The sequence below is a fragment of the Limnothrix sp. FACHB-406 genome, from assembly GCF_014698235.1.
In the GTDB taxonomy this organism is placed as follows: Bacteria; Cyanobacteriota; Cyanobacteriia; order CACIAM-69d; family CACIAM-69d; genus CACIAM-69d.
The window spans coordinates 1-114,981 of sequence record NZ_JACJSP010000005.1 but is presented as its reverse complement, the minus strand read 5'-3'; the positions used below and the strand labels follow the sequence as shown (position 1 = coordinate 114,981).

Below are 114,981 nucleotides of genomic sequence, written 5' to 3'. Positions count from 1 at the left end.
CGGGCCTCCCCTTCTTCCAGGTGTTCGGCTTTGATTTTGCCGCCCAAGCCGGGGATCAGCTTCACCATGCCCGCGAGCGATCCCATGCTCTTCATTAAGCGGGTTTGCTTCAGGAAATCGTCAAAGTCGAATTGGGCCGTGAGGATTTTTTCCTGCATCTTGACCGCATCGGACAAGTCCACAGCTTCCTGGGCTTTTTCCACCAGGGTCAGCACGTCGCCCATGCCCAAAATGCGGGAGGCCATCCGATCGGGATAGAACGGTTGCAGGGCTTCGACCTTCTCGCCGGTTCCGATGAATTTGATCGGCTGGCCAGAAATTTGCCGAATCGAAAGGGCTGCCCCACCCCGCGCGTCGCCGTCCATTTTGGTCAGGATCGCACCTGTGATCCCCACCGCATCATTAAAGGCTTTGGTCAGGTTGGCGGCTTCCTGACCGATCATGGCATCCACCACCAACAGGATTTCGTGGGGTTGCACGGTGTCTTTGATTTGCACCAGCTCGCCCATCATTGCCTCGTCAATTTGCAGGCGACCAGCGGTGTCAATCAACACGGTGTCAAAGCCTTCGGCCTTGGCTTTTTCGACCCCTTGGCGGGCAATTTCCACGGGGCTGATGTCGGCTCCCAAGTCAAACACGGGGATGTCGATCTGTTTGCCGAGGGTTTTGAGCTGGTCGATCGCGGCGGGCCGGTACACGTCGGCGGCCACCATCAGGGTCGATCGCTTTTCCTTGCGCAGGTGCAGGGCCAGCTTGGCGGTGGCGGTGGTTTTCCCAGCCCCTTGCAAGCCGGCCATCAGCACGATCGTGGGGGCCGTTTCCGCTTGGGTGAGGGGTTCGTTGCTTTCACCCATCAAGGCGGCTAGTTCGTCGTAAACCACCTTGATGAACTGCTGGCCGGGGTTCACGCCGGAGACCACTTCGGCCCCTTGGGCCCGGGTTTCCACATCGGCAATGAACTGCTTGACCACTTGCAAGTTCACGTCGGCTTCTAGCAGTGCCCGCCGCACGTCCTTGAGCGCGTCTTGGATGTTGGCACTGGAAATTTTGTCCTGGCCACGAAGTTTTTTCCAGGCGGATTCAAAGCGTTCGGCAAGAGCGTCAAACATGGGCAGGGCGCGTTCGGGTGAGTCGGGTCGATCGCGCCGGGTCGGGAGATGGGCAAGACCTGCCCCGATCGGCGCGGAGTTTTTCAGCGAGGGATTTAATGCGTATTGATGATAGCGCGGTGGGCGATCGCTCGCGGCCGGCACGACCGATCGAACGCCTCCTTAGACCTGAGGCGGCGGCGGACTGGAGGGGTCTGCGGGGCGATCGGGCCGTGCGTCGGGGCCCAAGTCGGGAGTCACCGGATCCGCAACCATCTGATCTACCACCATGGCGGCCGGCGCGGGGCGATTTGTGATGGGTAGGCGATCCGTTTCGTGATCTGAGGATTCGTCAGGATCGTGATCGCTGGAATGATAGGGATTAATGGATGGCGGTTGCTGGTTGGCCTGTCGAATGAGCCAATAGCTGGCGGAAAGGGCCACGATGGCCAACCCCAGCCCAATTAGCTCTAGACCGTCAATTTTGGATAGATCCAGAATGATGATTTTTCGGGCGACGGCGGTGAGAGAAGTCGCCACCACCAACTCCACTTGCACCACATGTTTGCGCAAATAGGCGGTGATGTTTTCTAGAATTTCTAGGGCAATGAGGATACTGAGCAGTGAGCCAAAGATCTCTTGCAGAGATGAGTTGAAAAAGCCTAGGGGCGATCGGAATAATTGCCCAGAAAGCAACAGAATTAAATCCACGGTTGCCACGATGATCACCATGATCGTGGCTAGGGACAGGGCCCGAGAGATGATCCCTTCAATGCCATCGGCCAGTTTCAAAAATTCCCGATCGTGATAGCTGGCCCGAATCATCCAACGTACCAATCGATTGAGAGAAAAAGATTTAGCAGAACGGCGCATGGGAAATCTCAAAAAGTCAGGTTGAAAGTTAAGTTGAGCTTCAGGCTCAGTAATCGTCTGGCAATGGCTCAGAAGTTGAGTTAAATGTCAGGCTCAGTCATGACCTGGCAATCACCCAAAAATAGATTTGCAAACTGTTTGATCAACCGTTTGCAGTAGAATGCCAAGCGCGATCGCGCTGCGGAGTTGAACCATTGGGCTGCCCATCAGAATCATCATCCCCCGTTCCGAGTCCGGTGAGTGAACCTTGGACGGACGAAACGGACGAAAAGGATCATTCCCTGGATTTATCGCGAAATCCAGCGCGAGACCCATCGCTCGATCCGTTGCTCGATCCGTCGGCAGACCCTGGAATGGATCTCACGGAGCTGGAAGCGGCGGACGAAAGCAACTTGGCGACCTATGCTTGCACAGCCGATCGCTCGGAGCGGCTCGATCGCTTCCTGGCGGCTCAGTGGCCCAATTTGTCTCGATCGCGCTTTCAAAAGCTGATTGAAGCGGGCCAAGTGCAGGTGAATGATGCGCCCTGCACCAACAAGCATGGGGAGGTGAAATCGGGCGATCGTATTGTGGTGACCATTCCGCCCGATCGACCCCTGAGCTTGGAACCCCAGGCGATCCCGCTGGATATTTTGTATGAAGACTCGCAGGTGATTGTGATTAACAAACCAGCGGGCATGGTGGTGCATCCGGCTCCGGGGCATCCGGACGGCACGATGGTGAATGCGCTCTTGGCCCACTGCAAAACCCTGCCGGGGATGGAAATGCCGTCGATTAATGGCGTGCAGCGGCCGGGGGTGGTGCATCGGCTCGATCGGGACACCACGGGCGCAATTATGTTTGCCAAAACCGACTTGGCGAACCAACATCTACAAGCCCAGTTGCGCTACAAGGTGGCCCAACGCACCTATTTGGGGATTGTCTATGGTGCGCCTCGGGATGATCGGGGGGTGGTGGATCTGCCGATCGGGCGGCATCCGGTCGATCGCAAAAAACAGGCGATCGTCCCCGTTGAAAAAGGCGGTCGCAAGGCGATTACCCATTGGTTCATCGAAGAACGCTTGGGCAACTACACCCTAATTCGCTTTGAGCTGCAAACGGGTCGCACCCACCAAATCCGTGTCCACAGTGCCGAACTGGGCCACCCGATCGTCGGGGATCCGGTCTATGGCTCGGGCCGCAGCATTGGGGTGAATTTACCGGGGCAGGCGCTCCATGCTTGGAAACTCCGGTTTCAGCATCCCTTGAACTACGAATGGATTGATACGGAAGCGCCCTTACCGGAACATTTCCAAACGCTGCTGGAGGTGCTGCGTCGTCGATCGGGGCCGGTGTTTTAGAGTTCTGCTGAGGTCATGCTCCATACAACAACAGGGACACGACTCGATCGCGCCCCTGCTGCTTTGCGAATTTGCCAGTATTGGCAAGCCCTTGAAATACTTGAAAATACTTGCAAATACTGACCAATCGTGATCAATCCAACTGGATTTACCACTTCAAAAGGTTGAATTGCTCCATGTCGATCGTGTCGCGGTTGCGGTAAATCGACAGGACGATCGCCAAACCCACAGCCGCTTCGGCCGCCGCGATCGTAATCACAAACACCGCGAACACCTGACCCTTGATCCCTTGGGGATCGAGATAGTTAGAAAAGGCCATCAGGTTCAAATTCACAGCGTTGAGCATCAGCTCGATCGACATCAACACCCGAATTGCATTTCGGCTGGTGACCAGGCCAAAAATTCCGGTGCAAAATAGCGCCGCCGCTAATAGCAAAAAATATTCCAGTTGCATTGCTCGCTCCTGCTGAAAACTGCCTTGAAGTGCTGGGGCAAGGGGCTTAAGCCCCTTGTCTAGTTTGAGTGGGCAACTAGCGATCGACTAGCGATCAGTCGGCAGCCCCTTGCCTAATTTGAGTGGGCAACTAGCGATCGACTAGCAATCAGTCGGTAGCCCTTGCCTGATGGGGATGGGCAACTAGCGATCGGTGGCGGCCAATTCTTTCGGCCGCTCCGGCAACGCCAATTCCGTTTCCGTCGGTTGGCCCGTGGTGGGGTCATCCACCAGCAGATCGCGACGCGCCAGGACGATCGCCCCAATCATCGCCATCAGCAGCAACACCGAAGCCACTTCAAAGGGCAACAGGTAATCGCTAAAGAAATGCTTGGCCAAGGTGACGATCGAGGATTCCACCGTTTGGAAATCCGTAGCCAACTGCCAAGGACTGGTCAGCACCACCGCCGCCAACAGGGCAAATAACCCCGCACAAACCAGCGCCGTCACCACCTGCCGCAGCAGGGCCCCGGCCGCCGGTACGTAGTCTTCGCGCTTGTTCACGAGCATCACCCCAAACAGGATCAGCACGTTCACCGCGCCCACATAGACCAGAATTTGCGCCGCCGCCACGAAATCCGCATTCAGCAGCAAATACAAACCGGCCATGCTGATGAAGGTTAACCCCAGCAAAAAGGCCGAGTAGACGATGTTGCCAGCCAGCACCACACCCAGGGCCGAACCCAGCATCATCAGGGCCAAAATTGCGAATGACCCCAGTTGTACGCTTTCGCCTAAATTCACCGTTACCTCCGCTCCGTAATTTCCCTACTTCTCAATCGCGATCGCTGGACTTATCCCAAGGCTGAGGGCGCAAGCGTTGCGCCCCTACTGGATGGGTTTTACGACTCGGGCTTGTCCTTTTCCAGGGTGGCCAGAATTTCTTCCGGGCGACTGCCGGCCCGTTGGGATCCGGCGGGCAAGTCGTGGGGATCAATCACCCCAGAAGGCAAGTAGGCAAACTCCCGCAGCGGCGTAACCATCGGATCGTTCGTCACCTTGTAGGGCAAACGACCCAGGGCCACGCTGTCGAAGTTCAAATCGTGGCGATCGAAACTCGCCAGTTCATATTCTTCCGTCATCGACAGGCAATTGGTGGGGCAATATTCCACGCAGTTACCGCAGAAAATGCAAACCCCGAAATCAATGCTGTAGCTCTTCAGTTCTTTCTTCTTGGTGGCTTTATTAAATTCGTAGTCCACCACGGGCAGGTTAATTGGGCAAACCCGCACGCAAACTTCGCAGGCAATGCACTTGTCAAATTCGTAGTGAATTCGACCCCGGTAACGCTCCGAGGGCACGAGCTTTTCGTAGGGATATTGCACCGTCACGGGGCGGCGCTGCATGTGGTCGAACGTCACCGACAGGCCTTGGCCGATGTATTTGGCCGCTTGGACTGCCTCGCCAGCATAGTCGCTGACTTTCTTGAGGAAGTTCAGCATGGTGTTTGCCTCTCTGTTAACAAGATTGCGGGTAACAAACGTTGGTTCGCGTTCAGTCAGTCCAACCTTGGGGCGGGCGGCGGGCCCGCCGGATCATTTCGCTGTTGCGCGTTTTGCGGTTGCGCGGTGCTTCCCGATCGCCCCCATCCGAACCCTTCGGGGATCTCGGAACGGTTCGGGTGCAAGGGGCGAAGCAAAGCGGACGGGGCTGGGGTTTTGGGCCCAGTTAGCCGCCGAAAAAGGCCGGGAAGCTGAGTTTCAAGGCCGCCGTCAGCAGCAAGTTAGCCAGAGCGACCGGCAGCAGGAACTTCCAACCCAGGTTCAACAGTTGGTCAATCCGCACCCGGGGAACCGTCCAGCGCAGCAACACCGCCAAGAACACCAGCAGATAGGTCTTGAACAGCACCATCACGATGCCGAGGGCGGCGGCGATGATTTGCACCCAAGCGGCACTCAGATCCAAGCCCAGGGTTCCGGCCAACCATTCGATCGAGACGGGCGATTCCCACCCTCCCAGGTACAACACTGCCACCAGCAGCGCCGACAGGGTGAGGTTCACGTAAGACCCCAAATAGAACAGGGCAAACCGCATCCCGGCATATTCGGTTTGGTAGCCGGCCACCAGTTCTTCTTCTGCTTCTGGCAAGTCGAAGGGCAACCGTTCGCATTCCGCCAAGGCCGCAATCCAGAAGATTAGGAAGCCCAGCGGTTGCCGCCAGACATTCCAACCCAGGATGCCGTAGCCCGATTGCTGATCCACGATGTCCACGGTGCTCAGGGAGTTGGACATCATCACGATCGCCAACACGGCCAAGGCCAGGGGAATTTCGTAGCTAATCGATTGGGCAGCGGCCCGCAAGCCCCCCAGCAGGGAGTACTTATTGTTGGACGAATAGCCCGACATCAACAGCCCGATCGGGGCAATGCTGGAGAGGGCAATCCACAGGAACACCCCCAACCCCAGGTCGGTGATGTTCACGTTTTGGCCAAAGGGCACAATGATGTAAGACAAAAAGACGGGAACCACCACCAGCGCCGGCCCGATCGTGAACAGCCAAGGATCCGCCTTGGCCGGCACGATGTCTTCTTTAAATAGCAATTTCAGACCATCGGCGGCCGGTTGCAACACGCCGAGGGGCCCCGCATATTCGGGACCAATCCGCTGTTGGGCAGCGGCGGAAATTTTCCGTTCAAGCCACACGACGACAAGCACGCCGACGGTGGCAGTAATCAGCATCAGGAGCAGCGGCAGCGGAATCCACACGGCGCGGGCGAAATCGCCAGGCAGTCCGAAGTCGGCGAGCGCTTGCACGAAGCTGCTTTGGAGGTCGATTCCTTGGTTCATAGCTTCAGCGCGATGAGCGGGTCTGGAGGAAAGCCGGGCCGCGCGATCGCGGCAAGCCAGTGGGGGAAGTTGAGCCAAAATTTCCAAGAGAAATTGCTCAAAATCACCCGAAATACGCTAGTGATAGAGGCTAGGCATAGATGTTCAGCGGGCTTTCCGTGCCTAGTATATCGTTGTACGAGAACGGGCCCCGTCTTCGATCGGCTAGGGCTGATTGGTTCTGCTGATACGCCCGATTGGCCTAGCATGGGCATCAGCGCGATCGCCCTGTCCATGGCCGCCCGACGCTCGCCACCGGGCCCATGGGGGCCAGGTTTGTCTTGTAGGTTTCCAGAATGACTGATTCGTTTCATCGCAACCCCTCCCAACCCTTTCAAGCGGCCAAGGCAGGCCTGGCTCCAGAGGAGGTTGATCGCCTGTTGTTGCAACTGCGGCGCAAGGAAGGATCGTGGGTCGAGTGGGGCCAAGCCTGCCAAAAGCTGCAACAAAGCGGTCTGGGGCCCCAAAAAATCTTTGAAGACACGGGCTTTGAGCCAATCCAACAAAACCAAGTGATTGTCGGATCCCAGGTTTACCAAACCCTGCTGAAACTGGATGCGCCGGAGCCGGTGCAAGAGCACTTTGGGCGCAAGGGCAGCGACATTCTGTATGAAATGCGGGTTTTGTCCGAAGACGATCGCCTTTCGACGGCAGCCCTGGTGGTGGAGCGGGGGTTGGATTTTGATGAGGCCCGCGAGGTGGTGAAAGCCTTCAAGGAATTGACCTACCTGAAACAGCAGCCGGAAGGATTTGCGGAATTGCCGGGGGATGCGCTGGCCTGGCAATGTTGGCGATCGGCCCGGCAGCAAACGGATCTGCAAAGTCGATCGCGCCTGATTGCCAAGGGGTTGCGGTTTGCCCAAACGCCGGAAGCTCGGGCCCAACTGGAAAAGCTGTTGATGGACTTCACGGTGGTGGCTCCCAAGAGTGCCCCCCGAATGCCGGTTTATCGGATTGATTCCGACGAAGAAGAGCCGCGCCTGCTGGCGGTGGCGGGCCAGTTGCCGATGCCTGTGGCGGCCTTGCGAGCTGTGCCCCTGATTGAGTCGGAAGGGCCCTTCGGCATGGTGCGGTTTTCGGGTGAAGGGGCTTGGGTGGCGCTGCCCAATTGGCAGGTCTTGCGCAATGCCGAAGACCCGATCGCCCTGTTGGCCTTGCCAGAACAGTTGCCGGCCGCCCTACCGGACGATCGCCCGGAATCAGTGATGCTGGTGATCGATCGAGCCGATCGCACCTGGCGGGATGATGCCTTTTTTGCGGTGGCCGATAGTGACGAGAACTTAGCCTTTGAATGGTTTGACGCGGAACCCGAGCGATCGCTCCTGGGTAAGCTGATTCTCGTCTTGCGGCCCAAGAAGGGTCTCGATCAGGACTACGCCAAAGAACTCTGGCAAGTGGATGAGTAGCGGTTTTTAGCAACGACTCATTTTGTTCAGTTGCTGCACAAAGACACGCCACAAAAATTCACACAGAAAGTCCGTAGCCAGCCTCAACAGCCATGCTACGGACTCAGTTCGGTGTAAGGAAGCAACGAAAGCGAATGCTAAGTGCAGACCCCCTGAGCACAGAATGCTGATATTCAGTGCATTAACGGTCTTGCCGCGATCGCCTAGAGGCCAAAGACACGACTACGGCCCATTTGGTTGCCGATCGAGCTGAAGGCGTTCCCTGTGGCGTTATTCACCGCAAAGCGACCATTCCCCATAATCCGGTTGTTGCCCGGAGCCGCGCTGGTTCCCAGATCGGGGCGAGCGCGCAAAATCGCCACAATGCCGTCCCGCCCGTTGTTCTCGATCGAGTTATTGCGCAACACCGGCCGCGCTTGGTCAGAAATCACCACGCCATCCTGGTTATTGACGATCGTGTTGTTCACCACCAACGGATTGGCCGTTCCCCCAATCGCCAGGCCAAAGCCCGTTGCTTGGAACCAGTTATCACGAATTTCCCCACCGGCCGCCCGCGTCAGCGCAATGCCATTCCCCTTGTTCTCATGGAACAGGCAGTTTTGAATCGTCGGCGCAGCGTTCCCGGTCACAAAAATGCCATCGCGGTGATTGCCCTTAAACACACTGCGGCGAATCACTGGGTTGGCAGACTCCACCCAAACGCCCGTGCCGCGCGTGTTGCCATTGGTGACGGTGATGCCACTCAGGACGGTGTTGCGTTGCACCCGCACCGCCGCGTTCTGGCGAGCAAAACTGGGGCTAATGAAGCTACCGCCCCCTTGAATGACCGTGTTTTTGCCCTCGGCGGCTTCGTCACCCCGCAGAGTCACCCCTTCCGGAACCATCAGCGGAAACGTTTCACCCGTGGCGGCGCTATAGGTTCCCGGGGCCAACTGCACCACATCACCCGGCTGAGCTTGGCTGAGGGCGTAGGCGATGGTGCGGAAGGGGGCCCGCTGGCTACCGCTGGGGGCCGTGTCCGCGCCCATGGCAGGGTTCACATGCAAGATGCGGGCATTGCTGGGCAGGGTGCTGGCGATCGGCTCGGGGCCGGCGGCTCGCACCGCTTCAGCGGCCATCAGCGGAGTTGCAACACCTTGCACCATCGGCAGAGCCAACAGCAGAGCCAGAATGGTTTGAGCCGAACGGGATTGGTAGATACCTTGGGGGCGCAGCATAGCCATAGGTTGTCTCTGATGGGGGTGTGAAAGGAGCGATTGGATTTGAATCTCGTCTCTTGGGTTCAGATTCCCTGAGCAATTGCCAAATTCCGGAAGCCCTTGGCCAGTGGTGCGATCGCCACAGTTCCCCTATTCCACTCGCCCAATTGGCGCGGCGATCGATCCCCGTGCCAGCGTGGTTGGGCAATCCCGTCCCCGCCCGATCGCCCGGCCCCTTCAAAAAATGCCCCAAGCGGTTCCGGATTTTCCCTGGCAATCCAGAAGGATGAGAGTTAATCAACAAATCGCCAAATCCAGAGATCGCTAAATCCAAAACGCCAGAGAGATTGATTGATCGATGGCCAAGGAGCGACAGCCTTGGATCATTCTTGGATCGCTCTTGGATTCCTCAGGCAATGCTGTTGCGTTTGCGGGCTTCTTTGTAGGAAGTGCCAATATTGCTGAGGCCGGCCTTCACCATTTCCCGCTCCAGCAACGAGAAAAACCGGCTACGATCGCTCCCACGCACCACCGCTTGGTTGTGGGCCTCGGCCAGGGCGATCGGGTAACCATAGCCCTTTTGTACTTGACTGAGAATCAGACTCAAGGACTGGTTCAACAAGGCGCGATCGGTCGCCACCCACTCCGGCATTTCGACCCGCGCCACCTCAGTTCCCACATGCAGGTAACAGAAATAGATTCGGTGGCGGCCATAGTCCTCCAGTACACGAGCATTCGATCGCCACAGGGGCCCTCGCTCACCCGACTCCAGCAACACCGACCAGAGGGCCGCATCCCGCAGCGGTTTGAGCCGGTTGCAAGGGGCCTCATCAGCTCGCCCAGGACAGTGGGTTTTGCAATCGGGCGTGATTTGGTTGCAGGTTTTGAGCCGAAAAAAGTTAGCCGCCTCGCCACTGCGGGGAGCGCTTAGATAGCTGACCAGGGGAATGCCCGATAACCGCAACCGTTCCCAGGCGGCCAAGATCGGCGGCAAAATCCGATCGACTGCTGTGCTCGGCATTCGATCGAGAAACCAATAGATCAGCGAGCCATCCACCATGGCCAGCGTGGGCGGTGCGTCCTTGCTGTTGCCAGTGGTGATGCTGTGGGCTAAGTCTGTGCCCAAATCCGCCAGGGCTTCCGCCTCGGCCACGGTGCGCCGATGGCCCATCCAATCTTCGGTGCTGATTCCCCACTGGCGGGAAATGTAGAGGTCTTCGGGTTTGTAAAAAATTTCCGGCAAACTATCCAGCATGGGATAACGCTTTTGGCCGTAGTGCAGGGCCACGCGCCCGGTGTTGATCAAGTAGCAGTAGGCGATTTCGTGGTGGCTGGGGGCAATTTGGGAACCATCGGTGGCGATCAAGCTGTGGGCGATCGGGGCGGAGCCAATGGGTTCGCGCTTGTCCAAGGGTTCGATCGGCTCGGCCGCCACAAACTCCAGGCGATCGCGCCATTGGTGAAGCTGCCCCACCCAATAGTCCTGTTCCGGTTGCACTTGAGCCAGCAATTCTTGGGCGATCGTCAACCGTTGGCGCGCCGCCCGCGACTCCTGGGTGAGCTGTTGGCCCATGCCCTGCATTTGTTTTGAAAGCTTTACCAGATCCAGCACAGCCCGCTCTCAATTTCGTTTGAATGCTATTGATTTGAATGCTATTTAAACAATGGTTGAATCCCGCAAGAATTGCAAATTACAAATCAAGCGACGCACCACAAATTGGGTCATTAAAGATTGGGTCATTAAAGATTGAGTCATTCAATTAGGTCATTGTGATGGAAAACCTGTCAGCACTATGGGCAACGATCGCCCGAGCCATTCGGGAACAGGGCGGTGGTTCAGCGGAGTCGCCCACGGCCCGATCGGTCGGTGGCGGTTGCATTAACCAAACCTATCGCCTGAGTTTTGGCAACGCTGCCAACGCCCCCGTTTACTTTGTCAAGCTGAATCAGGCCAGCGGTCTGGAAATGTTCACGGCCGAGGCCGCAGCCCTCCGAGACCTAGCCGCCGCCCAAGCCATAAAAGTGCCCCAACCCCTCTGCTATGGCCAAGCGGGCGATCGCGCCTATTTGGTTTTGGAGTGGCTGGAGTTGGGCCGTGGCAACCATGAAGCCTGGGCCCAATTGGGGCGGAATTTAGCGCAGTTGCACCGTTGGCAGCCGGCCTCCGGGCAGCGGGCTTTTGGGTGGTGGCGAGGCAACACGATCGGCTCCACCCCCCAACCCAACGATTGGGCCGATGATTGGGTCACCTTTTGGACAGAGCGGCGTATTGGGTTTCAGTTGCAGTTGGCCCAGCGGCGTGGCGGCCATTTCCCCGAGGCCGATCGCCTGTTGGCCGCCATTCCCAGCTTGCTGAAGGGCCATCGCCCCCAACCCGCCCTGCTCCATGGGGATTTGTGGTCGGGTAATGCGGCGGTGATGGTGGATGGCACACCCGTGATCTTTGATCCGGCAACCTATTGGGGCGATCGGGAGGCAGATTTGGCCATGACTGAATTATTTGGCGGCTTTCCCAACAGCTTTTATCAAGGTTATGGTGAAGTGAATCCCCTGGAATCAGGTTATGAAATCCGCAAAGATCTTTACAATCTTTACCATATCTTGAATCACTTTAATCTATTTGGCGGCGGCTATGGTAGCCAGGCCAATGGGATGATTCATCGGCTTTTAAAAGATTGTTAATTCTTGAGGGGTTTGAAAAATCTGGGCCATGATAGGGATGCAATCTATCATGCTGGATCAGTGGCAATCCTCAAGCGGCATTGCGAACAAATCTAAACCCAGATCACTTCACGCTAGGTAACCCCAATCAAGGCTCAATAACGACTTGATCAAGACTCAATGCATTGAATTGAGCATTCTCCCAACGCTTCATTTTTCGAGCAGAAGGATAATTTCGCTGAGAAATCAATAGCGAGAATCAATCGGTTCAGTCAGGAAAAATTGAATTGGCAGATGGTTATGGTTTTTGACCAATTTCTACATCACTCTGAAAAGCCAATTGAGCAAGTTTGGAAGATGGGTATTTGAGAACTCCAAGGGCAGCAACCCCACCACTTCATCAGGCGATTCATATCCCCTCGGTAGGGATTGTTTTTTGGGGCTGAACTTGTTTTTTTGGAATGGCAATCTGTTGTGTGATTAACGCTGGCTGGTTTCATGCATATTCCTGACGGTTTTGTTTCAGTGCCCGTGGCAACGGTCACATCGGCGGCCACAATCGGGGCGATCGCCCTGTCCCTGGCGCGAACCCGATCGACCTATGGCCTCAAACAGGGGCCAATTTTGGGGCTAACCACAGCCTTCGTCTTTGCAGCTCAGATGGTGAACTTCCCCGTCGCTGGCGGCACAAGCGGCCACCTGCTGGGGGGAACGCTAGCAGCCGTGTTGATGGGTAACCCCTGGGCGGGAACCCTCTCGATCGCCACAGTCCTGCTGATTCAGGCGGTGTTGTTTGCCGATGGCGGCATCACGGCCCTGGGAGCCAACATTCTGAATATGGCCGTCTTTGGGGTCTGGACGGGCTGGATTTTGACCCAGGTGATTCAGCGCCTGCTCGGGGGATCCCAGCGACGGTTACCGCTCGCGGCCGGAATTGCAGCGGGGTTGAGTGTGGTGGTGGCGGCGATCGCCTGTGCGATCGAGCTGGTGTTATCCGGGACGGCGGCCTTTCAGCTCGCCGTGCCCGCCATGGCCGGAGTCCATATCCTGATTGGCTTGGGCGAAGGGATCATCACCGCTGGTGTCATTGGCTATTTGACCAAGGCTCGCCCCGACCTGCTGCCGGGAGCCAAGCCGCGTTTGGAACAGTGGCAAGGGCCGGTGATCGGCGTGCTGTTGGTGGCGGGGGTGCTGTCTTTATTGGCATCTTCCTGGCCCGATGGCTTGGAAAAGGTGGCAGAAGATTTGGGCTTTATTCGGCTGGCGGAAGAGGTGCGAATTACCGTGCCTACACCCTTTGCGGACTATGGCATTGAAGGCTTAGGGCCCTTGGGCACGACCATTACGGGGTTGTTGGGCAGTGTGGTTTCCTTTGGTGCAGCCTTCGGGATCGCCAAGTTGGTGCAACCCAAGCGAGCTGAAGAGTCGTGATTGAAATCAGCCTGAATGCCAATCGCCAATCAACATGGGGTTCGGAGCGATTGACTCCGGGCCCGGCCCTGGTGGTGTTGCGGTTGCGGTTGGCTCTGATTTGGGTATTGGGGGCTGCTTGCTTGCGGGTGGGTGCTTGGGCCCCGTTGGCGGTCTATGGCAGTTTGGCGATCGCCTGGGTTTGCTGGTTGCGGGTTCCGGCGCGATCGCTCCTGGGCCTGTTGGGGGCGGAACTGGTGTTTCTGAGCCTGGCGGCCTTGCCCCACGGTTGGGAACGGGCCAGCTTCCTGATGGCGCGATCGCTGGTTTGCCTGTTGCTGATGAATGGGGTGCTGTTGACCCTGCCGCCCCATAGTTTGGCGATCGCCTTGAAAAGTTTGCCGCTGCCGGCCGCTTTGCGAGAAACGGCTCTGTTGGCGGGGCAATACCTGGAAATTGTGATCGACGAGGTGCAACGGATGCAGCGGGCGGCCGCCTGTCGGGGGCTGTCGGGGCCGGGCAGTTGGTTGCGCTATGTCAGCGCCGCCACCATCGGCTCTCTGTATTTGCGCAGTCTCGATCGCGCTGAGCGGGTCTACGCGGCCATGGTGGTTCGGGGCTATGGGGGAGCCTTGCCCCTATTGCACCCCAGCCCGCCACACCATCGATGGTGGTTGTGGGGGGCGGCGGTGGGGGCTGCTGGTCTGGCGATTGGCTCCTACGGTTTCGCGTAGGGATTTTGGCGCAGGTTTGCCTCCCTTTGGGACGATGCCAACGGGTGCTGGTTTGGTGCTGTTGCCCTAATCCCTTTAAGGTTGATCAAGCAGGAATAAAGTTCGATCGCATGGCCGCCGCAACAGTATTCATGACCCTTTTTTCTAAATGCGAGCTTGATCGCGCTGAAGTGTCGGCCGCCGTTTTGGTGCAAGATTTGCAATTTGCCTATCCCCAACAGCCGCCGGTTTTGCAGGGAATTTCCTTTGCTTTGGAGCCGGGCGATCGGGTGGCCCTGTTGGGGCCCACCGGTTGTGGCAAAAGCACCCTCTTGGAGCAACTGATTGGCCTGAAGCAACCGAGCCGAGGCGCTGTGTGGATTGGGGGAACCCGGGTGGAGCCGCGCACCTTGCCCACCATTCGCCGCCGCTTGGGCTTTTGTTTCCAGGATGCCAACGACCAATTGTTTATGCCGACCATCTTGGAAGATGTGATGTTTGGGCCGCTGAACTATGGCATCCCGATCGCCCAGGCCAAAAACCAAGCCAGGGAACTCCTAGCCCGTTTTGATCTGTTGGCCTTTGAGGGGCGATCGGCCCATGAACTTTCGGGGGGGCAGCGGCGGTTGGCGGCCTTGGCGGCCGTGCTGGCCCTGGAGCCGGCCATTTTGGTGTTGGATGAACCAACCACGGGCCTCGATCCTCGGTGGCGACGATCGCTCGCTCAGGTTTTGGAAACCTTACCCATTCAATCGCTGATTGTGGCTTCCCATGATTTGCAATGGATTGGCAAAACCACCCATCGAGCCTTGATTTTGTCCCATGGGCGGATCCGAGAAGATCGACCCACGGCGGAATTATTGGGCGATCGGGCGCTGTTGGAATCCTACGATTTACCGCTGGATTATTAGCAAAATCATTGGCGCAATGGCGAGCAACCAATATCTCGAATTATGCGGATGATTCTGCTGGGTTTCCAAAAAGGTCTGACAGGGCGATCGATTCGTCGGGAAAGGCTAAGCAAGCGGCGCGATCGGCAGCGGTGAGGGTGAATTTGGTTTGATAGCCCTCGGGACTGGGATCACGATAAACCTCGAGTTTTTTGTGCTCCAAATCCACTAGCCAAAACTCGCCAATCCCCGATCGCGCGTAGAGTGGCCCTTTGACCTCGCGATCAGATTTCAGCGTGCTATCCGCCACTTCAATCAGCAGTAATACATCGCTAGTCTGGGGGTGACCAGTTCTATAAAATTTCGGGTCGCGTCGCAGAATAGCCAAGTCCGGCTGAGGCTGTGAATCCGTCAGTTGCAAAGAACATTGGACATTGAGCGTGGCCCGTTTTCGCAATAGATCAAAAAACACCTCAGCTAGTTGACTGACACAGGATTGGTGACGAAATCCAATGGGCGACATTTTGACAATGATTCCTTCAATGAGTTCCGTGCGAGCGTCCGGCGCGAGCGCACCGGCCTCATAAATTCGCTGGTATTCCGTCACCGTGAAACGATAGGGCTGACTAAGGGCGATCGACTGGGGTGGTTCTGGCTGAATGAGTTGAATTGCCGGTTCGATGGGCGTGCAAACTTGGGTCATGGGGTTGATCCTCAGATCGAACACCTTTCCAAACTATCGCAATCGATCAAGCCAGGCCAGTCACCCGATCGCCCCCCGTCAGGGCCGCAACCCGCTACAATCAAAGCCGCTTTATGACAATCCTTTAGCCCCCAACACCATCGTGTCCGTTCGCGTTCGCCTCGCTCCTAGCCCCACCGGAAATCTCCACATCGGCACGGCCCGCACCGCCGTTTTTAACTGGCTTTATGCTCGTCGCACGGGTGGCACCTTTGTGCTGCGGATTGAAGACACCGACACCGAGCGATCGCGCCCCGAATTTGAAGCCAACATCCTCGAAGGCCTGCAATGGCTGGGCATGAACTGGGATGAAGGCCCGTTCTACCAGTCCAAGCGCAATGAGTTTTACAAGCAAGCGATCCAAACCCTGCTCGACAAGGGCTTGGCCTACCGCTGCTACACCACCCCGGAAGAACTGGAGCAACTGCGCGAGGGCCAAAAAGCCCGCAACGAAGCGCCCCGATACGACAACCGCCACCGCAACCTGACCCCCGAGCAGGAAGCCGCCTTCATCGCCGAAGGTCGCCAGCCGGTGATCCGCTTCAAAATTGACGACAAGCGGACGATCGCTTGGAACGATCGAGTGCGCGGCACAGTCACATGGAAAGGCTTTGACCTGGGTGGCGACATGGTGGTCGCCCGCGCGGCCGGCATCGATGATGTGGGCCAACCGCTCTACAATCTGGCCGTGGTGGTTGATGACATTGATATGCAAATCACCCACGTGATCCGGGGTGAAGACCACATCGCCAACACCGCCAAGCAAATTTTGCTCTACGAAGCCCTGGGCGCAACGGTTCCCGAATTTGCCCACACGCCGCTGATCCTGAACCGGGAAGGGCGCAAGCTCTCGAAGCGGGACGGGGCCACGTCGGTGTCGGAATTCCGCAACATGGGCTATCTATCCGAGGCGATCGCCAACTACATGACCCTGCTGGGCTGGGCCCCGCCGGAGGGGATGGACGAGGTGTTTTCGCTGGAGCAAGCGGCCGCCCAATTTGAGATTGATCGCGTGAACAAGGCGGGCGCGAAGTTCGATTGGGACAAGCTGAACTGGCTGAACGCCCAATATCTGCACAAGATGCCGCCAGCCGAGCTGCTCGATCGCCTGATTCCCTACTGGCAAGGTGCGGGCTACAGCTTCGACCCCGTAGCCGATCGCCCCTGGCTGGAGGCTTTGGCGGGTCTGCTGGCCACGGCGATCGTCCGGTTGGATCAAGCGCCTGAGGCGGCCAAGCTGTTCTTTAGCGAAACGGTGGACTACACCGACGAAGCTAAGGCCCAACTGGCCCAGGCCGGCGGCGCGGAGATTTTGGCGGCGCTGGCGGCCGGCTTGACCGACCAGCCCTTGGATCACGACGCGGCCATGGCACTGATTAATCAGGTGGTGAAGTCCACGGGTACGAAAAAGGGCCAGGTGATGCGCACCCTGCGGGCCACCTTGATGGGGGCAATGCAGGGGCCGGAGATGGTTCCCACTTGGCAGATCCTGAACCAACGCGGGTTTGATCGCGCCCGGATTGCGGCGGGCCAGGCGATCGCCCAAGGGTAGATCCCAGCAGGATGGCAAGGGGCTGAAGCCCCTTGTCTTTGGTTGCCTGTCCACAGATGGGATGGCCCCGCAAGCCCTAAGATCTTCGGCAAGAGATTTTTGGCAATAAATCTTTGGCAAGAGATCTTCAGCAATAAATCTTTGGCAAGAGATCTCCTGTAACGCTTCCACTCGCTCGATCGCGCAAGGATCGAAACCGCAACTATGGCCATTCAATCCCTGTTTCAACCCCGCCACCGTCGGCTGATTGGGCGATCGCTGGGGTTACTGGTTTGGTTCGGGGCGATCGGGCTGGCCCCCGAGTTAGCCCAAGCCAGTCCCCTCACCCTGGCCCAAGTCAGCAACAGCAGCAATAATCCCCAACTTCAGGATCTGATTGAGCGGGGCGAGCAGTTTGTGCAGCGGCGCGATTGGGAATCGGCCTTGGTGATCTATGAACGGGCGGCCCAGCTTGATCGAGACAACGCCCGCATCTATTCCGGCATTGGCTATGTGCAAGCCATGCGCGGCAACTTCGCAGAAGCGGCCCGGGCCTATCAACAGGCAACGGTACTTGATCCGCGTAATGCTGAATTTTTCTATGCCCTTGGGTTCAGCTTCGCCAACACGAACGACCTGGAACCAGCCTTAGCCGCCTACTACCGTGCGGTGCAGTTGGATGAGCGCCACCTGAATGCCCATTTGGGGCTGGGAGCCGTGCTCTATCGCCAGGCCAACTACAGCGGCGCACTGCAAGCCTACCGTCAAGTTCTGAATCTGGATCCCCGGAATGCGACCGCCCAGGAGTTTGTGGGGCTAACCCTACTGAAGACCGGCGAAGTGCAACAGGCGATCGCGGCGTTGCAAGCGGCCCAAAAGCTGAACCCCCGCCGCGACAGCACCTATGTTTCGCTCGGGGTGGCCTGGTTGGCGGCCGGCAACAGCACGGAGGCCACGGCGGCTTTTGCCCAGGCAGCTCGACTGAATCCGCGAAATCCAACCGTTCATCTGCAAATTGGCAAAATTCTGCGGGAACAGGGCGATATTCCTGGAGCGCTCGCCGCCTATCAACGGGCGGTGTCGGCCGATGGAGATTCCTACGATGCCCAAGAGGCTCTGGCGGATCTGAGTTTGGAATCGGGCGATGTGTTGGTGGCGATTATTGGCTATCGGCGGTTGGTGGAGTTACAGCCCAACACGGGCATGGCTCACTTCAAATTAGGTCGCGCGTTGGCCAAGCAAGGGCGGAATTTTGAGGCCCGGGAAGCGTTCGATCGCGCGGCCGCCTTGGGGGTTCCCGATGCGATCGCCGCCCGTGATGCTCTGCCCAAGTGATGGGCGGTTAAGCCGGGTCGCCAACCGTCGCGGCCTGGGATGGGTTCAAATTCGGCGGTTCCAACTGATCTAGGAAAGCCAAAGGATTAGCCATGTTCGCGGCAAAGCCCAGAATTCCCCGATCGCGGTGTTCATAAAGCAACGTCCCGGCGCGATCGAACACAAAGGTTCCCCCCCGTTGGGTCATGTATTGAGCATCGGGAACGTAGCGATTCCAGTGGCTCAACACTTCCACCATATTTCGCAGTCGCAAGGTAGCCAGCTCAAAGGGACGCTGAAACCCCCGCCCGCCGGCCAGGGCAAAAAATTCACCCTTCATCGGGGGCAGTAATTTCGTGTCGATCGTTTCGTCGTCAGCGATCAACTGCGGTGCGGCGCGATCGCCCCGGTAACCCCGAAACACCTCCGCCAGCGTGCCCGGACTGCCCAGCCCCGCACACATCAACATCAAATTCACCCAAGCACTTTGACCCGATCGCAAGCCCAACCACGATCGGGTCAAGCCGCCATACAACCCCAATTCTTGATGGAGATCCGCCGTGGGATCGATCGACAGCGCTTCGGCGGGAAACCCCGTGTAATCACAAAATTTTTCCCCCGAGGAGCGATCGCCAATCCCCACAGCCCGCAGCACAATTTCATGATCACGCAGGCGATCGGCCTCCCGACGCAACCACCAGGCATATTCCAAGCTATCAAAATCCCCCAATTGAGGCAGAGCAATAAACAGAATTTTGGCTGCCCGATCGCACCCCTCCAAAACAGGGACGATCGCGCCGTCACTCACACGTTCACGCTGGCAATTTTGCAAAATTGGGTAGCAAGAATCCATGGCATTCAAGATCTTTCCAAGACTATTGGCAAGGCTAGAATTTTGCGGACATTGTCTAGGGGCAAGGGCCCGGTACAAAGGGTGGTTCTTTCCAATTTCCTTCAATGCTGAATCGAATTCGATTGCCTACAACTTGCACCCGTCCCATATCAATGTGGCGAACTGGCTCGCCCCCTCCGACGGGAACCACTTCCACACAACTCAAAAGCCGACGCGGATAATTACCGGTCATGAGGCGAGCTTCGTTGGGATAAATGCCAATGGAATCTGCTAATAAATCGGTTCCAGGGCGATTGCGCCGTTCTCGGATCACAAACCGCCGAATAAAAGCATCTTTGGTGCGGTTTTCCAAAATCAGGGCCATAGTTGGCTGTCGATCGGGCGTATTATTTGGATCATCGCTGTTGCTGGGGAGTTGGGCCCGCAAAGGATTAGCTATCAGAATTAGCCCGATCGCGATCGCCCCAGAGCCGAGCCAAGCTCCACGATTGATGAGCCTATTCTTCAAGATTTTGGGCTGAATTTGGGACTGCTCGCTTGGCTTTTGAGCAGTGTTTTTCTGGAATTTTTGAATCATGCCTGTTAATTTGGCTTTCAATTGAATCTCAGTGCTTACGAGGGTATCGAAAAAGGATCTTTGGGGACTAACAGAATAAAGACGATTGCGGCGCAAGCTGCTTAAGCATTTTGTCCGCATCAATTGTTAAGATCCGCAGCCTCTCAGTTTTGACGTTTCAAATATTCTGTTGATCTTCCGGCTGATCCATCGCCAGCTCATCAGTCGATAAATCCATTTCCGAAAAATCAATATTGCTATAAAGATCAGTTAATTGCAAAGTTAATTCAACAGTTTTGAGCTGAAGGGTAGATTCAGGCTTGCGATATTCCAAAAATCGCCACTCACAATCTTCTAATTTGATGAATTGCTCAACGCGCATTTCGTATTGGTCAATTAGGAGATATTCCTGAAAGCTGGGAATGGTGCGATAGGCGGCAAATTTTTCGCCCCCATCATAGTTGCGAGTAGATCTGGACAACACTTCTGCAATCAGCAAGGGATTCGTTACCGTATCTTTGCGACCCGCTTGCAGTTCGATCGGCTTGGGCAACACCATCACATCGGGATAGGTATACATCCGCCGCTCAGGAATCCACAGCCGCTGATCAGCCTGGAAAACACGATAGTTCCGATGTCGGAGTGCCAGCTTGAGGACAATATAGAGATTTCCTGTAATGTCGTTGTGATTGGGGGTTCCGCCAGTCATGGGGATGATGACTCCATCTCGGTATTCGTGACGCTGATCGCTGTTGACTTCCCGATCAAGATACGCTTCCGGGCTGTAGACAACGAGGCTTTGGGGGTGCTTGTCCAGTTGGGCGATCATGGGCAAAATCTCCTGGCCGGGGAACTGGGGCAAATTGGCTTGAGTCGATCGCCCCGTCACTTCCCATCCTACCGTTTCGGTCTCGGCCGCGCTGCCGCCTGCCCCGATCGCGAGGTTGGAATCATGGTCACTGGGGTTACCACTTTGGTGGTAGTTGCGATCGACTAATCCACTAATTGTTGGCGTAGGGTTTCGAGGACGATTTCGGCGGTTAGAATATGTGTGTTCGCTTGGCTGACCATGCTAAGTATCCTTATTTCTAACATTTCAACGGTCTTCTTCATTACTTTGAATATTTTTGATACAGGTTTTTAGAAAATCTAGATCATTTTCGATAATATTCCAGACAATTTTATTGTTGATACTGAAATAGGCGTGGGCGATCATATCTCTCATGCCTGCAATTTGTTTCCATTGAATTTCTGGATGTTGATCACGAATGTCTTGCGGAATTTGTTTTGTTGCTTCTCCGATAATGAGCAGGTTGAGAATCACTGCATCTTTTGTCCGTCGATCTTGTACAAATTCCTCATAGCTTATGTTTGTAGTATCGCTTTGAATGTTGTCAATGCTATTGAGAATATCCACTAGATACAGTTTGAGGTTGCGTGACATAGATCGCCTTTTGGATAATGCTTTCTTTGATCTGGGGTTTAATATCTTCTTGGATTACTAAGTCTATTTTTTTCTGAAATAAGTCCTCGAGAAAAAATTTCAGACTCATATACAAATTCAAGGTTGGATCGCCAGCAAATTCAACCAAGAAATCGAGGTCGCTGTGCTCGGTGGCTTGGTTGCGGGCGGTGGAACCAAAGAGGGCCAAGGTTTTGATGTTGTATTGCTCAAAGAGATTCGGTTGTTGGCGCAGGGTTGCAAGGACGGTTTCAGCGGTGAGGGTTGTTGGCTTTGGTTCATTGAGCATAATTTTCTAGTCTTTTAGGTTGTTGAGGATTTTGAGTAATTCTGGTTTGAGGACTGGTAGATCATTATTAACAGTATTCCAGAGTATTTTTAAGTTCACACCAAAGTAGTGATGAATCATTTTGTCTCTCATGCCTGCGATCGCTTTCCATGGAATCGCTGGATATTGTTCGCAAATCTCTTTTGGAATCTGTTTGGAGGCTTCACCAATGATTTCAATGGCTCGACTTACGGCAAAAATGGTCTTCTGATCATCCTCAAATGTTTTAAAGGTTAGACCGGCTATAAATTCCTGAGTAAGGTCGATCGAGGAAATCATATCGTTGAGAAAGTCTCTAATTTTTCTGGGAGTCATAGATAAATCACGTCGTCTAAGATATTTTGCTTCAGGCTGGGTTTGAGGTTTTCAGAAATCACGAGATCAACTTTTTTGCCGAGTTTTTCGCTTAGGGTATTTTCGATGTGGCAAAAGGTGATGAGACCGAAGGTGATGTCGGAATCAAGTTCGATAAGTAGATCAATGTCGCTTTCTGCGGTGGCTTGGTTGCGGCTGTAGGAACCAAAGAGTCCGAGTTTTTTGATGTTGTATTGTTGTTGAAGCGTTGGGAAAAGTTGGCGCAGGGTTGCAAGGACGGTTTTGGCGGTGAGGGGTTGGGCTTGGGTGTCTGGGGTCATGGGCCGATCGCTCTGGGTGGCGTGGATTAGGGGTGATAGATTTCGTATTCGCGAATGGTGGTGAGGGCAGCATCAAGGGTGATGTTTTCGTGGGTTGTCCACCATTTACCAGTGTGGCGGAAGTAGGCGAGATTAAATTGATCGGGGGCGACGTATTCGAGGCGGGTGAATCGCTCTTCGATCGCCTCTCTAATCACGCTGTCTTTGAATTCTGCGATCACAGCTTCAACGGCTTCCGAGTTCTTGAGGCGGCAGGTGTAGCAGAGATAAATAAAGCTGCGATGCCATTTCGTGAATAGGCTTTCAATTTGGAAGTAGGCGTGTTGGTCTTGGTGGAGATAGCGTGGGGCTAGGTCAGTGTCGATCAGGGTTTGCACCTGTTGGGTAATGGCTTGTTTTTCGGCTTCGGGGACTTTGGGTTTGTTTTGCTTCGAGGGAGAATAAACCCATTGGTATTTGCTTGATTTTGGCATGGTTTTAGACCTTGGTTTTTCCGGTTACAGCTTCAACAATCAGAATTTAATTTAGTTCATTCAGCTCTTCTGATCGCTTATGTTTCAGAAAATTCATCACTATGCCACTCCATAATTAGTAAATGGACGCTTGAACGGTGGCTGTAGCCCCAGGACAATATCCGATCGCTCAACCCCCAACTCGATCAAATCTTCCGCCGGATCTTGATCCGTCATATTTTCCTGAATCCAGACTCGCCCATCCTTGATATCGAAATGCATAATCGGATGGTAAATACGCTTCGACCCCTCCCAACCTAAATCTAACCAAAGATAGTGATCGCGAACCTCATCCAAAATCAACTGAGACTCGTATGCATTTCCCACACGCTCCCCAGAGTGGTACTCAGACAATAATTGTTTAATTGCATTGCGATACATGATTAATCGATCCATCGCACTAAACCTCCCTGCTCAGAATCATAAATAATTAGCCGCAGTGAATATTCTTGGATTGCTGATTGCGTAAATTCCAATGAAAAAAAGCGTTCGTAAGTTTCCAGCGGCACTGCCAAGAATAACTCTCGATCTGGCTGAACTCTTTGAAGTGCCAAGCGATAACTTAGAAATTGACCCAATGCACCATAAAAATCGGTTACGAATGATGACTTTAAAAAGCTTTTGATCTCGACTGCGATTTTCCGATTTTCCCGTTCCGCTGCGATAACCCGCTCCGCCGCTAAATCCACCTCAAAATTAACGCGACCAAACGATAGATATAACGGATCGGCCGTAATCACCCATCCCTCTGCCTCCAATCCAGCCTTGACCAGATCATGAAACATATCTCTAGCCATTCCTCATAACCCCGCAAAATTCACCAGATTTTTGAGTAAGCCCTCCGTTTCTGCCTCAAGTTGGAGAATCTCCGCCATTGCCTCCGCCGACGATCGCAACGGCTGGCGCTTGTAAAAATACTTGTTAAAGCTAATCTCATAGCCAATTGTAGTCTTGCTCAAATTGATCGACGTATCCTCCACATGCGGTTTCACCTCCCGCAAAACATAGCCGCGCATTGGATCTGCCAACGGGATTGATTCCGGATCCCGTAACTGACCGTCCGGCTCACACTCCACCCCCACCCTAGGGCGATCGCTCGGAAAATAGCCAAAATCTTGAGCTGCTTCGGCGACAGCGCCAACGAACCCCGCTTCCCATCGTTCAATTTTGCACGCGCCCCTTGACCGTTGCGCCGCCGCCCACCCCGATCGAACGCTAGGATAAAGAGCGCTATTTTCGATTTGCTGGCGTTTGTTGCGGTGGTTGCCCCCATGGCTAGTTCTGCTAATTCCCGTCCCCATCCCGATCGCCAGCCGCAGTCTCCCGAAGTCCGCGAGCGGATCCATGTGCGCGGCGCAAGGCAACACAACCTGAAAAATCTTGATTTGGAGTTGCCCCGCAACCAATTAATTGTGTTTACGGGGGTGTCGGGATCGGGAAAATCTTCGTTGGCGTTTGACACGATTTTTGCAGAGGGTCAGCGGCGCTATGTGGAGTCCCTGAGCGCCTATGCAAGGCAGTTTTTGGGGCAGGTGGATAAGCCCGATGTGGACGCGATCGAGGGGCTGAGTCCAGCGATTTCGATCGACCAAAAATCCACCAGCCACAACCCCCGATCGACCGTGGGCACGGTGACGGAAATCTATGACTATTTGCGGTTGCTCTATGGGCGGGCCGGTGAACCCCATTGTCCCGTTTGCGATCGGGGAATTGCGCCCCAAGCGATCGATCAAATGTGCGATCGGGTGATGGAACTGCCCGATCGGACTCGGTTTCAGATTTTGGCCCCGGTGGTGCGCGGCAAAAAAGGAACCCACAAAAAATTGCTATCGAGTTTGGTATCCGAAGGCTTTGCGCGGGTGCGAATTGATGGGGAAGTGCGCGAACTGAGCGATGCGATCGAACTGGACAAAAACAAATTTCACGACATTGAAATTGTGGTCGATCGCCTAATTAAAAAAGAAGGCATCCAAGAGCGCCTAGTTGACTCCTTGCAAACTTGCCTCAAACATGCGGGCGGGGTGGCCGTGGTGGATATTTTGCCCGCTGCCCATGCACCGGATTCCGGAGCCAATGGCACAACGGCTGCGGATTCGACCAATGGGGCGGCTAATTCCGAAACGGCAACAGAATTGCCCCAATCTTTGGTTTTTTCTGAGAATTTTGCTTGCCCAGAACATGGCGCGGTGATGGAGGAATTATCGCCGCGACTCTTTTCGTTTAATTCACCCTATGGGGCTTGTCCCGCTTGCCACGGATTGGGATTCTTACGCACCTTTTCCCCAGAATTGGTGATTCCTGATCCCAAGTTGCCGGTCTATGCGGCGGTAGCCCCTTGGTCAGATAAGGACAGTACCTATTACCTATCCTTGCTGCACAGTGTGGGGCAGGCCTTTGGGTTTGAAATTCAAACGCCTTGGAACCAACTCAGCGAAGAACAGCAACAGATCTTGTTGTACGGCACGGATAAACCAATTTGGATTGAAACGGATTCCCGATTCCGAGAACGCCAGGGCTATCACCGAAAGTATGAAGGGATTTTGCCGATTTTGGATCGACAATATCGCGAATCCACCTCTGATCAATACAAACAAAAGCTAGAGCAATATTTAGTCGATCAAGCTTGCGAGGTTTGCCAGGGTCAACGGTTGAAACCGGAGGCGCTGGCCGTGCGTTTGGGCCCCTACCGAATTATTGATTTAACCAATGTGTCGGTACGAGAGGCCTTGGCGCGGGTGCAACAACTCACGGGCAGCGTTGATGGCCGATCGCTCCTGTCAGAACGGCAACAGGCGATCGGGGCCTTGGCGCTGAAGGAGGTGGAATCGCGGTTGAAGTTTTTGATCGATGTGGGGTTGGATTATTTGACCTTGGATCGATCGGCGGCGACCCTTTCCGGCGGCGAGGCCCAGCGGATCCGCCTAGCCACCCAAATCGGTGCAGGCTTGACGGGGGTGCTCTATGTGTTGGATGAACCGAGCATTGGTCTGCACCAGCGGGATAACGATCGGCTGTTGGCCACCCTCACCCGGTTGCGGGACTTGGGCAACACGCTGATTGTGGTGGAGCACGATGAAGACACGATTCGGGCGGCGGATCACTTGGTGGACATTGGCCCCGGCGCGGGCATCCATGGGGGCGAAATTGTGGCCCAAGGTTCCCTGGCGGATTTGCTGAAGGCGGAAACCTCCTTAACGGGGGCCTATCTGTCCGGGCGGCGGCAAATTTGCACCCCGGCCGAGCGTCGATCGGGCAATGGCCTGAGCCTGAAAATTTTGGATGCCTACCGCAATAATTTGCAGCACGTGAGCGTGGAAGTGCCCTTGGGCAAATTTGTTTGCGTGACGGGGGTGTCTGGTTCCGGCAAGTCCACCTTGGTGAATGAGCTGCTATTGCCTGCGCTCTATCACCACCTGGGTCACAAGATTCCGTTTCCGGCGGATTTGGGCGATATTCGCGGCCTGCAACATATCGACAAGGCGATCGCGATCGACCAATCCCCGATCGGGCGCACGCCCCGCTCCAACCCCGCCACCTATACGGGCGCGTTTGACATCATCCGCGACGTGTTCACCCAGACGATCGAGGCCAAAGCGCGGGGCTACAAAGCCGGTCAGTTTTCCTTTAACGTCAAGGGCGGCCGCTGCGAGGCCTGTGGCGGCCAGGGCGTGAACACGATCGAAATGAATTTCTTGCCCGATGTCTATGTGCAGTGCGAAGTCTGCAAAGGCAAGCGCTACAACCGGGAAACGCTCCAGGTGAAATACAAGGGCTACTCGATCGCCGACGTGCTGGAAATGACGATCGATGAGGCCCTGGAGGTGTTCCAAAATGTGCCGAAAGCCGTCAGTCGCCTGCAAACCCTCTCCGATGTGGGTCTGGGTTACATCAAGCTCGGCCAACCGGCCCCCACCCTCTCCGGTGGTGAGGCCCAGCGGGTGAAGTTGGCCACGGAACTATCCCGCCGAGCCACGGGCAAAACCCTGTATCTGATTGACGAGCCGACCACGGGACTTTCGTTCTATGACGTGCATAAGCTGCTGGACGTGGTGCAACGGCTGGTGGATAAGGGCAACACGGTGCTGGCGATCGAGCACAACTTGGACTTTATCCGGTGCGCCGATTGGGTGATTGATCTGGGGCCCGAAGGGGGCGATCGGGGTGGGCAAATCATCGCCACTGGCACGCCGGAACAGGTAGCCGTGAATCCAGTTTCCCACACGGGACGCTATCTCAAGCTCGCCCTGGAGCAGCACCCTCCCAGCGGGGAGTGATGTTCAAATTGGGTGGCGATCGCCCCCCCGCCAGACAACTGCCTAGGGGCGATCGCCCAGTCGCCGCCACCTCAATGCAACGGCTAGACTGATGAGCAGCCTGAGAGACCCGAGGAGACTGGATTCAATGAAATATGGGATTGACATGGGCCACAACGCGGCCCCCGACACTGGCGCAGTGGGCATCAAAAAAGAAGATGACCTCACGATCGCCGTCGGCACAAGGGTGATCAGTCAACTGCAAGCCTTGGGTCATCAGGTGGTGAACTGCACCCCCAAAAGCGCCTCCAGCGTCATGGACTCGCTTTCCAAGCGTTGTTCCACCGCCAATGCCAACAATGTGGATTTATTTGTCTCCATCCACTTCAACAGCTACAACGGCCGCACCAGCGGTTCTGAAGTTTGGTATGCCAGCAATTCTGGGAAGAAATTTGCCCAACCCGTGCTCACGGAAATTCTGAAACTGGGCTATGTCAACCGTGGCATCAAAGAGGGCAACTTCTACGTGCTAGCCCATACGGATATGCCCAGCATTTTGGTGGAATGCTGCTTTGTGGATTCCGCCGATGATATGAAGCGGTTTGACCCAGACCAAATGGCGCGGGCGATCGTGGCGGGCGTGACCGGCGGCCAAACGGCCACCACGCCGCCCCCGACCACCAGCGACCCAGAAATTGTGAAATTGCAGCAGGCCCTTAACCGGTTGCAGGTTTACGCCACACCCACGGGCCAGCCCTTGGCCGCCGACGGCAAGCTGGGGCCCCAAACCAACCAGGCGAAACAACGCCTCAAAACCATCTTTGCCATTTCGCCTGCGGAAACGGAAGCCAGCAATCGCGCCATGTGGGAAGCGATCACGTCGATCACGGTCGATCGCGTTGTGTTGCGACCCAATCACGGCTATGGCCCGGCGGTGCGCTATTTACAATTCCGATTGAATATTCCGCCCACGGGGTTATACAGCGACGCAACGGTTAGCGCAGTGCTGGCCTATCAAAAAGCCCAAGGGTTGACAGCCGATGGGGTGGTGGGCCCAGCCACCTGGGGCAAATTGGTTCCTTAGGCCAGGACGTTGGGCGATCGAGCAGGCTATAGTCTCCAAGGTGTTGATATTGCATGGCTATGCGTTCTACCCCTGACTGGTCACCGGAATCCGATCCCAATCCCAACGAGGGGCGATCGGACGATGCGGCCCTTAAGGCGCAAGACCCGTCAATCAATATTCACAACCCACAGCAGACCGTTCAGAGTGGAGATCGGGACGGTTTCCAGAATGACGCGCAGAAGGGTGCTCAAAACGCCCAACCGGACTCCGGTGCCGAGGATGACAGCGATGGGCCCATGCGGTTCTATAACCGCTTTGAGGACTACATGGAAATCGCCGCCGCCCCGGAAACCTTTGCCAACTACCTCGATGGGCATCAGGAGTGGTTTCACCGCTGTGCTCATCCAATGCAGGTCAACCCGATCGACCAAAACAGCTATGCCATCACGATCGGGCACTTTGGCGCATTTGACTATTACGTGGAACCGAAAGTGGGCCTCGAACTCCTGCCGCCGGAACAGGGCGTTTATGGGATCCGCACCGTACCCGTGCCCGACTATGACCCACCGGGCTACGCCGTAGACTTCCAGGCCGCCATGAAACTGGTGGCGGTGGACAATCCCGACGAAGCGGCCGAGCAACCCGTGAGTACCCACGTCACTTGGACACTGGATTTAAATGTGGATGTGTGGTTTCCGCGCTTTATTCGGGTTTTGCCCCAAGGATTGATTCAAAGAACGGGCGATCGACTGCTGGGGCAAATTGTCCGCCAGGTGTCTCGCCGGTTAACGGCTAAGGTACAAACGGATTTTCATGAGTCCCAAAATTTGCCGTTTCCCCAGCAATTGCAACGCAACCGCAGCTTCTTTTAGCAACTTTTTTTAGCAGCTTTTCTAACAGCTCTTCCTCAAGGGTTTTCTCAATCATTGAGAAGAGACCCAGGCAGCAGACCAGAGGCTTAGTTCCGGGATCCAGACAAGGGGTTTAAACCCCTTGTCTTTGTTTTTGATCGTTTCCTAACGCCAGGATCAGCACATTAGGAATTGGCTAACAACCTTTGGCGTTGGCGATCGCGCTGGAAATCACACTAATCGCACTAAAGGTTAGCGGGTTAGCCCGTGGGTGAGCAATGCCCACCGAATCGTTGCTTCATGACATCTGCCATATGGCGTGCCAATTATTTTAGATCAAGGCTGTATCGGCAGAAAGATTGTTTTTGTAGCTTGAAATACTAGACAAAAACAGGCAATTAATCTAAAGCGAGTGATGCATTAGCTACTGTGCCGATCGAAACGTGAAAGCACCTAGCCCACTTCAGAAAAATACAAAGCACGAGAGATTTTTAGTTTAAATACATTCGCAAAAGCCTTACGGAGCAAGATAAACAGCAATTTGACATCGGGAATAAAGTTCTGATTTTTCAGGCCTTCACTCGACGCTTGTTCGATCGACTGAAGGAAATATTCGAAACTGAACTTGCATAATTCTTGAGATCTGTGTAATATTCTTTCGAGAAAAATACGGTATTCCGATCTGAATATCGTATTTTGTAAAACATGGCTTCAATTCATAGGCATAGACCAAGCATATGAGCCAGCCATATCGGTCAGCCCCATTCACCTGGAGCCGCCAATTAAACCAGCCACGAGATGCACGCTTTTAAAGTTCAAAAGCGTTTGCGCTCCGGCCTCATCCCCACCTTTTGATTGAACGTGAGTAGCCAACTGTGAATGTCCTTTGGTTTATTCCAACCTATGGTGATGGACGCTACTTGGGGACGAATATTGGCGGTCGTCCTTCAGATTTCGCCTATCTCAAACAGCTTGCTCAGGCGATCGATGCCCTACCGTTTTCGGGAGCACTATTGCCCACAGGGCGGGCCTGCGAAGACGCATGGGTTGTTGCCTCGGCGCTCATTGCCGTAACGCAGAGGATGAAATTTTTGGTAGCCGTGCGACCCGGACTCACGCTGCCGGGTGTGGCAGCACGCATGGCCGCCACGTTCGATCGCCTCTCTGGGGGACGACTGCTGATCAATGTTGTTACCGGTGGCGACCCTGTGGAATTAGCAGGCGATGGCCTGCACTTAGCCCACGACGATCGCTACGCCCTCACTGACGAGTTTTTGACAGTTTGGCGCAAGCTGCTGCTTCAGGAAACCGTGAACTTTACCGGTAGCCACATTGATGTGCGCGGTGGACAACAAGTTTTCCCACCACTGCAAAAACCTTATCCGCCCCTATGGTTTGGCGGCTCATCAACTGCCGCGCACCGGGTCGCAGCCAAACACGCCGATACCTATCTGACTTGGGGCGAACCGCCAGCCGCCGTCGCTCAAAAAATTGCTGATGTTCGACAACAGGCCGAATCCCAAGGGCGATCGGTACGATTTGGAATTCGGCTGCATGTGGTGGTGCGAGAAACAACATCCGAAGCCTGGGCAGCCGCAGAAGACCTACTGCGTTACGTGGACGAGTCGGCAGTGGCTCGCGCACAGGCAGATTTTGCTCGCATGGATTCTGAAGGCCAACGTCGCATGACCCATTTCAATCGCGGCAGTCGAGAGTCCCTGGAAATTTCTCCCAACCTTTGGGCGGGTGTTGGCCTGGTGCGCGGAGGAGCCGGAACAGCGTTGGTTGGCGATCCCGAAACAGTTGCCGAACGCCTACGGGAATACGCGGACTTGGGCATTGATTCCTTCATTCTCTCGGGCTACCCCCACTTGGAAGAAGCCTATCGCACAGCGGAGTTGTTACTGCCTCGACTTCCCCTGGCTCCCGTTGAACAACAATCCACCCAACATCAGGTAGTCAATCCCCTGATGTTTGGCCCCTTTGGCGATGCCTCAGCCCAGAGCTTGCGCGATCGTTTGCCCTCTCCCCAATCAGTACCGGTTTAGTTCATCCGCTGGCAAGCGCTAGGAATTCCAGCAAGAAATCGTCATCGCCGTTTAACCAACACTGTCAATCCGTCAAGTCCTCCATCTGACCAGGAGCTAAGCATGAGCAGTCAAAGTACAGTTGTTCGTTTCATTGCCAAAACCTTCAAGCTTCCTAAATGGTTGCTAAGTCTTGCCCTGGTTTTCATCGTTTCCGTGGGATGCAGCAATGCAACCAAAGCAGACTTGCCCAAATCCATTCGATTAGATTACGCCTATTACAATCCTGTGAGCCTTGTTCTGAAAGAAAAGGGCTGGGTTGAGTCGGAATTTGCAAAAGATAAAATCCAAGTTGAATGGGTTTTAAGTCAAGGCAGTAACAAAGCCTTGGAGTTCTTGAATGCTCGTAGCTTAGACTTTGGCTCAACGGCTGGAGCTTCCGCCCTGATTGGGAAAGCGAATGGTAATCCCATCAAGTCAATCTATACCTATTCCAAACCCGAATGGGTGGCCTTGGTCACCAAGGGCGAGTCATCAATTAAAAGTGTTTCGGATCTCAAAGGCAAGAAAGTTGCTGCAACCCGAGGCACTGATGCCTTCATTTTCCTGCTGCGCTCCCTGGATCAAGTGGGACTGAGTGATAAAGACGTGACAATTATCCCGCTGCAACACGCAGATGGTCGTGCTGCCCTTGAAAAGGGTGACGTTGATGCTTGGGCCGGCCTAGACCCGCATATGGCAAAAGCTGAATTGGAAAGTGGCGCTCGTTTGTTTTCCCGCAATCCTGAATTCAATAGCTATGGCGTACTGAATGTTCGGGAGGAATTTGCACAACGCTATCCACAATTGGTTGAACGTGTGCTTCGAATCTACGAACAAGGACGGCAGTGGGCACAGGAAAATCCGGAAGAATTGAAAGCAGTTCTTGTCAAGGAATCCAAGCTGAGTCCTGCCGTGGCAGCCAAGCAACTGGAGCGAACTGATCTTTCAAATTCAGCCATTGGCGGGCAACAGAAGAATGCCATTGTGGCAGCGGGGAGCGTCCTCAAGAAAAGTGGCATTATTTCAGAGTCGATCAACGTCAATCAGGTTGTAGATAGTCTCATCGATCCCCAGTACATTGATCAGATTGTCAAAAAATAATTGACTGATTCCGAGAGTTGGCTTGACTAAGCTATTGAGTAATCATGAGTAGTCATGAGTAATCAATTGGCGGCTGAAAGCAAGTCAACTCTAAAATCAGACTGGTCAGGAAAATCCGGAAATACGAACCTAGTTGAGGCTTGTCAGAACAGTGACCACCACCATCAAAAGGCAATCTGAGATTAGACGACTGCGGCCCAATCAGAAAATTCGCTGGCGGGATTCATCCATCTTCCAAGGAGGAATTTTGCCAGTAGCTCTACTGCTGACTTGGGAAATTCTTTCGCGACTCAGTATCTTTCCAGAAAACTTGATGCCTGCGCCATCAGTTGTTTTGCTCACACTTTGGCAACTGACAGTTGATGGTCAACTTTTTGGGCATATTGGCATCACGCTTTACAGGGTGCTTTTGGGGTTTTTGATTGGTGGTGGTCTCGCAACCATTATTGGTGCTCTGACAGGATATTTTCGTGTTTTCCATCAATTGTGCGATCCCCTGTTGCAGGCACTGCGGAGTATCCCATCCCTGGCTTGGGTTCCTTTATTTATTCTTTGGCTAGGTATTCAGGAGCCTTCAAAAATAGCCCTGATTGCAGTGGGAGTTTTTTTTCCAGTTTATCTAAATCTGATGACGGGAGTTCGAGAGGTCGATCGCAAGCTGGTTGAGGTTGGCAAGGTATATCGATTAAGCGATTGGGAATCTATTGTGCGAGTTTTTATCCCAGCCACACTACCAGCTTATTTAGTTGGGTTACGAAGTGGACTGGGATTGGGATGGATGTTTGTGGTTGCTGCTGAAATTATGGGTGCCAGCCAAGGTTTAGGGTTTTTGTTGGTTGATGGACAGGCCACCGGGAGACCTTCAATTATTTTGGGCAGCATTTTGCTATTCGCAATCATTGGGAAGACCACGGATTTGATTCTTCTGATTTTTGGTAAGCGTCTCTTGTATTGGCAGGATGTTTATGGATCGAGTGAGCAATCTGTTTAGAGCATTGTCCAAGAACGAAAGCATGAAGCATTGTCAAACTATGATGCGGAATTTTTGAAATTTGGGATTCCCAGAGTTTGAATGAATTTGAGCCTCAGTTGGATTGATGAACCTGAATATAACTCGCTGTGAGTGAGGGCTATTGAACATGCTAAAAATTGATGGAGTTGGAAAACAGTTCAGAAATGGTTACATTGCCATTGACAGAATTGATTTGACGCTAGAACCGGGTGAAATTGTTGGATTAGTCGGTGCTAGCGGCTGTGGCAAAAGTACTCTGCTGCGAATTATTGCCGGTCTAGAGCATCCGAGTCTGGGGCAAGTTCTGATTGATGATGAAGTGATCCGAAAACCACATCCCAAGGTGAGCACGATCTTTCAGGAACCGCGCTTAATGCCTTGGTTGACAGTTCGTCAAAATATTGCCTTTGGCTTGTCAAAATTACCGCCCCCAGTTCGTGATGAGCTGACCACTGATGCCATTGCACGGGTTGGTTTATGCCAGTTTGCGGATTCACTCCCTCGACAGTTATCAGGTGGGATGGCGCAGCGTGTGGCGATCGCCCGTGCTTTAGTGACTCGTCCATCGATTCTTTTGCTGGATGAACCATTTAGCGCATTGGATGCGTTTACTCGCCTCAAGCAACAAGATCATTTGCTGAATCTGTGGCAAGAGAATCGCCCAACTTTGTTACTCGTAACCCACGATGTTGAAGAGGCGGTGCTACTCAGCGATCGAGTGATTGTTTTGCAATGTCCTGGACGGGTTTATCGAGAGTTCACCATCGATTTACCACGTCCTCGATCGCGCACGAGCCTGGAATTTCAGCGTTGGAAGATCGAAATTCTAGATGCACTCAACTTTTCTAGGGAGCTACAGTTGGCAAATCGTTAAACCCAAATCTCAGAGCTACTTGAGTTGGCTTGCTGAGTAAATTGCAGTTGATGACCGATTTCCCGATCGCCAAGGACATTATGACGAACTTAAGACCTGAAAGATCTAGTGTTTTGGTTAGCGATTGGACTGAGCAAAACCGGCTTGACCCGTTGGCAGTTGCTCGATCTTTAGCAGAAGATTTTTCGACAACGGTGATTGAGCGAGACGCAGCCGGCGTGACTCCCTTGCTTGAGCGCAATTGCCTACGTCACAGCGGACTCTTGAAGCTAATCATTCCCAGCTCTGCCGGTGGCTGGGGAGAAAGTTGGATTCTGGCAATGCGAATTAGTCGCGAATTTGCCAAGATAGATAGCTCGATCGCCCATATTTATTCCTACCACAACTTGGGAGTGATCATTCCTTACCTATTTGGAACTGTTCAGCAGCGAGATTATTACTATCAAGAAACTATTCAACAGAATTGGTTTTGGTGTAATGCGCTCAATCCCCTAGACCACAATCTCAAGTTAAGTCGAGAGGGTGGGATCTATCGCCTGAATGGATTTAAAACATTTTGCTCAGGAGCCAAAGACTCGGATATTTTGCCGACCATGGCCACTGAAGAAGCATCCGGCAAGCAGGTCATTGCCATTTTGCCTACGAGACGTGCCGGAATTGAGCTGCAAAATAATTGGGACAATATTGGGCAACGTCAGACCGATAGCGGCAGCGTTGTTTTTAACAATGTTTTGGTGAAGTCGGAAGAAATTTTGGAAGACCAAACTCAAGTCAATCAGCCATTCCGAACCATTCGGGCCTGTTTGACACAACTCAACTTAGCCAATATTTACTTAGGAATTGCACTGGGGGCGTTAGATAGCGCCAAGCTTTACACTCGCCATTGCACTCGTCCTTGGCCCACTGCCGGAGTGCCCACCGCTGGCGACGATCCCTATATCCTTCAACGATATGGTCAATGGTGGGCTGGGTTGGAGGCGGCTACGGCGCTTTGTGACCGGGCGGCTGAGCGCTTGCAAAACGCTTGGGATCGCAGTTGGGCCCTGTCATCGGAGGAGCGAGCTGAGTGCGCCCTGGCAATTGCCTCGGCTAAGGTGGTTACCCACCAGGTTGGATTGGATGTGACGAGTGGAATTTTTGAGGCGATGGGTGCGCGATCGAGCAGTCGATGCTACGGGTTTGATCAGTTCTGGCGTAACCTCCGAACCTTCACGCTTCATGATCCGATTGATTACAAGATCAAAGCCCTTGGCGATTGGGTTTTGAATGAGCGCTTACCGAAGCCTGACTTTTATCTTTAGGGTTTTTATCTTTAGGGTTTTAGGCTAGGGTTTCGGGTTTCTGAAGATTAACCGCAAGAATGCACCAAGCATTTCTGTCCTAGTTTCGCTGGGTGGGACAAGGGGTTTAAACCCCTTGTCTTTGTTTTTGATTGTTTCCCAACGCCAGGATCAGCACATTGGGAATTGGCTAACAACCTTTGGCGCTGACGATCGCGCTGGAAATTGCACTAATCACACCAAAGGTTAGCGCTTGAGGTTAGCGCTTGAGGTTATTGATCCATTCGCGGAGTTGCTCGCTGGCCACATCACGGCCGCCCAAACCGAAGGCGATCGCGCTGGCCACGGCCACTGCGCCCAAGATCAAACCAAAGGCCAGGTTCACAATATCCGGGGCAATTCCCATCTGTTGCAGCGCCATGGCCCCCACCAACACAATGATCGCCAACCGGGCCACTTGAGCCAGCAGGGTGGCTTGGCGAGAGCCGGGCATGGCAATCACCCGGTAAGCCAAATTAGCCAGATACAGGCCCACGGCAAAAATCAAGGCCCCGACGAGTACTTGACCGAGGATGGTGGTTAGCCCCGCAACGAGGGCCGTCAGTTCCGGCACTTTCAGGCTGTCGATCGCGGCGATCGCGGCAAACAGCATGATGCCCACCAGGGTGATGATCCCGGCAATATCCGAAGGAGACTTGGCCCCCACGGTCATGGGCAGCCCTAAGGCGAGGGGCATGTTGTTGAAGCCCACACCACTCAGGAAATTGCTGACCAAATTGGCCACAAACCGCCCGATCGCGTAGGCGATCGCCAGAATAATCACGGCCCGCAGAATGTACGGAATTGCCAGCAGAATTTCATTCAGCATGGCCACGGCGGGTTCCGAAATGGCCTGGATTTGCAGCTCTTGCAAAACCGAAATGGCCGTGACGATCAAAATCACCGTGTAGGCAATGGTTCCCGCAATCCAAGACAGACTTTGGGTTCCTGCCAATCCGCTGAGGCCAATGCGGTAACCGAGGCGATCGACCCCTGCCGATCCCAGGAAGTTGGTCAACACCACCCGCACCAGTCGAGCAATGAACCAACCGATCGCCCCCACCAGCACCGCCTTAAAGATTCGTGGCAGCGCTTCTAGCACCTGCGCCACGGCCCCTTGAATTGGCTCCAGCGGCCCTTGCAAGGCCAAGGCATCCAGCACAAAAGGCAGGAACAGCAGCAGAATCAGCCAGTAGAGGATGTTGCCGAGGGTTTCGTTCAGCAGAATCGGACTGCTGCCGCCCATTTGACTCGCCAAGCGATCGTCTAAGGAAAAGCGCTGTAGCCCTCGGGTGAGCAGCAGTTTCACCACCGTGGCCACAAGCCAAGCCAGCGCCGTGAGAATTAGGGCGCTAAAGATACGCGGGGCATAGCCCAGAATTTCCCCTAAAAAGCGCTGAAGGGGAGTTGAAGCCGCCTGCAGACCGACCGCATCCAGGAAAACCAAAATGGCAAAGAGCATGATCGTCCAAAAGGCGATCGCCCCGGCCCAGTTTTCGATCGGGACAAGGGTGGCATCGTTAGCCGACTGACCCGACAGCCAACCCGACAGCCGCCGCCCCACATCCAATCGGCTGAGGAGGTGGCGCACCACGCTGGCCACCAAAATAGCCAACAGCCAGCCCACCAACAGGGCCACCAGCCCCCGCACCAAACCATTCAAGAAGGGGGCCACATCCGGACTCGTGCCCGGAATTGGGGGCACTTGGGCCGAATAAAGGGCCGCAGCCCCGGGCAAAGCAAGGGCTGGGGGCATAGAAACGATTTGCCAAATTGCGATTGTCATGGATTGTGATGCTCCAGTGGAATGCACCTGAAGGGATGGAAGGGCCACCACGATCGGGCTGTTACCCTTGGCCCCGCCCCAAGTTTGGGGATTGGGGGACAGTTGGCCGATCGCGGCGATCGCTGGGCCCCCATGGGCGAAACCCACTGGGGGCCAATTGGGGCCACCAGCACCATTCCATCAGGCTTCAAAGCACAGCTAGTAACGGGTTGAGCCGCCTTGGCCGTTGCGATACCGTAAGGCTAACAGATGGATTACGGAAGGTCTCTGGGAAACAAGCGGTTCAAGGGGCCCAATCACGCCGTTGGCTGGCGGTGGCCAACAGGCTCAAAACTTGCAAACAGGCGGTTGTTGGCATCCTGGGCGCGGGATCAGGTTTCTGGAGATCCGTCCGGGGGCATTCACCCCCCAATAGAAAATGTTAAAGTTTGGGGCGTTTCTCTCAGGATTTCGATCAACAGAAAACGCCGGCAGTCCACAATTCTCCAACGGTCTCCGCCGTCTTCTGTGGTTCACTGAGGTTTCAGCCCCTTTCACCCCGGGTTTCTCGATCGCTGACCCCCTCAAGCAACCCCGATCCAGGCATACTGGTCAACGGCTTAAAATAGCCCTTTGCCAGTTAATCCTCCGTCGGCCGGCCGGTGCATGGAATTGGATCCATCAGCGTTTTGCTCTGTTTTTCTGGGCCGAAACAGCGGCTAATGGCCGTCTGTGCCTCAGGCCATGCCCGCACCACTCCATTCCTAGTATTTGCCTTCGAGTCCATGCTCTCTCTGCTCCTTGGCTTGTTTCCGCTCCAGGTGGGGCCCGTCGCTCAACTGCCCCCGATCGAACAGGCCGAACCCGATTCCCCAGGGAACCGGGAGGCCGCAGAAGATGAAATTTTGGCTCCGCAGCCCGTACGGCGGCGAGAGATTACCCAGCGCCATCAGGTGCGATCGCTCCCCGGGCGGCTGGACAACGTGCCGGTTTTTAACAGCAACAGCCCCGAAGTGGTGCTGACGGAAGGGATTTTGCTGTCCACTTTTCCGGCCAACGGCATGGCCGTACCTTCTGCGCACCTAAACTATGCCTTTCAGGGGCGGTTTGATATTTTTTCGCATCACATTTCCCGGGCGGCGGCTTATCAGGAAGGGCGGACGCTGTTTCAGGGCGTGATGGTCTATAACCCGGGGCCGCGCACCGTTGAGGTGAACATTCGCGAATCCGCGAGCTATATCAGCCGGTTTGAAGCGCCCTTTAAACCCTTGCCGGCCTATCTGGAAGACCCGATCGGGGCAATCTATTCTGGCTCTGGCAGCCGCGTGGTGGGGGATGTGTTGCGCGGTCGGCGGCGGGGCCTGCTGCGATCGAATCTGCGGCTAGGGCCTCGGGAAGCAGAAATGGTGGTGAATTCCCCGATTCCAGTGGGCAAAATCACCCCCTCCTCCAATACTCGATCGACCCTGATTCGGGCCGAGTCCAATGGGCCGGTCTATCTGGCCAGTTTGGCCATGTTCTCGCCCAAGACCCCCGACGGCCGCGAACAAATTCCCAGCCTGCGGGAGTGGCAATACCTGCTGGTGCGCAGCGGTCTTTCGGGCCCGCGTGATGTGGCTCCCACCTCCTTGAGCTTGGCGGAAACCAGTGCTCGATTCTTCTATGGCCGAGTGGCCGGCGTGGCCAAAGGGTCGCGCTGGGAGGCCACCCTCACGGATCCGGGGGTGAATGAACTGCGAGTGCCTACCGATGGCGGAGCCATTTCCTACCCGATCGCCACCTTGCCCCGAGGAACATTGGGCACGCGCCAGGTTCAAAGTGCGCCCATGGTGGCTCGCTATCCCGACACGGCCTATCTGGCCCACGGTAATTACGGGGTGCAATATAGCTTGACCTTGCCCTTAACCAATCGCACCGGCAGCCCGCAACAGGTGGCGATTTTGTTTCAAACTCCTTTGAAAGAAGACGGGCCGAGCGATCAACTACGATTTTTGGAGCCGCCCGAAGAGCGGGTCTTTTTCCGGGGGCCCATTCGGTTGCAGTACCAAGATGATTTAGGCAATCCGATCGATCGCTTCATCCATGTGGTGCAACATCGGGGTGAACAGGGGCAACCCCTCGCCACCTTGAACCTACGACCCGGTTCCAAGCGGGTGGTGCAGGTGAATTTTCTCTATCCGCCCGATGCCACACCGCCCCAAGTGCTGACGGTGCAATCCATCCGTTAGGGGCGATCGGCCCTGCATCGTCGATTTGGATTTCTGGGCAACTGCCAGCCCTATCATTCGGGGGAAGCAACAGGGGGCATCTCATGACATTTCTGTCGCAAGTCTATGGTTGGCTGCTGATTTCAACGGTGGGCCTGTTTTGGCTGCTGCCCTGGCGATCGGGGCGATGGGGCCTGCTGTTGGTTGCCAGTCTGATTTTTTATGGGCTGCGGCAACCCCTCTACGTGCCTCTGTTGTTGGTGGGCGTGGCCCTGAACTACAGCTTGGGCTGGATGTTGCGGACCGATCGGCGATCGATTCGACATTACGTGGGCGGGCCAAACCCGGAAGCCCGACAGCGACAGCGAAAACGCCTGCTATGGGTGGGCATTGGCCTCAATTTGCTGTTGTTGTTTGGGTTTAAATATGTGCCCTTTGCCCTCAACTCCCTGGGCTGGGCGTTCCAGAGTCCGCCCCTGTTGGATGCGGCTAATTGGGTCGATCGAATCGAAGCGCCCCTCGGCATCAGCTTTTTTTGCTTTGAATGTATTGCTTATCTTGTGGATGTCTATCGCGGTGCGCCTCCGGCCCGCAATTGGCTGAAATTTTGTACCTATAAGCTCTTTTTCCCAAAGCTCATTTCCGGGCCGATCGTCCGCTATCACGGCTTGGCGAGCCAACTGGAAGAGTTAGACCAGCCGCGCAATCCCCGGGCTGAACAAATCACCGAAGGTCTGTGGCTGATTGCCTGCGGTGCTATCAAAAAGGGACTGATTGCCGATTCCTTGGGCCTGTGGGTTCGCACAATCTTCAGCCCCGGAACCCTGGAGCGGGCGGGCAGCGGGGACTTGTGGTTGGCGATCGGGGCCTATGGTTTCCAGCTCTATCTGGACTTCAGCGGCTATGTGGACATCGCCCGAGGCAGTGCGATGTTGCTCGGGATTCAACTGCCCCAAAATTTTGATTTTCCCTACCTCAGCACCAGCATTGCGGACTTTTGGCGACGCTGGCATATCACCCTCGGTGACTGGCTCCGAAATTATCTCTACATTCCTTTGGGGGGTTCCCGCCAAGGCCTGGTTCGCACCTGCATCAACCTAATGATCGTGATGTTGTTGGGTGGCCTGTGGCATGGGGACAACTGGGGCTATGTGCTGTGGGGTGGGGCCCATGGGCTGGCTTTGGCGGTGCATCGGTTGGTGGATGCGGCTTCCCACCGTTTCAGTCCCCTGGCGGCCCTGTGGGCCCATCCGGCGGGGGTGGCCCTGGCTTGGGGCCTGACGCAACTGATGGTGTTTTTGAGCTGGGTGCTGATTCGGTTGCCGGACTGGAGCCAGTCGAGCTTGGTGTTTCAGCACCTTTGGGGCCGATCGAGCGATGGGGCTTTTCTAGAAAAGGTTTATGACGAAGCGTTGGGGTTGGATCCTTGGCGGTTAGGCGCGGCCTTGGGGGCGATCGCGCTGCTGATGGTGGTGGCATGGTTTGGTCAACGGGGCCTGCGGTTGCAGCTCACACAGCCGGTAAAAATCGCCCTCGTCCCCATCTGCCTTTATCTGGTCTGGATTCTGGGGCCCGAGGGCGTACCGTTTATTTACTTTGACTTCTAGGCCTGACTTCTGGGCCTAACTTCTAGGTCTCGTTGGGTCTCGCTAGATCTTGCGAGACCATTGGAGCCTTGGGTCACTAAGCCGCGATCGCCAGCCAGAGCGATTGCACTTGGTCAAACAAAGCCAGTTGCAAGCTGTGGGTGACCGGTAAACCAGCCAAAACGGCTCCGGCACAGAGCAGCATCAGGTAGCCGATCGAGTATTTGAACAGATCCCGTGCCACGGCGCGATCGCTCGGTAGGGCCAGCAGTTGCCAGGACTTTTGCACCAAAATGCTCCCCAAAATCAGGGCGATCACCCCGTAGAGCCAGCCGGTTTCGCCCAAGGGCCAAGCCAGCGCCAAGGTTAAAGGAACCAGGGCGATCGAGTAACCCAGAATTTGCTTAGCCGTGGCCTCGTCGCCGCTCACCACCGGCAGCATGGGCACACCTACGCTGGCGTAGTCATCCCGAATCATCAAAGCCAGCGCCCAGAAGTGCGGCGGAGTCCAGAGGAAAATAATCCAAAACAGCGCCCAGGCGGGCCAATCCAGCGTGCCCGTCACGGCGGCCCAACCCACCAGGGGCGGAATGGCCCCCGCCGCGCCGCCAATCACGATGTTGTGGGGACTGTGGCGCTTCAGCCAGTGGGTATAGACCACCACATAGCAGCCAATTCCCGCCATCGCCAACAAAGCCGCCAGCAGATTGGCCATCCAGGTCAGCAGCCCAAAGGACGCAACGCCCAGGACGATCGCGAATATCAGAGCATCGCGGGGGCGAATTTGCCCGGAGGGAATTGGGCGCTTTTGGGTGCGCACCATGATCGAATCAATGTCGCGATCATAAAAACAGTTGATCGCATTAGCGGAACCGGCAGCTAAGGCCCCACCGGCCAGGGTTGCCAAAAACAGCACCGGATCCACATCACCCCCGCCAGCCAGGGCCATGGCCGCTGCGGTGGAAATCAGCAGCAACACAATGATCCGGGGCTTGGTGAGCTGAATATAGCTCCGAACGATCGACCCGGCTCGCTGCCAGGGCGACGCAGCCGCTTCCTCGGTCATGTTCGACAGGTTTTGCACAATTTCTTGCATAGCAGCTATTCCGGCAACATCAACAACCAGCGAGTTCTTGGGAGTTTTTGGGAGGTTCTTGGAAATTTTTGGGGAATTCTTGGGGAATTCTGGGCGAGGCCTGAGCTGTTTAGGCTGTCAGACCATCGGGCGACTCCCGCAACCGATCGCGCCCGGCCCAAACCGTGAAGGCCACCAGCGAAGCCAACAGGGCCGCCGCGATCGCCTCATGCAGCACCGTTAGCCCTGCCACCCGCAATTGAAAGTGATAGGTGCTGTAACCAATGGCCAATTGCGCCACCAACAACAGGGCGATCAGGCTCCGGAGGGAACGGAGGCGCGGATTCAAAGCCGGGGTGCGCCAAGCCATGATCAGCAAAATGCCGATGGTCAAGACAGCAGGCACAATGCCCCAAAAGTGGGTGTGGAGAACGCCACAGAGCTGATCGCCCTCCAGGCATTGGTGTACCGCCCAGCGCGATCCGACAATGCCACCGATCAGGCTTTGGACATCGATCGCGATCGCCGCCAGCAGGGCCCAACCCGCCAAGCCGGCCGCCGTGCCCGAAGCCTGTTGGGGAGTCAGGCCCGCCGCGATCGCCACCAACAGGGCCAAAAATGCCAAGGCCGTCCCCAAGTGCGCCGTCACCACGTCAAACCGCAGCAACTCCGTCACCGTCAGGGCCCCCAGCCCCGCTTGCAACACCACCAGGGCCAGGGCCGCCACCGTTGCCGGAACCACCCAACCGGGCAGTTCCCGCCGAAACCGGACTGCCGTGCCCGCCAAGCCCAGGGCCCCAAAGGCCACCACTGCTGCATCCAGTCGGTGGAACCATTCCAAAAACACCTGCCAATTCATTTGGGCCCAGGGAACCGCCTGGCCATAGCAGAGGGGCCAATCGGGACAGGCGAGACCCGCATTAGCCACGCGGGTGGCCGAGCCGATCGCCATCAGCAACCAGGCCGCCACCGCCAGCCGCTTAGCCAACCACCGCACTCGATCGCTTCCCAAAGATGAATTGACCTCGGCGATCGCGATCGAGGTCTTCACCGATTCGGAAGAATGCCCCGCCTGATGAAACACGGTTTCCGCCATAGGAATTCTTAAGAAAATCTTGAGTCTAAAAAGCAGCAATGAGGTGCATCGCCACCATAACTCAGTTCCGAAAATTGCGGAAATGTCATGTCAAAGATTGCAACACGTTGCAATGTACAACAATTAGCCGATTCGACCTAAAATTCGCCGTCAACTAACGGTAAGCTCATCAAGAACTGACCATTTGATCAAAATTTGTCCCCAAGACAGCGTTACATATCAAACGATTTTTGATTTAGTTTGTATTGTAAATAACAGCTTTTCCAGGACTGCCACCCTTCGTCCCCCTAGGGTAATTTTCAGCCCAATCCTCAAATAATCCCTAGATATTGATGTATCAATGGGCAATCGCCCCAAGATTTCAAGATTTTTGGCAACCGATGAGTTCGCACAATCTAGAGCATGTTAATTGTTGATGACAAATCACGGCCAGAATCGCTGAAAATCACCATCGCCAGACTCCAGGAAACCCAAAGATTTCCTAAAGGTTGTTAACGGCAAAGAGAATCCTAAAGATATTTAAAAATATTGACAAACCAAATCAGCTCCCTGAAAAAAACGTCTACCTTTGAAGGCAGTAACGCAGTGGCAAGCGCAATGGGCCGCTGCCCCCGCTCCTTTCCCCTTCGTTGGCCGCCGCCATCGCTTGGCCGTTGGCCCCCAACGGAGGAGCAGACCTGTCCCGATCGCCTGTTGCCCTTTGCCCTTTGCCTTTGCAGTCTTGCGTGACGCACCACCATGAATGTTCCTAGTACGATCCTGACCCTGCTGATGGGCATTGGCTTAACGCTAATCAGCCTTTGGGTTGGGCAAAACTATCATTTCCTGCTGCCGGTGTCGGCTACGGACGTGTCGCCCGAGGTCGATCGCCTGTTTGGGGCCATGTTGACCATTGCCACGGGCCTTTTTCTGCTGGTGCAAGGATGCTTGATTTATGCAATCCTGCGCTTTCGGCGCAAGCCCGGCGATGACACCGACGGCCCGCCCATCCGGGGCAACATTCCCCTAGAGATCCTTTGGACCGCGATCCCCGCCGTGATCTGTTTGGGCATCTCGGTCTTTAGCTTTGATGTGTATAACTCCATGGGGGGCTTGGATCCGATGGCCAGTGGAGCCGGGATGGGCATGGCCCACCACCACGGCCACCACACCGCGATCGCCGCCACGTTGGATGAGGCCCCGGCCATGAATGGTACGGAAGTGGCTCTAGGGCTGGGGGCAGCTCCCGGCTCCCAAGGCCAAGCCCCCGACTTGCAGGTCAATGTGCAGGGGCTGCAATACGCCTGGATTTTTAACTACCCTGACTTGAACGTGATGGCAGGGGAGCTGCATGTGCCCGTGGGTCAGGATGTGCAGCTCAACATTTCCGCCATGGATGTGTTGCACGCCTTCTGGATTCCGCAGTTTCGGATTAAGCAGGATGCGATCCCCGGTCGCCCCACACAATTACGCTTCCGGGCAACCCAGCCAGGCCGCTACCCGATCGTTTGCGCCGAGCTTTGCGGTTCCTTCCACGGGGCAATGCGCACCGAAGTACTGGTGCAAACGCCAGAAGAGTATGAAGCCTGGGTGGCGAGCGTGATGCCCGAGGCGGAAACCACGGAAACGGGCCAAGGATCAGCGGTAACCCTGGCGCAAAATCCTCAAAATTTGACGGATTCGGAATATTTACAGGTTTACAGCGATCGGCTGGGGATCGAGACCCGTTCGATCGCCCAATTGGCCCCCGCTGCGCTGTAACCAGCGGTCACCCTTGGCCTCAGCATCCGGGCTGGGCTGAATTGACATCCAACTTTTCGGTTTTTGTTGTTTCTTGTTGTCTCTTGTCGTTGCTATGGCTCCAGCAGAACTCAGAACGCCCGGCGCGATCGAACCCGATCCCGAACCCTGGCAACGGTTTTTTAGCTTCAGCGTCGATCACAAAGTCATCGGCATTCAATACCTTGTCACCAGCTTTTTCTTCTTCCTGATTGGTGGAGCCTTGGCCACCGCTGTGCGCGTGGAGTTGGCTACTCCGGAAGTGGATTTCGTGAGCCGCGAACTCTACAACCAACTCTTCACCATCCATGCAACGGTGATGATTTTTCTGTGGATTGTGCCGGCCGGAGCAGGCTTTGGCAACTATCTCATTCCCCTGATGATTGGGGCCAAGGATATGGCCTTTCCTCGGCTCAACGCGATCGCCTTCTGGATGATTCCGCCGGCCGGGCTGCTGCTGATTGCCAGCTTTTTTGTGCCCACCGGAGCCGCCGCCGCCGGTTGGACTTCCTATCCTCCCCTCAGCTTGGTCAGTGGCCAATGGGGTGAACTAATTTGGATCCTCAGCATTTTGCTGTTGGGAACCTCCTCCATTTTGGGCGGAATCAACTTTGCAGCCACCATCCTCAAAATGCGCATCCCCGGCATGACGTTAAATGACATGCCGCTGTTTTGTTGGGCCATGTTGGCCGCTTCCATTTTGATTTTGATGTCCACCCCGGTGCTGGCTGGCGCATTGGTGCTGTTGTCCTTTGATTTGATGGCGGGAACGGCCTTTTTTAACCCCACTGGGGGCGGCGACCCGATCGTCTATCAGCACATGTTTTGGTTCTATTCCCACCCAGCGGTTTACATCATGATCCTGCCGCTGTTTGGAGCCATTTCCGAAATTTTGCCCGTCCATGCTCGCAAACCGATTTTTGGTTACAAAGCGATCGCCTATTCCAGCATTGCCATCAGTTTGTTGGGCTTGATTGTTTGGGCACACCACATGTTCACCAGTGGCACACCGGCATGGTTGCGGATGTTTTTCATGATTGCCACCATGATCATCGCCGTGCCCACCGGCATCAAAGTGTTTGGTTGGGTAGCCACCATTTGGGGTGGCAAATTGCGGCTGAATTCCGCCATGCTGTTTGCGATCGGGTTTGTGTCGATGTTTGTGGTGGGTGGTCTCAGCGGTGTGATGATTGCCTCCGTGCCCTTTGACATTCACGTTCACGACACCTATTTCATCGTTGCCCACCTGCACTACGTGTTGTTTGGCGGCAGTGTATTTGGTCTCTATGCGGCGCTTTACCACTGGTTCCCCAAAATGACCGGGCGAATGTTAAACGAACCCTGGGGAAAAGTACATTTTGTTTTGACCCTGGTGGGTTTCAATCTTTGCTTTTTGCCCATGCATTACTTGGGCTTGATGGGAATGCCCCGACGGGTGGCGGAATATGATCCGCAATTTTCAACGGTGAATGCAATTTGCAGCATCGGTTCCTATATTTTGGCTGTGTCTACCATTCCGTTCCTGGTGAATGCGGTTTATTCCTGGGTGGCTGGCGAAAAGGCTTCGGCTAATCCTTGGAATGCTTTGACATTGGAGTGGACGGTTTCTTCGCCGCCGCCGGAGCACAATTTCGTGGGTCAGCCGGTTCTGAAAACAGGCCCCTATGATTACGGGGTGACAAAACGGGGTGAAAGCCGCAAGCCAATTTCGCAACTGAAGGCTTCTGATATTTTGAGTGGCTCAACACGCTAGGAATTTGGATTTTCATCTGGATTTCAAGATAGCCGTTCCATTGTCCTTCTTTCTTTTGGGTTTCTATGCAAGGTTCCGCAGTTGATTCTCAACAGTCGATCGCCCTCGAAAGCACTAGCCATGGCAGCGAGGAACATCATCCCGATTTGCGGCTGTTTGGCATTGCTCTGTTTTTGGTGGCGGAGGCGATGATCTTTTTGGGCCTGTTTGCGGCCTATTTAACCTTTCGATCGGTTGCGCCCAGTTGGCCCCCGGAAGGCACGCCAAAGCTGGAACTATTGTTGCCAGGCATTAACACCCTAATTCTGATTTCCAGTAGCTTCGTGATCCACAAGGGTGATGATGCCATTCGGGCCAATGATGTGAAGGGAATGCGCCTATGGTTTGGGATCACAGCCGCCATGGGGGCCATCTTTTTGGTGGGGCAGCTCTATGAATATTTTCACTTGGAATTTAGCCTGACCACCAATCTGTTTGCGAGCACTTTCTATGTGCTAACGGGTTTCCATGGACTGCACGTTTGCTTTGGGCTGTTTTTGATTTTGGCGGTGTTGTGGCGATCGCGCCGTGAAGGTCATTACAGCAACCAAAGTAAGTTTGGGATCGAAGCAGCCGAACTCTACTGGCACTTTGTGGATGTGGTGTGGATTGTGTTGTTTGCGCTGTTGTATTTGCTGTAGCTGTATTGCCTGAAGGTGTATTGCCTGAAGGTGTATTGCCTGAAGGTTTATTGGCTATAGCTGTACCGGCCACAAAAACGTGGGGCGATCGGGTGAACGTTGGTTAATTGGTTAACCGTTGCCCCCAAACCCGTTCCAAATTGGCGACCCAAATGAGGGCGATCGGGAGGAGATCCCCGATCGCCCTCTGTGCTGAATGGGTGATGCCTGAAGCACTTCACCGTTTCGTTAAGGAATCTTACATTTTCCGTAAATTCCGTTAATGTAAGAGCAGTACCTTACGCAATCAGCCCGGGATCGCGCTCAGGATGGCTATTGAACACGGCATTGTTCTTGACTTTGCAACCGTCCTTGGAACCTCCGCTATTGGCGGATATATCGCCAATAAGCTCCGACAGCCGGTTATTTTGGGCTATTTGGTGACGGGTCTCATTATTGGTCCCTTCGGCTTGCAATTACTCAGCGATGCAGCCCAAACTGAAGCCCTCGCGGAAATTGGGGTGGCGTTTCTGCTGTTTGCGTTGGGGATGGAATTTTCTCTCTCAGAATTGGGGCGCGTTCGCAAAATTGCGATCGAGGGCAGCCTGCTGCAACTGGGCTTAACCACCGCGATCGTGGCGGCGGCCACCACGCTCACCGGCTGGGCGAAGGATTTGCCCGAGGGGGTGTTTTTGGGGGTGGTGTTGGCCCTGTCATCAACGGCGGTGGTGCTGAAAACCTTGAGTGATCGGGGCGAAACCAACACCCCCCATGGTCAAGTGATGCTGGCGATTCTGATTGCTCAGGACATCGCTTTGGGATTGATGTTGGCGGTGCTGCCCGCCTTGACCCAACCGGAAGACTTGGGGCAGGCGTTGGCGATCGCCTTGCTGAAGGCCTCGGCTTTTTTGGGGGCGGCCATTCTGGCGGGTAAGTGGGTTGTGCCGCGCTTAATGAGCGCAGTGGCGGCCACGGAAAGTAATGAAATTTTCTTGCTGACCACGATCGCCTGGTGTTTGGGCGTAGCTTTCGTGACGGCGGAACTGGGGCTGTCGATCGAAATGGGAGCCTTTGTGGCGGGTGTGACGATTGCCGAACTCGACCAGGCCGATCAGGCACTCTCGAAAATTTTGCCGTTGCGGGACACCTTCGCCAGCCTCTTTTTTGCCTCGATCGGGATGTTAATTGATCCCCACCTTTTGATCGAAGAAATTTTTCCCATTTTGGGACTGGTGGTGTTAGTGATGATCGGCAAAGCGGCGATCGTCACTCCAGTGGTTTTGCGATTTGGCTATTCCTTTAAAACAGCAGTTTTTGCCGGATTTGGCATTAACCAAATTGGAGAATTTTCCTTCATTTTGGCGGCCCAAGGTTTGGCCATGGGCTTAATTGATAAAAAGCTGTATTTGCTGCTACTAGGAACCACCGCGATCGCTCTAATGCTCACTCCGCTGTCTTTGGCCACTGCGCCTTGGATCGTGGAAGTGGCGGGACGTTGGTCTTGGGTTAACAAGTATTTTTCGGGTCTGGGGGAGCCAAAATTAACCTCCATGCCGGACGAACTGGCTGGGCAAGTGGTGGTGGCGGGCTATGGGCGAATTGGTCAAACCATCGTCAAAGTTTTGCGCGATCAAGGCTATCCAGTTTTGGTGATTGACAATAGCGAAGCCGTCATTAACAAACTGCGGGAAGCGAAAATTCCTTACCTATTTGGGGATGCGGATTCGGAGTTGGTGTTAGAAAAAGCCAGGATCGATCGCGCCAAGGCCCTGGCGATTGCGTTACCCGATCCCGCCAGTACCCGCTTGGTGTTGCAACATGCCCTGAAGATTGCCCCGGATTTGGATGCGATCGCCAGGGCCCGCGATGGCGCGGAAATTGAGCGGCTGACCAATTTGGGAGCCAAAGAGGTGGTGCAACCGGAGTTTGAAGCGGCTTTAGAACTGACTTCTCATCTACTGCTCACATTGGGGGAAGACGGCGACGATGTGCGCCAACTGACGGGGACAATTCGCCAAGACTGCTACGGCATCAACCCACCCCCCCAAACCTTAGCCATTGAGCCGCAGGCCGAGCCGGAACCCCAGGAAATGGCTGCCTAAAAGGCTGTTGAGACCTAAAACACCGTTGAGGGCTACGGCCCAGCGATCGCCCGGGAGCAACCGGATCGATCGACCCGAGAGCTGTTGATGACCCTCCACAGGCGACGCAGGCCGTTGGTCTAGTACAATCAACGGCTATGCGAATTTTGATCTTGGGCGGAACAACCTTTCTGGGGCGGCATCTGGTAGATGCGGCCGTGGCTCGCGGCCATGAGGTCACCATCCTGACTCGGGGGCGGCGCAACCCGGAACCCTTCCCAACAGTGGAGCGGTTGGTGGGCGATCGGCTCACGGATGACCTGGCCGCCCTGAGCGATCGCACCTGGGACAGCGCGATCGACACCAGCGCGATCGTGCCCCGAGCCGCTCGCTACACGGCCGCCCGGCTCCAGAATGCGGTGGGTCACTACGTCTACCTATCCAGCATTTCCGTTTACGAAGATTTTGGGTTGCCGGGGATCACGGAAAACGATCCCCTGAGATCGCCCCTCTTGGATGACCAAGCCTCGATCGAAACCGGCGATGACTACGGATCCCTGAAAGCAGGTTGCGAGCAACTGTTGGCCGAGACCTTTGGCGATCGATTGTTGATTGCCCGCCCCAGCTTGATTGTGGGGCCCTATGATCCCACCGATCGCTTCACTTACTGGGTGCGTCGCCTAGCCCAAGGGGGTGACGTGTTAGCCCCATCGCCACCGGAACAGTGGGTACAACTGATCGATGCCCGTGATTTGGCTGCTTGGCTAATCAAAACCTGCGAAACCCAGCGATCGGGGGTTTACAACGTTGGCACTGCCGAAAAATCCCTCACCCTAGACAAAGTGTTGGATGAATGCGCCCGGGTCACCCGCAGCGATGCGCTGATCGATTGGGTGCATGAGGACTTTTTACTAGAGGCGGGGGTTGCGCCCTGGACAGAGCTACCCCTTTGGATCCCCAGCAAGGAAGCTCCCATGCGCGGCTTCACCAGCATGGATACTCGCCGGGCGGCGGCCGCTGGTCTGAAATGTCGCCCCCTGGCGGGCACGGTGCGCGATCTGTGGTCTTGGGATCGATCGCGCCAAGCGGATTTGAAGGCGGGTCTTTCGCCGGAACGGGAGCAGCAGCTTTTGGCACAGTGGCGCGTGAACCAAGCTCGCTGGTTGTAGCGGTGTGGATGGGCGGCTGAGTACAATCGGCAGCCAAGGAGCCAAGTATTCGGCCGATTTTGCTGCCAAATCATGAAATTTCGCGATCAAATTTTGCGGTGCAATTTGCGGTGAAATTGTGCAATCAAATTTCGCAATGCAGTTTTACCGCCCCAACGTTGGCCGGGCTAGGTTTTGGTGTCTGCCTGTTGATGGTGCTGCCTGTTGATGGCCTCGGGTTGGCGATCGGTTCGTGACTGTTGACCCGATCGCCCCCCGTAATTTGCCTACCGTAATTTGTCTACCGTGATTTGCCCACCGCGATTCGCTCACTGTGATCTGGATCGCCTTGGGGATCTGGATCAGTCACGCGGGGGCTAGAAAGCAGTCACCCAAAGACCTTGAGCCGATCGCCCCCGCAAAACCAAGGAATCACGACCGGAAGGGAGGGCGATCGCTGAATAGATCGGTAATTCTGGCAATCATAACGAAGAGAATTCACCCACCCGTCTGACCTCCATCGATCGGGCGCGTGAGTTCAACTCCCCGCATGGCCCACGGGGCAGCGGGGTCTAGCGCCACGCCTCTGATCGCTTGTTGATCACTTGCTGATCGCTTGTTGATTGCTTGTTGATTGCTTGTTGATCGCTTGGCGTTAGGCGTTTCAAGCAATTGCAAAATTGCCCCTTGATTTAACCGCTGTCGCCGGGGAAGCATCGCCGTCTAGACCCAACTTTGAGCCAATGATTGCGAAAGTCCCCACAACCCCCAATTCCATGGAGCCTTATTTTCGCCCTCCCGATATTTCTGCCCGGGCCAAGCGGCGATCGCTGGCTTGGGTGTTAACGTTTCCGTTTGTGAGCCTTTCCTGTGCGGCGGTGGTGGTGGCCGGGGCCCTGTCCCTGTGGGCGGGAGAGCAATCGGTCCAAGAGCTGTCCGATCGCCTGCACCTGCAACTCCGGGAACGGATTCGTGGTGGCCTAGCCCAATACTTTGAGCAACCCAAGCGGGCCACCCGGCTGTTTCTGATGGCCCTCAACTCGGAGTTGGTCTCTCCCCAGAATTTGCAACAGGTGGGGCAATATAGCTGGCAATTACGCCAGGCCTTCGATGCCAGCTACATCAACTTCGGCTTAGCCACGGGGGAGTTTGCAGGCTCCGGTGTGGGGCGGGATGGGCTGATTGTGGGGGAGCGATCGGCCGCCTTGGGTTGGCGCTATGAGGAATATCGGGCCGATCGGCTAGGTCGTCGCCAGCAACGGCTGGGGGTGTATTCCTATGACCACCGCAAAGAACCCTGGTATCAGGCGGCCATTCGGCGCAACCGTCCTGGCTGGAGTGCCATTTACGCTTGGGATAGCACCCCAGAGTTTGTGTCAATTAACTACGCCGTTCCCTTTCGTGATCGCCGTGGCCAACCGATCGGGGCGATCGGGGTTGACCTGTTGTTGGCCCGCATCAGCGCCATGCTCAAGGAGTTGAACGTTCACCCAGAATTAACCATCACCATTCTGGAGCGGAACGGAAACTTGGTGGCCAGCAGCAACGAGCAACCCCTGTTTGTGCTCAAAACGTCCGAACAGGGATCAACCCTGGAGCGGATCACTGCCCGCACCAGCAATGATCTACGATTGGTCGCCGCTTTCGATCATTTGAATCAAAAAGGCGGTTTGGGGGCCGTGGTTAGTCCCCTGTCAGAAACCTTCCAGGTCGATCACCAAACCTATCTCCTCTGGACTTCCCCTTGGCGGGATTCCGATGGCCTCGATTGGGTGATTGTGGCCACTGTGCCTCGATCGGCCTTTATGGGGCAAATTGAGGCAAATCGCCGCGTCACAACCCTGCTCTGCGGTTTGGTGATCGTCCTGGCTGTGTTTCTGGGCCTGGTGATGGCGCGTCGTTTGGGGCGGCCCGTGCAGTCTCTGGCCGGAGCGGCTGGCCAGTTGGCGGCCGGTCAGCTTAATCACCGAGCGGAAACCTTTGATATTCGCGAATTGGATGAGCTGGCCCAGGCCTTTAACCGCATGGCCGACCACCTCCGCAATTCCCTGATCGCTCTGGAATCCGCCAATCAAACCCTAGAAAGTCGGGTGACCACAAGAACGGCCGATTTAGCCCAGGCCCTTGAGGATCTCAAAAGTGCCCAAGCCCAACTGATTCAAACTGAAAAGATGTCCAGCTTGGGGCAAATGGTGGCGGGCATTGCCCACGAAATCAATAATCCCGTTGCATTTATCCATGGCAACTTGGGGGTATTGCGGCAATACATTGAAGAACTCACGGATTGTTTAACCCTGTTGGGACTCACGCAATCTGGGGCGGGATCAGGGGCGATCGACCCGGCAGCCAATGCCACCATCGACACCGAGGAATTAACCTTTGTGCTGGATGACTTGCCGAACCTGATCCAATCCATGGAGGAAGGGACTCGACGGATTCAGGAAATCGTGCAGGGCTTGCGTAATTTCTCACGTTTAGATCAGGTAGATCTCAAACCCGTGAGTTTGCACGATGGTCTCGACAGCACGTTGCTAATGTTGTCCCATCGCCTAAAGCGGTATAGCGATCGCCCAGAAATTCGCATCGTTAAGCAATATGGCGACCTACAGCCCGTTTGGTGCTATCCCGGGCAGCTCAACCAGGTATTCATCAATCTCCTCAGCAACGCGATCGAGGCCCTCGATCAGGCCTGGCAGCAGCAGATGGCTCAACAAAGCTCAGGAGAAACTGCCCGGTGGACACCCACCATCACCCTGCAAACGGTGGCCCTGAAAACCGACCAGGGCCCCCAAGCGGAATTGGTCATCCAAGACAATGGCATCGGCATTTCCGAAACCATTCGCCATCGGTTGTTTGATCCCTTCTTCACCACCAAGCCGGTGGGCAAGGGAACCGGCCTAGGGCTAGCGATCGCCTATCAAATCGTGGTCGATCGCCACGGGGGCCAAATCAACTGTGAATCGACCCTGGGGAAGGGAACCACGTTTCGGCTGCGGTTGCCGGTGGGGCAGCCAGCCGCTGACCCGATCGCGTAGGGCCCCTTCTCAATTCGGATAAGTCAAGAAAACCTGACATTTTCTGAAGTGGGTTTTGCACATCCGGATCAATATGTCATGAAATTTTGACATTAAGCTTGATCGCCCTCGACGGGTGGGGATCGAGTTCAGTAGGATAACGGCCATCAAGAGCTGAGATTGGGATCGCCCATCCCAAACCGTGCCCAAGGCATCATTGCTGCTATTGACGTGCGATCGCCCTTTGATGGCCTGCCCTATACGCTGAGGAGCTTTCGAGTTGATGAGCGCGCCCAAAGAACGTCCACCCCTAGAGGAAATGACACTGCGCCAACTGCGCCGTGTTGCCAGCGAGTTAGGTATCTCGCGCTATAGCCGAATGCGGAAAGATCAGCTTTTGGCCTCCATTCAGACCAAATCGGCTGGTCTGCCGGCATCTAGCCCTACGCCACCCACCGCCCCGCCAGCCATCGCCCAAGTTATTCCCGTTCGTACCATTGAGGCCCAAGAAGCTGTGGAAGCTGCAAAATTCGACCTCGGACAACCGAACAACCTCGCCGACCTCTCCGAAGAGCTGATTTTGGATCCGGAAACTCTCTCCGGTGTTGATGAAGGATTGCCCGACCTGCCCGGTGGCTATGGCGAAAGTCGGATTCTTCTGTTGCCTCGCGATCCCCAATGGGCCTACACCTATTGGGACATTCCCAATGAGCACAAAGCTGAGTTGCGGGCCCAAGGGGGTCTTCAGCTTGCGTTACGGGTTTATGACGTGACCGATTTGGACTTGAGTGTCCAACGGGCCCACACGGTTCAAGAGTTCCCCTGCGATGAATTGGCTCGGGAATGGTACTTGCCCATTCCGATCAGCGATCGGGACTACGCGATCGAAATTGGTTACCGCTGCGGCGACGGCCGGTGGCTCGTGCTGGCGCGATCGGCCCCGGTTCGGATTCCGCCCGTGTATCCCTCCGACTGGATCGAAGACGTATTTGTAACCGTTGATTGGGAACAGGATCTGCGCGGCACCACCGTGGCCACCCTGATTCCTCCCGCCCAAAAAGCCGCCCAAGCCGCCGAAAACGCCATTTACCAACAGGTGTTTGGAATGGCCGCCGGAGTCGAAGCCATGCGCGTGGCCGGTTCCCTCTTTGGTTCCATGCAGCATGTGCCCGGTTCCGTTCCCGCAGGCTCAATCCAGCACCTGGGCGAGCAAGCCATCAGCTCCTATGTCTTCCCCTCGGGCGTGGGCATGTGGGCTGGTGCAGTGGGTGCGCCGGGTCTGCCGGGGGCCCTGTCGGCCTCGGGGATGGGCATGTCCGGTGTGGGCATGATGATGTCCGGGATTGGGTTTGGGGCTTCGATGCCGCCCATCCGCCCGCGTCAATTCTGGCTGGTGGCCGATGCGGAACTGATTGTTTACGGAGCCACGGAACCCGATGCCACGGTGACGATCGGCGGACAACCGATCAAACTGAATCCCGATGGGACATTCCGCTTCCAGATGTCCTTCCAAGACGGCATGATCGATTATCCGATCATGGCGGTGGCGGCCGATGGCGAACAGACGCGATCGATTCACATGAAGTTCGAGCGCCAAACGCCCGCCCGCAACACCAACAGCAAGGAAGAAGCCAAGTTAGAGTGGCTGTCTTAAGGGCAAGCTAATCTTGCGCCAATCTCATGTCCGTTTTGAGCTGGTTTGCATTCTTTGATTCAACCAGTTTCTAAACAGTTGTTACTTGGTGCTGGAGTTCTTGCTCGCGTCCATTAACTCGTTCTAGTTCCTCGGATCGCCCATGACCTCGTTGTAGGTCTGGGCGATTTCTGATGTTTGCCAAATTAGTGGTTCATAAAAATTTAAAAATCCATAAAGAATCTACAGAAAATCACTGCATGATTCATACAAAGTCATTCATTAATCGTCACTGATCAATGGTTGCGACTCAACAGTCGTGACTCAAAACACGATTAGAAACATGATTAGAAACAAATCAAGGCAAACGGAAACAAGGCAATTGTCAACTATGATGCAAAAGCAGGAAAAGCGTAATGATTTTTTATCGTATTTTCACATCGTTATTTGATAATTCGTCATCCTTTTGAGTCTAATTAGGTCTGATATTGAAGATTTTTGACAAAACCGGTGTTTCAACGGAAAGCCCTAAAATCAATTCGTATTCTGGAAGTATATTGATGGGCAGAGCAACGGGGCATAGCTAGCGAGGCAATCATCCTCATCACTCACTGCCCGATCGGGTGCATTTTTAAACCGGACTGAAAATTCTGCTCCAACCCCAGGAGACCCTTAGCCAGCGCTCCGATGGCTCAACATCAACTGGATCAACATCAACAAAATCAACAAACGCGATCGGCCCCACGGCCATAGCTCAATCGTCAGGGAACAAACAGCCCAATAACCCCGATTTCAATCGCTGAGTGGAGTTGGTGTTGGATTGGAAAGTGTGCCAAGACCAGTGATGCGGCTTCAGGGTGAATGCTGAGACTATGGAGCGATCGCCTCAGGGAAAGTTTTAGCGGGGAGGATTGGGGCGATGCAAGGATGGGTGGAAATGTATCAACAAATTGCACAGGTTTTGGGGGCGATCGGGGGGCGATCGGGGCGTTGTCCCGGATTGGTCATTGATAGCCAAATGGTGCGCGATCGCCTGAGTTCCGTAAACACAATGCTGATTGATCTATTGCAGTCCTTAATTTTGGCCGCCAGCTTGGGTTTTCTGATTCCCGTGGCGGGTTTGGGCATTTTGCTGCTGGCGATCGGGGTTTGGGTTTACGTGCCGGTTTTGAATATGATTGCGGCCACAACATTGCAGCACATCATTTTATTTTTAACTGTTTTTGGTAATGGCTCCCCCATTCAAGGCACGTTGGTCATTGGGTTGGCCTGTAGCTTTGTTTGCGTTTTATTTGATGCGTTTGTGTTTTATCAATATCGCAACCTGCGCCGAGAAGGATAAGAGCCGAGAAGGATAAGATTTGGGGGCAAGTTTCTCCTAGTTATTTTCCCTAGCAAGATTTCCTGGAAATTTGCCCTAGCTTAATCCTGTGGCTGCCGGACTCTAGGGATCAGAAACCACCGCTTGATACTTTCGTGGTGAGAGCTTCAGCCTGCCAGCGCGATTCCAAAGTGATTCCAGAGCAATTCCAGAGCAATTAACTTGGATCTTGACAGACACAAAAAAAGCGCACGATCGTACGCCTTTTTGGTCAGAAGATAATGAAAATCTGAGTTGATCTAATTCAGGAAAGCTGCGTTGAACTGAGCTGAATCAGTGGGCGATCGCTCCCGATCGCGCGCTCAAATGTCCAGTCGTTGAGCCAAAACCTAGACAGGAAATCTCAGGTCATTAAGCTCAGAGCAACTTAGAGAAACTCAGCGAGGCTGGGACAAAATTGGACGCTTTTGGACAATTTTGGATGAGGACGGGGTTCAACAGGCTGGTTTTCAGCCTAGGCCTAGCCGAAAGGTGTCGTGCTTTAGCGGAAACCAACAGCAGCTTGCCACACAAAGGCCAGCGCCAGGAACAGCAAAGGGATAATCGGCAGAACGTCAACCAACGGCGAGAAGGCGGAGTAAGCTTCGGGCAACTTGGCCAACAGCAAGGCGGCTTCCATTGTGGGTATCCTCTCCAACACGAATTTTATTAAAAGCTGCCGAAAATTTTATCAGAAAACAGGGGTTCCAGCCCCGCCCTTTTGGGGCTGCAACGATCGCCGCCTGTCCACCACAATTCACCGCTGGCCGATCGGGATCCGATTCTGAGCCAGGAAAAACCGGAAAAAACACGAAAAAAGCGCCGGCTCTGTCGGACGGCGCTTTAGCTGTGCTGAGTGTGCTTTAAGGGCTTTAGGCATCTCAGGGGTTGCCTAGAAACCGCACTGAGATGCAAAAGCGGTGTGGATTTGACTGGCGCGATCGCGAGGGAATTGTGATGCTTCAGCCCGGTCGTTGGAGTTGTTGCCCTTGGGTGGATGGCGGCCAAAGGGGTTGACCGCCGACCCGAAACGATTGCTGTGACTGAGTTTGAGGAGATCAAGGCAGCCTTCAGGATTAAATCCTGGGATCCACTGACCCCACTACACCAGTGTGGACAAATCGTTCACTATCTCCACCCGCCCACGACGAATCGATCGCAAAAGACGATCAATAGAGGCTCGTTCCTCTTCCGTGATCGAGTCGTCCAGGAGCGCTGCGAGCAAGCCGTAGCGATCGGCGAGGGTGAGGCGACCGGTCGCCGTCACTTGGGCAAATAACTCGGACAATGCAAAGGGCAATAGTCGAACGGGCGGTTGCATAATTCACCCCTGCATCGACATTCGCAGTCGAATCTACGTTTCTAATATGACGCTTTGGGTGCGCTGGCCAGGTGATTCACCCCAGTAAGAAAGCGTGATCATTGCGGAAGATCAAGGCGATCGCAATAGACCGTATTCTGTGATACAAATCTTTACTCGCTGCGATCGAGATCGTCATCAGGCGTGCATTGTGTCACTGAGCTTCTTCAAGCCCGTCAGCGACGGGGCTTGCGCCAAGCTGCTCTCGAAATGGCGATGCTCCAGGTATTTTTTAGAGAAAAAGCCATTCTGAGTCGGTAATTTGGCAGATTTTTCTAAAATTTTCCTTAAATCACTCTGAAAATCATTCTGAAAAAACATCGGGCGCTAGGAACTGCAGCAGTTCAATAGCGCCCGATGGGAAGAGGTTCATCAACAGCTATTTGGAATACGAGCCTAGTCGGCACTGGGCAAGCGCCAACCGGGTTTGACAACTTGGCGCGATCGGGCAATCACCAAGGCATCGTCGCTCACGTCTTCGGTGACCGTGGAACCGGCGGCGATCGTCACGTCTTGGCCAATGGTGACGGGAGCCACCAGCACTGTGTTGGCACCGGTTTTGCTGCGATCGCCGATCGCGGTGCGGTGTTTGTTCACGCCGTCGTAGTTCGCCGTGATCGTTCCTGCGCCGATGTTGACCCGATCGCCCAAGGTGGCATCACCCAAATAGGACAGATGGGAGGCTTTGGTGTTGCTGCCCAATTGCGCATTTTTCAGTTCCACAAAGTTCCCCAGGCGACAATCGGGGCCCGTGCTGGCATGGCCGCGCACATGGGCAAAGGGCCCCACTTGGTTGTTAGGGCCAATTTCGCTGTCGGTGACCACGGAATAGAGCACTTGGCAGCCGTCCCCGATCGTGGCGTTTTCAATCAGTGAGCCGGGGCCGATTCTGGCTCCGGCTCCGATCGAGCTGTGGCCGCGCAGATGGGTTTGGGGTTCAATGATCGCGTCGGGGCCGATGGTGACCGTATCGTCGATCGTGATGCTGCTGGGATCAATCAGGGTCACGCCCGATCGCATCCATTGCTCCTTGGTGCGTCGTTGCAACACCTGGGCCGCCGCCGCCAATTGCACCCGATCGTTAAATCCCCAAATTTCCTCCGGATCGGCCACATCCAAAGCCATGACCGGATCCAAGGCCCCGATCGCGTCGGTTAAATAATATTCCCCTTGGCTATTGTCATTTTTGAGCTGGGGTAAAAAAGCCGCCAATGCCGACCAGCGAAAACAATAAATTCCGGCATTAATTCGGCAATTTTGGCGTTGCTCAGGGCTGCAATCTCGGTCTTCAATAATTTCTTGGACAATCAGATTTTGATCACAAAAAACGCGACCGTAGCCCTGGGGATTCGCCAGTTGTGCTGTCAGAATGGTGGCAGAATTTTGGTGAGTTTGATGAACTTTCAGAAGGTTGGCTAGGGTTTCTGGGCGCAAGAGCGGCACATCCCCATTCAGCACCAGCAAATCGCCTTCATAGTCCGCTAAAGGAGCGAGTAATTGTTGAACGGCGTGGCCGGTTCCTTGTTGTTCCCGTTGTTCCACAAATTCCATTTGCGGCCAGGCGGCCAGGTGCGATCGCACTAAGTCTGCTCGATGGCCAACAATGGTCAGGCATCGATCGACCGATAATTGAGACAGGCTATCCAAGACTCGGGCGATCGCGCTTTTGCTCCCCAATTCATGTAACACCTTGGGTAAATCAGATTTCATGCGCGTGCCTTTACCGGCCGCAAGAATCGCAACGGCAACCACAGGAATTTCCTCAAAAAACAACAAGAAAGAGCAACAGAAGAAAACAGCGGAAACAAGCAGCAAAAACAAGCCATTTCGCCAGCAAATTGCTCAAGCAAACTGGGCCAGCAAGCGGAGCCAGTGACCAGAGCAAACAGGGCAGACGATCGCCCATTCAGCCGCAAAACCGCCGGGCGAACAAGCGTTTTGGCCATCCCTGGCAATTTTGACCAGGAATCGATCGTGTTCAACAACGCTCTACAAGTATCTCTCTACCCGTATCGATACCAGTATCGATGGATGATTTATGGATGAAGATGATCCTGATGATCCTATAGGTGATTGATCGTGATCTATCGATGAGCCAGATAATGATCCAGTAATGATCCAGACAACAAGCCAGACAACAAGCCAGACAACCGTTGCCGCTTGCCCAATCTCGACAACACCATAGCCGTTGATTGGCCCTGAATTTACCCGAAATTCGCTGGAAAGAACGGCGCGATCGGGGAACTCCCGCGCTAGGCTGGATGCGAATCCTTGGCGGGTTTGCCCCGGTGCTGGGCCCTTGGTTTGGCTCCGGCCGCCGCTCGATTTTGCCCATCCGTTCGATCGACCCGTTTTCTCAGGAGCAAGCAACATGCCTGACTTCGGTAACTTGGTGCAAAAAGCCCTGTATTTGGGTGTTGGCCTTGCCAGCTATGCCGGTGAAAAGGCCAGTGAAACCTTCACCGACTTGCCCAGCAAACTGCAACAACTGGCCGATGAGATGGTGGCAAGAGGCGAGATGTCCACCGAAGAAGCTCGCCGCGCCGTGGAAGCCCTGATTCAACAATCCCAAGACAGCGCCCCCAGCCGCGAGCCATCCGCCGGCCAAGAGCCGCGCCGCATTGAAATTTTGGACGCGGAAGTGAGCGCAGATCCGGCCAATGGTGGGGCCAATCTGGATGCCATGCGCCAAGAAGTGGAACGGCTCCAGGCGGAATTGCGACGGCTGCGGGATCAGGCGGGATCCTAGTTACCGTTTTCCTCGCGATCGGCCATGGGCGATCGCCCCAATTCCCGCAGGGTGGAAACGGAAGCAAAGGTGGCCACCAAATAGGGAACCATGTAAGTTAGCCCAATTTTGGCGAGGCGATCGGGCGGACAGTCGCGCCGCAGCAGAGCATCACCGTGATTAATGCCCACCAAGATCGTGCCCACCAACAGCGAGGTACGCAGGGCCCGCTGCACCACGGAGCGCTGGCGGGCCAACAGCCACCAATCGGGCCCACTAGCGGGCAGCTTGGGGGAAGTGGGGGTCTTGGGTGGACTCAAGCGGGGCGATCGGGAATGGGCGGATGGTTCAGGTTGCGGGGGAGATACCAAAGGAGCCATAGCGTCAGCGGATAAGAACCCAAAGTAGGAGATCTGGACAGCAAGATCCAGCAATCAAGATCCAGCAATCCCCTCGTTATCATGGCCTAAACGTGGCTCTCCGCTGGCTTAGCATGAACTGTTTGCCGCGCAAGCGTCATCACCGCGTCATGTCTGTACCATAACCCCGTCAAACAAGCTGACTAGATTGGGGTCAAACAGGCCAGAATGGATAAGGACACAGCCCGATGACGTTTCGACTGCCGAAAGCTGCCATGACATCTCCCAACGATCGCCCCGATCGGGTGCAATTTCAAAATCCCCCCAATCGTTCCGGCGGCGGATCGAAGGCCCTGCTCTACGTTTCCCTAATCCTGTTTGGGGCGGGGGCGGCTTTGGCAGGGGTGCGGATGGTGTCGCCTAATGCTTGGGGAATTTTAGCCAATGGGGGCGAGCCGGCCTCCCTGCCCAACACCAGTTCCGTGCCGGTGTCGCTGCCGTTGGGATCTGCCGCCAATGCCAACAACCCTGGCAACTTCGTCACCACCGTGGTCAATCGCGTGGGGCCAGCCGTGGTGCGCATTGACTCCGCCCGCACCGTTCGGAACGAAATTCCCGGTGAATTTAGCAATCCCTTTTTCCGTCGCTTCTTTGGAGAAGAAGGGCCCGCCCCCCAGGAGCGAGAAACCCGTGGCTCCGGTTCGGGCTTTCTGGTGACCAATGACGGCAAAATTTTCACCAATGCCCACGTGGTGGAGGGAGCCACTTCGGTGACCGTGACCCTGAAGGATGGGCGCAAGTTTGACGGCAAGGTGGTTGGGGCGGATTCCCTGACGGATGTGGCGGTGGTGCAAATCAACGCGAAGGATTTACCGACGGTTAACTTGGGCAACTCTGACCAGTTGCAACCGGGACAATGGGCGATCGCGATCGGGAACCCCCTGGGGCTGGACAACACAGTCACCACCGGAATTATTAGTGCCACCGGGCGATCGAGCAATCAGGTCGGCGTACCGGACAAGCGGGTGAACTTCATCCAAACCGACGCAGCCATTAACCCCGGTAACTCCGGCGGCCCGCTGATCGATGAGCGGGGAGCCGTGATTGGCATGAACACGGCCATCATCCGAGGGGCCCAGGGGATTGGCTTTGCGATTCCGATCAATCGGGCCCGCCAAATTGCCGAGCAACTGGTGGCCAAGGGCCGGGCAGATCACGCCTTCGTGGGGGTGCGGATGGTGAAGCTCACGCCCGAACTGAAGCAGCAGATCAACGAAGACCCGAACAGCAACGCCAAAATCGAACTGGATGCGGGGGTGCTGATTGTGCAAGTGATGCCCCGATCGCCCGCTGCGGAAGCGGGTTTGCGCCCCGGAGACACGGTGTTTCAGATTGATGGCAAGGTGGTGGAAGATCCCAGCGAAGTGCAGCAAATGGTGGAAGCCACGGGCATAACCCGTCCTCTCACCTTTGCCATCAATCGCAACGGACAAAACCTGTCATTACAGGTGAAACCCCAGGTCATGAGTCCCGATCGCGCCAATGAGTGATGAGCAAGCGGTGGGATAACGGGCGATCGAGTTCTTGATTCAAGATTGCTCGATCGCCCCATCTCTGCCCTACTCATTGATTCCCGGCCGGATGGCTCTTTAGCGATGGGTATTTAGAAGCGATCGACTCCCTCAACCAATCGCTGCGCTGGAGCCTGAGCATTCGCCGCTTCACCGCAGGTTTTGGGCGTGGGAAATACCTTGTCGGGATTGGCTAAACGCAAGGGATCAAAGGCCGATCGTAGCCATTGCATGGTCTCCAGATCCGCCGCCGAAAACATATCGGGCATATAACAGCGCTTCTCAGCCCCAATGCCATGCTCACCGGAGATTGTGCCGCCCGCTTGCACACAGCGCTTGAGGATTTCGCCGCCCATTTCCTCCACGGCTTCCAGTTGTCCCGGCACGGACTTATCGTACAAAACCAACGGGTGCAAATTGCCATCGCCTGCATGGAACACGTTGGCGACTTTATAGCCGTATTCCTCACTCAGTTTGGCAATTTCTTGCAGAATCCAAACCAATTTGCCGCGCGGTACAACACCATCCTGCACATAGTAATCGGGGCTGACATGGCCAGCGGCAGCAAAGGCGGACTTGCGACCTTTCCAGAGTTTTAAGCGTTCCTGGGGATCCGTGGCGATCGCAATATTTCGCGCGCCATTTTCGCGACAAATTTGGGCCACGCGATCGGCATTGGCTTCCACTTCGACTGCCAAGCCATCCAATTCAACCAATAGAATCGCCTCTGCATCGCGGGGATAGCAATTGGTTTTAGCCACGTCCTCCACCGCATTGATACTGAGGTTATCCATGATTTCCATGCCACCAGGAATAATCTTGGCGGCAATAATATCGGCCACACTTTTAGCCGCCGCATCCATGCTGGTGAAATCGGCCAGCAAAACAGCAATTTCATCGGCGGTTTTCAGAATTCGTAAGGTAACTTCCGTGGCAATACCCAACGTACCTTCAGAACCCACAAAAATTCCTGTTAAATCGTAACCGGGCATTTCCGGCACGGCGCTGCCCACTTCTACGATTTCCCCATCGGGTAACACCAATTTCAGACCCAAAACATGGTTGGTGGTTACGCCATATTTGAGGCAGTGAACCCCGCCGGAATTTTCCGCCACATTTCCCCCGATCGAGCAAATAATTTGACTCGATGGATCGGGCGCATAATAAAATCCCGCACCACTCACCGCCTGCGTCACCCAATTGTTAATCACCCCCGGTTGTACCACCACCCGTTGATTGTCCAAATCCACCTTCAGGATTTGTTTCATCAGCGCCGTGACAATCAGCACCGAGTCCTCGATCGGGAGTGCGCCACCGGAGAGGCCCGTGCCCGCCCCCCGCGCCACAAAGGGCACACGAAACCGATTGCAGAGCTTGACCGCCGCTGCCACCTGCTCCGTGGTGCGGGGCAACACCACCAGCGCTGGCCGGTGACGATAGCTGGTTAACCCGTCGCATTCGTAGGTCAGCAGTTCATCTTTGCGGCGAATCACCGCCCGATCGCCCAAGGCGTTCACAAATTCCCGGGCGATCTCTTCCCAATCGGGGCGAGTAGCCGATAGCGACGGTGCAAAAACCATGGTGTGTGACACAGAAAACAGCGAGGAAAACGGCGAGAAACCTTCAATCACTACTATAGAAGATCTCAATCAAACGATTAGCTAAATTGTCGGGGCAAGGGGCTTAAGCCCCTTGTCTCAGGTGGTCAGCATCAAATTCTGAAGCCTAGGATTCAGCCAGCTCAGATAATTCCAGCCAGCGCTCGGTTCCTTGATCAATTTGGTGACTGAGATCCGCCAGCTTTTGCGATAATTTTTCGACCTCGCTATAGCCACTGGGAGGATTTTCATAGAGGCGTTTTTCAATGGTCGCTTTTTCCTCTTCCCACTGGGGTAAATGGGTTTCCAAATGTTCCAGTTCGCGCTTTTCTTTATAGGACAATTTGCGCGATCGCCCCTTGGATGAATTGCCTTGATCCGGCTCCGTCGTGGTTGTTGCACTAGCCTTCTTCTCAGCCGATCGCCCGTTTTTCTCGGCAGTATCACTGGGCAGATCAGGCGATCGCAAATCCAAATACACCGAATAGTTGCCGGGATATTGGCGAATCTGACCGGCTTGCTCAAAGGCGAAGATTTTTTCAACGGTGCGATCGAGAAAGTAGCGATCGTGCGACACCACAATCACGCAGCCATTAAACTCCTCCAAATATTCTTCCAACACCGCCAAGGTCTGCACATCCACATCGTTGGTTGGTTCATCCAAAATCAGCACATTTGGCGCTTCCAGCAACACCTTCAACAGGAATAAACGCCGCCGTTCGCCCCCCGAAAGTTTGCTGATCGGCGCATATTGTTGATCGGGCGGAAACAGAAACCGCTCCAACATTTGCGAGGCGGTGATGATTTGCCCGTCGGCGGTTTTCACCAGTTCCGCCGTTTCCTTCAGGTAATTCAGCACTCGCATATCACCCTTATCAGACAAGTCATCCGAGTGCTGATCAAAATAGCCAATTTGGATCGTGCTACCACGATCGACCTGGCCCGCCGTGGGTTCCAACTTACCCATGATCAGGTTCATCAGCGTTGATTTACCCACCCCATTACCGCCGATGATCCCCACGCGATCGTCCGGCAAAAATTGATAGGTGAAATCGCGAATCAAGACCCGATCGCCCACTTCATAGGTCAACTTCTCCAGCTCGATCACCTTCTTACCGATCCGCCGACCCGCCGTGGCAATTTCCACCTTGCCTTGGTTGGCTTTGAACTCCGTTTCGCGCATGTCTTGGATGCGATCGATCCGGGCCTTTTGCTTGGTGCTGCGAGCTTTCGGGCCGCGCTTCAGCCACTCTAGCTCCCGCCGCAAAACCCCTTGAAATTTCCGCTGACGGCTGTTTTCTGCCGTTTCCGCTTCTGCCTTTTTCTCCAGGTAATAGCCATAATTCCCGGCATAGCTGAACAGATCGCCGCGATCGAGTTCCAAAATCCGATTTGTCACCCGATCGAGAAAGTAGCGATCGTGCGTTACCAACAACAACGCCCCGCGAAACTGTTGGCGCAAATAATCTTGCAACCAGTTCACCGAATCCGCATCCAGATGGTTCGTTGGCTCATCCATTAACAACAAATCTGGCTGGGCCAACAGCGCCGCCGCGAGGGCAATTCGCTTACGATAGCCCCCAGAAAGTGTCCCTACCTTTGCTTCAAAATCCTCGATTCCTAACTTAGACAGCACGATTTTTGCTTGGGTTTCCAATTCCCAAGCACCCGCCGCCGCCATCTTGTCGCCCAGGCTGGCCAACTGCGCCATCACCAAATCCAACTCCGGCCCCGTAGTGTGGCCCAGCCGGTGGGACAAATCCTCGTATTCCCGCACCAGCGCCATTTGCTCGCCACTATCGGCAAATACCTGCTCCAGCACCGTGCGATCGGAATCGAGGGGCGGATCTTGGGGCAAATAGACCAGCCGATAGTTGGGGTTCACCAGCCGATCGCCCCGGTCGATCGGCTCCAGCCCCGCCAGCATCTTCAGGAGCGTGGACTTGCCCGAACCATTGGTGCCAATCAAGCCAATTTTGTCCGTCGGCTCAATGCTAAAGGTTCCATCCCGCAGAATTTCCTTGATTCCAAAATCCTTGTGGGCATTCTTCAGAGACAGCAGACTCATGCGATCGGGCAGGGGCTAAACACTACTGTCTATGATTCCACGGCCCGCCGCGATCGCCCCCACGACCTTTGCTACGATCGACCCATTGCCCCGACATCCCACCCGATTCATGCTAGCGATCACGCCTTCAGTCACCCCCGCAACGCTGCTGTTGCGATCGCGCCTGATTCATTACCGTGAGCAAATCCAGGCGATCGCGGCGGAACATGGCATCAGCCACATTCGCATTTTTGGTTCTGTGGCCCGAGGCGAAGCAACTGCCGGAAGTGATATCGATTTCTTGGTGAAGATGGAACCCGATCGCAGTTTGCTCGATCGAATTGGCTGTATTCAGGATTTATCGGACTTGTTGAATTGCCCGGTTGATGTTGTCACCCTCAAAAATATTCGCGAAGAATGGCGCGATCGCATTCAACAAGAGGCGATATCGCTACCATCAATGAGTTGAGCAAGTTAGATTGATCGGTACTAAGCCTACTACAACCAATATCCAGATTTCATAAGCAATTATTGATTCCAGGAAGACAAATTTTTCAAGTCAGGAGATTGACCAAGCACTATGAACCTTCAGGATTTACGATCACAGGCTGCTACTTGGTCAGTGCGCGATCGATTGATCTTAATCGGCGAATTAATTCGATCGCTGTTTCTAGCATGGCCATCTGTTCCCAATGCGACAAAGAAACGCCCAGTCATCCTGAGTGCTGATGAATCTCGATTGCTATTGGCGATTAATCAGGCGATTTCTGTAGAGCTGCAAGAGCGTTATCACTATTTATTGATCCAGCGCGATGCAAATGCTCTGACATCAGAAGAATATTCAGAGTTAATTACGCTAGGAGATCGCATCGAAAATCTAGAAGCCGAGCGTTTAGGGAACTTGCTGCAACTAGCGCAACTCCGACAGACTTCCTTAGATCAACTCATGATTGATCTAGGTCTACTTCAACTACCGACAGTTATTGAATGAGTCGTCAAATTTCATCTGCAATTCGTACAGCCGTTGAAATACGCGCTGCTAACTGCTGTGAGTACTGTCGTAGCCAAGTTCAGTTTGCACTACAGGCATTTTCCATTGAGCACATTATTCCTGTCAGTCAAGGAGGTGAAACAGCTTTAGAGAACCTAGCCTTGGCTTGTCAGGGTTGCAACAATCATAAATATAATAAAATCTCTGCGATCGATCCTTTGACTGGACAGATGACCGGTTTATTCAATCCTCGACAGCAGGTGTGGAACGAGCACTTTGCTTGGAATGAAGACTGTAGCTTGGCAATTGGCTTAACACCGATCGGGCGAGCAACTGTCGAAGCATTGAAGCTAAATCGATCAGGTGTGGTGAACTTACGAAAACTACTCAAGTCTATCAATCGTCATCCACCTGATTAAGTCGAGTAGGTTGGGTTGAGCAGTGCGAAACCCAACGCGGTCACAGCTAATTCTTGCTGGGATTAATCGATCGCGTAGCCCGTATATTGCCGAACGGTGGGAGCATGGAAAGCTAAGACGATGTGATCTTTCGGAACTCCCAACTCTGTTAGCTCATTAGCAATCCCGCCTTCAATGCCATCGTAGTGAATCCAGATTTTTTGGTTCCGAATTTCGGCATGAACTAGGCAGCCATGCACTCGTCGATTCTCTTCCCAGCCTTCTTGCATGAGCAGGAAATGATTGCGATCTTGGTCAACCACCAAATAGGTTGCCACATCTCCATAGCGATAGGGCAACTTGGCATAATCGCTAAGGATTTTTTCTAGGAGCGATCGCCATTGGTCGAGGTTAGGAATTGTCTTGACTTCTAAGGCTTCCATTCTGCAACTTTCTCCGTTTTTGCATCAAAAACAACCAAATGAAAACCCGGTTCTTCTAATAAAAGTTGACCGATCGGCTCTTGAAAAATCGTATTAAAAGTTTCTTGAGTCACGGCCAAATACAGAATTCGATCGGGTTCGCGTTTCTCTAGAGCGCGAGCATACATAAAAAACTGTCCCCAGGCATTTTCGAGATCGCTGACAAGAGAGGCACTGAGAAAGCTTTTAATCTCGATCGCAATCTTTTCAGAACCGCGTTCAGCCGCAATTAGGCGTTCTGCACCCAAATCGACAAAGACCGATCGCGCACCAATTTTTAGAATCAAGGGATCATCCGTAATCGTCCAGCCATCATCAATTAGGGCATTGCAAACAGTTTGGTGATAGAGATCTTTAGCAGGCATGACCCTATTTTAGTTGAGTAGTCGAGTAGGTTGGGTTGAGCCTGTAGGGTGGGCAATGCCCACCTCCGCCCATAGCCCATCGCTAAAGTAATTTGATTGCACTTCGAGAAGCGGCGATCATTGTTTTGAGAATGGATGTCGTTTTGGCGAAATATGTGGTGGGCAGTGCCCACCCTACTCGTTATGCCCCAAATCATCGTAGACAAGGGGGTTAGGCTCCTTGCCCCTCACGATCGACTAGCGCCTTGGTGAGGTTGTTAGGATGGGCAGAGTTGCTGGTCTGATCGCCCCTCAGTGAAGCAACGAGGCTAAGATTGTCACAAATTTTTGTGGGAATCGCGATCGTGCCCCCATCCTCCTCTGCTTCGACCGGCTCTCCGTTCACCTTTGGCCAGCCGATCGCCGATCGTGCCAAGCTGGTCGGACGCAACGATACCATCAGCGACATTGAATCTCATCTGTTTTGCGAATCGCCGCGTTGTGTGAACCTGCATGGGGCGGCGCGGCTGGGCAAGTCGTCGTTGCTGCACTACTTTGCAACCCAGGCGGCGACCATTGCCCAGGCCAACCATCTGGGCACTTGGGTGGTGACGGGGGTATCACTCAAAGATCCCGGATGCCGCACGGTGAATGGGTTTCATCAGCGGATTTTGCAGGATTTGTTGGGGCAGCCGGTGATTCAGGGCAACTCCTCGATCGCAACGGAAGTACAACGGGCGATCGCCACGGTCAACCAAGACAGCGCCCAGGATGGCAGTTGCATCAAGCCGGTGTTGGCGGCGTTGCGGTTGGCGGGTTGGCGCTGGTTGATTTGTCTGGATGATTTTGAAGATGCGATGGATCATCCCGAGGAGTTTGGGATGAATTTTTATGATGGGTGGCGATCGCTGACCCAAAATTCACCGCTGTTGTTGGTGGTGGCTTCGCGGCGGGATGTGGAGATTTACAGCCGCGAAAAGAAGATCACATCGGACTTTTTCAATGTGTTGCAGAAGGTGAATTTGTGTCCGCTGAATCGGCAGGAGGCGGAGGCACTGTTGAGTTGTCCTGGGGCGGGGTTGAGCGCTGCGGACAAGGCGGCGGCGCTGAGGTGGGTGAAGCAACCGGAGGGGTATGCGCCGGAGCTGTTGCAAAAGGCGGGGGCTTGCTTGTGGCGATCGCGGCGTGAGGGCAAAACGCTGGATTGGGCCCATCAAAAGTTTTTGGCGCAAACGCGATCGGTGGAGCTGCCGTCGGAGCCGCGGCCGGGGCGAGGAAAGCAACTGGTAGCGGCGCTGCTGTGGATGCCCAAAACGGCGGGGCAGTTGGCAATGTGGCTGGGGGCAAAGCTGGATGAAGCAGGAACGATCGCGACAGGAATGATCATCCTCATCGCCATTGGTGGGATCGCAATTGGAGCCTGGAAATCGCCGCAGGTACAAGAAGCGATCAACAGCGCAATCGAGTTGCCAAATCGACTATTGGAGCCAAGTAATGAGAAATAAACCAAAGCAGGCTAAGGCTTGGGCGCAGTTTGGGCGATCGGTTCGCTCTGCCCTGCGGTTACTCTATTTCAGCTATTTCAAACCCTTTTCGCTCCAAGCTGAACTAAAGACAATTCACCCTGATTTAAAGTGGGACTCTAATCCCTTTTTTTTCCTCAAAAAAGATCCAAACAATCGACGATTGCAGGCTTATGCAAACCAAGCTTGGTGGCTGACAGTATTTGCACCGATCATGATCAGTATGGTCATTGGTGGGCTAGGGCAGTTCAGCAATTTTGACTTCCTGACAGATACATATTTTGTCAATGCCGGATCAACGCTAGTAGGTTGGTTAATTGGATTAATTTTAGCCCGTCGAGGCTGGTCACAACGTCATGGCTATTTGATGGCGGCCGTCATATTCACCATAGGGCTAGGGTTGAGTGTCTTAATAGGACTATTAATGCCTGGTGAGCTTGGCCGAATGGCGTTCGGCGTGGCGGGAGGCGTGGCGTTAGGCGTGGCGGGAGGCGTGGCGGGAGGCGTGGCGGTAGGCGTGGCGGGAGGCGTGGCGGTAGGCGTGGCGGTAGGCGTGGGGGGAGACGTGGCGGTAGGCGTGGCCTTTACGATTGGTTGGCCCCTAGGAATTTTCAGAATTTATTGGGGTATTTTTGCACCGATTTGGTCGTTGATTCTAGATCGATTCATTATTGGCAATTCGGTGGCAGCCGCCATTCCCTATTTTCCCTATCGCCTAGATGAAATTATTTATTTTCCCTTGCCTTTCTTAAACAAAAACCTGATTCGACTTTATCAAGAGTCACCTCAACTCGGCAAACGAGAACTAGAGTATTTATTGGAATTCACCAATCAAAAAAGCCGTGCCCGCCAAGTCATGAAAAGCATTGCTGCGCTTCGACTGGCAGCTTGCCGCAATGTTCAAGACATTGAAGCTGTTTCTCAGGAAATTGCCTGGATTCCTGCTCAGAGTTTTGATGACGAAAATTCCGAGCCAGATTGGGTCTCCGACTCATTTGATCGAATGGCATGGCGATTTTCTCAGTTTTTCTCTCAACTGATCAGAAAAACAGATCGCGTCAATCCGATTTTGTTGCGTTTTTTGGAACTGGCTGGCGACATTCGAGCCACCAACGCGGCCACTAGCCCCTATCGCCAACAGCAAAACCTAGAATGGCCCAAGCAAGCCCTGGAAGCCCTCACGGCCGACATTGCCGCCCTGCCCGATCGCGCCTTAATTCCCGATCTGTTGCGGGCCGCGCGCCAATGGCAACAGGCGATCCAAGATTTGCAAGACCGCCTCAGCGAAGCCGCCCAACGCACCGGCGAACTCCCCAACCCCTACAGCCCCAACGCCAGCCTGATTGACACCGCCGCCGTGCAACAGTTTCGGGGGCGGCGCGATGTGTTCCAAGAACTCGAAAACCTGGCCCAAGCCAGCTCGCCGCCCATGCTGCTGCTGTGGGGCAACCGCCGAATGGGCAAAAGCTGGGCCCTCAACTATTTGCCCCGTTGCCTCAACAGCGAAATCGTGCCCCTGCGCGTAGACCTGCAAGGCTCCGCTGGTTCCGCCAGCAGCCTGGCCGGCTTTGCCCGCAACCTCGCCCAAGACATCACCCGAGCCGCCGACCAAGCCCGCAACCTGCGCCTGCCCCCACCCAATGCCCAAGCCCTCCAGGACGATCCCTTCTCGGCACTCCAGCACTGGTTCAGCGAGATTGAACGGCGCTATCCCAACCGGCGCTTCTGGCTTTGCTTGGATGAATACGAACGACTAGAGGAACTGATCAACACCACTGGCAGCCGCGCCCCCCTCAACTTCTTTCGCTACATCTTCCAAAATCGCCGTGCCTGGACGCTGTTGTTTTGTGGCTCCCACGACCCCAACGAACTCAACCCCTACTGGAGCGACTACCTGATCAACACCCGCACCGTCAAAGTCTCCTACCTCAGCGAAGCCGACAGCCGCGACCTGATCATCAAACCCGAACCCCAGCGCGACTTCCCCGAGATCTACGACCCCGCAGCCGTCGATCGGATCTGGCACTGGACAGCCGGCCACCCCTACTGGACTCAAAACCTCTGCTTTGAAGTGGTGCAACTGCTGAACCACGAACAACGCCGCCGCGCCACCGTGGATGATGTCGATCGCGCCCTCGATCGGGCCACCGGATCCGGGGACACAATCCTGCGGGAATTTTGGTCAGGCTCCCTCACCGCATCCCAACGGGCCGCCCTGACGCAACTGCTGACCCAGCAGCCCCTCCGTCCCGAAGACGATCGCCCCCTGCAAAAGCTGCTCCACAAAGAAATTCTCCGCCCCGACCCCAACAGCCCCAGCGGCTATCGGCTCTGGGTTCCGCTCTATCACCACCACCTGACCACCGCCCAGCCCTGGCGCGATCGCCCCTGAGGAACCATCCCAGCAGTAGGGTGCATGGGAGAACGCTTGGCCATGAACGACCATTTCCCCATCCCTCCCATGCACCGCAACCGATCGCGCAAAAACAACAATCCCCGGTGCATGGGAGTACCAATCAACCCTCTCGTAACCATGGGCGATCGCCCGGGAAAGGCTGGGTCGTTCTTGCCCTAGCGAGCTTGGGTGGCAGGAGCATCCGGGGCAACATTGGGCTGCGGAGTCATGGGTTGGTAGCGCTGGAGCGCTTGGTTCGCAAACTGGCGCAACTGTTCAGCCTTGGCGTAGGCAGTGCTGGCCGGGTGAACCCGCTCCAAGTTGTTTTCGATCTCCTGGAGCGTTCCCAACAGTCGGGGATTGCTGGGGTCAGCAGCGGCCAGGGTGCGCCATTGGGCGATTTGCAGATCCGCTTGTTCCAAAGACTCGATCGACTGGCGCTCCAAAGCCTCCCGCTGCTTGGCAATTGCCAGATTTTGCGCATATTCCGCCCGGAGTCGCTGGGCGGCCGCAAATTGCGGATCATCATCCTTAATTTGGGTCAACAGGGCCAAGGCCTCTTGCCACAGGTTTTGCACCACCCGCCACTGTTCCACCGGGTGAGGAGGTTTTTGAGCAGCCAAGGCCGCCCGAAACCCATATTCCTTGGCCCCCGTGATCAGGCTGCCCACTTGCTGCCGCCCCACCGCCCGACCAGTGACCGATTGAAAGTCTCGATCGATCCCAACCAGTTTGGCCCGTGCTTGCCGCCCGGCCAAGGTTTTCTGGGGCACTTCCCGCAGGCGATCGATTCCTGACTGCCAATCACCGAGAGCCGCGTTTTGGGCGCTGCTGTCCTTGGCGCTTTGGTGCTGTTGGCGGGCCGTTTCCACGGTTGCCAAGGCCTGATTCAACAAGGCTTGGGCATTGCGCTCCTGAAACACTTGCGCTTCCAAACGGGCCACGGTTTGGCGGGCGGCGGCAAATTCATCCAACGTGAATCGCCACCGGCATGAAAACAGGCTGCAATAAGTCTTTGGCCGAGACCCCAAAAACCAAACGGGCAGGCGATCGAGCGCTGCTTGGGCCGCTTGGGTTTTGGTGGCTCCCAGTTCAATATCGGCCGCACTGGTGGCATTGTCGAGCAATTGCTTGGCCTGGGCCGTGGCGGCGGTGGCGGCTCGATAATCTTGATCCATCATCCAAAAGCTGGGCAGCAACAGCAATGGCGCGTTGTCTGCCACCACATTCCGAATCGGCGGCAATGGCAGGTTGGCCAGGGCAATTCCCCCCGTCGCCACCACCACGCCCGCCAAACCACAGCCCCAAGATCCCCAAGCCCAAAATCCCCAGCCCGTCTTAGGCTGGTTAAGGCGAGCGGCGGACTTGAGCAAGCCCAGATCAAAATCCGGGAAAGCATCACTCACGATCGCCCGCAGATCTTCAAAGCTGGCCGGCTCGCCAGACTGCAACCGCAACTTTTCTAACCGCTGCCACAGCACTTCCTTGGGAATCCGGGCGGCGGGTTGTTGTTGATAGCGGGCACGGATAGCTCCCTTCAGGAGTTGGTAAGCACGATCATTGAGGCGAGACATGATCCACGGGGTAGAAAGGGCCGATCGCGAGCAATGGTTGAACCCGATCGCGCTGTTAGTTGCGGGCGTACTTTGGGGAAGTACCTATGTTGTTGTCAAGTCTAGTTTAGAGGCCGTTTCCCCGAGCATTTTGATGTTGGTGCGGTTTGGCATTGCCACCATTACTTTGTTGCCGATCACCCTTTGGAGCGGTTTGCCGAAAAATTCAGCCGCTTGGGCGGTTACTGGGCGCGGAGGCTTGGAATTAGGCTTCTGGATGGCCTTGGGCTATGTGGCTCACACGATCGCGCTGCAATACACTACAGCGGGGCGTAGCGCGTTTATCACCGCCCTCTATGTAGTCTTGGTTCCATTGCTGACGGGCGTTGCGGGCCAGCGGCTGTTCCCTAAGGTTTGGTGGGCGGCGGCGATCGCGGCGTTGGGGGTGGCGTTGCTGTCCTACGATGGCGCACCGCCCAATATTGGGGATTTGTGGAGCGTGGGCACGGCTATCACTTGGTCTTTTTATATTTGGCGGATGGAGGCCTACGCGGCTCGGGCCCAAGTGCTGTGGCTGTCATTGATTCAGTTGGGGATCACGACTCTGGCGGCGGCCCTGTGGGTGTGGGGGTCTTCATGGGCGATTTCGTCTGCAATTTGGAACCCCCAAACCATTCCTTGGCTAGATTTGGTCTATTTAGGAACCTTTGCCACGGCGGGCACGGCCTGGTTGCAGGCGATCGGCCAGCGATCAGTGGCGGCTCCGGTGGCGGCGATTTTGTATACCTTGGAGCCAGTTTGGGCGGCCCTGATGGCGGCGGCTTGGTTGGGGGAACAGTTGGGCGATCGGGGCCGGGTGGGAGCGGCTTTGGTGCTGGGGGCCTGTTTGTTGTGCCAGCTCCCGGTGCGATCGCTGGGGCGGCAACTGGGCCGGGCGATCGCCTCAGTTTGGCATCGACCTTAGAAACTGGCAAAAAACAGAGCGGGGACATAGGCTCACCTCCCTTGTCCCCGCTCAATACGGTGCAATTGCTCAAAAAACTTTACCGATAACGGCGCTTCCGGCGGGCAGCAGCGGCCTTACGCTTGCGCTTTTCGATCGGGGTTTCATAGTACCGGCGATATTTCACGTCCGCCAAGATACCGGCTTTCGAGACTTGGCGCTTGAAACGGCGTAGCGCGGATTCGATTCCTTCGTTTTCACCCAAAACCACTTGGGTCATGCGGTTTCACTCCTTGCGATAGGTGGACAAAATATGGCGCACAGGCCCAAAGGCATGACGCTGACTCTTTTGAGGCAAATTGGGCGCTGGCAAAAGAGGGCGATCGCTAAGAAAATCGCCAAATATCTATCGTACCAAATGGAACCACTTTGGGCGGAATCGTTTGCGGGAGTTGTGGCCGGGTGCTAACCACCAAGCCACTGACCCAGGGGCGATCGGCTCCAGGCCAGGGCTGCCGCGCCGCTGCTCCACAGGCCGTAGAGTCGGGCGCTGTACCAAACCAGCCCGAGAATCAGCAGCCCGCGCCCGATCGCCCGCCGGCCCGATCGCCCGATCAGCCAGACCAATCGCCGTCGCACCCGTAGTTCCACAGCCCATTGCAATCCCAAACCCAGCAGGGCCGCGAACAACAGGGGGCCGAAGGGATGGTAGCCGATCGCCCCTGGCCAGTCTCCCCGGGCGATCGCCACGAACGATCGGGTTAAGCCACAGCCGGGACAGGGCAACCCCGTTAGCCAGTGAAAGGGACAGATCAGCGGTGAAGTTTGGTGACTGTGGGCCAGCCAGTGGGCCGCAACGATCGGGGAGGCCACCAGCGACAGGCCGATCAACCGGTGCTGGCGATCGGCGGGGGCGAGGGGACGGTGAACCAACAGCGGTCGTTGCATCACGAAACGAGGTTATGGGTTTTCAGGAATTGGGTTTTCAGGAATTGGGTCGATCGCGATCAACCGTGGGAGCGGCCGCCGGAAAGAGTCCATGGCCAGCAGCATCCCAACCGATCAGCCCAAGGTTTAGCAACGGCTGATCCGGTGCGACGATATTAGGCAATATCTTTCAGAGATCTTGAGCATAAGGGTAGGGTCATGGGCAACGGCTTAGGAACGATCGCGCCATTTTCTTTGCAGGAAGTGGCCCACATCACGGGAGCAACGGTGCGGCATTTAGCCGATCGCGCCCTAGATCGGCCAATCGCCCAAATCAGCACCGATAGCCGCGCGATCGGGGCGGGCGACCTGTTTGTGGCCCTGCGGGGTGAGAATTTCGATGGGCGATCGTTTGTGCCGGGGGCGATCGCGGCGGGGGCCGTGGCGGCGATCGTTGAGGAGCCGATCGACCAGCCCTGTCCGCAACTGATCGTCCCCAATGCCCTGACGGCCTATCAGGCCTTGGGACGGGCCTGGCGCGATCGGGCAAACATCCCCGTCGTGGGCGTGACCGGTTCGGCGGGCAAAACCACCACCAAGGAGCTGATCGCCGCCGTCCTGGGCACAGCGGGCCAAGTTCACAAAACCCACGCCAACTTCAACAACGAAATTGGCGTACCCAAAACCCTTTTGCAAATCACCGGAGCACATGATTTCGCTGTGGTGGAGTTGGCCATGCGCGGTCGGGGACAAATTGCCGAGCTAACCCAAATTACTCGCCCAAATGTGGGGCTGATCACCAACGTGGGCACGGCCCATATTGGATTGCTGGGATCGGAACAGGCGATCGCGGAGGCCAAGTGCGAACTGCTGACGGAAATGCCGATCGACAGTGTGGCGGTGTTGAATGCCGACTGTGCCCGGCTGATGGAGACGGCCAGCCGCCTTTGGCCGGGGGAAGTGATTGACTACGGTTTTGCCAACGGAACCTTTCGCGGTCACTTGCTAGATGCCCAAACCCTGAGCGTGGAAGGCAAAACCTTTCCCCTCCCGTTGCCCGGTCGTCACAATGCCCTCAATTTTCTGGGCGCTTTGGCTGTGGCCAAGGTGTTGGGGGTAGATTGGGAGCCGATCGCGGCGGGCTTGGCGGTGGAATTACCCGATGGGCGGGCCCGTCGCCACGACTTGCCCAATGGGGTGACCCTGTTGGATGAAACCTACAATGCTGGTTTGGAGTCGATGACGGCGGCTCTGTACCTGTTGGCGGAAACACCGGGGCAGCGGCGCTTGGCGGTTTTGGGAACCATGAAGGAATTGGGCGATCGCGCGCCCGAGTTCCATCAACAGGTGGGTGAGTTGGCGCGAGATTTACGCCTGGAGGGTCTGTTGATTTTGGCCGATGACCCCACGGCCTTGCATCTCGCAGCGGGGGCCGAGGGCATTCCCTGCGAGACCTTCACCACCCACGAAGCACTGATTGATCGCCTGCAAGGGGAGTTGCGATCGGGAGATGTTTGGCTCCTGAAGGCTTCCCGATCGGTTGGCCTCGATCGGGTGGTGCGGGCCCTGTTGGCTCCGGATCGCTAAACCCACTTGAAACCAACTGGGCCAGGGGCTAAATGCCCAGGTTCAGAGCTGCGGGGGTTCCGGCGGCAAATCCAGGGCGATCGCCCCTCGCTGGTTCACCCCCGTCACACGCGCTTCCAACCAGTTGGCACAAAGTCCGTAGGCATTGGTGAAATCAGCCCCCGCTAAATTAGCCCCCTGGCCGTTCACCTCTTCCAAATTGGCTCCGGTTAAGCTGGCTCCGGCCAAATCGGCCTGGCTTAAGTCCGCCCCCTGCAATTGGGCTTGGCTGAGGTTGGCTCCCCGCAAGTCGGCTCCTCGCAAGTCGGCTCCTCGCAAGTCGGCTCCGGCGAGGTTGGCCCCGCTCAGAACCGCCCCGATCGCCATGGCCCGAGTCAGGTTCGCCCCCATCAGGATCGCTCCCCGAAAATTAGCCCCCCGCAGATCCGCTTCCGCAAAATCCGCCTGGGTTAAATTGGCCCCAACCCAAATTCCCCGGGCGATCGCCCCAGTTGCTTGCAGTCCCACCCCATTCACACCCGAAAGCACCGCCCGGTTTAAGCAAGCGTGGCGCAGGTCTGCCCCAGTCAAAATAGCTCCCACCAACCGACTCTGACTCAGATCCGCCCTGGATAGCTGGGCCTCTTCCAAGTCCGCACCCGTCAGATCCCGATCGGCTAGCTGCAAAAGCTGACCATCGCGAATGGCATCCAAATCAAGCGGAGAAAGACTAGTCATAACACCGGTCAAACTGAAAGTGATGGAGTTGAGCAGGGGGAATTGCCTAGGAGATCGCCCCCTCATCCAACAGCCACAACCCCGAGGAAGCTCGCAGCGACATCTGTGGCAATTCCCAGCCCTGTTGCAATCCCTGGGCCAACAGGGTCAAAGCCTCCAAAAGCTTTGGATCCCAGCGTCCTGACTGATCGCGGTAGTGCTGCAAAATTTCGTTCGGTTGCTCACCGCCCGATCGACGGTGCTGGAAGTCGGCACAAAGGGCCACCAATCGCGACTCCAGCGGAATAGCATCCCCCGCCAACCCCGAAGGCTGCCCGGAGCCGTCCCAATGCTCCGTTAAATGGTTCAAGATGTGGGCGATCGGGCGCAAGCGCGGCATCACTCGCAACACCTGCACCGCACTGAGATCGCAGCAATCGGCAGATGGGTCAGCCAGCCCTTCACGCCAAACGGCGGGCCAACGGCCCAGGCGATGGAGCGCGGCGGCCAATCGCATTCGTTTGAGTTGGGCCGCTGGCAAATCCAGCAATTGCCCGATCGCCTCCGTCAGCGCCGCCACTTCCGCCGCCGATCCAGAATTTTGCCCATCGGACAGTTCCAGCAGTTCCGCTAATCGCAAAAACGCCTGTAATTCGTTGGAAACCAGGTTTTGATCCAGAGGGGCCCCCACTTCAAACCCCAATTGCCCCGGTTGCAACTCCGGGTGGCGATGTTGATGGGTGGCTTGCAAGTAGTTCACCACCTGCTGGGTAATGGTTAACCAGTCTTCTCCTGGGGCCGTGGCCTGCTCTTGGGCCACCGCTGCCAATTGCCGTTGGAGCTGTTCTGCGAGGGCTGGTTGATAGCGAGCCACCCGTTCCACCAGCAAGGCCGCACCGCGATCGACCCACTGGGGCACAAAAGTCCACAAGCCATAGAACTTACGCTCTAAGTCCGACTGGGGCGGCCCTTCGGGGCCATAGTCCGCCGCCGTCAATTCCTGGCAAAGCACCATGGCACAGTAGGACGGCGACACGATGGTTAAGTGCCATTCTTGGGCGACCGGATCCGTGGGACTGAGGGGCACGATCGCCACGTTCGATCGCTGACTGGTGGGATGTTCTGCAAATCCCGCATCCGGCGCAGCTAGAATCACAATCTGGCGCGATCGATCTGCCAACTGCCCATAGCGATCGGCCTCTTGCAAATACCACTTACCCAGTTGAAATGCCGCCAGCACCACCGGCCGGCCCTGGGACTGGGCGATCGCATCTTCCAAGGCATGGCACAGGGCCACAAGCGTATTTTTGTAATAGACCCCCAAGTGGAGCGTTGCCCCGTCCACCCGGGCCAAATCCGTTAATTGCTTCAGAATCGATTCAGGTAACACAAGCGATTAACTACAAGCGAGGGATGAGGGCGATCGAAATTGGGGCGATCGTGCAATGGCGGCATTACCAGCCCAACAGTCCTTCATTCTCGCCTATTTCCAGGCCCCGGCTTGCGGCCAACCGCAAAGAACCACCATCACCCCATTGCCATCTTGGCCTCATCATCATCAGAATTTCCGCCCAATAGCAGCGATCTCCGCGTTCGATCGCTTGCCGGACTTTCGCAACTTTTTTAAAGATTTGATGAAGACGGTAGCCAAAAACTTGTCGAATCCCCTGCTCCTAGGGAATAATCAGGACAGCAACTCAGGCGAGAGAACACAGATGCTGACGCTCTCTTGAGTTTGTCTTTGCTCTCAACCTCTGTCTTGGATAACTGGCGAGCAGCCCCAGGGTGCATTCGCAGTTTTAGCTCAGCTTTACCTGAAACCTTAATCGTTAGGGTAGGTCAACGCAGGGAGCCGCCAAGCAACGCTTGATGAGTTACGGGGGGTAACTCACTAGCCGGTGGTTCCACGGAAGCCTGATTTGAGCAAGATTTCGATAAAAAAAATCGGAATCGCGAGGGGGGAAGGCGACTCCGAATTCGTCTACGTCTTTTGGGAGGAAAACTTGAGGGCTACTTGAACGTGGCCCTTTGGCTTTCGCTCTAACTGGATATTAGCATTTCACGAAGCAAAAGTTTAGTCTTCTTGTAGAATTTTTACCAATTCTGGGTGAGATACGGGCCGAAAAGCTTCCCAATCACCGGAATTGGGGTTTTCTAACCTGAAAATTGGAACAACCAGCCAGGGAGCGCAATCCGGCTCGGTGATCCGGAGCAGAGCATTGAAATAAGTCCTTGGACGCAGATCGGGGATGACGCGGGGGAGTGATGAGACACCCCCAGCCGCGTGCCTCCACGATCGTTGATGATTGGCGAGTGCCTCAAGATACTTTTCGGGCATCTCCTCAGTTCGGCGTTGGCGATTCAGCTTAGGGAGCCGGTGAACCTTGGGGCCTGGGAACTGAGGTGGTGCTCAAGACTTTTTGAGTTTTTAGATCCAACTCTGCCACATTCAGCATTTGGTCACGGGTGTAAAACACCGAAAGGCGCTGATCTTTCACCCCCGATGCGCCGTGAAACTCGTCCACATTCTCAATCAACAATGCAAAGCGCTCACCGTTGGCATCGGAAATCGCCAGGGTTTTGCGATCCTTTTCGGTCAGGCGGCGATCTTGGTTGCTGTCGGTTGTAATGACTAGATAAACGAACCCAACTGGCGTTGTGGTCGGAGGATCCGTGGGCTGGACGGGAGCGGCTAAAAGCTTTTCATCCACCCAAATCAGTCCCCGATCGGGTGGTTTGAGCCAATAGGTTTGACGTGTCAGCTCGTTAAAAAAGAGATAGTTCTGTAGGGAATCTGCCTCTTTGGAATAGGAAGAGTTGGCAAATCCACGGCTTTGTTCATAATCCTGGGTTAGGTGCAGCGGTGCGCGTAAGGTATTGGTTCCCTCGATTCGCGCAAAATTTCCCAATCGGGTTCGGGTTTCAATCGATTGGGTTTGGTCAATGTTCATCACCTGCGAAGCTGAGTGCGATCGCGCGTTGTGCAGCAGCATTGAGATCAGGGCTAATCCCATCACACCCAGAGAGAGCAAACCACCCAACAGGATCAGGACTGCATTCACACGCCAGATTTGGACAAAGACTTGTCGAAGTTTCATAGACAGCAGGCGCAATGATAATAGGCGCAATAGTTAGAATTAGTTGATTGAATTGGCATTGCGTTAGTGCCAAGTTAGCCTGCACTCCAGTCAGCCAACTCAGCCGATCGAGTGCTAGATATGAATCCAGTTTAGAAACCCGGTTCAGAAAGCCAGTTCAAGTTCCCAATCAAAATTCTATAGACCATTCAAGCGCTGATGATTCCGGTGTCGGCCACTTTGCGGCGCGATCGCTCATCGGGGCATGATCAATGGTTAATTGTTAATTTTTGATTATCCATCGAAAATTGTTCAAATCTCAGGCCGTTTTCTCTAGTTCAGCAGTTCACCAAAAATTGTTTAAATCAAGTCTAATTAATTATCAACCAGCTCGAATTAAATTCAAAACAACCTATTGCAGTCTAGAAATTTTTCCTGTCAATTAGGCTTGCAGAAAATAGCAATAAAAAATCCCCCAACGGAGGATTCTGTCATAACAGGTCAGTCCAGATTCCAAAGCATTCATGCAATCTGGGAGGTTACATGATACTTAGTCGCGAAACAGCCGAATGATGGAAAACACGATGCTCAGAAACCAGCTTCAACAACTGACTCATTGACTTTCAATTTGCCTCAAACCATGCACCTGACTTTCGCCCCTGAGCATGACTGGGGAGTGAGACAGCGTTACCATGATGAAGCTCGATCGATCCCAATGAGGCAGTTGCTCCGGGTCATCTCAACTCGTCACCACAATTCAAACAACCAGAGGTCAGAAATCACTAAACTCGCGCTAAATTAACCTTCAGCCAACCCTAAACCAACGCTGAACCAGTAATGAAAAGATTCGATCGATTGAGATCATCTTTGTCTCTGGATTGATCAATCTCTGGATTGATCAAATATTGTTGGTCAGTTTTGCCAGTTAGGTTGTCGAATTTAGCCACGCCTTTAGCCACGACGTTCATCACCACGGCGTGGGGGATCTTGATTGCTAACCGCGCGGGCCACGACCAAGAGGGCTTGGGATGAGTCTTGATCATGAGCAGAGGTTGCCTGAGCGACCAACGGGGCAGCATTTTGGATCACGCCTGCCGCTGTGATGGTCACAACCCCAGTGGCGATCGCTGCACCTACGCGGGCGAACAGGGACGGCTTGGTAGGGGAAATGTGCATTTGAGTCATACAACCTCGTGCAATATTGAGAGTCTCTAGTCCTTCTTTCGGTTGACCTTTCGCATTTCGGGAAAACTGCAACCGATCGCTCTGAAACTGACAATAGAAGGTCTCAAAACCAGCACGAGGATTGGCATTTTCACTTTCGCAACTGAGCTTCAGACTTTGATTGATCCGGATCAGTTCATAAATTGACCTTGAGCACAGTAACGTTGCGCTCTCAAGGGTTTGGAACGTTTCAGCCATTCCAGAAGGGATGGTGCTAAGCGGGGCAATTTAGAAACTGGCACGAATACTTCGCGAAATTTTTAAAAATCTTCAGCTTTAACAAGAGGTCGTATTATGAGATGGCAATTCCATCGAGACTCCAAGCCCGATCGCCCCGAACAGGCTGACACTGGCGCGTAAACGTTTTTCATCACCAGACGCTCTGGCACTGTTGAGGGTGAAAGCGTGCAAACGACAGCGTTAAATCACTATCGACTTGGGATCAGCTCGTTTGGGTATCTAACTCGCTTCATTTAGACAGCCAGCCAGTGCATTCACCCGGGCTGTCGCTTTCCGAGACTCAGGAGGCTTTTCGTGAAATCGTTGTTTTCTCGCGCTTCAGCCGCAACCCTGGCCGCCGTGAGCGCGGTGCTGGGATCGATGGTCTGTTTCCCTTCGATCGTGCAGGCCCTGAGCACCGATGAAATTGTGCGGCGCTTGGATGTGGTGCCGTTGTTTTCCGTCACCCAAGAAAATGGCCAGCCCATTTTGGTGTTCCCCAAGCAACAGAACCAACCGGCCGCCGAACCCAAACCGGCTGATGGCGCAATTTTGCACTTTGTGGATCCGGAGGATGTGCGGGCTTTTGCGAATCGCGTCCAAAGCGAAGCGCCACCTGAATCCCGCAAAGTTAGCTTGGCTCTGTTGACGCTGGGCCAGTTCTATCGGATGTGGACGGAGGCTCAAAATAAGCCAGAAATGCCCGACTTGGTGGTCACCCCCAGCAAGGAAGATGTGGAAGCGGCGATCGCGATTTTGAAGCAACAGGGCCAGTCCGTTGAGCAATTTGCGGGGATTCCGTTGTTTTATGCGGTAGATCCCCAAGCGGAGGATGCGCCTCTGACGCTGCGGGCAGACAATCGCGAAGTGGTGCCGTTTTTCTTCAGCAAGCGAGACTTGCAAGCGATGCTGGATGATTACAAACAGCGTCAACCAGACATCATCAACCGGGCCCAACTGCGGGTCTTTACGCTGGATGGACTGATTGAGGAGCTGAAAAAGGCCACGGATCCTAACTCGTTAGTGGGCAGTGTGCGCTTGATTCCGTCCTCTTCGGCAGCGGCGTTTTATATGCGGGCCATGCGATCGAACCAACCCGGTCAGCCCAATGGTCAGGGTGCTGGGCAGTCGGGTGCTCGCCCTGCCACTCCGGCTCCCGCGAGCGGGGCTGCTGGGTTGGGAGGACAACCGGCTAATCGCTAATCGCACCCGCTAATCATCACACCCGCTAAATGGTGTGCAAAACCGACCGGGGCAATTAGCGCACTGGTCGGTTTTGATTTTGGAAAGTGGGTTAGCTCCTAGACTGGTTTGGGAATCGCCCTGGGCATGGAACCAGGCGCATGAACGGTTTGATCAACAGGATGGAATGGACGATGGTGAGTTTGGGATTGCGAGAGCGTTGGCAGTCAGTGCGATCGAACTGGCGGCACTTGGCTGGAGGCTGGGCGATCGGCTCCCTGGCTTGGTTGGCCGCGATCGGCCCCTTGGCAGCGCTGCCCCCGGAGGAAATTGCCCGCAAATTAGAAGCCGTGCCGGTTTTTGCCCTCACCGATGCCCAAGGTACGCCCGCCCTGATTGATGTGGGAAATGCCGATGGCCAGCGCACAACGGTGGCTCGGATGTTTTTGAACCCGCAAGATGCCCAAGAGTGGCTGAAGCGACTGCAAGCGGGAGCCGTGAGTTCATCCAGCGAATTACGGGTCAATGCCATTCCCCTGTCGGCAATCTATGAGCTGTTGCAGAAACCATCCACCGAATATCAATTGCAACTAATCCCTGATTTGGAAGAGGTGAAATTAGCCCGGGAACTGTTGGCATTAAATCAACAACCGCCGGAAAAATTGCAGGGAATTCCACTATTTTTGGTCACCGCAAGCGATGGGTCAGCCCCCACCTATGTCACGGTCGATCGGGATGGAACGGAAGAAATTCGCTTTTATATGGATCGGGCCCAAGCGGAAGTGGTGGCCAAAACCTTTGCGGAACAAAATCCCGAGCTAGCCGCCACCGTTCAAATTCAGGTGGTGGATTTTGATGAGTTTCTTTCGGTTCTTTCGGAGCGGGAAGATGAGTGGCTATCGCGGGTGCGGATTATCCCTTCCCAAAATGCCCAGGCGTTTTTTGAAACCATGGGCAACTAGGCTGTTTTTGAAATCCCAATCAAGCTTGAACCGTTGATTAACCCCAAAACAAAGCCCCCACTCATGAACTGAGCAGGGGCTTTGCGATCGGGCAATGAAGGCACGAAGGAACCTAGGCAGCAAATCCTAGAAGTTCATTTCGGCGGCTTGTACCTTCTCCACCTGTTTCTTCTTCAGCACCAACAGAATTTGGGTGATCATCACCGCCACAAACAGGGCCAGCAGACCCAGGACGCGGTTGGGATCTTGCAGCACGATTTCCGTATCGGTTTGGCCAAAGCCGCCCACGTTCGGATCGTTGGTGATTGCTTGACCAGCCGTCACCACATCGCCTTCCTTGACGATCGGTTGCGGGCCAGCGGGGATGGCATCTTCCACCGTCGAGCCATCTTCCTTGGTGATGCTCACGCGGTAGCCACCGTCATCGGTCTTGGCGATCGAGCCGATCGTGCCAGCCGCCGAAGCGTTGTAAACCGTGTTGTTGCTCTTGTCGCCCGTGGGGTAAACCTGGCCGCGGCCACGGTTGCCACCCACATGCACCGCGTACTTGCCGAACTTGATCGCCTTGTCCTCAGCGGGGTTAGGCGACAGCACGGGGAACACGATTTCTTGGTATTGATCGCCGGGCAGCGGCCCCACGATCACCACGTTATCTTGACCTTCTGCGTAGGACTGGTAGAACAGGCCTTCGGTCTTTTCCTTCAGTTCTTCAGGAATCCGGTCTTCGGGCGCAATCTTGAAGCCGTCGGGCAGCATCAACACCGCACCCACGTTCAGAGGGCCGGGTTCACCCGTGCCGGTCACTTGCTGCACGCTGGTGTCGTAGGGGATTTTCACCACGGCTTCAAACACGGTGTCGGGCAGTACCGATTGGGGCACTTCCACGATCGTTTCCTTCTTGGCCAGGTGACAGTTGGCGCAAACGATCCGGCCCGTGGCTTCCCGGGGGGTTGCCGGAGCCACTTGTTGGGCCCAGAACGGATAGGCCATGGCAGCCTGGGGAGCTACGAAGTCGCCACCGATCAACAGGGCGATCGCGGCGATCGCGGCGATCGCACCGCGAGTCAAAACCTTGAAAGCAGTCTTCATGAGTTGTCTAAAAAGTACGGTCAGCCGCGATATTGATGAGCAATTGTAGAAATTACGACCACCAGGGTTCTTCGCCGGTGCGGAAGTCGGTTTCCGGCCAGGGGCTGAGGCTCACGTTGTCGTCATCAACCGATACGTGGGCCAAGGCGAGGGACAGGGGCGCGGGGCCGCGGACAACTTTGCCTTCGTTGTTGTACTGGGAACCGTGGCAAGGGCAAATAAATTTATTGGCGCTGGCGTTCCAGGGCACCACGCAGCCCAGGTGGGTGCAAACGGCGTTCAGACCGTAGTCGGCGATCGCCTCTTTGCTGTTGACGATCAGATAGGTGGGGTCGCCCTTGAGGCCTTGTACCAACACCCGATCTCCCACGTTGTGCTCGGCCAGGAACGAGCTGAGTTTAACGCTGTTGCCCAGAGCATCCTTAGCCGCTACGCCGCCACCAGTACCACCGGTCGAAGGAGGAATGAAGTAGCGCACAACGGGGTACAGCGCGCCCAGGGCGATACCCGTTGCCGAGCCAAAGGTCAGAAAATTCATGAACTGGCGGCGACCCATGCTGGGTACGTCCGCAGGGCTGGAAGCTTGAGCCATAATGCCTACTCGCGTGCCTTCTCTTGGGGGTTCTATAACGAATCTTAAAGATTGTATGACTGCAAGGGTGGGGTTTGAACGGGTCAAACAAAGCCACCGCAATTGCTAGGGTATTATTGCATCTCTCGGGCCAGGCGATCGCGTTGCTGAGGGGCGATCGGGCGGTCGTAACAGATCCGTATAAAACTTCATATTGCGTTACAAATAATCATGAATGGTAGGGTCAGGTTTGCAACCTGTCCTGACGGCCAGGCCCCTGCTTTTTAATCATCACCATCACTCGATCGCGCCATGACTGGTCAGGACTTACACCAATGGATTGTGGACAAGTGGGGCTTTTCCTACGATGTGCAAGTCCGCAAAATCAAAGACAAAATTTTTGTGCAGGTGATGTGGCGCTACCTGGAACAGATGTCGTTTCCGATGACGGAAGCGGAATATTTTGAGCATCTGTCCACGGTGGCCACCTACATCCAAGGCTGGGGCGCGGCGGAACAGGTGCGATCGTTTATTGAAACCACCAAAAACCGGCCCCGGCAGGGCAAGGCCGTGAGCATCCCGATCGACCTGGGCGATCGCGCCTCCGAGTGGCTACTGGATCTGCCCTAGGGCTTGGTTGCCACCAACACGCCCATCAAGCCGCCCACCAAGGGATAGTGCCGCACCGATCGAAAGCCGATCGCCTGGGCCCGCTGCACCTGCTCGCGCCCCACGGGGAACCGCTGCAAACTGGGCAGGATGTATTCATATTCAGCCGTTGCGCCAAATTGCTGGGCGACGGGAACCACCAGCCGATCGAGATAGAGTTGCTGAAATTGCTGGGCGATCGCGCTGTCGGGCCGATGGAAATCCAAAGCCGCCAAGGTCGCGCCGGTTTTCAGAACGCGATATAGCTCCCGCAGGGCTTGGTCAAAGTCGGTCACATTCCGCAAGCCATAGCCCACCGTGGCGCAGTCAAACTCCCGATCGGCAAAGGGCAAATTCAGCGCGTCCGCTTCCACCCAGGCGATCGGGGCCAACAGCCGAAACCCTTGGGGCCGCTCCCGAGCGAGATCGAGCATTTGCGCTGAAAAGTCCGCCCCCACCACCTGACCGCCCGGGCCCACCGCCGCCGCCAACCGCAGGGCCAAGTCACCGCTGCCACAACAGAGATCCAACGCGCGATCGCCGGGTTTTGCGCCGCTCCATTTCACGGTCATCTGTTTCCAAACCCGATGCAGCCCCAAACTCAACCAATCGTTGAGATCGTCATAAACAGGCGCAATCCGGTTAAAGATGCCTTGAACGCGATCGGCGGAAGCAGTCATAGGAACCCGAAAAATCCAAAAATTATGGTTGTCTTGAATCGTTTTAAAAAAAGGGAAATCAACCCCCAATTCCCGTAGGGGCGCACCGATGTGCGCCCTCGATCGATTGAGCCGCAATTACTGAGGGCGCAAGCGTTGCGCCCCTACCAGATTGAATTGAATTGATCGAGGGCGCAAGCGTTGCGCCCCTACCAGGTTGGGTTGCTTAATCGACAAAGGCCGATCGCGCCTGTTGGGTTTGTTCATAGCAGGTCTGGAGTGCGGCCCAGTCCTGTTGATCGATCACCCCGATGATCTGATCCAGTTGATCACGATAGCGCTGGAGCGATCGCAGCAATTCCGGCCGGTTGAATTGGGCCATCATTACCCCCAGTTCTGGATTGCCACCGCCGACCCGGCTGGTGTCCCGAAATCCCGAACTAGCCAAGGATTGAGCCAATGCCAGGGTTTCGGGATCTGGTTCCGCCCCGCAGGCCGCAATCAGGCTGGCGCTAATCGCCACGGGCAAATGGGAAATCCAAGCCACGGCCCGATCGTGTTGTTCCGGGGTGCAGCGGTACAGGGTCGATCGCAAATCCTGGGCGATCGCCGTGACCCGGGCGATCGCCTCGGTGGGGGTGCGATCGGTGGGTGTAATCGCAAAGGGGCGACCCACAAACAAGTCCGGTAGAGCCGCTTCAATGCCGCTGTCCGCCGTGCCCGCCATGGGATGGGCCCCGACAAAGTTGGGCCACAGGGGTTCGATCGCCTGGACGATCGCCTGTTTCACCGACCCCACATCGGTCAACACCGTGTGGGGGCTGAGGTGGGGAATCAGTTGGCGCACCGTCGGTTCGATCGCCCCGATCGGCGTACACAACACCACCAAATCGGCTTCGGCCAGCAGCGACAAGTCACAACCCGCCTGATCGGCAATGCCCAGCTCGATCGCCCGGGCCGCCGTTGCCGGTCGCCGCGCCACCCCCAGAATTTCGTGCCCCAAGGGCCGCAAGGCCAAGCCCAGCGACCCACCAATCAACCCCAAGCCAACCACACCAACCTTCATAGCTCCCCAGTCCCAAAACAATGGGGCACGGCACGGCCGCACCCCAACCCCACAGCAGTCTTGATGATCCGGATAATTCGGTGGTTGGCCCCTAGGACACCACAAAGGCGATCGCCATCACCCCGAGCACCAATCCCAGACCCAGAGCGCCCAAAACCACATAGTTCCGCTTTTCCGTTGAAGAGGGCGTGTCAGCGGTATACATCTTCGGTTCTTTGGCGAAATTATTCAGGCGACCGCCATCTTCCGTGGTGTAAGGCATTTGTTACAGTCCTTTGCAATTGTTAGCAACACAGCATTAATTCGCCACTGTAACAAACATCGACCGGCCCCGGTCAAGAGTCATCCTTAGCTGTTGGTCACCAAACCGGTCAGGGGTGAGCTAGCGCTAGCCAATCCCTTCACCGGAATTCGCCCGGCTAGATAGCCCAACCGACCGGCCGCCGTACCCAGGGCCATGGCGCGGGCCATGGCGGCGGGGTTTTGGGCCTGGGCGATCGCGGTGTTAATCAACACGGCCGAAGCGCCCAACTCCATCGCCTGGGTGGCTTCGCTGGGCGTGCCAATCCCCGCATCCACCACCACGGGAACCTTGGCGTTTTCCACAATGATTTGGATATTGGCGGCGTTTTTCAGGCCCTGGCCCGACCCGATCGGGGAACCCAAGGGCATCACGGTGGCGCAGCCCGCCTCTTCCAAATGCTTGGCCAAGAGCGGGTCGGCGTTGATGTAGGGCAATACGGCAAAGCCTTCTTTCACCAACTGTTCGGCGGCCCGCAAGGTTTCGATCGGGTCGGGCAGCAGGTATTTCAAATCGGGGATCACTTCCAACTTCACAAAGTTGTTGTCCTCTTGGCCCAGCAGCTTGGCCATCTCGCGCCCCAGCCGCGCCACCCGAATCGCCTCATCGGCCGTCTGACAGCCGGCTGTGTTGGGCAGCATCCAAATTTTTGACCAGTCGATCGCCTCGGCCAACCCCTCATGACCCGGGGCTTGGGTCTGCACCCGGCGCACGGCCACGGTCACAATTTCGCAGTCACTCGCGGCAATGCAGGTCTGCATTTGCTCGATGCTGCGATATTTACCCGTGCCGGTCATCAGGCGCGATCGAAAGGTGCGACCGGCGATCGTCAGGGGCAAGTCAGACACCAAATCAGTGGGGATCCAATCTTGGGCCGCAAGCGTCGGTGCATTGGAAATCTGCGTCATGGGAAATCCTGGCTGGAAATAAGCTGAGAGGGCGAACCCCTATTGTCTAACCAGTCGGACGCTCAAGGGGGTGGGATTTTTCGATCGGCTGGGGGCAGTCCTCGCGATCGTTGCGATCGCTCAATGATCGCCCTGCGCCATCTCTTTGAATCCTGCGGGCGCTGAAGTTGAACGAAAACCGGAGTACGATCGAATCGAGCCAAATCTGTTTTGCTGGATGCTTAACTTCAGCGAACCATCGGCCAATGATGTGCAGATTTTGGATGCTGCTTAATCCAGAAATTGCCCTTCAATTGCCCTTCCTATGGTTATCTTTGGAGTTTAAATTATCTTTGTTTTGGTCTTGTTTGCCTTGAGCTTGACTGTTTGGATTTTGACTGATTGTTGCTGTTTTCTTGTCGCGTCCTATGGCCGGAACTGAATCCTCGATCGCCCCACCCACTAGCACGCTCAACGCTCCGATCTTGCTCGTGGAAAGTGATGATTCGATCCTCGATCGGGCCATGACGGATCTCAAAAACGCCGGGTATGCCGTCGCCACGGCCAAGGATGCCCAAGCCGGTTTGACCTATGCGCGAGACTTGCCCGTCTCCCTGATTGTGGTCGATCGGCTGTTGGTTCCCGGCGAATCGGGGTTGTGGCTATGCAATCAACTGCGGGAGTTGGGGAACGTGGCCCCCGTGTTGTTGATCATGGCCCGCGATGAAGTGGAAGACCGGGCCGCTTGCCTGGAAGCCGGGGCCGATGACTATTTGCTCAAGCCCTACCGCAGTGAAAAATTACTGGAATTGGTGCGGCTTTATCTACGCCCCACGGAAACGGGCACACCTCTGTTGCACTTTGCTGATTTGGCCCTAGATCTCGATCGCCGCACGGCCATCCGCAACGGCCACACGATCGCCCTAACCATGAAGGAATTTGAGCTATTGCGCTACCTAATGGAAAACCCGCGCGAAGTGCTCACCCGCGAGCAAATTCTCGAAAATGTTTGGGGCTACGACTTCATGGGCGAATCAAACATCATCGAAGTCTATGTGCGCTATTTGCGTCTAAAGCTCGAAGACGAAAGCCAAAAGCGCCTGATCCAAACTGTGCGCGGCGTGGGCTATGTGCTCCGAGAAACCTAGGCGATCGCCCCTCAGTCTCAGCCCCTCAAAACAATAGACCTCTTGCACAAATTAACCCCTTCTGATCAAGATGGGCTAATTAACGATCATTTCGTAGGTTGGCTTGAGGTACGAAACCCAACAGCAGCAAGGCTTGCAGTGATCGAGTTGGGTTTCGCAAAGCTCAACCCAACCTACGGAACAACCCAGTGTTTGAGTGTTTTTCAGTCAATCAGGGATCTGGGAGCGGGATTTGGGATGAGGTTCTTGATTGATGCAAGAGGTCTAAAGACAAGGGGCTGAAGCCCCTTACCCTCGCGATTTTGCAACACCAGAATCAAGGGTTGAAGACCCTCATTTTGAATCCTGGTTTTTGATTCTGGAGTTAGAGCCTAGTGCTCAATTTTCACGGACAGAATCTTGTCATTGGCACGAATTGCATTCACCACATCCATGTCCTCCGTGCGACCAAACACCGTATGCACGCCGTCCAAGTGCGACTGGGGCGAATGGCAAATGAAGAATTGGCTGCCACCCGTGTCGCGACCGGCATGGGCCATCGACAGGCTCCCCGCCATGTGCTTGTTCGAATTAATTTCGCACTTGATCGTGTAGCCCGGGCCACCACGACCATCACCATTGGGACAGCCACCTTGGATCACAAAATTGGGGATTACGCGGTGGAAGGTCAGACCATCGTAAAAGCCCTTTTCCGACAGATCCACGAAGTTTTTCACCGTGTTGGGAGCATCATTATCGAACAGCTCGATATGAATCGTGCCCTTGGCGGTTTCCATAATGGCGCGCGTCATGCGGTTGCCCCTTGTGTAGTCAGTTGAGATTGTTAGGTTGAATTCCTGGTGACGCGATGCTGGAAATGGGCAATCACAACAAGGTAGCCCACAGTCCGCCACTGTCGCCAAAGAATGCTGTCTGAGTTTACCGCTGCCGGGGAATTTCGATCCCCATACAAGGATTAATCTCTGCTTAATTCACCGTTATTTGACCGTTGATTAAACCTATGCATTCATGCCCGATCGCCCCGGGAATTAACGCTGCATTCGCCCAGCTCGTTTAGGCATGAGTTTGGGATTTTTCCGAGGCCGCAGCGGTCGATCGCACCCAAGTTAACAGCTCCTGAGGATGCTGAAACAGCATATCCGGCTGGCTGTTGCGCAACGCTCGTTCAGAATTAAACCCCCAAGCCACGGAAAGGCTGACCACGCCCGATCGCCTGGCCGCTTCCACATCCCTTGTTTCGTCGCCCACGTAGGCAACGGCTTCGCGCTGAAGGCCGGCCTGCCGCCGCACCCGCGAGATGGCGCGATCTTTGCTGAACAGACGCAAACTGGCATCAATCCAGGTGAAATAGTGCCGCCAGCCCATCAGGGTGAGGAATCGATCGACCGTCGATCGCTGGTTGGAAGTCACAATCCCCAGCCGGTAGCCCGCCGATCGCAGTTCTCGCAACACGTCCTCAATGCCCTGAATGGGCTGGAGGCGATGCAAATCGGCCTGGAGTTCCCGTTTCAGGCAATAGATCAGCCAAGGGCGCTGCCAAGGGGGCACATTGCTGTTTTGCAGCACCATGCGGGAATCACAATCCCGCAGTCGGGCAATTCGTTCCGGGGTCAAACGGGGATAGCCAAAGCGTCCCGAGAGGCGATCAAGAATTTCAACCACCGCCTGAAAGGAGTCTGCCAACGTGCCATCAAAGTCGAACAAAATTAACCGCAAGTGCTGAGGATCAACCGATGCAGCACTGGTGGGCAAGGACTGCGGCCCGCCGGCCGCCGCCGTAGACGCAAGCACGTGATGGGCGTTCAAGGATGAGACTCAGAATCCAGTTGGGGATCAATGGTAGGGATCGATGGGGCGATCGGGAGGGAGATCGGCCGATCGGGGCAGGGACTGCGACGAAGCTTGAAACGAAACATTCGGGTCTAATTTCAGACTAGCACGGGCGTTTCGTCGCCACATCGCAGGCTTAATGCGTCGTAAAGCGGATCCCCGGAAGGCTTGATCCCAAGCCTCATCGCTGAGCTGAGCAAGCTGATCCAAGCGCGGAGCCACCACCCCCGATCGCGGTCGAAAGTCTTCAATATCCGTCGGCTGGGCAAATCGTTGATTCCAGGGGCAAACATCTTGGCAAATGTCGCAGCCCGCAACCCAACCCTGAAGGTTCTCGGCAATTTCCGAAGGCAGGGTCTCCGCGCGGTTCTCAATCGTGTGGTAGGCAATGCAACGGTTAGCATCCACCACAAACGGCTCGGGAATCGCCCCCGTGGGGCAAGCCTCCAGACAACGGGTACAAGTGCCGCAATGGCTGGTATGTGGGCGATCGGGCAATAATTCCAGCGTGGTGAACAGCTCCCCCAAAAACACCCAGGAACCATACTGGCGCGTAATTAAATTGCCATTTTTGCCAATCCACCCCAAACCCGCCTCCTGGGCCCAGGCCTTGTCCTGCACCGGGCTGCTGTCCACGGCCCAGCGGCTCTGTGCTCGGGGATCCAACGTCACTAACCACTGAGCCAGAGCCTTCAGGCGGGTTTCCAAAACTCGGTGGTAATCCCGCCCCCAGGCATAGCGGGCAATTTTGCCAAATTGGGGCTGGTCAAGTTCGGGCTGGTTAAGTTCGGGCTGAGCTGGGGCAGGCTCGATCGCTGACTCAGCTTGGGAAGAGGATGGGTCTAAGGGTCGCTGTTCGAGGGGCCGCTGCTCAAGGGGCCGCTGTTCAGGGCTGTAGTAATTCAGGGCAACGCAAATGACCGATCGCGCCTCGGGCATAAATTCTCGCGCATCAAATCGCTTGGGAGCCGCCATCCATTTCATTTCGGCGGCAAACCCGCGATCGAGCCAGTGTTGGAGGGCTGATACGGCCGATGGTAAGGGTGGGTACTCTGAGCTTATAGCTGCTATTCCCACCTGATGAAACCCCAGGGCGAGAGCTTTCGTTTTCACTTGGTATGTGTTTCGGCGAGCGATCGCCACTGGGGAAGACCCGCCCACAGCAGGGTCATACTCCAATGCGGTTGTGTCCATCGCGATTGGCTCACAAGACACGGCAGAGTAGTTGAGAGCCGGTCATGAACGATTGGTGCAAAAGACTGCGAGGGATCGTCATGGAGGGCGGTGCGGTTACTGCAAACGAGATGTGTTTGGTTACTCGGGTTGAGGATGCTAAAGCGGATCAGCGCCTCAGCGTCCTTAGACTTGAACTAGCCAAGCACCTCGTTTAGTCATCTTCGAGGATCCGTTCCAATTGCCACAGAATTTGGTTGCCCTCACGTCGCACGCGAGTCACAATCCAGTTCCGCCAGACCCAGTTTTCACCCCGACTGGTCACGGCACTGGCGTTAACGTCCATCAGATCAGCCAATTCCGAGCTGGCAATCAGATATCCTCGATCGGCGACCTCATCCGCAATGCGCAGGGTTTCGATCAAGTTGCGCAATTGACCCACACGCACGTCGCGCAGATCGGCATCCGTTGGCGCGATCGCCAGTTGATCCAAAACAGGTTCAGACATGGTTTCAGGTATAGCTGCTATCGAGACTGTAGTTGTGTCTGAAGCATCGAGATGGGATTTGCTCGCAGGCTCCGATTCCGGAAACTCCGAGCGATCGAAAATCTCTAGCTTCAATTGATCTAATTTAGGCGATCGGCCGGCCGCAAAAACGCGGGCAATTTCATCACATCGTTCATTTCCCGCCTCGCCCGAGTGGCCGCGCACGTATTCCCAGCGCACAGCGGGATTGTTCAAAGCATCCAGACGCTCCCAAAGATCTCGATTGAGCACCGGTTGCCCGCTGGCAGTTTTCCAGCCTTTTCGTCGCCAGTTTCGCACCCACTCTGTAATCCCTTTAATAACGTACTGACTGTCCGTTAGTAAAGTGATTGACTCGCCCTGGCCGTATTGATGCCAGAATTGCAGCGCTTCAATGGCGGCTTGCATTTCCATCCGGTTATTAGTTGTGTTGGAAGTACCTCCACCCAATTCATGACAAGAGCTATTTGAAAATCGCACTAAAACACCCCAACCGCCGGGCCCTGGATTACCAGAGCAAGCCCCATCAGTGTAGATACGCGAAATCTGGTGTGAGTCGATCGACCGTGGGGGCATGGAGGCGATGGGAGAGGGTGTCATTGTTAGTGGTGGGGCCGTTGGCAATCAATTGTTATATTTTTATGACTTTGCTGGCTGGAAACCCTAATGGCTCTGGGTTTTTCTCAATATCCCTACTAAGCCTTGCTCAACCTTGCTGAGTCTAAAGCACTCAATCTGGTCGCGTTCTTGAGTGGGTGTTGATGGATCCCGGTCGATCGAGCAGCAGCAGGGGGACTCTAGAATGCACGTTTTCAAAGTGCATGTTTTCAAGGTGAACATTTTGCCATGCACATTTTGCCAAAAACCTTTTGATCACCCGATCGGCCTTTGGCTCTCAACCTGTTCAAGATTTAGAGGCAAGTGGGAAACAACCGCTCACGCCCAGCCCGGCAACCGCAACATTCAGCATCAGCAGACCGCTTGGTCTTTCACTCTGTTGCCGTTCATTCTTGGTTGTTAGGCTGCGATCAATCGTTGACCCTATTACCTGATCAGGGCTATTGCCCTACTCATATCTTAGTCGTTGAGGAGACAACAGGGATCGAAAGATAACACTCAAGATAGAAGAATCTATGAGCGTAATTTTTGATTTTTCAGTAATGCCAGGAGGCGGACTTGAACCGCCGACACGAGGATTTTCAGTCCTCTGCTCTACCGGCTGAGCTATCCCGGCTAGGGTTTTTAGGCGCTGCTGTTTTCAGCGCCTAAATAAATTAGCAAACTTGATCAGGATTGGCAAGGGATTCGCTAATTTTTTTGGAAGAACCAGCTTTCTAACACCTATTGGATCGGTTGCAGGCGGGTGACCTTGAGCTTGAAGGGGCCGCCAACAGCTTTGCCAAAGGTTTGAACCCGCACCACATATTCGCCTGTGTTCTGAATGCTGGTGAAAATCAGGGAGTTCGTGCCGCTGTCGGGGCCGTCGTCGTTCTCGGCAACGCTGGAACCGTCATCGGCAATGAGCATCAGGACGGTATCGAAGCTGTCGGAGCTGGCGGTGATTTCAACCCGATCGCCTGCCGTGAGCGAAATTTTATAGTCCCGGGCAAATCCCCCTTGGCCGGTGGGAATGTCCTTGGTCGATAGGGTGTCGTTCAACTCGCTGCTGCTGGAAATCGTGCCCGGTTGATAGGTCGGGCTGGCTTGGGCGATCGCCCCGCCACTGCCGGCCGTGACCAGGGCGATCGCGCCCATCATTCCCACCACACCACGCCGCTGCAAAAAAGACCAAAAAAGCATGAAATCACCGTCCCAAGGGCATCGCTCCGATTATAGCCAGTCCGATTGAGAATCCCAGTTCCGGAGCCAACCCGATCACCCTGAATCTGCGGATTAAGCCGAGCGATCGCCCGGCTCCGAAACTCTGGCTAGTTCGATTACGTCACCGATCTAGCGGCAGCCAGACCCCTGCTCCGGAAAAGCAGCCCAAACAGTCCCAACGATTTCTGAACGGCCAAAAACCTGGGAGAGGTTGCCAAAACCTTGCCCAAACGTTCCCGGTTCGGAACCCTTGGCGGTTGAATTTTTGATTGGCTGAAAACTCAGGGCCTGGACTTGCCTGATATTTTGGTTTTGAAGCAACCCAACCGATTTTGCGAATATGGCTCCTGCGGCTCGTTTAAATGGTTCCGCCACCGTAATCATGCTGGTGAACGGTCAGTCCGTCGAAATGGCGATCGATGGGGCCAACGCCCCCGTCACAGCCGGCAATTTTGTGGACTTGGTGGAGCGGGGATTTTATGACGGCATTTCGTTTCACCGCGTGGTGCGATCGCCCGATCCCTTTGTGGTGCAAGCGGGAGATCCGGCGAGCAAAGATCCCAACGTGCCGCTCAGCAGCTTGGGAACGGGCGGGTTCATTGACCCAGACACCAACCAAGCCCGCAGCATTCCCCTCGAAATCAAAGTTCAGGGCGCAACGGAACCGATCTATAGCCAAACCACCACTCAGCCGGTGGCCTTGCCCCACAAGCAAGGAACCCTGGCCATGGCCCGGGCCCAATCGCCCGATTCCGGTTCTTCGCAGTTCTACATTGCCCTGAAGGAATTGCCGTTTTTGGATGGTAATTACGCCACCTTTGGCCAGGTAACCCAAGGGTTTTCGGCGGTGGATGCGATCCAAGCGGGCGATCGCATCACGGCAGCCAAGGTGGTGGATGGAGTTTTGCCGGGCCGAACTTCGGTGGTGCTGACGGATGCAACCCGCTTGAACACTGCGCACAATTTTCTGAACCGGGCTGACCTGCCCCGCCAATTCACCTTCCTCACAGAAGCGGCAGAAACCGTGACCCTGACGGCGACCCAAAGCCAAACCACTCCCAGCGGCGTGCGGGGGTTGGGGGGCGATGACGTGATCACCGGCTCCAGTGCGGCGGATATTGTCTGGGGTGATGCGGGCAATGATTCGCTCTTCGGTGGCGACGGAGATGATTATCTGCGCGGCATTGATGGCAATGACTTGATCAACGGTGACGGGGGCAACGACTTCCTCAACGGCAATCAGGGCAACGATACGGTCAATGGCGGCGCGGGTGATGATTTTGTGCGCGGCGGCCAGGGCGATGATGTGCTGCTGGGGGGCGATGGTAACGATGTCCTTTGTGGTGACTTTGGGGCTGATACGTTAACCGGCGGCGCGGGGGCCGATACGTTCCTGCTGCGCACTGATACGGCGATCGGGATTCGGGCAGCGGCGGATTTGGTGGTGGATTTCAGTGCGGCTCAGGGCGATCGAATCGGCATTGTCGGTTCCGTGAGCTTGGAGCAACTGACGCTGCAAAATCAGGGCGGCTCCACGGTGCTGCAATTGCCCACGGGTCAGACCTTGGCCACCATCACCGGAGCCACTCCCGATTTGGTGCGATCGGCTCTTGTGGCCGTCAGCGCCAGTGATGCGGTCATGCGCCTATAGGCTCCCTCAGGCTCAAAAACACGATCTAGCTCAGGCTTGGGGTCAGCATTTTCAAACATATCTGGCGAATCGCAGAGCGTGCCGCATTGCCCTAGCCCGGCCTCGCAGTCGATTTTCAGGCGGTTTTAGGTGTTGTTTCTCGGCTTGATTCTGCACAGTAGAGATGCAACCCCAACTGAGCTATAACTAGCTATTAATCAGTCACTAATCAGTCACGAGTGACTGATGCTTGGGCGATCGCCACGACAGGCCAAGCCCAATCGTGACATTCACCCTCATATTCGATCGGGAGGACAGGAACGTGGGTTGGCGAGTCCGGGCCATTCGAGGAGCAACTACCGCAACCGAAAACACCATTGAAGCCATTCGGGAGGCGGTTCATGAGCTACTCGACGCTTTGGAAACCCACAATCGTCTGGAGATGGATGAGGTGGTGAGCGTCACCTTTTCGGTGACCCGTGACCTGGATGCCGTGTTTCCCGCCAAGATTGCCCGCGAGCGGCCCAACTGGCAAAACGTGCCCCTGATGGATGTGCAGCAAATGCATGTGGATGGCAGTTTGCCCCAATGCATTCGACTGCTCGTGCATTTCAACACCCCTGACCCGATCGCTCGGATTCATCATCCCTATCTCCGAGGAGCCAAGCACCTACGCCCCGATTGGGTTTCAGCCCAAGAAGTGCGCCAAAAGGAACTGATCGTTAACTCCTAATTCTTTCAGGGGTTAAGCTAGCGGCAGTTTTGAGACTGAGACCTGTGACTGCTGAGCGTGCTTCTATTCCCGATCGGTTAACCTTCCCAGCCAAGCTGGCCTATGGGGCCGGCGACGCAGGCCCCGCCATCACCGCCAACCTGCTTGTCTTTTTGCAGTTGGCATTTTTAACCGATGTGGCCGGGTTGCCCGCCGGGTTAGCTGGCTCGGTGCTGATGGTGAGCAAAATTGGCGATGCCATCAACGACCCAATCATTGGCGTAATGAGCGATCGCACCCGCTCCCGTTGGGGTCGTCGATATTCCTGGATGCTCTGGGGGGCGATTCCCTTCGGCATTCTCTTTTTCTTGCAGTGGCTGGTGCCGCCGGGCAACACCTGGCTGCTCTATGGCTACTACGTGGTCTTGGGACTGCTGTTCAATATTGCCTACACGGCGGTGAACTTACCCTACACAGCCCTCACCGCTGAGCTAACGGATGACTATGACGAACGCACCAGCCTCAACAGCTTCCGGTTTGCCTTCTCGATCGGGGGCAGTCTTCTCTCGCTGATCTTGGGCAAGGTCGTTGCCGATCAAATTCCCGACCCCGTTTGGCAATACATCTGGCTAGCCGCCATTTGCACCCTGTTTTCTGTGTTGCCCATTCTCTGGTGCGTCGTGGGCACATTTCGGTATGGCATGGCCGCCGAACGCCGCTGCGCCGAACGCAATGAAACCGCCCCCAGCTTGGGTCTGAAACAACAACTGGCGATCGTCTTTCAGAATCGCCCCTTCCTCTACGTCATTGGGATCTATCTCTGTTCCTGGCTGGCTGTGCAACTCACCGCCTCCATCCTGCCCTACTTCGTGGTGAGCTACATGGGGCTACAGCAAGCAGATTTCTTCATGGTCGCGATCGGGGTGCAGCTCACCGCCTTTGCCATGTTGTTTGTGTGGAGTGCCCTCAGCCGCCGTTGGGGCAAACGGGGAGTCTACTTCGCGGGCATGAGCCTTTGGATCATTGCCCAAGCGGGTTTGTTATTGCTGCAACCGGGGCAAACGGGCTTGCTGTACCTGTTGGCCGTGATGGCTGGCGTTGGGGTCTCCACGGCTTATCTAGTCCCTTGGTCGATGCTGCCGGATGTGATTGAGCTGGATGAGCTAACCACTGGGCAACGTCGGGAAGGTGTGTTCTATGCCTTCATGGTCTTTTTGCAAAAGTTGGGGTTGGCTCTGGCGCTTTGGCTGGTGGGGATTGCGCTGGAAGTGGCTGGTTATGTGCCCACAGCCGCCGGAGGCACGCCGGCCAACCAACCGGCCTCAGCCCTGTTGGCCATTCGGCTGGCGATCGGCCCCTTGCCCACGGCAGCCTTGATTGGCGGCTTGGTTTTGGCTTATTTCTACCCCATTACCCGCGACATCCACGCGGAAATTCTGCTGAAGCTGGCCGAGCGCAAACGTGCCAATCAACAGGCCAGTCAGGACTAGGCAAGCGCTAGGCAAGGATCCATCCCCCGGGGCGATCGCCCCCGTTCCTCTGCCTTGCGAACCCGGTTCAAAAAAATTCAAAAAAATTCAGAAAACCCCTTGACCCTTCTCGGAAGTTGTTGTTACTATACTCAAGCCTTCGGGCAATGGGGCGTCGCCAAGCGGTAAGGCAGCGGGTTTTGGTCCCGCCATTCCTAGGTTCGAATCCTAGCGCCCCAGTTAAAAAATTAGTTAGAGAAAGCTTTTTGATTGAAAGCTTGCTGATTGCGCTTCAGCCAAGCCAGTCAGTAAAAAAGCAAAAATAAAGAAGCAAAATATAAAATCAAGAGTAATCAAGATCAAAAACAGTGTCTTGGTAATTCATGCCCTTGGTAATTTATGCGGGCTTACACCCAGACGTAAACTTAGGAACCCATTTAGGAATTGAAATATCAATCACTGAGGCGCGATCGAAACCCGATCGAGGCATGATTGAGAAATCGATTTGGTAACCCGATTTGGCAACCGAGTTTAGAAACCGAATTTAGAAACCGAATCGGAAGCTTAATTGGCAAGGCCCCCGGCGAACTCCAGCGCAGGAAAAAGCAAGTCATCGGTGGTCAATTTTGCACAATCCATCAACCCTACTGACGAGGACAACTGAGGTGGCAACCTGGCAATGTATCAAAGGCTGTGGAGCCTGCTGTCATCTCGATCCCAACGAACGCCCCGACCTGGAAAGCTATTTAGAACCTGAGGATTTATTGCTCTATCTGAGCATGGTGGGGCCCGATGGTTGGTGCATGAATTATGACCAATTGAACCGAGAATGCACGATCTATGACGATCGCCCCTGGTTCTGTCGGGTGCAAGTCGAAACCTTTCAGCGGATGTTCGAAATTGAGCCAGCGGAGTTGAACGATTTTGCGATCGAGTGCTGTCGTGATCAAATCAGCGGAGTCTATGGCGATCTGAGCTTGGAAATGCATCGGTTCGATCGCGCCGTGGGCCTCACCCTCAGCACCAACGCCCCAGCAACCCTCGATCCGTTGGAGTTGGATCCGTCTGGATTCGATCCGTCTGGATTGGATCAATATCAATAGGCATTTGACCAGCAGCAATCAACCAGCAGAATTCAACCAACGAAATTAAGCCAACGAGATTGAGCCAACGGAATTGAGCCAGCCGAACGCTCAATGCCACCAACCAGCGCAACAACCAATGCAACAAAATGCAATGCAACCAATGCAACAAAATGCAATGCAACAAAATGCGCAATGAGTGAGATCCCAATCGCGCAGAGGGCTGCATTCGGATTAAATTGAGGATTGGCTCTTTCAGTTTCCTGAGTTCCATGTCTGACCCTAACGCTTTACCCGACTGGATTCGCCAAATCGTGCAGGATCAACCCCTCAGCAACGAGCAGGCGACTTGTTTGCACTGGATTGGCGATGCTTACCAACTGCTGATGCAGCTCAATAGCTTTAGCTTGAGTGAGTATTCTGAGCAGGTTCAGCATCTCGATCGGGTAGCGGAAATGGCTCGGGCTGGGAGTCGGCTGGCTCAACATGCGCCGGAAGTGGTGGAAGCCTTGGTTCAACAGCAGCCGGTGGGCCGCTCGTCCTGATGTTCACCCCCGAACAATTGGCGCTGGCGGTGGTGGCGATCGCCCTGGGGGTTTCCGTCGGAAGCTTCTTGAATGTGGTGGTTTATCGCCTCCCCGCTGGCCTGTCGCTGCTGCACCCGCCCTCCCGCTGCCCCAAATGTTTGCACCGGCTGGCTCCCCACGACAATGTGCCGGTTTTCGGCTGGCTGTGGTTGCGGGGCCGTTGTCGCTATTGCGCAGCCCCGATCGCCCCGCGCTATCCCTTGGTGGAAGCCACCACCGGGCTGTTATTTGCCGCGATCGCCCTGCGAATTAGCGCCGCCGAACCGGAATTGGTGTTCAGTCCTTGGGGCTTGAGCATGATTTTGGGAGGATGGATCTTCGTGAGCTGGCTGCTGGCCCTGGCGCTCATTGATTGGGACACCCTCACCCTGCCCAACTCGCTCACCCAATCGGGCCTGCTGTTGGGGTTGGGATTCAGAACCGCCTTCGGAGCGATTGACGCGGGCCAGGGCAGCGGCGCGGCGGCCGGATTGCTGGATGCCCTGTTGGCCATGGCGCTTGGTTTGTGGTTGTTTCAGGCGATCGCCACCCTGGGCAGCTTGATTTGGGGACGCACGGCCATGGGGGCCGGAGATGTGAAGCTGGCGGCCATGCTGGGGGTTTGGTTGGGCTGGAAATTGCTGTTGCTGGCGAGTTTTTTGGCCTGCGCGATCGGGGCAGTAGCCGGTTTGGGCGCAATGGGCCTGGGTTGGCTACGGCGCGATCGGGTCTTACCCTTCGGCCCATTTCTGGCCCTGGGCAGCCTAATCGCCATGCTGTGGGGCCCAGAAATCATCACAGCCTATTGGCAATTTTGGGTGCGCTAGGCCCAAGTCAGAGCCTGGCCACCACCTCCTCCACTGAGGATGGCCAATAATTTCCCCAAGCCAAATTCAGCAACGTTCCTTGCATCTCACAGAGGCATTGCACCAGCCGCTGGGCAGTCCGCACCATTAGCGGGCTAGTTTTCAAAAAAGCAGCCACTTGAACCGCCTGGGCCGATCGCTGCAAGGTGGGTGAAATAGCCGTCGCAGTGGTGATAAACGATCGCTCCTGCCATTGATCCAAATCCTCGCGAACCGCTTGCCAGTAAAGGACTTGGAATTGCACAAAATCAAAATCGCACTCCCGCAGCACCCGCTCAATGCGGGCATAGCGATGCAGACACCAGTTGCGCAAAATGACCCAGGATGGGTGTAAATCCCGCGCCAAAACCAGCTTGAACGCCCGTCGGCGCAACTGCGGCAAATAATCATCCACCCAAAAAACCATCATGTCGTGATAGGCCGGCGTGCCGATGCACGATCGATCCAAAACCGCCGCCCGATCGACCCCAAACCGATCCAACACCTCCTGGGGAAAGTAGCAGATCCCTTGGCGCGCATCCTCATCGATGTCGCGCAGGTTGTTATAGAACTGATCGACCGCTCCAAAGTGATAGGCCGCTTCCCACTGGGACGGACTCAAAAACGGCAGAATCTGGAAAAAGGAACCCGCCAACGTCTCCAGCATCGTTTCATAGTCAGCCAACGTTTCAATCCGTAGATTGTCCGTGTGGTAGGTCAAGATTGCATCCAGATACCGATCCCACGACTGCACAGATAAGCGATCGCTCAGACTTGCCTCCGCATGAAACCAGCGCTGTTGCATTGTCACCAGCAAGCTGGCATCTTCTGTGACCATGGCCGCCGGGCCATGGCTCAGCAAACGCTTCCAAGAGCGATAGAACGCGAGGAAACTAGGCTGCTCCGTAGATGTGTGATTTTCTTTACAGACAAGTTCTGCCTCCGCCAATCGATCGACCTTACGAATCCAACCAATCCGTTCAATCCATTCCCGTTGCACATCTGACTCGAGTCCTAAGACCCAAGCAGCGTTATCTTCATCCTTAAGAGAATCATCAGCAATCGCGCAGTATTGCGACGATTCGACCAGCTTGGCCACAGCCGATCCGTTCATGATGCACCCGTGAAATCCCTGACGCACTCTATTAGAACTTTAGCCCCTTGTTCTGGTAGATGAACAAATACCACCAATTTCTAAGGAAGTCTTAGCCGTCAGGGGCGATCGCCCTTTGTTTTAGCAAGAAATGGCCAGACTTTATTGCTGTGTGACACCCCCTAATCTCAGGAATTGAGAACATCAGCCAAGTCTAGCCAGGATTGAAATTTAAAGCGCTTGTTTTCAGGCATGAAATTCTTTTTTTAGGCCATGAATTAGTGATGATTCTCAATCTTTAAAACACTTGTATTTTCTACTACATCAATTCAGAGAGAAATCCCTTAAGGTGTCTCACCACTCAATTGGTTGTCTCCGCAAATTCTCGGAGCTAATGCCCCCAGTGTCAGCCTTTGGGATGCGTAACCAGAACGACAACACGGAAGCCCCCTAAAAAAAGGCACAGGCTAACAGGGCGCAAGTTTTGAACAACCGCCGCCGTTGGCTGACCCGATCGCCGATCGCGTGCGCGCCTGTCTATGGCTCAATCAAGGGACTATCTTGCTGAACCCGAGGTTGGATTGAGACCAGATCGAGGCTGCTGAGTCCAAGCGTCAGCCCAAGGTTGACCCAAAATCGATACAGCCAAATGGATACGGCCAAATGGATACGATAGATGCGATGAGGGATCAAGCGCGATGAGGGATTGCGGATCGCGCCGATCCCAATCCTGGCAAGATTGTATTGCCGCTGATCACGTTGCCGCTGATCACGTTGCCACTGAATCATGGCAAGATTCACCGGATCGCGACCCTGGATTACAAAACAGGGCGATCAGCAAATCTAAGCGCGTTATGGCTAAGGGAAGAATTTTGGGTTCTGGGCCAGAGCGTGGGAAACTAGGGCAGCGATCACCCGCTGCTGGCAAGGGCGCATCTGGAAGCAGGTAAACTGCGCCGGCCGAAAGCAGCAACGCATTTTGGTAGCCCTGTTGGAACGAATCCGCCGAGCCTCTGGGATGGTTTACAACACCCCCAATCGACCGTTACCAGTGCCTTTGACGCAACCGTTTCTGGTGTCCGCAAGAGTATTGTAACGCCCCGAGGGGCGGGGAATCTACCCGGAGAGTATTGAACCCATGTCGTTGTTTGATTGGTTTGCAAATCGTCGTAAGAGCGATCCGGCTGGACATTCAGGCCAAGAGCGAGAAATCGCCGATGGTCTCTGGACGAAGTGTGAAGCCTGCGGCGTTCTCGCCTACACGAAAGACCTTCAGGCAAATCAGATGGTTTGCCTGGATTGTGGGCATCATATGCGGGTCTATAGCGATGAGCGGATCCAGCAATTAATTGACCCGGGTACTTGGGTGGCGTTGGATCGGGATGTGCGCCCGGTGGATCCTCTGGGCTTTTTCGATCGCAAGTCCTACAGCGATCGAATTGTGGAGGCCCAAAGCAAATCCGGCCTCATTGATGCGGTGCAAACGGGCTTGGGTGATTTGGAAGGCCAACCGATCGCCCTAGGGGTAATGGACTTTCGGTTCATGGGCGGCAGTATGGGATCCGTGGTGGGCGAAAAGCTCACTCGGGCGATCGAGCGGGCCACCGCTGAACGCCGGGCCATGGTGATTGTCTGCGCATCCGGGGGGGCCCGAATGCAGGAAGGAATGCTGAGTTTGATGCAGATGGCCAAAATTTCCGGGGCCCTGGAGCAGCATCGCGAGGCCGGCTGTCTCTACATCCCTGTGCTGACCCATCCCACCACGGGCGGTGTGACGGCCAGTTTTGCCATGCTCGGCGACATCATCATCGCAGAACCCAAAGCATTGATCGGGTTTGCGGGTCGGCGGGTCATTGAACAAACCCTGCGCGAAAAGCTCCCGGATAATTTCCAAACGGCGGAATATTTGCAACAAAACGGGTTTGTGGATGCGATCGTGCCGCGAACCCAACTGAAGTCTACGTTGGCCCGCTTGGTTCGATTGCATCATGCTTCCCGACGGGCGGTGTCCACGGCTCCCACCAATGGGGCCCGGCTGCGGGATGAGGTGATGCTGGATGGTCAACGGGATGGGTTGCATGTGGAACGTTCGATCGCCCCTGGCTCGATCGCGGCCCAGCCCTAAATCCTCTAACCGGCTATCCCCCAACCGACTCGCAGTGATTTGGTTCACCCAATTCGATTCGCTCCAGCGGCCCTCGCCAAGATTACGACCCGAGATTGCGGCCCGAGATTGCAACCCGAGATTGCGATATGTTTCCGAACGATGGTTTCGGAATCCAGGCTCTACGGGGGATCACCCCGCCCCCGAAGCGAGACTAGGGCCATGGGCTGAAAGCCTTGACCCCCAACGGTTATTCAGCCCCCGATCTTGGAAAGTCATGCCCACTGATGCGGCTTGAGTTGATAACTTGCCATCTCCCGGAGCCTGAAAGGCGGGGGCTTTGCCCTCAATCCGGTAAGATTAAAATCAACTTTTGGCTACCGCATTTTTTCTCCAAAACATTTACCGTTTAGGGCTTTGCCGGCCAAAGGCAACCGTTATCATTACCCGGCGATCGCTGGGTGAGACTCGGACACTTTGAAAAGACACCGGAACCAACCCCGCTCCCGTCACTGGGCAGTGGAGAGGGCCTTGGGGTCAAACCACCGATCAACGCAGCCGTTTTAGCTGGCTGCCTAGATCGGGAATCCCCGTTGCTTTAGCATGGGGAGGATGTGAATTGTGGTTAGAGTGCCGCAGCGGGGGCGATCGCGCGATCCGAGCGACAATCTAGCCGGCTATAACATCGGCCTGACTTTGATCGAGATCAAGAGACTCAAGTCTAGAAAGAACTATGCTGAAAAAGGTTGTTTTGCTAGTTGTAGCGGTGGCGTTTTTTGCCTTCCAACTGGCCGTTAGCCCCGTAAGCGCGGCGGAAATGAAGCCGGAACTGCGCACGGTCAAGGTCAGCGAAAAGGGTGATACCGTCACCTTGACCCTGGAGCAAGTGGCTCTGGGCAAGAGACTGTTTAATGACACTTGTGCCCAGTGCCATGCGGGCGGTGTGACCAAGACCAGCCCCGATGTGGATCTGTCGCCTTCGTCCTTGGCGGGTGCCGTTCCTAGCCGCGATCACATCGCTGGCCTGGTGGACTACATGAAGAATCCGACCACCTACGACGGTGAAACGGAAATTTATGAACTGCACCCCAGCACCCGCAGTTCTGACATTTTCCCGGAGATGCGGAACCTGACCGATGAGGAATTGGAAGCGATCGCTGGTCATATTCTGAGCCAACCCAAGGTGATTGGTTCCCGCTGGGGCGCTGGTAAGACTCGTTATTCAACTTGATGGATGAGTGAATATGGAGGGCGATCGAGCAACAGGGTAGATGATGCCCGATAGCGATGCCCTCAGGGTTCTCTGGATGGTCGTTTGATTCAGTTGCCCCATTCAAGACTCATAATCGACTGCTTGCCCGGTTAACCGAAGGATGGTGGCCGGGTATTTGTTTGGGATGAATTGAGCCTGGGGATGAATTGGGCACTGGCATTAGTTGAGCATTGGAATTAGTTGAGCCTTGGACTGAATTAGGCTCTGGGATTCCTGAAGCGGCGGCCACCCCGCAATTTTGCAGGGTAGAATCGAAAGGTCTCTGGGCTAAGGTTCCATGGCCGCATGAGTTCCACTAGCTGTGCCGTTTGCCCCGCGTCATCATCATGTCTAAACGTCAGTCCGATCGATTTGCGCTGGGGATCCTGTTGGGGGCGGCAACCGGAGCCGTAGCAGGATTATTGTTGGCTCCCCGATCGGGTCGAGCTTCCCGCCAGCGCCTACAGCAATCTTTGCAAAACACTTTGCAAAACACCTTACAAAAAACGGTGAAGCAATCGGGCGATCGCCTGCCGGGAGCGTTGGAGGAGTTGGGGCAGGTGGTGCGCGACCAAGCGGCCATTTGGTCCGATCGCACTCGCGATCGCCTAGAAGGGGCGCTCGATCGACTGCGAGACGCGATCGCCAGCGGTGTGGCCGCCAGCCAAACGGTGGATCAAGAAGATGTCAGCTTGTCGGAAGAGGGCGACGCAATCCCAACCGGCTCAGCCCCAACTCCGAAGCCCCGCCAGTTGGCCTATAACCGTATGGCCGCCCCCATGACCCAAACGGGCGATCGCTAACGGCGCGCATTCCGTCCTCTGAACCCATGATCGATCCGTTATTTTGGCTGGGGCTATCGTTTTTGCTCGTCAGCGTTTGCTTGGCGATCGCCCTGGCCGCTGCCATTCCTGCCCTGCAAGAATTGGGGCGGGCCGCCCGCAGCGCCGAAAAGTTATTTGACACCCTCACGAGGGAATTGCCGCCCACCCTGGAAGCCATTCGCCTCACGGGTTTGGAAATTAGTGACCTGACGGATGACATGACCAATGGCGTGCAAAGCGCCGGTCAAGTGGTGCAGAAGGTGGACAGCAGCTTGGACACGGCCCGGCGGCAGGCCCGGCGAGTGGGAGCCACGGCCCGACGGGCGGCGGCAGGTCTTCAGGCCGCTTGGCAGGTGTTGGTGAAACCTGGTCGCGATCGCCGTCGAGATAACCGATTGGAAGGGCGCAGTGAACGGAATGAATTGCGGGGCGAACTGCGGGGTGACCTCAGGAACGATCGCAACGAACGGAGTGATCGCGATGAGCGAAACGACCCAAGAACTGAGGGGCTGAACCGGCGAGCGGAACGGCCGGGACTACCGAGTGGATCCACTTGGCAACCGCCCGATCGCTATGCGGAGGCCTACCTAGAAGATGAGCTGGATGATGATCTCGATGATGATTTGGAAGATCTGGATGTCGAGGATCTGGATATCGAGGATCTGGATGAATTAGATCATTTGAGCCATCGAGCCAACTATGGAGATCAACAGGCGCTCCAAGATTTGCAAAATTTGCGAGGTCTGAACCATTCAGCAACCTCCGGTGAACTGGAGCAGCTAGGCAATGATCCCAATTCGGGCCGCGATCGAAATTCAGGTCAGGATCGCAACCCTGAAGCAAGCACTAACTCCGACCCTGAATCTGGAGATGGAACCCTGGTTGAGCGATCGAAATGAGCTGTCGAGATGAGCCTTGATTTGCAGGACTGGCCCCTAAAACTCACCCCCTTAAAACTGACGGATTTACCCGAGACGGCTTATCTGGTGGGTGGAGCCGTGCGGGATGCCCTTTTGGGGCGGCAACGCGACGCGGTGGATTTGGATGTGGTGCTGGCGACGGGGGCGATCGAGCTGGCCCGATCGATTGCTGGGCGCTACGATGCAGGGTTTGTGGTGTTGGATCGAGAACGCCAGATTGCGCGGGTGGTTTTTGCGCAGGGAACGCTGGATGTGGCGGCCCAAGTGGGCGACTCGATCGAGGCGGATCTGCGACGGCGGGACTTCACGGTGAATGCGATCGCCTATCAACCCCATCGTCAGGAGTGGGTGGATCCCCTCGAAGGCCGGCGAGACTTAGCCGATCGATCCCTGCGGATGGTGTCCGTGGAAAACCTGCGGGAGGATCCCCTGCGCTTGTTGCGGGCCTATCGAATCAGCGCCCAATTGAACCTTCAAATGGAGCCGACCACGGCCCAGGCGATCGCCCAACAGGTACCGAATTTGCGGCTTGTGGCCGCCGAACGAGTGCGAGCTGAGTTGGACTATTTGTTGGAAACGCCCCGGGGCGATCGGGCACTGATGGCGGCCAGCGAAATTCAGCTTTTGCGCGATTGGCTGCCCCCTTGGCAAGGAAAGCATGGGGTAACACTCCCGGCCCTATCCAAGGCGATCGAGCAATTACAAAACCTTTGGCCCGATGCCCCCCTCAACTGTCCCCTGCCCAATGGGCGATCGCCCTTGGCGGCGGCCCGGCTGGCCTGTTTGTTGGGGTCAGATTTGATGATCGCCCAACGGGCCCTGGAGCAACTCAAAACCAGCCGGCTTGATCAGCGCATTCTGCTGGCAATTCTGGGGGCCAAGGCTAGCCTGCCGGCCGATCGCCTCTCGCCTCTCGATCGCGCGGCTCAGTACCAATTTTGCAAGGCGGCTGGGGAGGGATTTTTGGCAGCCGTGCTCCTGGCTTTGGCGGAAGGAACGGCCCCGATCGCCCTGGCCGAGGCGATTGGCCGTTGGCAAGATGCCACCGATCCGGTCGCCCACCCCAGCCCACCGCTCACGGGTCACGAGTTGATGACGGAATTTGGCTTGCCCCGGGGGCCGATCGTCGGTCAACTGTTGGCGGCCCTGGAGCGGGCCCAGGCCATTGGACAAATTCAGGGTTCCGAAAGCGCTCGGCAGTTTGCCCAAAGCTGGCTCCAATCAGCCCAATCCTTCCCGACATAGCCAACCTTTGCGGGCCAACCTTTGCGGGTCGATCGCGAAAGGCAATCTCAAGGCGATCGAGATGCGCTATGCTAGGTGGGCTGAACGGGAAATGGAACATGGCAAAGCGCCGTAACCTCAAAAAAGAAAAAGCACAGCGTAACTTGGCTTACGCACGTAAATTCCGCAAGCGCTCCAACAGTGGACGGATGCACCGCTCTCGTCGCCCGTCTGCATCGGCCGAAGCGGAAACCAATGAAGAGGAAACGACCACCGACGTTCAAGACGGTGCAGCGGTCTAACCCAACCCAAGTCTCTCTTCTGTGGCCGAAGCGGCCTGTGGCTAAAAACGTTTTGGGTTTCCTTGCTCCGTCGTGGATCCAATTTTCCATTAACCTCTGGGTTGTGCCATGGATTGGGTCTAACCCACGACCGGGGCCAGAAGCACCCGATCGCGGCTTTGAGGAAGCGCAGCAGTTTTATTAACTGTTGCGCTTCTCTGTTTTTGCCATTTGTTTTGAGCATTTGTTTTGAGGATCAGTTCCCTTGACCAAGAGCAACGGCCGAGTCAGGCGTTGCAGATGTGGGAAATTAGACCTCTTTCACGAAAATCCCTTTCCTCCAGATCGGCTGATCAACGATCATTTTGTAGGTTGGGTTGAGGCACGAAACCCAACAACAGCAAGGTTCGTAGTGATCGAGTTGGGTTTCGCAAAGCTCAACCCAACCTACCGAAAAACCAAGCATTTGAGCGTTTTGTCAGTCAATCAGTAATCTTGGAAAGGAATTTATAGTCGCTTTATCAATCCGCTCTAAAGACCTCGTTAAAAATGTTTAGAGATTTTTCAGAAAATCCTCCATTTCTTGGGCCTCGGTGACCATTCCCAAGGTTTGGAAGTGATCGATCGCCCGCTCGGCCCAATTACGCGACTCCTTGCGCAATCGCCCGGCCAAGGCCGCGCGGGCCAAATGCTTGCAGCAATAGGCACAACACCGCTGATCAACAATCACTGCCGCCAACCGGTAGCTAGCTTCCAACTCCCGCAAAGCTCGGGAATATTGCCCCTGCGCCATCCGCACCTGCCCGATCGAGGACTGAATGTAGGCCGTTCCCCGTTGCCAACCCAAGGCCTGTGCTTTTTTCAGGGCTGTTGTATAAAGTCGCAAGGCTTCGGCGGAGTTCTGTGCCTGCTGGGCTACATCGCCTTCGTAGTAAAGACTCTGGCACTCCAAGCGCAATCGGTGCTCAGCGTTGAGCTGGGGATTGTGAATGAGCTGCTCAACACGGTGTTTCCACCGATCGCCATGGTCGATCGATCCCTGTTCATAGGCCAGGCGCAGTTGGTTAATGGCTAAATCCGACTGCAAATCTAGATCCAGGTGATCTCGCAATTGCCAAACGGCCTCAAAATCCGCGCAAGCCTGGCGAAGGGATTGGGAGTCATTGCGGAGGGCATGGGTCCAACCGCGATCGAACAAAAAGCGTGCCTCCAAGGCCGAGTTCTGCTGCTGACGAGCCAGTTGGATGGCTTTGGCATCGCGGGCAATCCGCTCCGACCAATGACCGCGAAAGTGGCTGTAGCCCCTGAGGGGTTGAAAAACCTGCCAAAACGACTCCAATCGCCCGGCCGCCAAACACCAATCCAAAACCTGATTCAGGGTGTCCCAATGGAGATCGATCGCCTGGTGATCGGTTAACCACTCCAGGCGATCGCCCTGGCCATGTTGCCGCACGTAGTCGATCGCCCATTGCAACCATCGCTCACGCATCGCCATTTCTTGAGTTGGGGCCAGGCGATCGACCCCCACCGTGGCCACATAACGCCGAGCCAAGGACGACAGACCATAGCACCCATCACAATGGAGGGTCACCATGGACTGCTCAGCCAGCTTGGCCAAATGGGCCCAAGTGGCATGGGCTTCTGGATCCACTCCGGCCACTTGGGCTAACAGTGCCGGTTGCACGGGAACCGCAAACCAACTGAGGGCCAACAGGAATTGCCCCGCCAACTGCCCGCCCAAAGCCTCCAGGGTATTGGCGCAGTAAAACTGCGTCACCCAGTGATCCGGCTGCTCCAGTTGGGCAATGACCCAGGCGATTGGTTGGCCCGCCGCCAATTGCCCCAACCCCCAAGCGATCGGCCCCGGCAGGGAACCCGCCGCCGCCACCAAGCGCCGATATTGCCCCAGAGACCAAGGCCAACCCGTTTCCGGAACCCGCTGCATGATCCACCGCAAGGCCGCCTCTGGCTCCAGGGGATCTAGGTGGAGCGATCGGGCGATCGGCAACCGATAGCGACAGGTGAACAACACCTTGACCGTGGCCGGCAATTCATACAAAAACGCCAACGTGGCCTGCGGATCCGTCACTTCCTCAAAACTATCCAAAATCAACAACATGGGTTGTTGAGCCATCAAAGTCCAAGCCTGTCGCATTCGATCGGGCAACGGGCGATCGTTCCATTCATTTGCCACCCGATCAGAATCGGATGTGAGATCTTGCAAAATTTCCGATAATAGCTGCTCTAGGGTTTGTTGCGATCGACATCCTGGCAGCAACCCCATTCCCGTTAAGTAATGGGTTTTAGCGGAAGTGAACAAGACCCGCTGAAAAGGGCAAGAGTTTTGTTGAATTAAATAATGAACGCTCGCTAAAACCAGGGCCGTCTTACCGGTTCCGCCAGCGCCTTCAATCACCCAAAATCGCTCTTCTTGATTCCGTTGCAGCCAGTGAATCAGGTGTTCCCACTCCCGATCGCGGCCCTCCAAAATCGCACTATCCTGAGCTGGTAAATAAACCTTCAAGTTTCGATGCTCCGCGATCGGAGCGGCGGAAATTCGATAGGGACGTTCTGCTAACATTGCCAAAGCTCGGCGATGACAAAAACGCCCTTCCCAATTTAATAATGCTTTAAGATAAGTGTAAAGCTTATTTGTGAGTTCCGTTCGGAGAGCATCGGTGTTAATTTCAAGCACTGTTGCCAGGGCTTTAATGCTCATTCCTGTGAGAAATCCGCGCAAATAGAGGCGTTCAGTGCGGCTGAGTTGCGATCGCCGAGGATCACCAGCGGCAGGAAACTCCGGACAGGGCTGCCCCTGCTTTGCCCACAGCAGCCGGGCCTTGACTCGGCCCAAGTCGCGATAGAGACCTTCGAGATTCCATTCGCACCCCACCTCCTGAAACAACGTGCTTTTGCTATCCATCGTTTGCTGGTCACCCTCCTTCGGGAAAGGCTCGATTAGCCAAAGTTCGTGGCCGAGATTCAGGTCAGTTTCATCGAATTGATCGAAGATTTGAGATTTACCTAAGATTTTAGAGTTTTACCTAAGATTTTGGCTTTGGCTCTTACAAAATGAATCGAGATATTCTGATTTTCAAGCTGATTTCGCCACCGATTCCGCGCCGATCGCGTGGGGGAAACTGATTGTTCAGCCCTCGTGAATTCCTGTTAGCTCAGAGGACTCGTTCAACAAATTCGTTCAACGGACAGACCTAGGGTCGATCGCCCCTGGATCTGGGCCAAAAGCCGCGAGCAATTCATCTGGGTTCTGGGCCAAAGCCCGCTGTCATGGGCCGCAGCCGGATCCAAGCCAATGGGCTGCTGATGGTTTTTGGGCTAAATCAACAACAATTCCAGGTTTTGGAGCCTGCATAAAAATTTCCAAGCAAGGCGATGTTAATGCAGTTGATGTTGGGTTTAGGGCTTGAGTAATTGCGCCCTAGCTGCTTGCTCTGTGTTGCTGAATTCTTGAAACTTTGGTCGAGAATGCCCCATGATCCTTCCCTCTCCGGTGTTGTCTCAGGATCGGAAAACGGCTTGGCCCGACGGAACCTTAATTCACGATCGCTACAGCATCCTGCGGGGGCTGAATGCCGCCGCCGCACGATTGCCCCAAGTCGGTCAGGTGCAAGTGTTTGAGGTGGTGGACTTGGAAGACGACGATCGGCCCAAGGTTTTGAAACTGTTGATTCGTCAACAATCAACCCGGCTCGATCGGCTTTATCGGGAAGCGGAAGTGCTGATGCGCGGCCCCCAGCATCCCCAAATCCCCAAGGCGGCCGTGGATGGCTTCTTTTGCTGGCGACCGATCGACAGCCGCTGGCCCTTTCAGGGGCTGGTGATGGAAGCGATCGCGGGGGAATCCCTAGAGGCTTATCTCGATCGACAGGGGGCGATCGACCCCATGGCAGCGATTCGCTGGTGGGTGCAACTCAGCAGCCTGCTTCACAACCTGCACCAAGCCGGCTGGATCCATGGGGACGTGAAGCCCGCCAATCTGATTCGGCGACCCCAGGGGGATTTGGCCCTGGTGGATTTTGATGCGGCAATGCTGGTGGGTGAGCGGGCGGCGGCCTGTGGCTCCGCTGGCTACATTGCCCCAGAGCAGCGGCAAGGGCAGCCCATTGGCCCCGCCAGCGATTGGTTTAGCCTGGGCCGCACGATCGTGCATTGGCTCACGGGGCAGCATCCCTTAGATTTGATTGCCCAAAGTGTTGACTCTGACTTTGACTGGCGCTGGGCTGTGCCGGGGTTGCCGGACTCGATCGCCGATGCGATCGATACCCTGATGGCTCCCAACCCGAGCGATCGCCGAATCATGCCAGCGGGAACCACCGCCACGTCCTTGCTTCCCCTGGCTCAGCGCCTGGCGCGGCCGCCCATTGTCGCCACGCCCCCTAGGCAGTTCCCGGAATTCCCGAGGGCTGCCTAGGGAATCCCTGGGAATCCCAGCAACCTAGGAATTTCTAGGGGTTTCTAGGGATTAGACCTCTTGCACGAATAGAATAGTGGTGTGGAAAGTCGCTGTCACCACCATCGAGAGATGCTCTACGAAAGCCTCGCCTCGCTACCCCCATCACAG

At 55.3% G+C, this 114,981-nt stretch carries 107 protein-coding genes, 2 tRNA genes and 2 pseudogenes (1 of these 111 only partly in view); 58 read left to right on the top strand and 53 right to left on the bottom strand.

Features of this window, described 5'->3' with window-relative positions:
* Both ffh and H6G53_RS19075 read right to left on the bottom strand, forming a co-directional pair.
* Positions 1-1,109, bottom strand: partial view of a signal recognition particle protein gene (ffh, locus tag H6G53_RS07215; RefSeq protein WP_190531849.1) — the 5' portion only. Its footprint begins 415 nt before the window's first position; 1,109 of the gene's 1,524 nt are visible here — the first part of the coding sequence; the start codon lies at positions 1,107-1,109; its stop codon lies beyond the left edge, outside the window.
* Between the two features lie 162 nt (positions 1,110-1,271).
* A complete protein-coding gene (locus H6G53_RS19075; protein ID WP_305068621.1) occupies positions 1,272-1,961 on the bottom strand; it encodes a phosphate-starvation-inducible PsiE family protein in 690 nt (229 codons plus the stop codon).
* 236 nt (positions 1,962-2,197) lie between these two features.
* Here H6G53_RS19075 and H6G53_RS07205 point away from each other — a divergent pair, with 236 nt between their 5' ends.
* Positions 2,198-3,301: an RluA family pseudouridine synthase gene (locus tag H6G53_RS07205; protein ID WP_347343116.1), complete on the top strand. Its 1,104-nt coding sequence runs from the start codon at positions 2,198-2,200 to the stop codon at positions 3,299-3,301.
* A gap of 148 nt (positions 3,302-3,449) precedes the next feature.
* On the opposite strand, the gene nuoK is transcribed toward H6G53_RS07205, so the two are convergent.
* The 3 genes from nuoK to ndhI form a co-directional block, all read right to left on the bottom strand.
* Positions 3,450-3,755 carry an NADH-quinone oxidoreductase subunit NuoK gene (nuoK, locus tag H6G53_RS07200; protein WP_099532802.1) on the bottom strand — a complete coding sequence of 102 codons (306 nt, stop codon included), beginning with the start codon at positions 3,753-3,755 and terminating at the stop codon, positions 3,450-3,452.
* A 183-nt stretch (positions 3,756-3,938) separates the two neighbouring features.
* The gene (locus H6G53_RS07195) at positions 3,939-4,538 is read right to left on the bottom strand and encodes an NADH-quinone oxidoreductase subunit J (protein WP_099532803.1); all 600 of its coding nucleotides are present in this window, start codon (positions 4,536-4,538) and stop codon (positions 3,939-3,941) included.
* Between the two features lie 98 nt (positions 4,539-4,636).
* Positions 4,637-5,236, bottom strand: coding sequence for an NAD(P)H-quinone oxidoreductase subunit I (ndhI, locus tag H6G53_RS07190; protein ID WP_099532804.1), 600 nt, complete (start codon positions 5,234-5,236; stop codon positions 4,637-4,639).
* 41 nt (positions 5,237-5,277) lie between these two features.
* On the opposite strand from ndhI, the gene H6G53_RS07185 reads away from it, so the two are divergent.
* On the top strand, positions 5,278-5,466 hold the full coding sequence (locus H6G53_RS07185; protein WP_190353761.1) for a hypothetical protein: 189 nt from the start codon (positions 5,278-5,280) through the stop codon (positions 5,464-5,466).
* Here H6G53_RS07185 and nuoH read toward each other — a convergent pair.
* Positions 5,463-6,581 (bottom strand): NADH-quinone oxidoreductase subunit NuoH, encoded by a 1,119-nt coding sequence (nuoH, locus tag H6G53_RS07180; protein ID WP_190353762.1) that lies wholly within the window; start codon positions 6,579-6,581, stop codon positions 5,463-5,465. The two genes, H6G53_RS07185 and nuoH, sit on opposite strands and share 4 nt — an antisense overlap.
* Positions 6,582-6,916: 335 nt before the next feature.
* On the opposite strand from nuoH, the gene H6G53_RS07175 reads away from it, so the two are divergent.
* Positions 6,917-8,026, top strand: a complete 1,110-nt coding sequence (locus H6G53_RS07175; RefSeq protein ID WP_190531717.1) for a RuBisCO accumulation factor 1 — start codon at positions 6,917-6,919, stop codon at positions 8,024-8,026.
* A gap of 203 nt (positions 8,027-8,229) precedes the next feature.
* Here H6G53_RS07175 and H6G53_RS07170 read toward each other — a convergent pair whose 3' ends face one another.
* On the bottom strand, positions 8,230-9,249 hold the full coding sequence (locus H6G53_RS07170) for a DUF1565 domain-containing protein (protein ID WP_190531715.1): 1,020 nt from the start codon (positions 9,247-9,249) through the stop codon (positions 8,230-8,232).
* 53 nt (positions 9,250-9,302) lie between these two features.
* Here H6G53_RS07170 and H6G53_RS07165 point away from each other — a divergent pair, with 53 nt between their 5' ends.
* Positions 9,303-9,515, top strand: a complete 213-nt coding sequence (locus H6G53_RS07165) for a hypothetical protein (protein ID WP_190531713.1) — start codon at positions 9,303-9,305, stop codon at positions 9,513-9,515.
* Positions 9,516-9,634: 119 nt separating this feature from the next.
* Here the strand turns inward: H6G53_RS07165 and H6G53_RS07160 are convergent, their stop codons facing one another.
* Positions 9,635-10,837: a DNA double-strand break repair nuclease NurA gene (locus H6G53_RS07160; protein WP_099532809.1), complete on the bottom strand. Its 1,203-nt coding sequence runs from the start codon at positions 10,835-10,837 to the stop codon at positions 9,635-9,637.
* Positions 10,838-10,998: 161 nt separating this feature from the next.
* Between H6G53_RS07160 and H6G53_RS07155 the strand changes: the two genes are divergently transcribed.
* From H6G53_RS07155 to H6G53_RS07140, 4 genes are all read left to right on the top strand, one after another.
* Complete coding sequence (locus H6G53_RS07155; RefSeq protein WP_190531711.1) at positions 10,999-11,907, top strand: fructosamine kinase family protein; 909 nt, start codon at positions 10,999-11,001, stop codon at positions 11,905-11,907.
* Positions 11,908-12,384: 477 nt separating this feature from the next.
* On the top strand, positions 12,385-13,317 hold the full coding sequence (locus H6G53_RS07150) for an energy-coupling factor ABC transporter permease (RefSeq protein ID WP_099532812.1): 933 nt from the start codon (positions 12,385-12,387) through the stop codon (positions 13,315-13,317).
* A gap of 68 nt (positions 13,318-13,385) precedes the next feature.
* On the top strand, positions 13,386-14,030 hold the full coding sequence (locus tag H6G53_RS07145) for a CbiQ family ECF transporter T component (RefSeq protein WP_190531845.1): 645 nt from the start codon (positions 13,386-13,388) through the stop codon (positions 14,028-14,030).
* 131 nt (positions 14,031-14,161) lie between these two features.
* Positions 14,162-14,920, top strand: a complete 759-nt coding sequence (locus H6G53_RS07140; protein ID WP_099532813.1) for an energy-coupling factor ABC transporter ATP-binding protein — start codon at positions 14,162-14,164, stop codon at positions 14,918-14,920.
* 40 nt (positions 14,921-14,960) lie between these two features.
* Here H6G53_RS07140 and H6G53_RS07135 read toward each other — a convergent pair whose 3' ends face one another.
* Positions 14,961-15,602: a Uma2 family endonuclease gene (locus H6G53_RS07135; RefSeq protein ID WP_190531709.1), complete on the bottom strand. Its 642-nt coding sequence runs from the start codon at positions 15,600-15,602 to the stop codon at positions 14,961-14,963.
* Between the two features lie 142 nt (positions 15,603-15,744).
* Between H6G53_RS07135 and gltX the strand changes: the two genes are divergently transcribed.
* Together gltX and H6G53_RS07125 are read left to right on the top strand one after the other, a co-directional pair.
* A complete protein-coding gene (gene gltX, locus H6G53_RS07130) occupies positions 15,745-17,193 on the top strand; it encodes a glutamate--tRNA ligase (RefSeq protein ID WP_190531707.1) in 1,449 nt (482 codons plus the stop codon).
* Between the two features lie 204 nt (positions 17,194-17,397).
* Positions 17,398-18,507, top strand: coding sequence for a lipopolysaccharide assembly protein LapB (locus H6G53_RS07125; protein ID WP_099532818.1), 1,110 nt, complete (start codon positions 17,398-17,400; stop codon positions 18,505-18,507).
* A 7-nt stretch (positions 18,508-18,514) separates the two neighbouring features.
* Here H6G53_RS07125 and H6G53_RS07120 read toward each other — a convergent pair whose 3' ends face one another.
* The 11 genes from H6G53_RS07120 to H6G53_RS07070 form a co-directional block, all read right to left on the bottom strand.
* Positions 18,515-19,339, bottom strand: coding sequence for a peroxiredoxin-like family protein (locus H6G53_RS07120; RefSeq protein WP_190531705.1), 825 nt, complete (start codon positions 19,337-19,339; stop codon positions 18,515-18,517).
* Positions 19,340-19,394: 55 nt separating this feature from the next.
* Entirely contained in the window at positions 19,395-19,847 is a 453-nt protein-coding gene (locus H6G53_RS07115; protein WP_190531703.1) for a hypothetical protein, read from the bottom strand.
* Positions 19,848-20,073: 226 nt separating this feature from the next.
* Positions 20,074-20,724: a Uma2 family endonuclease gene (locus H6G53_RS07110; RefSeq protein ID WP_190531702.1), complete on the bottom strand. Its 651-nt coding sequence runs from the start codon at positions 20,722-20,724 to the stop codon at positions 20,074-20,076.
* A gap of 267 nt (positions 20,725-20,991) precedes the next feature.
* Positions 20,992-21,312 (bottom strand): DUF86 domain-containing protein, encoded by a 321-nt coding sequence (locus H6G53_RS07105; protein WP_347343115.1) that lies wholly within the window; start codon positions 21,310-21,312, stop codon positions 20,992-20,994.
* Positions 21,296-21,646: a nucleotidyltransferase family protein gene (locus H6G53_RS07100; protein WP_190531700.1), complete on the bottom strand. Its 351-nt coding sequence runs from the start codon at positions 21,644-21,646 to the stop codon at positions 21,296-21,298. Before H6G53_RS07100 ends, H6G53_RS07105 begins: the two co-directional genes overlap by 17 nt.
* A 6-nt stretch (positions 21,647-21,652) precedes the next feature.
* Positions 21,653-21,964, bottom strand: a complete 312-nt coding sequence (locus H6G53_RS07095; RefSeq protein WP_242037328.1) for a DUF86 domain-containing protein — start codon at positions 21,962-21,964, stop codon at positions 21,653-21,655.
* A 32-nt stretch (positions 21,965-21,996) separates the two neighbouring features.
* A complete protein-coding gene (locus H6G53_RS07090; protein ID WP_190531697.1) occupies positions 21,997-22,320 on the bottom strand; it encodes a nucleotidyltransferase family protein in 324 nt (107 codons plus the stop codon).
* 26 nt (positions 22,321-22,346) lie between these two features.
* A complete protein-coding gene (locus tag H6G53_RS07085; RefSeq protein WP_190531695.1) occupies positions 22,347-22,793 on the bottom strand; it encodes a hypothetical protein in 447 nt (148 codons plus the stop codon).
* 99 nt (positions 22,794-22,892) lie between these two features.
* Positions 22,893-23,228, bottom strand: a complete 336-nt coding sequence (locus H6G53_RS07080) for a XisI protein (RefSeq protein ID WP_099532830.1) — start codon at positions 23,226-23,228, stop codon at positions 22,893-22,895.
* A complete protein-coding gene (locus tag H6G53_RS07075) occupies positions 23,216-23,629 on the bottom strand; it encodes a XisH family protein (protein WP_190531693.1) in 414 nt (137 codons plus the stop codon). Before H6G53_RS07075 ends, H6G53_RS07080 begins: the two co-directional genes overlap by 13 nt.
* Positions 23,630-23,632: 3 nt before the next feature.
* Positions 23,633-24,133 (bottom strand): hypothetical protein, encoded by a 501-nt coding sequence (locus tag H6G53_RS07070; protein ID WP_190531691.1) that lies wholly within the window; start codon positions 24,131-24,133, stop codon positions 23,633-23,635.
* Here H6G53_RS07070 and uvrA point away from each other — a divergent pair.
* From uvrA to H6G53_RS07030, 8 genes are all read left to right on the top strand, one after another.
* Complete coding sequence (uvrA, locus tag H6G53_RS07065; RefSeq protein WP_190353787.1) at positions 24,104-27,106, top strand: excinuclease ABC subunit UvrA; 3,003 nt, start codon at positions 24,104-24,106, stop codon at positions 27,104-27,106. The genes H6G53_RS07070 and uvrA overlap by 30 nt on opposite strands.
* A 127-nt stretch (positions 27,107-27,233) precedes the next feature.
* Complete coding sequence (locus H6G53_RS07060) at positions 27,234-28,169, top strand: N-acetylmuramoyl-L-alanine amidase (protein ID WP_190531689.1); 936 nt, start codon at positions 27,234-27,236, stop codon at positions 28,167-28,169.
* Positions 28,170-28,222: 53 nt separating this feature from the next.
* Positions 28,223-29,023, top strand: coding sequence for a DUF1997 domain-containing protein (locus tag H6G53_RS07055; RefSeq protein ID WP_242030798.1), 801 nt, complete (start codon positions 28,223-28,225; stop codon positions 29,021-29,023).
* 854 nt (positions 29,024-29,877) lie between these two features.
* Positions 29,878-31,050 carry an FMNH2-dependent alkanesulfonate monooxygenase gene (gene ssuD / locus H6G53_RS07050; protein WP_190531687.1) on the top strand — a complete coding sequence of 391 codons (1,173 nt, stop codon included), beginning with the start codon at positions 29,878-29,880 and terminating at the stop codon, positions 31,048-31,050.
* 102 nt (positions 31,051-31,152) lie between these two features.
* Complete coding sequence (locus tag H6G53_RS07045) at positions 31,153-32,172, top strand: aliphatic sulfonate ABC transporter substrate-binding protein (protein ID WP_190527853.1); 1,020 nt, start codon at positions 31,153-31,155, stop codon at positions 32,170-32,172.
* 151 nt (positions 32,173-32,323) lie between these two features.
* Positions 32,324-33,163 carry an ABC transporter permease gene (locus tag H6G53_RS07040; RefSeq protein ID WP_347343114.1) on the top strand — a complete coding sequence of 280 codons (840 nt, stop codon included), beginning with the start codon at positions 32,324-32,326 and terminating at the stop codon, positions 33,161-33,163.
* Between the two features lie 148 nt (positions 33,164-33,311).
* A complete protein-coding gene (locus H6G53_RS07035) occupies positions 33,312-34,058 on the top strand; it encodes an ABC transporter ATP-binding protein (RefSeq protein WP_190531685.1) in 747 nt (248 codons plus the stop codon).
* Between the two features lie 80 nt (positions 34,059-34,138).
* On the top strand, positions 34,139-35,359 hold the full coding sequence (locus H6G53_RS07030; RefSeq protein WP_190531843.1) for an acyl-CoA dehydrogenase family protein: 1,221 nt from the start codon (positions 34,139-34,141) through the stop codon (positions 35,357-35,359).
* 238 nt (positions 35,360-35,597) lie between these two features.
* Here the strand turns inward: H6G53_RS07030 and H6G53_RS07025 are convergent, their stop codons facing one another.
* Positions 35,598-37,163: a mechanosensitive ion channel gene (locus tag H6G53_RS07025; RefSeq protein WP_099532841.1), complete on the bottom strand. Its 1,566-nt coding sequence runs from the start codon at positions 37,161-37,163 to the stop codon at positions 35,598-35,600.
* 21 nt (positions 37,164-37,184) lie between these two features.
* Here H6G53_RS07025 and H6G53_RS07020 point away from each other — a divergent pair, with 21 nt between their 5' ends.
* The 3 genes from H6G53_RS07020 to H6G53_RS07010 all read left to right on the top strand — a co-directional run bounded on the left by H6G53_RS07020 (position 37,185) and on the right by H6G53_RS07010 (position 40,956).
* Positions 37,185-37,376, top strand: a complete 192-nt coding sequence (locus H6G53_RS07020; RefSeq protein ID WP_190353793.1) for a hypothetical protein — start codon at positions 37,185-37,187, stop codon at positions 37,374-37,376.
* A gap of 551 nt (positions 37,377-37,927) precedes the next feature.
* The gene (locus H6G53_RS07015; RefSeq protein ID WP_099532843.1) at positions 37,928-39,370 is read left to right on the top strand and encodes a DUF3370 domain-containing protein; all 1,443 of its coding nucleotides are present in this window, start codon (positions 37,928-37,930) and stop codon (positions 39,368-39,370) included.
* An 83-nt stretch (positions 39,371-39,453) separates the two neighbouring features.
* Complete coding sequence (locus tag H6G53_RS07010; RefSeq protein ID WP_190531683.1) at positions 39,454-40,956, top strand: MBOAT family protein; 1,503 nt, start codon at positions 39,454-39,456, stop codon at positions 40,954-40,956.
* A 76-nt stretch (positions 40,957-41,032) separates the two neighbouring features.
* Here the strand turns inward: H6G53_RS07010 and H6G53_RS07005 are convergent, their stop codons facing one another.
* Positions 41,033-42,031, bottom strand: a complete 999-nt coding sequence (locus tag H6G53_RS07005; protein WP_190527858.1) for a heme o synthase — start codon at positions 42,029-42,031, stop codon at positions 41,033-41,035.
* A gap of 109 nt (positions 42,032-42,140) precedes the next feature.
* A complete protein-coding gene (locus H6G53_RS07000) occupies positions 42,141-43,106 on the bottom strand; it encodes a heme A synthase (RefSeq protein WP_190531681.1) in 966 nt (321 codons plus the stop codon).
* Between the two features lie 738 nt (positions 43,107-43,844).
* Here H6G53_RS07000 and H6G53_RS06995 point away from each other — a divergent pair.
* The 9 genes and pseudogenes from H6G53_RS06995 to H6G53_RS06960 all read left to right on the top strand — a co-directional run bounded on the left by H6G53_RS06995 (position 43,845) and on the right by H6G53_RS06960 (position 56,494).
* A complete protein-coding gene (locus H6G53_RS06995; RefSeq protein ID WP_190527864.1) occupies positions 43,845-44,846 on the top strand; it encodes a cytochrome c oxidase subunit II in 1,002 nt (333 codons plus the stop codon).
* Between the two features lie 94 nt (positions 44,847-44,940).
* On the top strand, positions 44,941-46,617 hold the full coding sequence (ctaD, locus tag H6G53_RS06990; protein WP_190527866.1) for a cytochrome c oxidase subunit I: 1,677 nt from the start codon (positions 44,941-44,943) through the stop codon (positions 46,615-46,617).
* A gap of 65 nt (positions 46,618-46,682) precedes the next feature.
* Positions 46,683-47,297: a heme-copper oxidase subunit III gene (locus tag H6G53_RS06985; protein ID WP_099532848.1), complete on the top strand. Its 615-nt coding sequence runs from the start codon at positions 46,683-46,685 to the stop codon at positions 47,295-47,297.
* Positions 47,298-47,605: 308 nt separating this feature from the next.
* Positions 47,606-49,378 (top strand): cation:proton antiporter, encoded by a 1,773-nt coding sequence (locus H6G53_RS06980; protein ID WP_190353801.1) that lies wholly within the window; start codon positions 47,606-47,608, stop codon positions 49,376-49,378.
* Between the two features lie 137 nt (positions 49,379-49,515).
* Complete coding sequence (locus H6G53_RS06975) at positions 49,516-50,526, top strand: NAD-dependent epimerase/dehydratase family protein (RefSeq protein ID WP_190531679.1); 1,011 nt, start codon at positions 49,516-49,518, stop codon at positions 50,524-50,526.
* Between the two features lie 722 nt (positions 50,527-51,248).
* Positions 51,249-52,535: pseudogene (locus H6G53_RS19205) on the top strand (cache domain-containing protein); the annotation flags it as partial.
* Positions 52,530-53,540 carry a sensor histidine kinase gene (locus H6G53_RS19200; protein ID WP_370567796.1) on the top strand — a complete coding sequence of 337 codons (1,011 nt, stop codon included), beginning with the start codon at positions 52,530-52,532 and terminating at the stop codon, positions 53,538-53,540. The pseudogene H6G53_RS19205 and the gene H6G53_RS19200, both read left to right, overlap by 6 nt.
* A gap of 262 nt (positions 53,541-53,802) precedes the next feature.
* Positions 53,803-55,173, top strand: coding sequence for a DUF4912 domain-containing protein (locus tag H6G53_RS06965; protein WP_099532852.1), 1,371 nt, complete (start codon positions 53,803-53,805; stop codon positions 55,171-55,173).
* A gap of 898 nt (positions 55,174-56,071) precedes the next feature.
* Positions 56,072-56,494, top strand: coding sequence for a hypothetical protein (locus tag H6G53_RS06960; RefSeq protein WP_099532853.1), 423 nt, complete (start codon positions 56,072-56,074; stop codon positions 56,492-56,494).
* A gap of 520 nt (positions 56,495-57,014) precedes the next feature.
* Here the strand turns inward: H6G53_RS06960 and H6G53_RS06955 are convergent.
* From H6G53_RS06955 to glmU, 3 genes are all read right to left on the bottom strand, one after another.
* Entirely contained in the window at positions 57,015-57,152 is a 138-nt protein-coding gene (locus H6G53_RS06955; RefSeq protein ID WP_099532854.1) for a photosystem II reaction center protein K, read from the bottom strand.
* 462 nt (positions 57,153-57,614) lie between these two features.
* Positions 57,615-57,833, bottom strand: a complete 219-nt coding sequence (locus tag H6G53_RS06950) for a hypothetical protein (protein ID WP_099532855.1) — start codon at positions 57,831-57,833, stop codon at positions 57,615-57,617.
* 435 nt (positions 57,834-58,268) lie between these two features.
* The gene (glmU, locus tag H6G53_RS06945) at positions 58,269-59,624 is read right to left on the bottom strand and encodes a bifunctional UDP-N-acetylglucosamine diphosphorylase/glucosamine-1-phosphate N-acetyltransferase GlmU (protein ID WP_190531675.1); all 1,356 of its coding nucleotides are present in this window, start codon (positions 59,622-59,624) and stop codon (positions 58,269-58,271) included.
* Positions 59,625-60,243: 619 nt separating this feature from the next.
* Between glmU and H6G53_RS06940 the strand changes: the two genes are divergently transcribed.
* On the top strand, positions 60,244-60,621 hold the full coding sequence (locus H6G53_RS06940; protein ID WP_099532858.1) for a phasin family protein: 378 nt from the start codon (positions 60,244-60,246) through the stop codon (positions 60,619-60,621).
* Here the strand turns inward: H6G53_RS06940 and nrtS are convergent.
* A complete protein-coding gene (gene nrtS / locus H6G53_RS06935; protein ID WP_190531673.1) occupies positions 60,618-60,980 on the bottom strand; it encodes a nitrate/nitrite transporter NrtS in 363 nt (120 codons plus the stop codon). The two genes, H6G53_RS06940 and nrtS, sit on opposite strands and share 4 nt — an antisense overlap.
* A gap of 227 nt (positions 60,981-61,207) precedes the next feature.
* Between nrtS and H6G53_RS06930 the strand changes: the two genes are divergently transcribed.
* Entirely contained in the window at positions 61,208-62,509 is a 1,302-nt protein-coding gene (locus tag H6G53_RS06930; protein ID WP_199309156.1) for an HhoA/HhoB/HtrA family serine endopeptidase, read from the top strand.
* A 113-nt stretch (positions 62,510-62,622) separates the two neighbouring features.
* Here H6G53_RS06930 and glcD read toward each other — a convergent pair whose 3' ends face one another.
* Together glcD and H6G53_RS06920 are read right to left on the bottom strand one after the other, a co-directional pair.
* Entirely contained in the window at positions 62,623-64,110 is a 1,488-nt protein-coding gene (gene glcD, locus H6G53_RS06925; RefSeq protein ID WP_190531671.1) for a glycolate oxidase subunit GlcD, read from the bottom strand.
* Between the two features lie 145 nt (positions 64,111-64,255).
* Entirely contained in the window at positions 64,256-66,196 is a 1,941-nt protein-coding gene (locus H6G53_RS06920; RefSeq protein ID WP_190531669.1) for an ABC-F family ATP-binding cassette domain-containing protein, read from the bottom strand.
* Positions 66,197-66,341: 145 nt separating this feature from the next.
* On the opposite strand from H6G53_RS06920, the gene H6G53_RS06915 reads away from it, so the two are divergent.
* From H6G53_RS06915 to H6G53_RS06905, 3 genes are all read left to right on the top strand, one after another.
* Positions 66,342-66,644, top strand: a complete 303-nt coding sequence (locus tag H6G53_RS06915) for a nucleotidyltransferase family protein (RefSeq protein WP_370567795.1) — start codon at positions 66,342-66,344, stop codon at positions 66,642-66,644.
* Positions 66,645-66,755: 111 nt separating this feature from the next.
* A complete protein-coding gene (locus tag H6G53_RS06910; RefSeq protein WP_190531667.1) occupies positions 66,756-67,166 on the top strand; it encodes a hypothetical protein in 411 nt (136 codons plus the stop codon).
* Positions 67,163-67,585 (top strand): HNH endonuclease, encoded by a 423-nt coding sequence (locus H6G53_RS06905; RefSeq protein ID WP_190531665.1) that lies wholly within the window; start codon positions 67,163-67,165, stop codon positions 67,583-67,585. The genes H6G53_RS06910 and H6G53_RS06905 overlap by 4 nt, the downstream gene beginning before the upstream one ends.
* Positions 67,586-67,647: 62 nt before the next feature.
* Here the strand turns inward: H6G53_RS06905 and H6G53_RS06900 are convergent, their stop codons facing one another.
* Both H6G53_RS06900 and H6G53_RS06895 read right to left on the bottom strand, forming a co-directional pair.
* The gene (locus H6G53_RS06900; RefSeq protein ID WP_190531663.1) at positions 67,648-68,007 is read right to left on the bottom strand and encodes a XisI protein; all 360 of its coding nucleotides are present in this window, start codon (positions 68,005-68,007) and stop codon (positions 67,648-67,650) included.
* Positions 67,995-68,411, bottom strand: coding sequence for an element excision factor XisH family protein (locus H6G53_RS06895; RefSeq protein WP_190531661.1), 417 nt, complete (start codon positions 68,409-68,411; stop codon positions 67,995-67,997). The genes H6G53_RS06900 and H6G53_RS06895 overlap by 13 nt, the downstream gene beginning before the upstream one ends.
* Positions 68,412-68,725: 314 nt before the next feature.
* Here H6G53_RS06895 and H6G53_RS06890 point away from each other — a divergent pair, with 314 nt between their 5' ends.
* Together H6G53_RS06890 and H6G53_RS06885 are read left to right on the top strand one after the other, a co-directional pair.
* Positions 68,726-69,895 (top strand): ATP-binding protein, encoded by a 1,170-nt coding sequence (locus H6G53_RS06890; protein ID WP_190531659.1) that lies wholly within the window; start codon positions 68,726-68,728, stop codon positions 69,893-69,895.
* 442 nt (positions 69,896-70,337) lie between these two features.
* The gene (locus H6G53_RS06885) at positions 70,338-72,305 is read left to right on the top strand and encodes an AAA family ATPase (RefSeq protein WP_190531657.1); all 1,968 of its coding nucleotides are present in this window, start codon (positions 70,338-70,340) and stop codon (positions 72,303-72,305) included.
* A 179-nt stretch (positions 72,306-72,484) separates the two neighbouring features.
* On the opposite strand, the gene H6G53_RS06880 is transcribed toward H6G53_RS06885, so the two are convergent.
* Entirely contained in the window at positions 72,485-73,882 is a 1,398-nt protein-coding gene (locus tag H6G53_RS06880; protein ID WP_190531655.1) for a hypothetical protein, read from the bottom strand.
* On the opposite strand from H6G53_RS06880, the gene H6G53_RS06875 reads away from it, so the two are divergent.
* Positions 73,881-74,825 (top strand): DMT family transporter, encoded by a 945-nt coding sequence (locus H6G53_RS06875; RefSeq protein ID WP_190531653.1) that lies wholly within the window; start codon positions 73,881-73,883, stop codon positions 74,823-74,825. The genes H6G53_RS06880 and H6G53_RS06875 overlap by 2 nt on opposite strands.
* A gap of 79 nt (positions 74,826-74,904) precedes the next feature.
* Here H6G53_RS06875 and rpsU read toward each other — a convergent pair whose 3' ends face one another.
* Together rpsU and H6G53_RS06865 are read right to left on the bottom strand one after the other, a co-directional pair.
* Positions 74,905-75,084, bottom strand: coding sequence for a 30S ribosomal protein S21 (gene rpsU, locus H6G53_RS06870; protein WP_099532024.1), 180 nt, complete (start codon positions 75,082-75,084; stop codon positions 74,905-74,907).
* 185 nt (positions 75,085-75,269) lie between these two features.
* Entirely contained in the window at positions 75,270-75,752 is a 483-nt protein-coding gene (locus tag H6G53_RS06865; RefSeq protein ID WP_190531651.1) for a DUF2752 domain-containing protein, read from the bottom strand.
* 198 nt (positions 75,753-75,950) lie between these two features.
* Between H6G53_RS06865 and murF the strand changes: the two genes are divergently transcribed.
* Entirely contained in the window at positions 75,951-77,318 is a 1,368-nt protein-coding gene (gene murF / locus H6G53_RS06860; RefSeq protein WP_190531649.1) for a UDP-N-acetylmuramoyl-tripeptide--D-alanyl-D-alanine ligase, read from the top strand.
* A gap of 42 nt (positions 77,319-77,360) precedes the next feature.
* On the opposite strand, the gene H6G53_RS06855 is transcribed toward murF, so the two are convergent.
* Together H6G53_RS06855 and H6G53_RS06850 are read right to left on the bottom strand one after the other, a co-directional pair.
* The gene (locus H6G53_RS06855; protein WP_190531647.1) at positions 77,361-78,035 is read right to left on the bottom strand and encodes a pentapeptide repeat-containing protein; all 675 of its coding nucleotides are present in this window, start codon (positions 78,033-78,035) and stop codon (positions 77,361-77,363) included.
* A gap of 46 nt (positions 78,036-78,081) precedes the next feature.
* Positions 78,082-79,404 (bottom strand): DICT sensory domain-containing protein, encoded by a 1,323-nt coding sequence (locus H6G53_RS06850; RefSeq protein ID WP_190353817.1) that lies wholly within the window; start codon positions 79,402-79,404, stop codon positions 78,082-78,084.
* 55 nt (positions 79,405-79,459) lie between these two features.
* Here H6G53_RS06850 and H6G53_RS06845 point away from each other — a divergent pair, with 55 nt between their 5' ends.
* Entirely contained in the window at positions 79,460-79,747 is a 288-nt protein-coding gene (locus tag H6G53_RS06845) for a hypothetical protein (RefSeq protein WP_190353818.1), read from the top strand.
* Positions 79,748-80,380: 633 nt separating this feature from the next.
* Here H6G53_RS06845 and H6G53_RS06840 read toward each other — a convergent pair.
* The 3 genes from H6G53_RS06840 to H6G53_RS06830 form a co-directional block, all read right to left on the bottom strand.
* Positions 80,381-81,112 carry a hypothetical protein gene (locus tag H6G53_RS06840; protein ID WP_190531645.1) on the bottom strand — a complete coding sequence of 244 codons (732 nt, stop codon included), beginning with the start codon at positions 81,110-81,112 and terminating at the stop codon, positions 80,381-80,383.
* A gap of 794 nt (positions 81,113-81,906) precedes the next feature.
* Entirely contained in the window at positions 81,907-82,050 is a 144-nt protein-coding gene (locus H6G53_RS06835; protein ID WP_190531643.1) for a hypothetical protein, read from the bottom strand.
* Positions 82,043-82,513: a hypothetical protein gene (locus tag H6G53_RS06830; protein ID WP_099532031.1), complete on the bottom strand. Its 471-nt coding sequence runs from the start codon at positions 82,511-82,513 to the stop codon at positions 82,043-82,045. Before H6G53_RS06830 ends, H6G53_RS06835 begins: the two co-directional genes overlap by 8 nt.
* A gap of 336 nt (positions 82,514-82,849) precedes the next feature.
* Between H6G53_RS06830 and H6G53_RS06825 the strand changes: the two genes are divergently transcribed.
* Both H6G53_RS06825 and H6G53_RS06820 read left to right on the top strand, forming a co-directional pair.
* Positions 82,850-83,737 (top strand): Tic22 family protein, encoded by an 888-nt coding sequence (locus H6G53_RS06825; protein ID WP_158234332.1) that lies wholly within the window; start codon positions 82,850-82,852, stop codon positions 83,735-83,737.
* A gap of 161 nt (positions 83,738-83,898) precedes the next feature.
* On the top strand, positions 83,899-84,678 hold the full coding sequence (locus tag H6G53_RS06820) for a Tic22 family protein (protein ID WP_190531641.1): 780 nt from the start codon (positions 83,899-83,901) through the stop codon (positions 84,676-84,678).
* A 126-nt stretch (positions 84,679-84,804) separates the two neighbouring features.
* Here the strand turns inward: H6G53_RS06820 and petA are convergent, their stop codons facing one another.
* Positions 84,805-85,767: a cytochrome f gene (gene petA, locus H6G53_RS06815; RefSeq protein ID WP_190531639.1), complete on the bottom strand. Its 963-nt coding sequence runs from the start codon at positions 85,765-85,767 to the stop codon at positions 84,805-84,807.
* Positions 85,768-85,819: 52 nt separating this feature from the next.
* Positions 85,820-86,359, bottom strand: a complete 540-nt coding sequence (gene petC / locus H6G53_RS06810) for a cytochrome b6-f complex iron-sulfur subunit (protein ID WP_190353823.1) — start codon at positions 86,357-86,359, stop codon at positions 85,820-85,822.
* A 291-nt stretch (positions 86,360-86,650) separates the two neighbouring features.
* Between petC and H6G53_RS06805 the strand changes: the two genes are divergently transcribed.
* On the top strand, positions 86,651-86,968 hold the full coding sequence (locus tag H6G53_RS06805) for a DUF3067 family protein (RefSeq protein ID WP_099534508.1): 318 nt from the start codon (positions 86,651-86,653) through the stop codon (positions 86,966-86,968).
* Here the strand turns inward: H6G53_RS06805 and ubiE are convergent.
* From ubiE to H6G53_RS06785, 4 genes are all read right to left on the bottom strand, one after another.
* Positions 86,965-87,666: a bifunctional demethylmenaquinone methyltransferase/2-methoxy-6-polyprenyl-1,4-benzoquinol methylase UbiE gene (gene ubiE, locus H6G53_RS06800; protein WP_190531637.1), complete on the bottom strand. Its 702-nt coding sequence runs from the start codon at positions 87,664-87,666 to the stop codon at positions 86,965-86,967. The two genes, H6G53_RS06805 and ubiE, sit on opposite strands and share 4 nt — an antisense overlap.
* A gap of 205 nt (positions 87,667-87,871) precedes the next feature.
* On the bottom strand, positions 87,872-88,711 hold the full coding sequence (locus tag H6G53_RS06795; protein WP_190531635.1) for a prephenate/arogenate dehydrogenase: 840 nt from the start codon (positions 88,709-88,711) through the stop codon (positions 87,872-87,874).
* Between the two features lie 91 nt (positions 88,712-88,802).
* On the bottom strand, positions 88,803-88,973 hold the full coding sequence (gene psb34, locus H6G53_RS06790) for a photosystem II assembly protein Psb34 (protein ID WP_143473129.1): 171 nt from the start codon (positions 88,971-88,973) through the stop codon (positions 88,803-88,805).
* Positions 88,974-89,059: 86 nt separating this feature from the next.
* Entirely contained in the window at positions 89,060-89,920 is an 861-nt protein-coding gene (locus H6G53_RS06785; RefSeq protein ID WP_190531633.1) for a thiazole synthase, read from the bottom strand.
* Positions 89,921-90,327: 407 nt separating this feature from the next.
* Here H6G53_RS06785 and nblR point away from each other — a divergent pair, with 407 nt between their 5' ends.
* Positions 90,328-91,047, top strand: a complete 720-nt coding sequence (gene nblR, locus H6G53_RS06780; protein ID WP_099534505.1) for a response regulator transcription factor NblR — start codon at positions 90,328-90,330, stop codon at positions 91,045-91,047.
* 371 nt (positions 91,048-91,418) lie between these two features.
* Here the strand turns inward: nblR and H6G53_RS06775 are convergent, their stop codons facing one another.
* The 6 genes from H6G53_RS06775 to H6G53_RS06750 all read right to left on the bottom strand — a co-directional run bounded on the left by H6G53_RS06775 (position 91,419) and on the right by H6G53_RS06750 (position 96,376).
* The gene (locus tag H6G53_RS06775; RefSeq protein ID WP_099534504.1) at positions 91,419-91,838 is read right to left on the bottom strand and encodes a peptidylprolyl isomerase; all 420 of its coding nucleotides are present in this window, start codon (positions 91,836-91,838) and stop codon (positions 91,419-91,421) included.
* A gap of 262 nt (positions 91,839-92,100) precedes the next feature.
* Entirely contained in the window at positions 92,101-92,838 is a 738-nt protein-coding gene (locus H6G53_RS06770) for an HAD-IA family hydrolase (RefSeq protein ID WP_190526133.1), read from the bottom strand.
* Positions 92,839-92,880: 42 nt separating this feature from the next.
* The gene (gene queG / locus H6G53_RS06765; protein ID WP_190531631.1) at positions 92,881-94,071 is read right to left on the bottom strand and encodes a tRNA epoxyqueuosine(34) reductase QueG; all 1,191 of its coding nucleotides are present in this window, start codon (positions 94,069-94,071) and stop codon (positions 92,881-92,883) included.
* 193 nt (positions 94,072-94,264) lie between these two features.
* Positions 94,265-95,176 carry a ribonuclease HI gene (gene rnhA, locus H6G53_RS06760; protein ID WP_234407032.1) on the bottom strand — a complete coding sequence of 304 codons (912 nt, stop codon included), beginning with the start codon at positions 95,174-95,176 and terminating at the stop codon, positions 94,265-94,267.
* A gap of 561 nt (positions 95,177-95,737) precedes the next feature.
* A tRNA-Phe gene (locus tag H6G53_RS06755) sits at positions 95,738-95,810 on the bottom strand.
* Positions 95,811-95,917: 107 nt separating this feature from the next.
* Complete coding sequence (locus H6G53_RS06750; protein ID WP_199309155.1) at positions 95,918-96,376, bottom strand: PPC domain-containing protein; 459 nt, start codon at positions 96,374-96,376, stop codon at positions 95,918-95,920.
* 361 nt (positions 96,377-96,737) lie between these two features.
* On the opposite strand from H6G53_RS06750, the gene H6G53_RS06745 reads away from it, so the two are divergent.
* From H6G53_RS06745 to H6G53_RS06715, 7 genes and pseudogenes are all read left to right on the top strand, one after another.
* Positions 96,738-98,048 carry a peptidylprolyl isomerase gene (locus tag H6G53_RS06745; RefSeq protein WP_099534500.1) on the top strand — a complete coding sequence of 437 codons (1,311 nt, stop codon included), beginning with the start codon at positions 96,738-96,740 and terminating at the stop codon, positions 98,046-98,048.
* Positions 98,049-98,349: 301 nt separating this feature from the next.
* The gene (gene aroH / locus H6G53_RS06740) at positions 98,350-98,760 is read left to right on the top strand and encodes a chorismate mutase (RefSeq protein ID WP_099534499.1); all 411 of its coding nucleotides are present in this window, start codon (positions 98,350-98,352) and stop codon (positions 98,758-98,760) included.
* A gap of 35 nt (positions 98,761-98,795) precedes the next feature.
* The gene (locus H6G53_RS06735; protein ID WP_190353967.1) at positions 98,796-100,229 is read left to right on the top strand and encodes an MFS transporter; all 1,434 of its coding nucleotides are present in this window, start codon (positions 98,796-98,798) and stop codon (positions 100,227-100,229) included.
* Between the two features lie 147 nt (positions 100,230-100,376).
* Positions 100,377-100,448: transfer RNA gene (locus H6G53_RS06730), tRNA-Gln, on the top strand.
* Positions 100,449-100,873: 425 nt separating this feature from the next.
* Positions 100,874-101,221 (top strand): annotated as a pseudogene (locus H6G53_RS06725) (YkgJ family cysteine cluster protein); the annotation flags it as partial.
* Between the two features lie 341 nt (positions 101,222-101,562).
* Positions 101,563-101,835, top strand: a complete 273-nt coding sequence (locus H6G53_RS06720) for a hypothetical protein (RefSeq protein ID WP_099534496.1) — start codon at positions 101,563-101,565, stop codon at positions 101,833-101,835.
* The gene (locus H6G53_RS06715) at positions 101,835-102,683 is read left to right on the top strand and encodes an A24 family peptidase (protein ID WP_099534495.1); all 849 of its coding nucleotides are present in this window, start codon (positions 101,835-101,837) and stop codon (positions 102,681-102,683) included. The genes H6G53_RS06720 and H6G53_RS06715 overlap by 1 nt, the downstream gene beginning before the upstream one ends.
* A 7-nt stretch (positions 102,684-102,690) precedes the next feature.
* Here the strand turns inward: H6G53_RS06715 and H6G53_RS06710 are convergent, their stop codons facing one another.
* On the bottom strand, positions 102,691-103,815 hold the full coding sequence (locus H6G53_RS06710) for a squalene/phytoene synthase family protein (protein ID WP_190353834.1): 1,125 nt from the start codon (positions 103,813-103,815) through the stop codon (positions 102,691-102,693).
* A gap of 1,117 nt (positions 103,816-104,932) precedes the next feature.
* Here H6G53_RS06710 and accD point away from each other — a divergent pair.
* From accD to H6G53_RS06680, 6 genes are all read left to right on the top strand, one after another.
* Positions 104,933-105,919: an acetyl-CoA carboxylase, carboxyltransferase subunit beta gene (accD, locus tag H6G53_RS06705; RefSeq protein WP_190531627.1), complete on the top strand. Its 987-nt coding sequence runs from the start codon at positions 104,933-104,935 to the stop codon at positions 105,917-105,919.
* A 712-nt stretch (positions 105,920-106,631) separates the two neighbouring features.
* On the top strand, positions 106,632-107,129 hold the full coding sequence (gene psbV / locus H6G53_RS06700) for a photosystem II cytochrome c-550 (protein ID WP_099534491.1): 498 nt from the start codon (positions 106,632-106,634) through the stop codon (positions 107,127-107,129).
* Between the two features lie 368 nt (positions 107,130-107,497).
* Positions 107,498-107,953, top strand: coding sequence for a YtxH domain-containing protein (locus tag H6G53_RS06695; protein ID WP_099534490.1), 456 nt, complete (start codon positions 107,498-107,500; stop codon positions 107,951-107,953).
* 26 nt (positions 107,954-107,979) lie between these two features.
* Complete coding sequence (locus tag H6G53_RS06690; RefSeq protein ID WP_190531625.1) at positions 107,980-108,873, top strand: hypothetical protein; 894 nt, start codon at positions 107,980-107,982, stop codon at positions 108,871-108,873.
* Between the two features lie 9 nt (positions 108,874-108,882).
* The gene (locus H6G53_RS06685; protein WP_190531623.1) at positions 108,883-110,139 is read left to right on the top strand and encodes a CCA tRNA nucleotidyltransferase; all 1,257 of its coding nucleotides are present in this window, start codon (positions 108,883-108,885) and stop codon (positions 110,137-110,139) included.
* Between the two features lie 143 nt (positions 110,140-110,282).
* On the top strand, positions 110,283-110,420 hold the full coding sequence (locus tag H6G53_RS06680; RefSeq protein ID WP_370567083.1) for a hypothetical protein: 138 nt from the start codon (positions 110,283-110,285) through the stop codon (positions 110,418-110,420).
* Positions 110,421-110,952: 532 nt separating this feature from the next.
* Here the strand turns inward: H6G53_RS06680 and H6G53_RS06675 are convergent.
* Complete coding sequence (locus H6G53_RS06675; RefSeq protein WP_190531621.1) at positions 110,953-113,322, bottom strand: AAA family ATPase; 2,370 nt, start codon at positions 113,320-113,322, stop codon at positions 110,953-110,955.
* A gap of 570 nt (positions 113,323-113,892) precedes the next feature.
* Here H6G53_RS06675 and H6G53_RS06670 point away from each other — a divergent pair.
* On the top strand, positions 113,893-114,831 hold the full coding sequence (locus H6G53_RS06670; protein WP_190531619.1) for a serine/threonine-protein kinase: 939 nt from the start codon (positions 113,893-113,895) through the stop codon (positions 114,829-114,831).
* Positions 114,832-114,981 lie beyond the last annotated feature (150 nt).

What these genes read in the sequence shown, in the direction of transcription:
- H6G53_RS19075 (WP_305068621.1), bottom strand. Translation starts at nt 1,961, where the DNA reads ATGCGCCGTTCTGCTAAATCTTTTTCTCTCAATCGATTGGTACGTTGG.
- nuoK (WP_099532802.1), bottom strand. Translation starts at nt 3,755, where the DNA reads ATGCAACTGGAATATTTTTTGCTATTAGCGGCGGCGCTATTTTGCACC.
- ndhI (WP_099532804.1), bottom strand. Translation starts at nt 5,236, where the DNA reads ATGCTGAACTTCCTCAAGAAAGTCAGCGACTATGCTGGCGAGGCAGTC.
- nuoH (WP_190353762.1), bottom strand. Translation starts at nt 6,581, where the DNA reads ATGAACCAAGGAATCGACCTCCAAAGCAGCTTCGTGCAAGCGCTCGCC.
- H6G53_RS07175 (WP_190531717.1), top strand. Translation starts at nt 6,917, where the DNA reads ATGACTGATTCGTTTCATCGCAACCCCTCCCAACCCTTTCAAGCGGCC.
- H6G53_RS07170 (WP_190531715.1), bottom strand. Translation starts at nt 9,249, where the DNA reads ATGGCTATGCTGCGCCCCCAAGGTATCTACCAATCCCGTTCGGCTCAA.
- H6G53_RS07155 (WP_190531711.1), top strand. Translation starts at nt 10,999, where the DNA reads ATGGAAAACCTGTCAGCACTATGGGCAACGATCGCCCGAGCCATTCGG.
- H6G53_RS07150 (WP_099532812.1), top strand. Translation starts at nt 12,385, where the DNA reads ATGCATATTCCTGACGGTTTTGTTTCAGTGCCCGTGGCAACGGTCACA.
- H6G53_RS07140 (WP_099532813.1), top strand. Translation starts at nt 14,162, where the DNA reads ATGACCCTTTTTTCTAAATGCGAGCTTGATCGCGCTGAAGTGTCGGCC.
- H6G53_RS07135 (WP_190531709.1), bottom strand. Translation starts at nt 15,602, where the DNA reads ATGACCCAAGTTTGCACGCCCATCGAACCGGCAATTCAACTCATTCAG.
- H6G53_RS07125 (WP_099532818.1), top strand. Translation starts at nt 17,398, where the DNA reads ATGGCCATTCAATCCCTGTTTCAACCCCGCCACCGTCGGCTGATTGGG.
- H6G53_RS07120 (WP_190531705.1), bottom strand. Translation starts at nt 19,339, where the DNA reads ATGGATTCTTGCTACCCAATTTTGCAAAATTGCCAGCGTGAACGTGTG.
- H6G53_RS07110 (WP_190531702.1), bottom strand. Translation starts at nt 20,724, where the DNA reads ATGATCGCCCAACTGGACAAGCACCCCCAAAGCCTCGTTGTCTACAGC.
- H6G53_RS07100 (WP_190531700.1), bottom strand. Translation starts at nt 21,646, where the DNA reads ATGCTCAATGAACCAAAGCCAACAACCCTCACCGCTGAAACCGTCCTT.
- H6G53_RS07095 (WP_242037328.1), bottom strand. Translation starts at nt 21,964, where the DNA reads ATGATTTCCTCGATCGACCTTACTCAGGAATTTATAGCCGGTCTAACC.
- H6G53_RS07090 (WP_190531697.1), bottom strand. Translation starts at nt 22,320, where the DNA reads ATGACCCCAGACACCCAAGCCCAACCCCTCACCGCCAAAACCGTCCTT.
- H6G53_RS07085 (WP_190531695.1), bottom strand. Translation starts at nt 22,793, where the DNA reads ATGCCAAAATCAAGCAAATACCAATGGGTTTATTCTCCCTCGAAGCAA.
- H6G53_RS07080 (WP_099532830.1), bottom strand. Translation starts at nt 23,228, where the DNA reads ATGGATCGATTAATCATGTATCGCAATGCAATTAAACAATTATTGTCT.
- H6G53_RS07075 (WP_190531693.1), bottom strand. Translation starts at nt 23,629, where the DNA reads ATGGCTAGAGATATGTTTCATGATCTGGTCAAGGCTGGATTGGAGGCA.
- uvrA (WP_190353787.1), top strand. Translation starts at nt 24,104, where the DNA reads ATGGCTAGTTCTGCTAATTCCCGTCCCCATCCCGATCGCCAGCCGCAG.
- H6G53_RS07070 (WP_190531691.1), bottom strand. Translation starts at nt 24,133, where the DNA reads ATGGGGACGGGAATTAGCAGAACTAGCCATGGGGGCAACCACCGCAAC.
- H6G53_RS07060 (WP_190531689.1), top strand. Translation starts at nt 27,234, where the DNA reads ATGAAATATGGGATTGACATGGGCCACAACGCGGCCCCCGACACTGGC.
- H6G53_RS07055 (WP_242030798.1), top strand. Translation starts at nt 28,223, where the DNA reads ATGGCTATGCGTTCTACCCCTGACTGGTCACCGGAATCCGATCCCAAT.
- H6G53_RS07045 (WP_190527853.1), top strand. Translation starts at nt 31,153, where the DNA reads ATGAGCAGTCAAAGTACAGTTGTTCGTTTCATTGCCAAAACCTTCAAG.
- H6G53_RS07035 (WP_190531685.1), top strand. Translation starts at nt 33,312, where the DNA reads ATGCTAAAAATTGATGGAGTTGGAAAACAGTTCAGAAATGGTTACATT.
- H6G53_RS07030 (WP_190531843.1), top strand. Translation starts at nt 34,139, where the DNA reads ATGACGAACTTAAGACCTGAAAGATCTAGTGTTTTGGTTAGCGATTGG.
- H6G53_RS07025 (WP_099532841.1), bottom strand. Translation starts at nt 37,163, where the DNA reads ATGACAATCGCAATTTGGCAAATCGTTTCTATGCCCCCAGCCCTTGCT.
- H6G53_RS07020 (WP_190353793.1), top strand. Translation starts at nt 37,185, where the DNA reads ATGCACCTGAAGGGATGGAAGGGCCACCACGATCGGGCTGTTACCCTT.
- H6G53_RS07015 (WP_099532843.1), top strand. Translation starts at nt 37,928, where the DNA reads ATGCTCTCTCTGCTCCTTGGCTTGTTTCCGCTCCAGGTGGGGCCCGTC.
- H6G53_RS07010 (WP_190531683.1), top strand. Translation starts at nt 39,454, where the DNA reads ATGACATTTCTGTCGCAAGTCTATGGTTGGCTGCTGATTTCAACGGTG.
- H6G53_RS07005 (WP_190527858.1), bottom strand. Translation starts at nt 42,031, where the DNA reads ATGCAAGAAATTGTGCAAAACCTGTCGAACATGACCGAGGAAGCGGCT.
- H6G53_RS07000 (WP_190531681.1), bottom strand. Translation starts at nt 43,106, where the DNA reads ATGGCGGAAACCGTGTTTCATCAGGCGGGGCATTCTTCCGAATCGGTG.
- H6G53_RS06995 (WP_190527864.1), top strand. Translation starts at nt 43,845, where the DNA reads ATGAATGTTCCTAGTACGATCCTGACCCTGCTGATGGGCATTGGCTTA.
- ctaD (WP_190527866.1), top strand. Translation starts at nt 44,941, where the DNA reads ATGGCTCCAGCAGAACTCAGAACGCCCGGCGCGATCGAACCCGATCCC.
- H6G53_RS06985 (WP_099532848.1), top strand. Translation starts at nt 46,683, where the DNA reads ATGCAAGGTTCCGCAGTTGATTCTCAACAGTCGATCGCCCTCGAAAGC.
- H6G53_RS06980 (WP_190353801.1), top strand. Translation starts at nt 47,606, where the DNA reads ATGGCTATTGAACACGGCATTGTTCTTGACTTTGCAACCGTCCTTGGA.
- H6G53_RS06975 (WP_190531679.1), top strand. Translation starts at nt 49,516, where the DNA reads ATGCGAATTTTGATCTTGGGCGGAACAACCTTTCTGGGGCGGCATCTG.
- H6G53_RS19200 (WP_370567796.1), top strand. Translation starts at nt 52,530, where the DNA reads ATGGCCGACCACCTCCGCAATTCCCTGATCGCTCTGGAATCCGCCAAT.
- H6G53_RS06965 (WP_099532852.1), top strand. Translation starts at nt 53,803, where the DNA reads ATGAGCGCGCCCAAAGAACGTCCACCCCTAGAGGAAATGACACTGCGC.
- H6G53_RS06960 (WP_099532853.1), top strand. Translation starts at nt 56,072, where the DNA reads ATGCAAGGATGGGTGGAAATGTATCAACAAATTGCACAGGTTTTGGGG.
- H6G53_RS06955 (WP_099532854.1), bottom strand. Translation starts at nt 57,152, where the DNA reads ATGGAAGCCGCCTTGCTGTTGGCCAAGTTGCCCGAAGCTTACTCCGCC.
- H6G53_RS06950 (WP_099532855.1), bottom strand. Translation starts at nt 57,833, where the DNA reads ATGCAACCGCCCGTTCGACTATTGCCCTTTGCATTGTCCGAGTTATTT.
- H6G53_RS06940 (WP_099532858.1), top strand. Translation starts at nt 60,244, where the DNA reads ATGCCTGACTTCGGTAACTTGGTGCAAAAAGCCCTGTATTTGGGTGTT.
- nrtS (WP_190531673.1), bottom strand. Translation starts at nt 60,980, where the DNA reads ATGGCTCCTTTGGTATCTCCCCCGCAACCTGAACCATCCGCCCATTCC.
- H6G53_RS06930 (WP_199309156.1), top strand. Translation starts at nt 61,208, where the DNA reads ATGACGTTTCGACTGCCGAAAGCTGCCATGACATCTCCCAACGATCGC.
- glcD (WP_190531671.1), bottom strand. Translation starts at nt 64,110, where the DNA reads ATGGTTTTTGCACCGTCGCTATCGGCTACTCGCCCCGATTGGGAAGAG.
- H6G53_RS06920 (WP_190531669.1), bottom strand. Translation starts at nt 66,196, where the DNA reads ATGAGTCTGCTGTCTCTGAAGAATGCCCACAAGGATTTTGGAATCAAG.
- H6G53_RS06910 (WP_190531667.1), top strand. Translation starts at nt 66,756, where the DNA reads ATGAACCTTCAGGATTTACGATCACAGGCTGCTACTTGGTCAGTGCGC.
- H6G53_RS06905 (WP_190531665.1), top strand. Translation starts at nt 67,163, where the DNA reads ATGAGTCGTCAAATTTCATCTGCAATTCGTACAGCCGTTGAAATACGC.
- H6G53_RS06900 (WP_190531663.1), bottom strand. Translation starts at nt 68,007, where the DNA reads ATGGAAGCCTTAGAAGTCAAGACAATTCCTAACCTCGACCAATGGCGA.
- H6G53_RS06895 (WP_190531661.1), bottom strand. Translation starts at nt 68,411, where the DNA reads ATGCCTGCTAAAGATCTCTATCACCAAACTGTTTGCAATGCCCTAATT.
- H6G53_RS06885 (WP_190531657.1), top strand. Translation starts at nt 70,338, where the DNA reads ATGCCTGGTGAGCTTGGCCGAATGGCGTTCGGCGTGGCGGGAGGCGTG.
- H6G53_RS06875 (WP_190531653.1), top strand. Translation starts at nt 73,881, where the DNA reads ATGATCCACGGGGTAGAAAGGGCCGATCGCGAGCAATGGTTGAACCCG.
- H6G53_RS06880 (WP_190531655.1), bottom strand. Translation starts at nt 73,882, where the DNA reads ATGTCTCGCCTCAATGATCGTGCTTACCAACTCCTGAAGGGAGCTATC.
- rpsU (WP_099532024.1), bottom strand. Translation starts at nt 75,084, where the DNA reads ATGACCCAAGTGGTTTTGGGTGAAAACGAAGGAATCGAATCCGCGCTA.
- H6G53_RS06865 (WP_190531651.1), bottom strand. Translation starts at nt 75,752, where the DNA reads ATGCAACGACCGCTGTTGGTTCACCGTCCCCTCGCCCCCGCCGATCGC.
- murF (WP_190531649.1), top strand. Translation starts at nt 75,951, where the DNA reads ATGGGCAACGGCTTAGGAACGATCGCGCCATTTTCTTTGCAGGAAGTG.
- H6G53_RS06855 (WP_190531647.1), bottom strand. Translation starts at nt 78,035, where the DNA reads ATGACTAGTCTTTCTCCGCTTGATTTGGATGCCATTCGCGATGGTCAG.
- H6G53_RS06845 (WP_190353818.1), top strand. Translation starts at nt 79,460, where the DNA reads ATGGCGGCATTACCAGCCCAACAGTCCTTCATTCTCGCCTATTTCCAG.
- H6G53_RS06840 (WP_190531645.1), bottom strand. Translation starts at nt 81,112, where the DNA reads ATGAAACTTCGACAAGTCTTTGTCCAAATCTGGCGTGTGAATGCAGTC.
- H6G53_RS06830 (WP_099532031.1), bottom strand. Translation starts at nt 82,513, where the DNA reads ATGGCTGAAACGTTCCAAACCCTTGAGAGCGCAACGTTACTGTGCTCA.
- H6G53_RS06820 (WP_190531641.1), top strand. Translation starts at nt 83,899, where the DNA reads ATGGAATGGACGATGGTGAGTTTGGGATTGCGAGAGCGTTGGCAGTCA.
- petA (WP_190531639.1), bottom strand. Translation starts at nt 85,767, where the DNA reads ATGAAGACTGCTTTCAAGGTTTTGACTCGCGGTGCGATCGCCGCGATC.
- petC (WP_190353823.1), bottom strand. Translation starts at nt 86,359, where the DNA reads ATGGCTCAAGCTTCCAGCCCTGCGGACGTACCCAGCATGGGTCGCCGC.
- H6G53_RS06805 (WP_099534508.1), top strand. Translation starts at nt 86,651, where the DNA reads ATGACTGGTCAGGACTTACACCAATGGATTGTGGACAAGTGGGGCTTT.
- ubiE (WP_190531637.1), bottom strand. Translation starts at nt 87,666, where the DNA reads ATGACTGCTTCCGCCGATCGCGTTCAAGGCATCTTTAACCGGATTGCG.
- H6G53_RS06795 (WP_190531635.1), bottom strand. Translation starts at nt 88,711, where the DNA reads ATGAAGGTTGGTGTGGTTGGCTTGGGGTTGATTGGTGGGTCGCTGGGC.
- psb34 (WP_143473129.1), bottom strand. Translation starts at nt 88,973, where the DNA reads ATGCCTTACACCACGGAAGATGGCGGTCGCCTGAATAATTTCGCCAAA.
- H6G53_RS06785 (WP_190531633.1), bottom strand. Translation starts at nt 89,920, where the DNA reads ATGACGCAGATTTCCAATGCACCGACGCTTGCGGCCCAAGATTGGATC.
- nblR (WP_099534505.1), top strand. Translation starts at nt 90,328, where the DNA reads ATGGCCGGAACTGAATCCTCGATCGCCCCACCCACTAGCACGCTCAAC.
- H6G53_RS06775 (WP_099534504.1), bottom strand. Translation starts at nt 91,838, where the DNA reads ATGACGCGCGCCATTATGGAAACCGCCAAGGGCACGATTCATATCGAG.
- queG (WP_190531631.1), bottom strand. Translation starts at nt 94,071, where the DNA reads ATGGACACAACCGCATTGGAGTATGACCCTGCTGTGGGCGGGTCTTCC.
- rnhA (WP_234407032.1), bottom strand. Translation starts at nt 95,176, where the DNA reads ATGACACCCTCTCCCATCGCCTCCATGCCCCCACGGTCGATCGACTCA.
- H6G53_RS06750 (WP_199309155.1), bottom strand. Translation starts at nt 96,376, where the DNA reads ATGCTTTTTTGGTCTTTTTTGCAGCGGCGTGGTGTGGTGGGAATGATG.
- H6G53_RS06745 (WP_099534500.1), top strand. Translation starts at nt 96,738, where the DNA reads ATGGCTCCTGCGGCTCGTTTAAATGGTTCCGCCACCGTAATCATGCTG.
- H6G53_RS06720 (WP_099534496.1), top strand. Translation starts at nt 101,563, where the DNA reads ATGTCTGACCCTAACGCTTTACCCGACTGGATTCGCCAAATCGTGCAG.
- H6G53_RS06715 (WP_099534495.1), top strand. Translation starts at nt 101,835, where the DNA reads ATGTTCACCCCCGAACAATTGGCGCTGGCGGTGGTGGCGATCGCCCTG.
- H6G53_RS06710 (WP_190353834.1), bottom strand. Translation starts at nt 103,815, where the DNA reads ATGAACGGATCGGCTGTGGCCAAGCTGGTCGAATCGTCGCAATACTGC.
- accD (WP_190531627.1), top strand. Translation starts at nt 104,933, where the DNA reads ATGTCGTTGTTTGATTGGTTTGCAAATCGTCGTAAGAGCGATCCGGCT.
- psbV (WP_099534491.1), top strand. Translation starts at nt 106,632, where the DNA reads ATGCTGAAAAAGGTTGTTTTGCTAGTTGTAGCGGTGGCGTTTTTTGCC.
- H6G53_RS06695 (WP_099534490.1), top strand. Translation starts at nt 107,498, where the DNA reads ATGTCTAAACGTCAGTCCGATCGATTTGCGCTGGGGATCCTGTTGGGG.
- H6G53_RS06690 (WP_190531625.1), top strand. Translation starts at nt 107,980, where the DNA reads ATGATCGATCCGTTATTTTGGCTGGGGCTATCGTTTTTGCTCGTCAGC.
- H6G53_RS06685 (WP_190531623.1), top strand. Translation starts at nt 108,883, where the DNA reads ATGAGCCTTGATTTGCAGGACTGGCCCCTAAAACTCACCCCCTTAAAA.
- H6G53_RS06675 (WP_190531621.1), bottom strand. Translation starts at nt 113,322, where the DNA reads ATGGATAGCAAAAGCACGTTGTTTCAGGAGGTGGGGTGCGAATGGAAT.
- H6G53_RS06670 (WP_190531619.1), top strand. Translation starts at nt 113,893, where the DNA reads ATGATCCTTCCCTCTCCGGTGTTGTCTCAGGATCGGAAAACGGCTTGG.